This is a genomic window from Geofilum sp. OHC36d9, from assembly GCF_052400685.1.
GTDB lineage: Bacteria > Bacteroidota > Bacteroidia > Bacteroidales > Marinilabiliaceae > CAZHHH01.
The window spans coordinates 401-115,743 of the sequence record NZ_JBQTGJ010000005.1; the positions used below are offsets into that span (position 1 = coordinate 401).

Sequence of the window (115,343 nt, forward strand, 5' to 3'; positions counted from 1 at the left end):
CGGACTAAGTAAGGGACAACAACCGGACTAAGTAAGGGACAACAACCGGACTAAGTAAGGGACAACAACCGGACTAAGTAAGGGACAACAACCGGACTAAGTAGTGTTTGTCTATAAAGTCAACTACTTCGTTACGCTTGTCATAAAAACAGTCATTTACGAAAAGTAAACTCCTTGATTTTTTATGACTTCGCAAGCCTCGTATTTGAACTTTATATTTCAAACACGTAGTTTATGGACAGACTCTAAGTTAGGGACAACAACCGGACTAAGTAGCGTTTGTCTATAAAGTCAACTACTTCGTTACGCTTGTCATAAAAACAGTCATTTACGAAAAGTAAACTCCTTGATTTTTATGACTTCGCAAGCCTCGTATTTGAACTTTATATTTCAAACACGTAGTTTATGGACAGACTCTAAGTTAGGGACAACCACCGGACTAAGAAACACCTGCTTTTGTAAGAGAATAAAACCGGCATTCAGATAAAATGATCGTCACAAAACAGATCAATCATCACAACAAATAAGCCAGCAACATATTTAACTAAACAAGTGGACGCCAACCACCAACAACAACTACCGGTGACTCATCTGCAATTTACTTCAATTTAGCCATTTCCCTCTTCTTCCAAATTGAACAAATAAGCATTAAACAGGTTTACCAAATTTGCGACAAACGTAAAAACCGGTTTTTAAACAAAATCTAAAACAAATTAAAGATGAAAAATATTTTATTGATCGCGCTCGTATTCAGTACGATGTTTGTATCATGTAAAAACAACAAACAATCAAATTCCGACAAAAAAGTCACCACCATGGAAAATAACAAACAAACGCTAAAAAGTCTTTTGGATGAAAAAAAAGCGGCCTTCGAATTGAACGCAGACAAGACTAAAAAAGAGATCTACAAAAAAGGTATTGACTCGGTGGCAACAAGCGGAATACTTGACAAAGCTCTGAACGTTGGTGACATCGCCCCGAATTTCGTATTGAACAATGCATTGGGACAACCGGTTGAACTGTATGACTATTTAAAAAAAGGGAAAGTAATATTAACATGGTACAGAGGTGGTTGGTGCCCCTACTGCAATTTAACGCTTCAGGAATTACAATCGGAATTACCTGAATTTAAAAAACATGGCGCTAATCTAATCGCTTTAACCCCTGAATTACCCGACAAATCATTGAGCACTTCCGAAAAACATAATTTGAGTTTTGAAGTCCTCAGCGATGTTGGAAATACCGTTGCAAAGCAGTACAACATCGTTTTTAGGCTCACTGATGGCGTTGCTAAAATTTACAATAAATCCTTTGGCCTGAACGAATACAATGGCAATAAAACAAACGAACTCCCATTGGCCGCCACTTATATTATCAATGAAAAGCATCAAATAATATATGCGTTCATGGATGCTGACTATCGCAACAGAGCCGAACCTTCGGAGTTAACGGAAATATTAAAAAAAAGCAGATAACAAAACTAACGCTTTCGATCGTCTGCGTCAACGTGGATAAAATGCAATATTGAAAAGGTTTATAATCAGTTACAACAAACCGCAAGATTCTTTTCATTGGTAAAAGCTTTAAATTTCAGACTTCATAATTAACCTTCCTGCGAATGAGGGCTTAACAAAAAGGGTAAACACACTTCTTTTTCAGAAATAGCATCACTCCAAATTTCATTTTCTGAATCCGCGTAACATATGTTACAGAATTAGTAGTACAAATGGTTGACCTTTGCAATGTTTATATGAAATCAGAAACTTAAAAAATAAACCATGAGTATGTTTTGTTACCAATGTCAGGAAGCTGCAAAAGGAACCGGTTGTACAAAAGTTGGCGTATGCGGGAAACAGGATTCCACCGCAAACCTTCAGGATTTATTGGTGTATGTAACAAAGGGCGTTTCTTTAATTGCTGAAATTGCCAAAAAGAATTCAATAGCTATCGATAAAGCCAACAAGTTTGTCTTCGAAGCACTATTTGTAACCATTACCAATGCAAATTTTGACGATGAAAAAATCACAAATAAAATAATCGAAGGAATTCAGGTTCGCGAAGCATTAAAAACAGAATTAGAACACAAAGGGGTTGAATTACCATCCGATTTGCCCGCCAATGCCACCTGGAAAGCCGAGAACAAAGAGGCTATTGTTGCAAAAAGCATACTGGTTGGGGTTCTGACTGAACAGGATGAAGACATCCGTTCGTTAAAAGAGCTTGTCACCTATGGCTTAAAAGGGATGGCAGCGTATGCTGAACACGCTTACAATTTGGACTGCACCGACGAGAAAGTTTTCGCATTTATGCATAAAGCGTTGGTTGCCATCACAAGAAATGACATAACAACTGCCGAGTTGGTGGCATTGACTTTAGAATGTGGAGAGCATGGCGTAAACGTAATGGCGTTACTCGACAAGGCAAATACCAACACGTATGGTAATCCGGAAATAACAAAAGTAAACATTGGCGTTAGAAACAATCCTGCCATTCTTATCAGTGGTCATGACCTGAAAGACATGGAGGAACTGCTAAAGCAAACAGAAGGAACAGGTGTTGATGTTTACACTCACAGTGAAATGTTACCGGCACACTACTATCCCGCATTCAAAAAATACAAACACTTTGTGGGGAACTACGGCAACGCCTGGTGGAAACAAAAAGAAGAGTTTGAAACCTTCAACGGCCCCGTTCTATTTACAACCAACTGTATTGTTCCTCCCAAAGACAGTTATAAGGACCGAGTTTATACCACCGGAGCATCAGGCTTTAAAGGATGCACTCACATACCGGATAGAAAAAACGGGCTGCCAAAAGATTTCTCGGCTATAATTGAACACGCCAAAAAACTGCCGGCGCCAACGCAAATTGAAACCGGAGAAATAATCGGTGGCTTTGCACATAACCAGATCCTGCAACTGGCCGACAAAATTGTGGATGCCATAAAAACCGGAGCAATCAAAAAATTCTTAGTCATGGCCGGTTGCGATGGCAGGATGAAAGGTCGTGAATACTATACCGAATTTGCAGAGCAACTGCCCCACGATACAGTAATACTTACCGCCGGCTGTGCCAAATACAGGTACAACAAACTGCCGCTGGGTGATATTAACGGCATTCCGCGTGTTTTGGATGCCGGCCAGTGTAACGACTCATACTCCCTGGTTGTTACAGCTCTCAAATTAAAAGAAGTATTCGAGCTAAATGACATCAATGAATTGCCCATAGCTTACAACATTGCATGGTATGAGCAAAAAGCGGTGATTGTTCTTCTGGCCCTTTTATATTTGGGCGTTAAAGACATACACCTCGGCCCCACATTACCGGCATTTTTATCTCCGAATGTAGTTAAGGTATTGGTGGACAACTTTGGAATAGCAGGAATCGGGACGGTGGAAGAAGATCTAAAAATTCATTTAGCCTAGAAATCGGAATTATTATAAACCGCTGCAAATTAATTTTTGCAGCGGTTTTTTGTGCTGTCCGAAAAGTCAGAGAGCTTCATTTTTGAAACTTATAAACCTTGAAAGATGTAAATTGACTGTTGTAAATAGCACTTTTAGTTACCCCTGGGATCGGGACACAACGGAAGCACAGCCATTTTATCCACCTCCAGCAGTGGCATGCCAAACTCTTCGGTAACAGTCCCCAGCACTAGATAAACACCATCCCCCCGGAACGGATATTTTTTGGACACCTGGGGAAAATGCACCGTATCAAAAAAAACGCCCTCGTCGTCCAAAAAAGCACCAAAAAACATCGGTTCGTGTGTCACCGTCCTGACATACTTAATGGTAACCAACTCCCCCACCATACGCACCTTTCGCCCCACATAGTTAAGCATCTGAGAGGCTTTTATCTCACCACGAAAAGACGTTTTCAGCAATTCAAATTTCGTCAACGTCACCGGAAATCCCAAAAGCTCCATTTCATCGTAGGCATCTTCAATCGGTTGTTGCAACAGTTGCGGCAAAGAATAATGACGGCCAGGCAAAGGAAACAACTTAGGCGTAGCCACTTTTTCCTTATCACGCGTCAGATACATGTGAGCTTCCCAGAGCAGTTTTGGCTTATTCAGTCCGGTAAAACGCAACGCGCCCACCCTGATGAGCAGCAAAATCTGCTCGCGTCCAATACCTGTCCGCACAATTAAATCCTCCAACCCTTTAAAGTCGCCATGTATACGTCTTTCATCCACAATGTTTAAAGCCAGCTGTTGTTCCAAATCCCGAATAAAAATCAGCCCCAGATAAATATCTTTGCCCTGTATCGACGTCAGATAATCGCTTCGGTTAACGCAGGGCAAATGAACCGTGCCGCCCTGCCGACGAGCCTCGTGCACATATACCCACGACGCATAAAAACCGCCAAAATTATTGATCACAGCAACCATAAATTCCAACGGATAATGGGCCTTTAGGTACAGACTCTGAAAACTCTCAACCGCATACGACGCTGAATGCGCCTTGGAAAAAGAGTAACCGGCAAATGATTTTATCTGTCGCCACACCTCTTTGGTCAATTCATCGGGATATCCTCTTTCGCGACAATTATTAAAAAAACGATCCACAATAACCTGAAACTCTGACGGGGACCGATACTTTCCACTCATAGCGCGTCGCAACACATCGGCATCGGCCAGATCCAAACCGGCAAAATGATGACACACTTTGATAACATCCTCCTGATATACCATAACACCATAAGTCTCCTTCAACTGCTGCTCCATAACAGGATGAGCATAACTAAACTTATCGGGATTATGAAACCGGTAGATATACTCACGCATCATACCCGAACCTGCCACACCCGGCCGTATAATTGAGCTGGCCGCCACCAGCGTGAGGTAATTATCACACCGCAACTTTGTCAACAAGCCACGGGTTGCCGGACTTTCAATATAAAAACAACCTATCGTTTCGCCCGCCCGCAATAATTGTTTAACGCGAGGGTCTTGCTTAAACCGTTCCACATCGTGTACATCAATTGTCTCGTCACAATTTTGCTGTACAATCGTCGCACAATCTTTGATATGCCCGATACCCCGCTGCGAAAGAATATCCAATTTATCAAACCGGATACTTTCAGCGGCATACATATCCATCTGAGCCGTAGGCAGTCCTTTGGGAGGTAACTCCACCACCGTATAATCGGTAATTGGGGCATCGGAGATAAGCACACCACCGGCATGGATAGACCGTGAATTGGGAAAGTTACTGATCACTTCGGCCACAGAAAAGATCTGAGCCGCTATTTCATTGTTTCGATAGTCCCCACCCGGTCTGGAGAGCATCTCAATTTCCTCAACCGGCAACCCATACACTTTACCGAGCTCACGCACCGTCGAACGCTTTTGAAATGTCACAATGGCACCAAGTAATGCCACATGATCCGGACCAAAACGCTCAAAAATATAACGTTGCACCGTTTCCCTGTCGCGCCACGAAAAATCAATATCAAAATCAGGCGGTGATGATCGTTTCGGATTCAAAAAACGCTCAAAATAAAGATCAAGACCGATGGGATCAACATCCGTAATCTGCAAACAATAAGCCACCACACTATTGGCGCCACTCCCGCGACCTACGTGATAGAAACTCTGCGACAGAGCAAACTGCACAATATCCCAGGTTATAAGAAAATAAGCCGCAAAACCCATCTGAAAAATAATATTCAACTCCTTATCAACACGCTGCTTTGCCTCAACCTGATCAACACCATAGCGCCGCTCACAACCCTCTCTGGCCAATCGCCGTAGCAATTGAGCATCGCCATCGCTACTGCCGGTATAACTTTTCCGATTTTTAACGGTCGTAAAATCTATATCCAGAGAACATTGCTTAAGTAAATCATCCGTTTGACTCAATATAAAGGAGAAAGAACTAAAACCTTCCTGCAATTTCAGAGGAGGCACCAGCCAGTCAAACGGTGAAGCAACTTCTGTATCCTTGAGATGGGAAAGAAGCACATTCCGGTCGATGGCCCGTAAATGACGATGCACCTCCCACCCCTGCCGGGAAGTAAAAACCACCGGCTGCCACACAACCAGACGATGCCGTGGCAGGTTTTTAGACGTTGTAACCAAACGGTTTAACTGATGATGACGAATACCAATAAATTCATTTTCGCGCAGGACTGTGGGTATGTTACCATCAAAAGGATAAATCACAAAAGCCGATTCGAACAAGGGCGCAAAAAAAGGTAACCGTAACTTTGCCAATCTGTGACGCGTTAAGAACCGGTTTAATTCGCCAAACCCATCTATATTACGGGCAATACCCGTATACAGCAACCGGCCATCCTCACGAAACTCGATCCCGACCACCGGCGTAATGCCTGCCTGCCGGCAAGCCTGAACAAAATCGTAAACACCCGAACTGCTGTTTATATCGGTCAATACCAACACTTCAATTCCCATCGTTGCTGCCCGCGAAACCAATTCTCCGGGCGACAAAACCCCATACCTCAAACTATGAAATGTATGACAATTAAGATACATGATTAAATTATAATCTATATTAGACATATAATTTAATCATTTAATTTATGCCAGCAAGGAAACCCTATTATTTTTATCAGGCTCACTTTCAAAAAATACTCATTTGCGACGACAAATAAAGCCTTTGAAAGCAAACGTAACACAGAAGTTAAACTTCATAAACAGCCATTGATTAATTACCGGCTACCCAAAAAAAAATCAGGATTTCATGACGCATGAAATCCTGATAAATTAAAATATTCATAAAACAACACTCTTCAACAAACAGCACTGTTACATTCCGGCTGAATCTTACGTCAAACCAGACATTGAAAACAAACAGTACGCAAAAATCAGATTTTATAAACAAACTCTATTTAACCTGCGTGCCGCATTATTCATTACAGAAGCAAAACAGCAGTTTATGCCCCGCCATTATTACCATACTGTTTGCGCTTTCCGCCACCCTGACCGCCGCCGGCTTTACGACGTAAACCCAGACCCTGTCCAATACGGACACCACTCTTTTTTTCGGAATTGTTTTTACAATTTCCTAAACCCCGACCGGTAGCGCTTCCGCGACCTTCCGGTCCTTTACCATCCATTCCCGGCATAATAAATTATTTTAAGTTAAAACAACAAATGACAGCTACAATTAACCGCACTGACAGAACAAATTTACACAATTAAATGAACTATTGTTCACTTTATTGATATTTTTTTTATCCGACAAGAACTTGCGTACCTGTTTTAACCTGTTCAAATTTAAAAACTTGCCAAAAAGCACTTAACGCCGGCAGCGCGGTACAATGCGAAGGTAAAACCATGTCCACCTTTTCCCTTTGTAGGTATTCAATGGTAAGTTGGGTTTGCTTATTATCCGCTTTCAAATGAAACCCCCCCATTACACCTTTAATTCGATGAACTCCCGTTACCTTTTTGGCATATTCAAGCGTATTTACAACACCCGAATGGCCACAACCAGTCAACACAAACAAGCCATCCTCAACAACAATAGCCAAAGCACTGTCGTCGGCCACAAAGTCGGGCGACCCATCAGCCAAAACAAAAGGCGTTGTTTGTGACTCAAAATCAGTGACACGCGGGATCTCCCCCAAAAACCACATCCGATCGGTTAATTGTAAAGGTTCACGTGCCGTTTCAAGACGAAACGATTTCCTTATTTCCGAACCGGTCATCGGTAATCCAATGTACGAATGATCTTTTCCCCTAAAATGGCCGGAAAAACAGTCGGGATGACAAATCAACCGTTGACCCTTAACATGCGATAATCCGCCACCATGATCATAATGGCCATGACTCAGTACCACGCCATCCACCTGGCTAACATCAAACCCCAATTGGGAGGCATTTTTCACAAACAAACCCGAAGCGCCCGTATCAAACAACCATCGGGTATCGCTATAAGCATCCTCTATAAAACAAGAAAAGCCATGTTCGGCCAACATTCCAGAGCCGACCGTGTTATCAATTAAAACGGTTATTTTTATCATATCTGATTTCTATCGTTAAAAAAAAATACAAAACCGGTAAAACCATCAACCAATTTGTTCGAATACCTTCCCCGTTGATTAAATCAATTTCACGTATTGATATTTGCGCTTTACCAAAGGTTTAAAGGTAAAAATATTTTCCAAAATGAACTATTGCTCATTTTAATTAACCAAATTCCTGACTTGATGAACAGACTTTAAATTTTAAAACAAGAGCTACCAAATATCTGTATCAAAAACCAAAATACAAGTAAAAGACGACACAAAAAATATCTAAATCACAGCAATCACTAAGAAAAATAAAAATTACTAAATTTACAGTCATTGAAAGCCTGACAAAACAGAAACGGGTGAACGAAAACACACCAAAATTGTTAAAATACCCGTACGAAGGTTCCATTCAATCGCAACCTTTATAATAATCAAAAAAAAAGATTTGATATCAATATGAAAAAACCAAACAATCATTTATTAGTCATATTTGGAGCTTCGGGTGATCTGACCTACCGCAAGCTTATTCCATCGGTATTTGATTTATACACTCAAAATTTATTGCCGGATCACTTTGGCATTTTAGGCCTGGGACGTACTAAAATATCAGATGCTGATTTCAGAGCCAAAATGTCTGAGGGTATTGATCGATTTGCAAGCACCAAAGCAAAAGACAAAGCCCATCGGGATAAATTTCTTAACTGTCTTTACTATTATGCATTCAACACCAAAGAAGAGAGTGAATACAAAGGCTTAAAAGACAAAATTACCGATCTTAATTCAGCCTTAAAAACTGAAAACAATTACACATTCTATCTGGCTACACCCCCAAGCATGTATCCGATTATTCCGCAGTACATTGCAAAACAGGGACTCAACGACGAGCGCGATGGATTTAAGCGTCTGATTGTTGAGAAGCCATTTGGTTACGATCTGGAAAGTGCACACCAGCTAAATAAGGATCTGCAAAAAGTTTTTAACGAAGAACAGATTTATCGCATCGACCATTATCTGGGTAAAGAGACGGTACAAAATCTGTTGGTGACTCGTTTTTCCAATGGCATTTTCGAGCCGCTTTGGAACCGCAATTACATTCATCATGTAGAAATCACTTCGGCAGAAGAGATAGGCGTAGGCAGTAGAGGCGGTTATTACGAAGGATCCGGCGCCCTTCGCGACATGGTTCAGAATCACCTGCTTCTGTTGGCCTCACTGGTGGCCATGGAACCTCCAACACTTATCAGCGCCGACAGTATTCGTGACGAAATAGTAAAAGTACTGCAATCGCTTCGCCCCATCCCCGAAGATAAAGTGGAAGAATTTGTCCTCAGAGGACAGTACACCGCATCCGAAATAAAAGGAAAAACCATGAAGGCATATCGCGAAGAAGAAGGTGTAAACCCAAAATCGCGCACCGAGACCTTTGTGGCCATGAAATTTTTTATTGATAACTGGCGCTGGGCCGGCGTACCATTCTATATCAGAACCGGGAAAAGCTTACCAACCCGTGTCACTGAAATTGTCATTCATTTTCAAAGCACGCCCCATCACATTTTCTCCGACGACAAAAACATTATGCGTCAACAAAACCAATTAGTTATACGCATTCAACCCGACGAAGGCTTGCTGCTGAAATTCGGGATGAAAGTACCGGGGGCCGGTTTTAATGTACAGGATGTCAATATGGATTTTCACTATTCCGATTTAAACGACACCTATCTGCCCAGTGCCTACGAAAGGCTTTTACTTGATTGTATGCTAGGCGATGCAACGCTATATTCGCGTGGCGACGCCGTTGAAGCGGCCTGGAAATTCGTTACCCCCATACTAAATGCCTGGAAAAAGAGACCATGCATAAAGGTTCATGGTTACCCGGCAGGCACCTGGGGACCCGATGTGTCAGACCAACTCATCGAAGGAGCACAAACCTGGCGCTATCCCTGCAAAAATTTGACCGGCGATGGTGAATACTGTGAACTGTAACGACTAACATCAAAAACATATTTAAAACGGTTAAAAAAAAGTGATCACTGAATAAAAACACTTTAAAAACCGGCGATTTAAATAGTGTTTGTCTATAAAGTCAACTTCTGCGTTATGCTTGTCATAAAAACAGTCATTTACGAAAAATAAACTCCTTGATTTTCATGACTTCACAAGCCTTGAATTTGAACTTTATATTTTAAACACTTAGTTTAAGGACAGACTCAAAATAGTCTGTTGCTAAGTTTTTGAACACAAAAAATTAGAGTAAAAAAACATAACGTACCAGATATGGAGACCAATGTATTCGCAGACAAATTAGAATTAGCAAGATTCTTTGGCAATTATGTTGCTGAACTATCAAAACAACAAAAACAAGTCAACATAGCCCTTTCGGGTGGCAGCACGCCACAAATCATTTTCGATGTTTTGGCAGAAGAATATGCAGAAAAAATAAACTGGCAAACACTGCGTTTTTTTTGGAGTGATGAGCGTTGCGTGGCACCATCGCATCAGGATAGTAACTATCGTATGGCTGAGCGGCATCTGTTCAGCCATATAGATGTACCTGAGCACAACATCTTCAGAATAAAAGGAGAATTAACCCCTGAAGCCGCATGTGACGACTATATCCATACCATCAAAAAAGAAGTCACGATGACAGAGAAATGGCCTGTATTTGACCTTATGCTGTTGGGCATGGGGGACGACGGACATACCGCATCCATTTTCCCCTATCAAATAAAACTATGGAATTCATCGCAAATATGCGAAACAGGCACCCACCCCATTTCTGGCCAAAAACGCATTACCTTAACCGGCGGCGTAATTAATCACTCAAAAAAGATCTTTTTTTTGGTGACCGGCGCTAATAAAGCAGAAAAAGTCAGAGAAATAATCAACAAAACCGGGGCCTACACCGACTACCCTGCTTCGAAAACAGACCCCGCGAAAACCTTATGGTTACTCGACAAACCTGCCGCACAGCTTCTTAATAAATAACGTCAGCAAGAAGATCATTTCCGAGAGGAAACTCACTTTTTAAATGTCGAAACAAATCTATTTGGAAGAGGGCAAATGGAAAGCGGACAGGTAATTTCATCCGACCCAGGAATATAAAATTTTACGCAGACGGAAACCTTTTTTCTAAAGGTTTCTTGCCTGATCCGCATTTTTTTAAGCTAACACTATAAACCTAAAAAAAACGAAATATCAAGCCTGCCTTCACCATGTTGAACTTTGTGGAATCAAAATAATTAAAATACGAAAATCCAACCATCGGTGCCAGACGAAACTTACCGGAGTGTAATATTTCATAATCGGAGGAAAAATCAGATTCCTGTCTGTACCGATTGCCCAGATTTGTGTTCTGACTCCAACGGTAATGTGCTTTTAAGGTAAGACGTCGTTTTAGTAAACACCAATCAAAACCGACATTCTGATCGAGATACGATTTTGAAGGCGAAAACACATGGCTAAAACCAATGCCATATTCAAATTTCAGATTTTTCACCGGCACCCTAAGCACCAGCACCTGCCAGTCAAAAACATCTAAAACACCGGTAACATCACGAGTACTTGCATATCTGACTTCAGAAGCAAACAGGCCATGATTCAATCGCAACGAAGGGACTAATGCTGTTGTTCTGGTATTAAAATCAAAGCCGGCATTCAGAGCACCTTCAAACGAAAATGTCTCAGGATAATCAGATTGCCGGTAACGCATGGCTTGCTGACCGGCATTCAAACCCATATATATACCTTGAAAAGTATAATAAAACAAAGCTTCTGCAATAAAAGCACCACAACCCCCATCCCAATCTGGTTTATCAAATCCACCTCCGCCTGAATACGACCTGGATTCAGACTTTAATGCAGACCCTGCATCATTTCTATCTTGTGCCACCTTTGAACGAACATCTCTAACCTGACCGCTCACATAAAAAACAAAACAAAAGAAAATTATCAGGCTTGTAAAAAATTTCATTTTAGCTGGGGAAAAATATAACAATACATCTTAGCGTTCAATTCCTATGCCATATTTTTCCCAAATCAGTCATCAAAAATCTCGTCCAAATCATTAATTGCCTATAAATCAAGACCGGATTATTGGAATAAAGAAAAAAACAACTTACATTTAGTTCACGACAAAAAACGACCTATGAGGCCATTCATTCTATCAATAATTCTATTTATTATATGTCAAACAAGCCCGCTGTCGGGACAAATAATTAGCGATAGCATCAAAGATGTGGTGCTTATCAATTCATATGATCCTTCCTTTCAGTGGACCAATGAAATAACTCAGAGCGTCAGTAAAACTCTTACCGAAGAGAATGACTTCCGACTCTCAGTTGAATACATGGACAGCAAACGTTTTTTTCACTCCTATCAGGAAGATGCCTTCTTTCGTTACCTTAAAGAAAAATATCGGAATATCTCGATTGATGGCATCATTTGTAGCGACAACAGAGCTTTTGAATTTGTCTTAAATCATGGTTCGGAGATATGGGGACAAAAATCAATTGCCTTTTGTGGGGTTAATGATCTATCAAAATTCCAGGTAGATACCATGCGCGTAAAAGGCGTAAAAGAAGATATTAACTATGGTAAAACAATAGAACTAATACAACAATTACAGCCTGAGCTGGAAAACCTTCTGGTAATATCCGACTCATCGCAAATGGGACAACTATTCATGAATCAGTTCATCGAAGTGGCCCAAAAAAGCTACCGCAATCTGGTATTCACGCCTATTTATGTCAACTCTCCACAACAGCTACAGCAGACGCTGGAAAATTTCGATCCCAAAAACAAAGCCATTTACCTGCTCAGCCTCTATTTGCAGCGCGACGGCATCGCACTACAAATGTCAACCGAAAGCAATATCTTGTCACAATATCTTGATGTTCCGATATACAGCAACTGGAATTTTTTGTTAAACAATATCATTCTGGGTGGCATCATTATATGCGGCAACGATCAGGGACGGGAAGCTGCCCTGATAATGAAAGAGATGCTTGAAAATACATCTGCATCAAGACCATTCCTCTCCAATGGGAAGGAAAAAACCGTCCTTAACTATAGCAAGTTTGTTCGTCATCAACTTGATATCAGTTTAATACCACCCGGCACAACATTCATCAACAAACCACCAACATTCATTGAAAAATACAAAACTAGTTTACTGATTCTGAGTGGTGTGATATCGGCTTTTCTTCTCATAATATTTTTGCTGGCACGAATTATTGCAATACGACGTTTTGCAGAAACGGAACTTAAAAAAAGCGAGCGACGTCTTGAGATGGCTCTTGACGGAGCCAGTATAGGACTTTGGGATTTTAATTTCACGACCGGGCATATATTCTTAACAGGAAAAGTAGCCAGACTGTTAGGATACGAATCGCTTGACGACATTCATATTGACATAGATTCATGGCCCGCAGCCATCCACCCTGAAGATATTGATCAGATAAAAGAAGCCTATGCATTACATCAATCAGGCTTTACCGAAATATTTAGTGGAGAGTTACGTTTAAGAACGTCTAATGGACAATACCGATGGTTTTCGTTACATGGCATGATAACCGAACGTAAGGATCAATACGCAGTGCGGGTCCTGGGTGTAATAATGGACATAAATAACCAAAAACAATTTGAAGAAGAGCTAAAAAAAGCAAAACAAAGAGCCGAAGAAAGCGACCGACTCAAATCGGCCTTTTTGGCCAACATGTCGCACGAAATACGAACCCCCATGAACGCCATTCTGGGATTCTCAGATGTACTGATCCATCAATCTATTCCTGAAGCAGAAACCAAACGCTATCTCCATCTGATACGATCGAGCGGAGAAAGCCTGTTAGCTTTGATTAACGACATTATCGACATTTCGAAAATGGAATCAGGGCAAACCACACTCTCTCCAGAAATATTTGACCTTCAAGCGCTGCTCGATCGAATAACACTGGTTGCCAATACTCTAATAGACAAAAATAAACGGGACCATCTGACATTTAGATTAATCAAGGGTAGCCCACGTGCAACCTATATGGTTTTTGCTGATCCATATCGACTGGAACAAATATTGAACAACCTCATCAGCAACGCCATTAAATACACTCAGGAGGGTATTATTGAGTTAAGTTATCACATTTTGGACAGCAGAAATATAACATTTATAGTGTCAGATACCGGTCGTGGCATTGCCCCTGAAAACCATCAATTAATTTTTGAACGGTTTAAGCAGGTTAAACGAGAAACGGGAGATGTAACAGGTGGAACAGGGTTGGGCCTTTCCATCACAAAAAATTTGATAAACCTGATGAAAGGTGATATTCGTGTTGTGTCACAGCTGAATAAAGGCGCACAATTCATCTTCACAATACCGTGCCCGCCGTCTGATTAATTAGGATCATCGTTGGCTTCTTTCAGTTTTTTGGGTATAAGTAACGATTCCAGCCGACCGGTATTCACATTAATATCGTGCCAGTCAGATAATGAAAAAGAGATGACAGCCGAAGCGGTTGTGGGAAAACGTTCTGGCCTGACATTACTTAAATGCATGGTTAACATTGCCATGTCGGGATTATGCCCAACCACCAGCAAGGTTTTTGCTTCTCCGGCAAGTTCGGCCAAACCATCAAGCATCCCTGCAGTGGTATCACCGTCGTACAAAAAACGAGCTGAGACAATATCGTCTTCCCGGAAATCAAATACACCGGCAAAAACAGTGGCCGTTTGCCAGGCTCTGGCAGCTGGGCTGGCTATTATTTTGTCAGGCCGATAACCACTTTTCTGAAGTGTTTCAGCCACCAAACGGGCATCACTCCATCCTCTTTTTTTCAATTTCCGCTGAAAATCAGACCCGGCATCAGTCAAAGGCTCTGTCTTAGCGTGTCGCACTAAAATTAATTTTAACATACTACTCGTTTCTAGTAAAAAAATCACAGGATCTGTTTACCCGATTCAAACATTTTATAGGTCTCCCACTGAGAACGAACCGGCAAACCATTTCCTGGTATAACACAATTCTCAAGGTGTTCATTTATAATTCGGGCTTTAACATTATCCTTTAGCTGAAAATCCAAAATTTTAAAGACTTCAGCGCGTAATTCCGGTTCTTCAATCGGGAAAGCAATTTCAATACGCCGGTTAATATTACGGTTCATCCAATCGGCCGAGGTCATAAACAACTCCCGTCGCTCGCCTTCGCCAAAAACCCAAACTCGTGAATGCTCCAAATAACTATCAACAATTCGAATGATTCTGATATTACGGCTAAAAGGCTGATTTGGAACCACACTGCAAATACCACGGATGATCAAATCAATCTTAACACCTGCTTCGCTTGCCTCATACAATTTATTAATGAACACCTTATTTTGAATCCCATTCATTTTCAAAAGCATATAACCAAATCCCCCCTTTCGGGCGATATCAATTTCCCGATCAATTTTTGATGCTAATACATTTTTAAAATTAAACTGAGTAACCATCAATTTTTTAAACGAAATATTTAATTGCTGGTTTTCAAAATATTCGAACAACTCTTCAAGATCATATAAAAAAGGTTCTTTACAAGTAAAATAACCGTAATCGGAATACAAGCGGGCCGTTTTCTCATTAAAGTTCCCAGTGCTCAGATAAGCATACGAACGTTTACGAACACCACCGGCACGACGAATCACCAGCGCCATTTTTGCATGAACCTTAAGGCCTGGCAAGCTATAAATAATACGTACACCGGCTTCTTCCATAAGTCGGGCCAGATTAAGATTATTCTCTTCATCGAACCGGGCTTTCACCTCCACAAATACAGTAACACGTTTGCCATTACGAGCAGCACTTATCAGAGCGTTCACAACAGCTGAATTGGTCGCCACCCGATATTGCGTGACCTTTATCTCTTCCACTTTTGGGTCAGAAGAGGCCTCATTTAAAAACCGCAAGACATAATCAAACGACTCATACGGGAAATGCAGCAAACGATCTTTATCCTTAATAGCAGCAAACATGGAGCCGTAATTATCAAGCTCTGACGAATGCAACGGAGCAGGTAAATTAAGCTGCAAACGCGGCGCAAACGGATTGGGAAAAGAAAAAAAGTGTTGAAAACTCAAATAACGTTCGCCGGCCAGCAAATCCTCCTTATATAATCCAAAGGTATCCTTCAGCACATGCAGAAAATCATCGGGCATATCCCTGTCGTAGGTAAAAAGTGTTGGTTCCCCCACTTTGCGCAGACCAATATTACGACGAATTTTCTCAACCAAATCACCGCTAAATTCATCCTCTATGCCTAAATCAGCATCACGCAACAGCTTGATGCAATAACTCGACTCAACATCGTACCCGGGGAATAATTCCTGCAGATTAAAACGCACCAAGTCATCTAAAAACAAAAAATGATATTGATTATTACTGTCCGGCAAACGGATAAACCGAGGTAAATCGTTGGTTGGCAGTTTCACAATAGCATAGCGCGCCCTACGTCGCTTCAGTCTTTCTTCATCCTTGGTATTCTTCTTCCGGTAGAGTCGAATTGCTAGATATAGTCGATTATCTCTCAAAAAAGAGCGGGTTCCTTTTGTTAAAAGAACAGGTTGCAAATAGGGAATAACTTCGTCGTAAAAATAATTTCTTATAAATTTTTGGTGTTCGGGACTCGACGGCACTTCACCCTGATACAGCATCAGGCCTTCTTTATATAGCCCCGCCAGTATTTCGTTATGAAAAATACGACTAAACTCACGCAATTGTTGATCAACAATGGCATTAATCTGCTTTAGTACTTTAACAGGCGAAGACCCCTGAATGCCTTCCAGCTCCTCAGGATCGAAATTATATTTGTATTCGGCAACCCGAACTTTATAAAATTCGTCTAAATTGGAAGAATAAATAGCTAAAAATTTCAACCGCTCGTATAAGGGCAATTTAGGATCGGCGGCTTCTTCAAGCACCCTGTAATTAAAAGATAACCAACTTATATCCCGATTAAAATATTTAGGCAAATGGAGCATAATCAACACTTTATTGAATGGAGGAAACTTCACGTACAACTCTATGAGCTCAATACCCTAAAATATTAAAAAAAGAGGACAATGCGCCCTCAAAAAGGAAAAAATTCAACGATGAGCTAATTCAATCACTTCCATATCGCTTATCTGTGCCTCATTTAACACAAAACGAACAGCTGTTCGGACAGTATGAAAGCCATATTTACCTGCCGCCCCGGGATTAACATGTAAGAGGTTTAGCTTCGGGTCATTTATAACTTTCAAAATATGACTATGTCCGGCAATAAACAACGACGGACGCTGTTGCAACAATTGTTCCCGAATACCCGGGGCATATTTACCGGGATAACCACCAATATGAGTCATAAAAACAGGAAGTCCTTCGCAATCGAAGCTATTAATTTTTGGCACACGTTGACGTATTTCCGTCCCGTCAATATTGCCATAAACAGCCCGTACCGGCTTAAAATTCTCCATTGCATCCAACACCTCTTCCGAACCAATATCTCCGGCATGCCATATCTCATCTACCCCCTTCAACAATTTATAAAAAGAAGGATCGAAGAAACCATGTGTGTCCGACAATAAACCTATTTTAAGCATTTATAATTGTATCAAAAATTATTCATATTCTCCGGGAAGCGATATTTTAGGCCTCCTCCTTATGATCGGGCATCGTGAGAATAGGCATCGACCAGTTGAAATGAATTGAGAGCAAACGAATAGAGATTATTGCCACAACGGTAAATATCTGGTTGAGTGCTGAATCCATTCCAAGCCATCGAAGTAATATATATATTATAGCCCCTCCAATACACGCTGTTGCATATATTTCGCGATGAAAAATCAGCGGCAGATCGTTGGTCAAAGTATCGCGTATAACACCGCCAACCACCGCTGAGGTCATGCCCATCAAAACAGCCACCAAAGGATGCATACCCAACAACAATGCTTTTTCGACACCAATAACAGTAAAAACGCCAATTCCAATAGTGTCAAACAAAAATAACGTTCGTCTTAACTGAGCCAAAAAACGACGAAACAAAACAGCCAAAATTATACCAATCAAAATGACTATGAGATAACCGTCTGATTGCAACCACGTAACAGGCTGAACCCCAAGTAGTAAATCACGGGTAGTGCCTCCCCCTATGGCAGTAACCACACCAATAAACATAGCGCCAAACAAATCAAGACGCTTTTCGGCCGCAGTCAGCACACCGCTCATGGCAAAAACCATTGTCCCTATGTAATCAAGTAACAGGAGTAAACTCATGGCATGAATTTTACCACAAAGAAAACAAAAAAATAATAGCCCACGACTCAAGTCACAATCGCATTAAAAATTTAATTAAACATGATTCAAAGGCTATGACCAGTCAACATAACAGCAACATTGAGTTACGGTTGGCTGGAAAGTCCAACATAGGGATTATGCTTGCTCTCAAAATATTCATTTACGCCAGTAAACTCAAATCTATCGGGCTTCGCAAGTCTTAAAAAACAAGTCAAAAACTAACATCCGACAATTTACCTCCCCTTTTTGGATAATTCAACACGCATCCAACAACTCTCTTATTCATAATTTTACAATAATTTCATTTTACATAGTTAATTAAAAATAAGATTATGAAAAAATTCTACTCTTTAATCATTGCGTTATCCGTGTCAAGCCTGATAAACATCCAGGCTCAGGAATGGAATATTTCAGGTGATTCCTTTAAAGATCTGGGAACGCTAACAGCGACAACTACTGTAGACGGACTAACGATCCACGCCACAGAAGATGCCACAGTGGTCATCGATGCCAACAACAAAACGCTCGACGATATTAGTTACACAAGTCGACTAAAACTAGGAGGTTCAGGTTCTTTTGACGCCGAGACAGGAATGCCTCTAAGCAGAGTCTTAAGCTTCGAGATTGACGGACCAAAAACTATTTCCGTCATATGTATATCATCTTCCAGCTCAGCCGACCGAATTTTAAACATTGCAGCCGGAACATCAGACAATATCCTGGCTGAGGCTCCTGCCCCAAAAGAACAACCAATCCAAAGAACTGATATCAACTACACGTTGGAAGAAGCAACAACCATTTACCTCTATTCTCCCAGCAGTGGCGTTAACATTTACAATATCATCGTTAGCGATTATGTGCCAACGGCCATTAATAATCCAAATGCAACGGCTGACTTACTTAAAGTAGAATACTTCAACATCAGTGGAACAAACATGGGCAATAACTGGAACACACTCCCTAACGGCCTATATATTACAAAAAAAACCTTTAGTGATGGAACAATTAGCACAGAAAAATTAGTAAAATAATTTACAACACAAATCCACTAAAGTTAATTCTCATTTAAAACTTATGACTCCGGGACGAAAGAGTGATTAGACCTTGCACTGTCACTATTTGTTCCGGAGTTCTTATAATTATTTCAATGCCCTGAAAGAAAATTTTTTATATCCTAAATCCGCAAGGCTTTCAACCTCTCATGCCAAACGCAGATAGTCATAAATCTTTAGGAATCAAACAAGTGAGTCAATTCAACATAGATCAGCACATTTTCGATTGGGAAAAGACCTGGTTTAACACCAAAATTTTGTATTAACAGCATGACATAAATATGATCACATCATATAGTTATTCTATATAATAAACAGTTGACAACGACATACGACAACTAAATTGTGTTTGTCTATAAAGTCAACTACTTCGTTATGCTTGTCATAAAAACAGTCATTTACGAAAAGTAAACTGACTTCGTCTTCTTCCTCCTTGTAAAGCATAATCAAAGCATTTATGAGATAAATCCACAACAACAGCTTTGCTTCTGCCTTTACTTCGTTCGTCAGTCCCTTGATTTTTATGACTTCGCGAGCCTCGTATTTGAACTTTATATTTCAAACACTTAGTTTATGGACAGACTTGAAATAACCTTCTTTCGATTTAAAACCATTTATAATTCAATATCAATATATATTTAAGTACTTCCCAAAATACAAACGGACAAAAAACATCATAAAATACTACAATACAACACATTAATAAATATATCAAAAAAAAACTATTAACGTATATTTGAATTCAATTACGCCTAACTTACATTCACACACTATTATAACACACTACTAAACAAACCAATAAGAGAATACTCCATAAAAACATGTCGCAAAACAGATAATAAAGTACTGCTTTGGCTTAACTTTATCCTACCTTTACTCTAGTTTTAGTATCAAACACTAATGTTTAACAATAAAGAAAAGATCTATAATTATGAAAATTAGAAAAAGCATTTTGCTTTTAATGCTCATAACTTCAACTTTCCCATTGTTAGCCCAACAACAACTAAATTGTACAAAAGGGGATATTGTTGTTGCCGGAACATCAACCATTCACGACTGGGAAATGGAAGCCAACACATTTAAGGCAAGCGCCACCATGACTCTAGATAACGAAGGAATAACAACCATTTCCAATGCAGTTGTTACAATAATTACTGAGAATTTAAAAAGCGAGTCCTCATCAATGGACGATAAAGCGTATGAAGCATTGAAAAGCGAAAAATTTAAAACCATCTCTTTTCAACAAACTTCCGACATCAAAACACAAACGTCCAGATTCACCGCTCAGGTAAAAGGGAATATGACCATTGCAGGACAAACAAAACCTGTACTACTCAATGTTTCAGGCCATATCACCGGGAGTAAAGAAATAAATATAGCAGGAACAATTAAACTAAAAATGACGTCGTTTGGCGTTGAACCTCCCAAAGCGATGATGGGAGCTATCAAATCCGGCGATGAAGTCACCATCGAATTCAAGACCACCTTCAAATAAATCAGATAAAAATTTTTACTATGAAAACCATGAAAAGACGAACACTACTGATGGCTTTTATGCTATCAATTGGCATTGGTATTTATGCACAATTTGAGGAAGACAAATTAAATCCTGAAGATTTTAAAGATCTGAAAGTAAAGGTTGGAGCCGATTTTGCGCTGCAATATCAGGGCATAAGTCATGAAGCCGATGTCGAGCTTATCGACCTGAAAAAAAACATCAATCTGCCCACAGCAAATATGGATATCATAGCCGATCTGGCGCCGGGTATTCGACTGACTATGAACACATTTATGTCATCCAGGCACCACAACGAAGCATGGGTTGAAGGTGGTTACCTCCTTATTGATTATCTACCCTTCCTGCCGGCTGCCAATGAAATAATGAAATACGTAACGATAAAGGCCGGCGTTATGATGCCTGACTATGGTGACGCGCATTTTTTCCGCAGCACCAATGCGGCTGTCACCAAAAACCCATTTGTGGGCAACTGGATTATGGATGCATACACCACCAACCCAGGTATGGAATTCGCATTCCGCAAAAACGGCATTCTAGCTGTTGTGGGAGCAAACAATGGACGTATGAACTACGGCCGGGGCGGCGATCTGGGCGAAGATCTTGTGTTTAACTGGAAGCTGGGCTACGACACCCAACTAAACGAAAATATGAGACTACGGGCCACCCTGTCTGGCTTTCACGTAGGCGACGGGCACAGTGGTGCAACGTTGTGGGATGGTGACCGGGCAGGAGCCCGATACTACAATGTGATGCAATTGTACGATGCCACAACACCATCAAATAACACTTCAGATGCCAACTTCCGCTCAGGCCGATGGAGTCCGGGAGCCAACCAAACTGAAATGAATGCCTACATGGCTAACCTGTTTTTTGAGGTCAATGATCTTCAATTATTTGGAATATACGAGACAATGAAAGGTGCTAAAGGCACCACCGATCAGGAATTTTCACAATTGGCAGCTCAGGCCATTTATCACATTGGCGATTTCTATGTAGGCGGTCGTTGGAACAAGGTAGAAGACAAATTATCGGATTCCACAGTTGAACGTTATAATCTTGGTGGCGGCTGGAATATGATCAAATATGTTGTGGTTAAACTCGACTATGTCAATCAAAAATATGAGGGCATCGCTCACGGTGCCATTGATGGTGGAAAATTCAATGGAGTTGTAATTGAGGCTGCAATTTCATTCTAAAAACAATTTTAAACAATGAGAGACTGTCTGACAAGCAATAAATCGAGCTTACTAAAAAACGATTAAACTTAGCAGACAGTTTCTTATAACATAATAGTCGAAGTCATGCACTCGCCAATAAAAAGAGTTATCATGGCAATCGTCAATTGCCGTTTAGAGACCGCAAAATTTATTTTAAGGACTGAACTAATTAATATTAGTAAGAAAACGCAAGTGCTTGAAATAAAATGTTCAAATTCAAATCTGGCTAAGTCCGGGAGATTGAAATCTACGACAACAAATGATCATTTTGGAAAAAAACAGAATGCAAAAGTTGGACTTTTATTACTAGCTCCAACTATACTTGTTACAACGTTAATATCACCAGTAATCGAAGCCCAGGTAGCATCAAAAAACACTTCACAAACTGAGTGTTCCAATTTTGTACGAATTGAAGGCTCTTCGAACGTAAATCAATTCTATTTCGAACAATTTATAAACGATTGGCAGACAAAAGAAATCTCCTTTAATCAGGATAAGGACACCATTATCCTAAAGATCCTGGCCAGCAATTTCGTGCCATCAATACCTATGATGTACGAGGACTTTATACATCTGATCAAAGCAGACCAACATCCGGAAATACAAATTACAATAGAAACGCCACCGGACATCTGGTGGAAGCAGGACAGCCTAAACCAAATAAACACAAAAATCACCATTCAACTGGCCGGCACCAGTAAAAAATATGAGATCCCGGGCACATTTCAAATCTGTCACAACCATTCTCTTCATCTAAAAGGCGCTATAACACTTAATTTAACCGATTTTGATCTACACCCACCTAGCAAATTCATGGGGATGATTAAGGTTAAAGACGAAGTATTTGTTAAATTTGGTCTCGTACTGGAAGACAAACTAATAATAAGTAATTTTGAAAATCACTACCAAAACTCGATACGGAATTAGAGCAATACTTGAAATTGCAAGAGAGACCAACAATAATGGAATCTATCAAAAGGAGATATCCCGACGTCAGGATTTATCCCTAAAATATCTGGATCAAATCATTCTGGCACTAAAAACGGCCAACCTCATCATGAACGTAAAAGGGAAAAAAAGTGGTTACATCCTCACCAAACCAGCCAACCAAATATCTCTCCTGGAATTATTTAATGCTCTGGAAGCCGAAACTTACGTCGTTGATTGCATTGCGCCTTCATACGTCTGCGAAAAAGAGTCCTATTGTACCATGAAACAATTCTGGTTAGGACTTGACAAAATAATCACCAACTATTTCCGCTCTTATACTCTTCATGACCTTCTGGAAAAACAAATTAATATTGAAGCACTTGTCAACATCCAACCTGACGGCAGTAGCTGTTCGGAAACGACTCCGCAAAAAAAATAAAGCAACTACAGAATAAAGAAGCACAACACCATAGAAACCACTTCAGATAAAAAATGCCGGTCCTTTCAAAAGACCGGCGAATAAAAAATACTTGTTCTTTGTCTGCCTCAGAGTAAATCCATCATTTTAAAAACAAAGTCAAGAAAAAAATCTGGTATTCAGAAAGCCCCTTTCATAAACAGACAATATAAAAACAGCCTCAAATCTATCTCAATCTTGATTCCACGTCAGGGTCATCAACTTCTCAAATGGTTCTTCACCACTAAAAGACTTGGCTCTTAATTCAAATACAAAAGAATCTGAATCGGCCTCCCTGAAATCAGATAAATCAAACGAGACCCACCCTTTCATGGCATAATTATATAAATCCTGATTGCGATTATGTCTAAATTCTAAAATGGGATAGCCATCATCATTTAAAGGTTTGCTCTCCTCCTGTATCAAATTTATAAAATGAATAGCGCCACCACCTCCATACACAAAACCAACATTCAGATAATTCCCCGACAACCAAACATCTTTAATCTTTACCGGATCGTTGCCAATGGAATCAGCGGTAGATGACGTTAGAGTGAATACACCTTTGGTTAAAATCTCACTAACGTCATTAATCTTTACATAATAATCGAACTCATCAGCGGCATCACCAAGAATTGTGTAATTAACCCAAATACGTTGCCCGTCATCAGGGTCAAAACCTTTAACGACTGAGGCAGAGGGAAACAACCGATCGCCATTATCAGTGACGATTAAGTAGGGATGCACGCTTCCCGACCGATCGATAGTTGCTGTGGTCACCCAAAAATGATCCATCGAATAGTCATTATCATCTTCACAAGCCTGTAAAAACAGGACTCCTAACAGCAATATGGCTGTTCTTAAAACATTTCTATTCATCTTTGAATCCTCCTTTTTTTTCGTAAGATGAAACACGAGTGATAGGGTTGCGTGATAAAATCCATCAATGAGAAACAATAAACATTGGTATTCCTCAAAGACTGAAATTTAAGTTCCCGGTCACAAATAAAAACTTTAAGATTAAATATAACGCCGATTTTATATTTACAAACAGCCTCTACGCACTACTTACCAATGTAATTTTACCGTTCAATAAGAAAAAAAATCTCATTCATCAAAAAAAACATATAATTCATCAAAAATCATTAACAGTTCAACGCCTAAGGCATAGATATTCATCATTTTTTACCATATTTACACGCTGAAATTGTTGCGCACCGAAAATAATGAGCCTAAGGGAAATCTATATAGTTAAAAAGGAATCATTTGTTACACGAAAAGTTGATAATGAGATGGTTTTGGTACCTTTGGTAAACAGCGTAGCTGATATGACAAAAGTGCTGACACTCAACGATACCGGAATTTCCATTCTGGAAGCTATGAATGGACAAAATACCGTTGAAGAGATCATTTCGCAACTTTTAGAAACTTATAACGTACAAAGGGAAAGATTGCAGGAGGATGTGGAGAGATTTATTGAAAATGCTATTTTAAAGGGAATTATAGAACCTCAATCCTGATATTTTTTTGCGCAAGACGACTACATGACTCAAAACAGAAGCCATAAAATTAAAAAAAATTACCAATCTCCTTTAATTGTAGAGGTTGGTATTGATAATTATAGCACTCTGCTGGCACAGTCTACACCGCCAGTGGAACCTGAAACATCATCTTTACCATCAGATTCAAAAAAAAAATTATTCCCCGACAGCCCAACCACGGATGATCCGTTTGGCGGTTCTTCGCCCGATTACCGATAGTCACAGCAGCTATGAAATATTACATCGCGGCATGCAGTTTGGAAATAAAGGCTGGTAAAGCTATCCAATTGAAACCTTTCGTTGGAAAATATTTCATAACACCAATTATTCTCCCTTCGATTAATCTAAAAGGAATCGCATCCTTACAACCGGCCAACTTATTAGAAGGTTATAACCTTGTTTTTTCCGGACAGTCTTTCGATGATGTGCAAATACCATATGACTGGTTCATCTTAAAAAAGAAGGAAATAATTGCGATTCAAATACTATTTCAGCAACACGAAATAGTTAAAGAGGCAACCGCAATAATAAATCCGAAAACAAGCGAAATAAACCTCTATTTTGAGCCAATAATAAAATCAAAGCCATTGGTCATCGATCCATTGTCTCACCCGTTAGGGTCGTTAATATATGTATATATGGCTCATCTGACAGGTGGCATCTTGATACATGCGTCTGGCGTCGAACTCAACACATTCGGTCGGATCTTTACCGCTGTGTCAGGCACCGGCAAATCCACAATGGCAGGGTTATGGAAAAATTATGGTGCTTCAGTTGTAAACGACGATCGGTTATGGCTCCAAAAAATTGAGGGGAAATGGTATATGTTCAATACGCCCATGGCGTGGTATGCCGATAAACCCAAAATAGCAGCGGTCAATGAGATCTTTCTCATCCGACAATCTCCAAATAATGAATTAGAAAAAATTGAAGGTATCTCTGCTGCCATGAGAGTTATGAGTAACTGCATCCAACATTTCTACGATAAACAAATGACATCTGACCACCTGGACCTGATACTCGATATCACGCGTCAAGTTCCTGTTTATACCCTGGGCTTTAAACCCGACAAAAGCGTAGTCGAAATGCTGTCGGCATTATAAACAGATCAAAATGTGTCCGAATGGTCAATTTGACATAGCTCCTAATTTCTCTTTGTTTACATCTGCCAGGTGAATGTTTTTTGTATACTCACTTCAAAATCTAATTAGGGTTTGTCTAAAGTCAACGAATTAGTTTCTGGACAGGCATAATTAACTCGCATTTTTCAAGCTTTAAATGCCTCACATGACAAGTGCATATAATTTGTTTCCTATAAACATAAAAAACTCACCAAAATAGCCATCTTTCTTTGTTGGCAACAATCTTACTCATAGTTCTGTTTCATATGTTTATAATTTGGTTGTTAAGGTCACATGAAACTCGCCGGAATAATCATCCCCCTTTGTGAAAGGCTCGTTTCATCTGTCTCCGAAGTTTTCAGACAAACAAGATCGAAATTCTATTCAAACGCATCCTACAATAAAAAGGCAGGAAAGAACTGAATTACACTACAAATTCAGACTTCCCCGCCTATAAACTTAACCAATCAACCAGTTATAATGGTCGTTTCATCGAACCAACTTCTTCGATTCGATCAAACCATTTGCCTTAACAACGACCAAATAGACACCCGAATTTTCCGGTAAAACGATAAATGTCTTGTTGGTATTCGCTTTAAATTCACTGACTTTAGATCCACTAACTGTATATACTTCAATTGAGCCGGGACCATTGGTCAAAAGCTTTCTGTCGATGCTAACAATGGCACGACCATTAACACCTACAATATTAATTCCGGCAACGTCAGACTCCCCTAATAAATCTTCAATTCCTGTTGTAACATCGTCATCATTCCCCTCTGTTGGCGGTGCATTAAATCGGACTGTAAAACGATCGCTATTGGTGCCCAAAGTAACCGGCGTATAAGTATACTCATTGGTCTCACGAAGATTCACTGTTTTATCCAATAAATTATCCTTTAACTCAATCACGTCATCCGTATAATATTTCGACAATTCAAATGTGAGTGTTACCTCCCCAGCGACTCGATTACGCACAACCAAAGGTAAATCATAAGGACCTTCAAACTTAGGCAGCCCATTAATAGCAAAATTTAGACCCTCAGAAGTGGTATAAACCTCCGGTATTTTGGTAGAACTGTTAAAATATTTAGGTGAATCACCCGCATCCGAACCCACTGTCGCCTCATCTGAAAAGTAAACCACAGCTCCGTCTCTACTGCTGGTATTAGCTGAAACGATACGCAACACATCCACATCAGAGGAAGAGCTGCTCTTATTAACGCTACTACTTTTTAATAATGAACCAGACAATCCATGAGATCGTTGACTAGGCGAAACCACAAAATTAACGGAAGTCGTTCCCTCGACGTAAATCCACGCACTCTGATAAGGTGGTATCAAAGCCAACTCCTCTTCATTAAACATGCTAACATCATCGGGATATAAAGCAGCCCTGGCATATTCAGGCGCGAAACGGTTATAGGTAACAAAGGCCATTTCCTCATTCACCCGGGTACGATACCACAAAGTACCTTGAATATTCGGTCGGGCCCAGCTTTCATCCTGCCAGTTTAACGAAGCGGGATAGGGATTCCCAAACAGATAATACTTTTTCACATCTAAAGTACGAGCCACCTCTTCCGAATTCAAGGTGCCGGTGTACTCAATAGTACGTTCAGATTCCGAATTTGTATATTTAACCAAGGCCCCTTCGACATTTTCGATGGTAGGATTTGTTGCAGAAGCATCGTATTTTATCCATCCACCTCTTTCCAAATAAACTTTAGCCCCTTCATATTCTGCACCAAAGTCAGCAAAAGTGGCATTTTTCATGGGGCTAGCCAAATAATACCATTGATTGGTTGGCAAAGTCAATCTAACCTTTGCCTTACCCGTAACCGAACCATTGGTTATCAATGAAGCCAATCCATCAGCTCCTGTTGTATTTTCCAGAACTAAACCACCTTCAGCCTTAATGGTTAAATCGCCATTTACATTTACCTTAGAACCTAATGTTAAAGTCAATAAACCACCGGCGTTAATGGTAAGATCATTAAAATCATAAGATGTTGAAATAACAGCCGGATGCTTCATTTCAGAGGCGATAGTAACATCTGAACCACTGGCCGGCACCACATCACTACACCAATTTTCACTATTTGACCAATCGGAGTCTGCATTACCAATCCACAACCCGGGAACGGCATTAACAGTCACTGTTATCTCATTACTTACAACTTTGCAGCCCTTATCGGTTTGACCAACGACCACAATCTTCTGGTTATCTAAAAGATTCTGCATAGCCACAGAGGTGAAAGAACCATCCTGTACAGAGCTGCCATCCATTTGAAAATCGAATGAAGACCAACTTCCTTCGCTAGTTTGAGCCGTAAACGTTGCCTGATTATTGACACAAAAAACATTATCATCATCGTCAGACGTCAACGTTACAGATGAAACAGGATTAACAGTAATCTCCAGTTCGCGTGCCGCACTTGTGTTACAGCTATTCTCGGCTGTTACACTAAGGGTACCACCGGTTGCATCATTCTCAAAAGTTAACAAAGCGCTGTTATCTGTGTCGTTGACAGTAACACCCGATCCGGAGTAACTCCAAATATAGTTAACTGTTGCATCCAAAGGTACCACGTAGGATACATCTTCAGAACCGCCACAAACCTCAGAATCGAAAGTTATAAATTCACCCGGTTGTGCTGCAAGCAATGGGAATACCACTGATACATCATCCCAGGACTTACAAGCTCCGTTACTAATGGTCCAGCGTAACACATAAGCATTGCCATTAACACCTCTAAACTCGCTGTCAGCAGAAGTCGGGTTGATCACAGTACCACCATCACCTGAGATAATAGTCCATAAACCCGTCCCAACCACAGCGCTGTTGGCAGCCAGCGTAGCCTCATTATCACCACATAAGGAGATATCTGCTCCGGCAATAGCTGCTGTAGGCGTAGCATAAACAGTTACAACTGACTTATCTACGGCTCCTGTAGCCGCTCCGGTGTTATACGAGAAACTGATTAATTGATAATCGCCCGCCTGATCAGTTGGCAAAACATATGGAACAGCAGAGACTGTCACCGGAGCTTGCTCTACGCCATCTATCGAATAGGTTAAGACATAATCAAAACCAATGGGATCGGACGAAGTAAATGTAACAGGTATGCCAGAAGTTTCACCACAAAGATCACCTGTAGGCGTAAATTTAGCCTTTGGTTTAACCGTATTAACAGTGGCTGTGGTAACACTAATGCTACCTGAGACCGGAATTTCAATACGTGAAGCACTACTTACGGTACCGTCATAATCGGTTCCCGAGGCGGACGATGCCACTTCATTCCATTGTGACGATGTGGCATTATAACTAGCCACCCGCATATCATCAGTTCCACTAACCGTAATCAGTGGCGTTATATCACTAACGTCATCCCAGTCTATATTAACCACAGCAGCATTACCGGAAGTCGCAGAAATATCCCAGTATTCTTTGGAATTGACATAAGTCAATGGAGAAGCATACTGCGCATACGTGTCATTGGGTGAAAAATAGGTAACGGTCCAGTCAACCGTTCCGGTTTGAGAAGCTGTTAATGTCAATTTATTGCCCAATGCAGATTCGTCACCTACCGGGAAATTAAAGGAACTACCCTGACTAATACGCTTAATCATAGGTCCATCAACATAAGAAGTGGCCGTACCTCCGGCTGGAGAAACACTATTTGAAGAAGTATTTGTAACAGTTAAAGGCGCGTCAGATTCGGTATGAATCAAACCATTGGTCAGCATGAGCTTACCTGAAACATCGGTCGCTCCATTAAGCGTAAGTCCACTGGCATTGGCTATTTCTAGATTATAAAAAGCATTGTCACCGTCAAAATTGCCCGTCGCTCCACCAACCGTTTGTGCAGCATCACCAGCAAAACTCACCGTTGCGTTACTACCGCTGCCTGCGATAAATCGACCGCCGTTATACCGCTCGAATGTACCCTTTATATTCAGCTTTTTATTGTTAACACTATTATCGAGGGTTGCGCCGTCAATCACCAAACTATGACAAACAGTAAGATCAACATTTGGTAAAATACGCGACCCGCTACCCGAAATTTTTAAATTAGGAATAGCTGTAAACAAATCAGCCACAATATTATAATCAGAATTACCTCCCAACTCCAATGTCGCATCACCACTACAATCAAAAAACGCAGTATAACGCCCGGCTGGCATCAGCGCATCCTCCATATACAAGGTTCCGGAGCCTTCAACCAGGCCCAGGTTATGACCATAAGTATCTTTATCAATGATCAGTTTTGAGTTAATAATCGTTTTATAGGCAAATCGATAATTCTCTGTAACCGAAACCTCTGAATTGATAATAACAACCGCTCCATTTGGACCTCCATCGGGACAATCAGGAGCCGTTCCCACGGGCGTCCAAATAGACGCATCGTTCCAATCCCCGGTAACATTCGCCTCATAAGTAGGAACTTCATCCGGAATATCCTCATCAAGACCAGCCGTATATTCGCCATTAACATCACTCAATCCGCTGAAAGAAATAACATTATTAGCTTCATCCACATTATCAGTGCCAGCACCGGCCGATGCCTTTGACCAACTGGTGGAAGGCGTTAGTAATCGGGCTGCTACATAATTCCCCTCATCACTATTGTCCTGCATGACATCATCCTGACTATAGTGGAAATACAGTTCACCGGAAAAACCTGAAATTCCGGTATTCTCAACTTCCCAATAATAATTAAGCACCCGATAAGGACTCATCGCCGACGGATGTTTGGAATTAATCGTGTTTACCCGTATATATCCGGCCGTTCCATTATTATTAATATTTAATACAGCCGGTGTATATTTGCTACCCAGCCCCATTGGAAATGTAAACGAAGTAGCGGAGGTTATTTTAGGAAACAACTTACGAATTCCAACATTACTATAGACACCATCGGAAGAAATCATCTTTGATGAGCTAAAATTGCTTCCTTCAATGATGGCATTTTGACCCAGCGACAATAAATATTTATTAATATTAAAAACGCCGGAAGTAAGAACCAGATTTCTATTCATTGAAATCTGATTGAGCAATCGGGCCCCATACAAATCATTTAATTCCAAACGATCAAATGTTCCCGTACCTGAGATCTGGTGTTCCTCACTGCCTCCCGACAACATCACACCACCAGCTGCATCCTGACTGACAAAAGTGGCTTTATTAATCAAATCGCCATTTAAGGTAACTGTATTGGCATCCAGCAGCAACGAACCCGCGCCCGAAGCCAACTCCATATCATTATAAACAGTCACATCCTTGTTAAAAGTCAATGAAGTGACAGAACTCATCTTCAAATCGTAAAAGGAAGTAGACGAAGAGCCTCTCAATTCCTGTGTGCCACCACCAAAAGTGGTGAGATTTTCATAATGATTGTAAGATCCGTTATTTTCAAAATCACCATTAATGGTCAGATTGATATTAAAATTGCTGTTGGCGTCGAAAATACTGTTGACATTTGACAGAATCAAATCACCATTCAAAGTCAACGGACTTACCAATAATTCAACGGTCGCATCAAGGTCACTTGCCTCATAACCGGTCACCGTAATATTGTTAAGAGGAACGTTAGCATCGAGCAGATAAGTTGCGGCATAGCCACTTTCTTCATTGGCAAAAATAATACCACCCCCGGTAACCGACGAAGCGGCCGGTCGCAAATACAAATCGCCATAAGCATCGCCGCCCCCACCACGAATGAGTGTTAACGTACCTCCCGACATATTAAACTTACTTCCGGTATTAAGCACTTCCAACTTGGCATTGGTAGTATTGGCGTTACGGCCATTAATGATAACTTCACCTCCACTTTGAGTATAACTTAAAATACCACTATTGGTAGAAACGTTACGGCGAATCTGACCATTAATAACCAACTGACCACCACGAACATCAATGGCTGAAGCACCTCCGCCGGAATACTCTATATCGTTATTATAATTCGGTGCAGAAACAGGTCCCACATAAACATCTCCATTAACAACGGTCAGCTTACCATTTAAATACACATCATTGGTGTTTGAATTCCCATTTGCCAAAAGCACACGCTTGTTGTTACTTCCTTTAACATAATCAATCCATAATCCTGCCGTTGGCGGAATGGTAAACGTACTACTTGTGGTAATACTGAAATCTGAATTGGGATTATTACGCTCATATTTAAGTGTTCCATTTTCCAGTGTCAACCAGTCATTAACAGGGGTCTCCAGATCACCTTCAATATCAATGGTTAATGTGGTTGCCTGTGAAGAACCTTTATTAACTGTCACCTCGTCGAAAATGGTAGAAGGTGAACCCGACTCATTGGTAACTAAAGCATTGTCATCACCGAAAAAAGTCAACGGGATATCAGTAAAATTACATCCCCGGTAAGCATTTTCGCCTCCACCAAACGATGCATTATTAATTAAATCCCCCCCGATTTTAATACTTTGACTATAAGCATTACTGTACACCATGATTCCGGAGCTTTCCCCGACAATTAGATCACCATCAATCACAAAATTCTGGGCAAAATTATAATTCCCATAAAAAATCAATGCGCCACCCTGTATATCCAAATTACCATTAATGGCAATTGTCTTAGCTTTACGGGCATAAGGTGCTTCTGGATAATTTGAATTCCACGTTGGCAAAAACCAGGATTCGGAACTACTACCATGGGTTACCAAATTGCCATAGATGGTTAAGTCAGTATTACCAAAAATAATATTTGCGCCCCCTGCAGGCGAAATCGTAAGATTTCCATAATTGTCAACATCACTGGGTAACCAATAGGTCGTTCCGGCAACTTCATTAATGGTATATAACTCAGTCGTTCCCAACTGAGTATTAAACTCCGAAAAATCACCATTTGGAAACTCAAAGATACCACCAGAACTATACTGGGTGCTCACCCTTAATAAACCATTTCCATTGGGATGCGACAGCACCATACCAAAATTACTGGAAGGACTATACTTTACATCTAAAACTCCACCTGCTTCAATTTGCAAGCTGGCACAATTTCGGACATCCTCATCTTTCGTATTCCAATCATCTCCCCACCATGTATTTCTCTCTGTTCTATCCAAAGAAACCGTATCTCCATCTCCAATAATAACGACATCGCCCTCGCCAGGAACACTCGAGGCCCTGGAGCCATCATGCCCTGTGGTTGACCAGGTATCTCTATCACCCCATAGGCCAGTTTGCCTGCTGTAAAAAATAGTCGGGGTACCAAAAGCGCCAGATGCACCGGCGGTATAATCGCCATTTAGAAAATCCGAACTTTGAGTAGGACTTGTCCAATCTGCTATCACATTATTAGTTGCGTCAACATTGGCCGTTGAACCGTAGCTCCATGTGTAATTAGTAGCATCGTAAACGGCAGGTACATAATTACTCTCTGTACCGGCCACATTACTTTGGTTGTATTCAAAGCTATGCGTTACTTTTCCGGAAAAACCTGTAATACCCTCAGATTTAACGCGCCAAAAATAGCTCAATGAGATGCCTTTGGTTGAAGTTACCGTATGTTCATAATTAACCGGAACCACCGTAACAGTCCCATAAGTATCGGGAGCCGAAGAAAAACCCAGGGTCGCCGGCGTATAATCGGCAACACCTACCGGGAAGACTTTCGATTCAACGGCATCATAGGTCATTGTAATACCACCATCGCCAGCCGTACCGGCAGTACGCACATAGCTGGAAGCATCGGCACTGTTAAACGAGGCATCAGCCCCCATCTTTAAATTATAGATTCCAATATTCAGATGTTTATCACTACCAAAGGTCAATACTCCGTTAACAGTGGTATTGGCAGCCAAAGATACGGGGGCATCGTCGCTATTGGTATTGATAAGTGTCAGATTCTGAAAAATACCATCACCATCACCACTGATGGTTTGAGCTGAGGATCCATTTAACAATATAGAGCCGTCTCCAGTGTGAATACCTGAGTTAACCACATTCCCGGCCACGGATAAAACCAGCCCACCGTCGTTAAAAGCACCTTTAGCGAGATCGAAATCCCCTAGTACCGTCAGTGCGTTGCTGCCGGCCATCTTTAAATAACCGCCTGATTTAGTCACCGTCAGATTATTTAGCCCGGCAGCACCATTATTAATGATGCCATTAACCGTAAACAACTGGTTTCCGGAACCATTAAATGTCGTTGTATTGGTTCCTGAGTTATAAGTTGCATCTGCACTAACCGTGAAATTTCCACCTACAGTAACATCTTCGCTATTAGCGGAGAAGATTCCTTTGGTCAGTGTTATATTTTTCAAGATTGTTAAAGGATAACCGGATCCTAACGTAAGTGTGGAAGTACCTGCCGACCGGTTCAAAACCATATTTCCAAAAGGTGCATTGCTGCGTATAATAAAATCAGTACTCCCTGTCAACGGCAAAAATTCAATGGTTCCGCCTGTCACATTAATATTATTGACGCCGGCATATATATCAACCGCATATCCATTATCGCCCGACACATCATAAATCTGAATGGTACCGCCGGACATTATAAAGACATTGGTTGCAGAATTGACATTAAAAGTAGCCTTACTTCCATCCAATACTGTACTATTAATGGCCGTATTAATCGTAGCCACCGTATTGGCTCTCAAATCGGATACCGAGGTATACGCTGACGGCGTACGTTGATAACGCCCACGTAAAGCCACGGTTCCGCCTGCTTGTTGATAACTAAATTTCCCTTCAGAGCCACCTGCGGCACGTATCTGTTTGGTATCCAGATACCCGCCGTTTATTTCCAACTGACCGGAAGCAACATCCCAGGTAATAATACCACCGGATTCGCGCGTTGACAGATAGCCGTCGTTAATAACCAACTTACCATAGATAGAAAAAGATTGTGCGCCTCCACTTGGTGCCAATCCCACATCGTTGTTACTGGTAGCCGAAACTCCGTAGGCTGCATTAATCTCCTGATAACTATCGGCCGTTGATAACACAATAACCTCAGGCCCATTGAGCTCCAAAGCACCATTGGCCGGGATAAAATAATCACTATTGGGATTACCGCCTGAATTCCCCTCTGTGAGTGAAGGAATAACAGTCAAACCTTCCAATGACAAAGTACCCGTCTTAATCCATAATGCCTTTTTGAGTGACGGATCAGTTCCCCCATCTTCTCCACCCTGGTCAGTACGTCCAAACAGTCTGAAATGACTGTAAGTCGTCGAATTAACGGTCAATTTAAACGTCTGATCAGAACCTTTATCAAGCACCAAATTATAGAAATCAGTCGTGCCGTTACAATAGAGAGTGTTATCACTAGCCCCTCTAAAAAATACCGTTGCAAATCCCTCATCAGGGAAACTGTTGTAATCCGGCATCGTTTGATTGGTAAAGCGAACCGTGCCGTTATTGGTAAAATCACCATAAAGCTCAACCCGGTGCGAGTTATTAATATAATAATCAGGATATGATCCAATTACAGAGCCGCTCAAATCATCAGTACTGGTACTACCCGCACCCACCTTCAGTTGAGCACCGGCATAAACCTGTAAATCACCTTTTACAATCAGACTTCGCAAAACCGTTGAACTGCTATTACCGATACTAAAAGTACCGTTCTTCAACACCAGATTACCATTAATGGTAATATTACGCATCTGCGAGGCAGTGACCCCCGAAGCATTTAACACCAAATTGCAATAGGTGCCCTGGGAAGAGGTGCCCCATTCAAAATTGGCATTATTGTAATATTCGGTGGTACCACCACTTTCATCTACAAAAGTATTGGTTGTGGCTGACGGGAAAAAGAGTGAAGCAAGCCGTAAAGTTCCCTGACCTCGTAAATAAAGCAATCCGGATGAAAACTGATGTGTACTCATGTCTAGAACACCACCATCGGCAATGGAAATATTTAAATTGGACACACCTACATCACCTGGTAAAGTGACCGTACGTCCTGCCAGCACATAAACTTCAGCATATTCGTTGGGCACGGTTTCGCACACCTGTGTTGTACCGCTGGGGTCATGCGTCCATGTGGTAGGTTCGTTCCAATCACCTGATTTATAGGAATAATAACGAGTTATTGAAGGAACAACATTTAACTGCTCGGATGTTATCTCCGCGACTATCATTCCATTTCGAACAATTGAAAAGGTAATATTCTCTGTGCTTTGAACAGAAGGCGCCGTAACTGAAAATAGGTATGTTGCAGATGCATCCTGAACAAGGCCACCGGCATCGGCTGAAAATTGAGTCCCGTCGTTCCAGCTGGCAATCACTTGCACATCACCTGTATTCCAGGTCGCCTGACCTGTATTGGTCACCGTCATTGTAACAGACCGGCTTTCACCAACCTCCCAAATGGTTGAACCAACATCCACGCCTGATATCTCAGCCCGGTAACCGGGTGTATATGTTATAACAATTTGACCATCACCTCCGGCTCCACCGGCATAGGAATTCCTATTGGTAGCTTCACCTCCGCTACCTCCACCGCCGGGGACACTACCGTCTTCACCTTCATTGTTGCGAATAGATGCACCGCCCGCGCCACCGTTAGCGCCAGCACCTCCGACGCCACTCCAGTTACCACCTGTGTCGCCAGAATCACCGCTATTATTTATATTGCCACCAGAACCGCTACCGCCAACACCGGCAGTTCCTCTATTTCCGCCACCACCGCCACCACCAGTAGCTGTCAATGATCCAAAAACTGAAAAACCGCCATCACCGCCATCTCTACCATTACGCGCGCCGGCACTACCTCCATCCCCTACTGTATAGTTTATTGTTGCGCCCGGAGTCACGGTCAGAATCCCTTTGGTGTAACCACCGCCACCGCCACCGGAACCGCCATACCTGTTATATGAAGATCCGCCACCACCACCGCCGGCGCCCCATACTTCAACAGTAATAGTCGTAACACCGTCGGGTACGGTAAAATTTCCGGACGAACTTTTAGTGACCACCTCATCTGTCTGAGCAAAAGAGGAACTGCCCAACAACCACATAAAGGTAACGACTGCAATGAGTCTAAAGGGCATTAACAATAAATCAGAAAGTCTGGTTCCATTAGCAGACTTGCGCAGTAGATTCAGATAAAGGTTATTCATATTCATTCGTTTTAATAGCAAACTCTCAATCGTTAAAAATTAAACGATTACAAAAAATATATTCTTTTAGGTTAATAATGACAGCTAATTTCTAAACGAAGCAACTGTTAAAAGGACAAAAATCATCGTTGGCCAACACGTCTTCCCTCGTAGTCCAAAAAATAGCAACGATGATCTTACCCAAAACCGACAAAAGCGGCCAAAGCCGCTTTTATCACCCTTCACTATTTCAATAACTTCTTCACTTCCCGTTGCCCACTGGCAGAAACCACCACCACATAAACCCCGGCTTGATCGGGTAATACCAGAAATGTTTTATTGGTACGTGCTTCCGACTCGCTCAGCTTCTCGCCCAATGAAGAATACACTTCTATACGCCCGAAGCCATCTAACAACAACTCCCGATCAATACTAACGATGGCACGTCCTTTTACCCCTACAATATTAATCCCGGGCACATCGGTTTCCTCTTTAACTTCAGCAACCGAAGTCGCGACTTCCTGAACAGACGATTCTGACACCTTAAAAGACAACACAAAACGATCGTTACTATCTCCTATTACCGAAGGGGTATAGGTATAAGCGGTTTGTTCATGTAAATCTATTTCAGTTTCTGTAATATTATCCAACAAGTACACCTCCATATGTTCATTAAACTTCGATAAATCAAATGTCAGCGTAACATCATCGGCAACCCGGTTACGAACACTTATGGGAAGTTCATAATCCCCGTCAAAATATGGCAACCCATTAATTGACAAGGAACGCCCATCCGTTTGAAAAAATATTTCGGGAATATTTTTAGACCCGTTAAAATATTTACGCGCATCACCCGCATCACTTCCTTCTACCGCATTATCCGAAAAGTAAACAACAGCCCCATCGCGACCAATCCCGTTGCTTGATACAATACGAATAATATCAGTGGAGTCAGGATGTACCGAAGCACTCTTTAACATGGCACCTTCAAGGCCATGCGTCTGAAGCGAAGGATCTATAGTAAGCGATGTTGCGTCATTAGCATAAATCCAAAGACTTTGATAAGGTGGTATCAGTGCCATATTGGCTTCCATGTCAGTATCACCGGGATAAAGAGCCACTTTAGCTCCTTCGGGCGAATATCTGTTATAAGTAATGAATGTCATCTCAGCATCAACGCGTGTCCGATACCATAACGTACCGCTAATATCAGGTCTCTCCCACGATGAATCCTCCCAATTAAGAAAACTGCCATAAGGATTCGCGAACAAATTATAACCGGACGAAGTGTACTCTCTGGTAACTGCGCTATTATTAAGCTCTCCGGTATAACTAAAAACATTATCGTCGCCTAGCGCTGAACTGTATTTAACCAAAGCACCTTCAAGATTTTCAATTGTGGGATTGGTTTCGCTGGCGGAATATTTAACCCACTGATTTCTGTATAAATAAACGGATGCTTCCGGATTTGTAGCATCAAAATAAGTAAAATCAGGATTTGTCATGGGGCTGGCTAAATAGTACCATTGATCCGTCGGTATTGTCAGTTCAACTTTAGCCTGTCCCGTTATAGTGCCATTGGCAATAAAAGAAGCCAAGCCATTCTCTTCGGTATTACTTTGCAAAACTAAACCGCCGTTATCTGTAATTGTAACGTCTCCACTTACGGTAAGCTCAGCGCCGGGTTCCAACGTAAGAACAGCTCCCGAATTGATGGTAACAGAAGCAAGAATCTCCTCACCCAAATCGGCACTTATCACCGGATTATTGCCAGAGGCCTTTATTGTAACATCAGAATTATCTGCAGGTAAAGTATTTTGGCTCCAGTTACCGGCATTGCTCCAATCCGTATCTGAACTACCATTCCAGGTGTATAAAGCATCATTATCTGGTCTGACAGAAATCCCGACACTCTCCACTAGGTCAATCAAATCCGGCTCATTATCAATAAAATCGTCTAAAAGACCATAATCACCTTTTGAAATATCCCCCCATCCCGGATCATCAATTTCGGCATCCGGATTCAGAATATATAAATTATCAGAAGAACTATTCATGCCCCCTCCAGCATGTGCAAAATTGCCCCCTACAATCAGATCACCATCCAGTTTAATATTGGTATTAGACGAAGAGCTATAATCGCCGGTAACTATAATAGTTCCCTTAACCTGAACACTAGAGCCCGTGGAGGTGAGATTACCATGAACAATCAATATACCGCCATCATTTACCGTAATACCAGCCGACCCGGTCAAATCGCCGAATATTTCAAGAGTGCCACCACTCTTAACGGTGAAGCCTCCCCATAAATTATTTTCATAATTTCCCAAAACCTTGAAATAGCCGGAAACCTCTACACTTACCGGTGTAAAAGAACCATTACGCGTAATCACAGCACCTTCGCTAATGACTAAATTTTCATCAACGACACCGTCTGTAGACGGCGCATGAGTAACGTATGTTTTCCCCTGCTTTTTCTCCTGCCAAACCGAAACATCCTCATAATCCCCTACTACACTGGCCTTTGACAAATAATCTGCCAATCCATTAGCAGAAATACTTAAAAGCATCAAAGGGATTAAAACCAACCTCAGGTAAAATTTATTCATAGCTTAATTATTAATATCAACAACACATCACAACACCACATAAACTATCTACAAAACTCAATGATACATTCAAATTAAGCACATCGCTTAAAAATAATATAAACTCAATTTATCGTAGCAGACAAATTTACTGTTTCATTTTGGATTTTCTACGTTATTAAATACTGTAAGTTACAAAAAATCAATAAAAACAAAGATGCACATACGAAAACCCGTGCCCTGTATAGAATAGAAACAAACAGATTAACAGGTAGTTTTAATACAAGACAAAAAATACAAGTTAACAGTATGATTTTTAAATATTAAACACCGAAAGCAAAAACCAAATATCACACAACAAACCACTATAAAACAATCAAATAGACATAAATAAAATTCGACAGAAAACTAACATAAAAACAAAAATTCTTTTTCATTCATCTCCCGAATGTCAACCTTAAAGCGTTAAACTTTGTTAAATATGCATTCTAAATAACAACTCAAATAAAAATAAATTAAACCACTAATTATCAATTCATAACAACCACACAAAATAAAAAAATAATCGCTTTCTATATTAACAGTCAACTTTCTCCATTAAAATTTGAACAACCCTAATGAAATCAAGTCATAAAACGAGGCATTTAAGATAGAAAATTTAAAGTTAAGGTATGCGCAGCCCTGAGAATTTGAGTTTTCTGGTATAAATAACCATTTTGAAAGCAAGCGTAACACAAAAGTTGGGCTTTACCGACAGACTCCAATTACTAAAAAAATGGTAATATTACCCATCAAACAACAATGAATGAAGAGCAACACACCACATCTAAACAAAGAGAGCTACCTGCAATGGCTGGCATCATTGCTGAAGGACGGTCAAAGTGCCAAAGTCAGAATCAGGGGACTGAGTATGTTACCCTGGTTAATTCCGGGCGATGGCATTACGGTACAGCCTTTAAATAAAAACAGACTGCGAGTAGGTCAGGTCATTGTTTTTCAGGGTGAAGACAACTGGGTAGCGCATCGGCTGATTAAAATAAATCCACAAAACAATACTTACATAACCCGTGGCGATGCCAACCTTCGAAACGACAAGCCTCTCTCTCTCCACCAGATTAAAGGAATTGTTATAATGGTATCACCAAAACATTTTTTTTGGTCAAATTGGGCATTGGGAAGAACCGGGAAATATTTGGCCACACTGCAACCCTATACTGCGCCACTTTTTTGGTTGATGGGACGAATTGCACTGGTTATTCGTCGTGCGATGAAACGAGCCATAGGAATTATTTCACACACATAGGGATAATTAAACCAGGCGAGTTCCATATGGCAACTAAGAGACAAATTATAATCATATGAAACGAGCCATGGGAATTGTTTCACACACAGGAGGATGATTAAGCTAGGCGAGTTCCAGATGACCTTAAAAAACAAAATATAATCATATGAAACAGATCGGTTGGCTTCCCCCCCGACCCAAACAACCAGTCCAAACAACCTTCCGATCTTAATAACAAATGATTTAATGGATAAAAAGCCCGTTGTCAAAGGGACAATAGCACAGGCAGCAGCTTCTCAATCCCACCTAGCGCTGCCTTTACAACACAAAAAAACAAGCGGCACGAAGAAAAACTTCACACCGCTTGTCACTGATCACTTGCTTACAAAGCAACATTTCTTATTAGGCTCTAACAATCGTCTGTTCTCTGTCGGGTCCCACAGAAACAATTGTAATAGGTACATTCAATGCCTCCTCCAAATATTTAATATATTGAACCAATGCTTCCGGGAAATCATTTTCTGATTTAACACCGGTAAGATCACACTTCCATCCTGGAAGTTCGGTATAGACCGGCTCCAGCCCATCGGTCAATTCGTATGGAAAATCGGTAACCTCTTTGCCATTAATTTTATATGCGGTAGCCACTTTTATCACATCCTGATCACTCAGCACATCACTCTTCATCATAATAAGACGGGTAACGCCATTAATCATTACACTGTATTTCAGCGCTACAAGGTCAAGCCATCCACAACGACGTGGACGACCGGTTGTAGACCCAAATTCATTGCCATTTTTTCGCAAATTATCACCCACCGCATCAAACAATTCTGTCGGAAACGGACCGGCCCCAACGCGCGTGCAATAGGCCTTGAAAATACCAAAGACTTCGCCAATTTTAGTAGGAGCAATACCCATTCCGGTGCAGGCACCCGCACAAACAGTATTTGAAGATGTGACAAATGGGAACGAACCAAAATCAATATCCAGCATGGTACCCTGTGCACCTTCAGCCAGAATACTCTTACCCTGTAGCAAATAATTATTAAGCAAATTCTCACTGTCCACCAAACGAAACTGCTTAATGGCTTCAATACCTTCCTGCAATCCGGCTTCGTACTCTTCAATATTAAACTCGAAACCATACATCTCTATTAATTTCAGATGCTTGGCCTTTAAAGCCTCATATTTGCTGTCAAAATTATCCAACAAATCGCCGACACGCAATCCATTGCGCCCTGTTTTATCCATATAAGCCGGACCAATCCCCTTGAGGGTAGACCCAATCTTAGTAACGCCCTTTGAAGCTTCTGATGCCGCATCCAAAACACGATGTGTAGGTAAAATCAGATGTGCCTTTTTTGAAATGACAAGATTTTTGGTAGGATCAACCCCACGGGCTCTCAAGCCATCCACTTCTTTTTTAAAACTAATGGGATCGAGCACCACACCATTACCAATAACATTCATCTTATCGGCATGGAAAATACCCGATGGAATATTATGTAATACATGTTTGATATTATCAAATTCAAGTGTATGCCCGGCATTGGGACCACCCTGAAAACGGGTTATCACATCATATTTGGGTGTTAATACATCCACCACTTTTCCTTTACCCTCATCACCCCACTGCAATCCAAGTAAAACGTCTGCTTTCATTATCAAAATTTTAATAAGGATGGAGAAAACTTCTCCTGATATTTTAAAAACTTTTAGACCATTCAATGCAACCTGTCGGGATTCGGATTTAACCCAACAAAAAATCGGAAAACCAGGCCCAATATGCCATGACTTTCCGATGTGTAAAAATAGACATTATAAATGGTTTAACCTCCAAATCACTATTTTATTTTAAAAAAAGAGCTGACAGGAAAGCCAATTATAAACAGTATCAACTAAAAATATCACGCAAAAATTGATTTTTCGTGCGAGCACTAAGTAAAAAGGCTCACAAATACCACCACCAATCAATTACACAAATGCCCTCCACTCCTGTTCATTCTTCTTTTGCCAATCCAATCTTTCTGCTAATTTTGCGTTTCATCATGTCCGAATTAGCAACCTTAAATATTATGTATCTTCCCGGTGTTGGTCCACACCGGGCTGAGCTGCTGAAGCAGGAGCTTCGTATCGTTTCCTACGAAGACCTGATCTATTATTTCCCGTATAAATATATCGACCGAAGTCGCATCTATACCATACGGGAAATTGATGGCTCCATGCAGAATATTCAACTAAAAGGTAAGATAACCGACCTGCGCACCATTGGCGAAGGACGAGCCAAGCGCATGACAGCAACTTTCAGCGATGCCACCGGCTCAGTTGAGTTGGTATGGTTTAAAGGACTAAAATTTGTAAAAGGCAGTCTGAATGCCGATCACACTTATATACTCTTCGGGAAACCGTCGGTTTTCAACGGCTCCATCAATATTGTACACCCCGACATCGAACCGTATGAAGAAGGGAAGCCCCGCATAGAGGCAGGCTTGCAGGCGCATTACAACACCACGGAGAAAATGAAAAATAAATTTCTCAACTCCAAGGCCATTCACAAACTATTACATACGCTGTTCATCAATTATAAAGGTAAAATTCCGGAAACCCTGCCTGCCTATCTCATTGAAAGGCACAAACTGATGATTCTGGATGAAGCACTGCGAACAGTTCATTTCCCAAAAGACAATCAAACACTTGAAAAAGCCCGTTTTCGGTTAAAGCTGGAGGAACTTTTTTACATACAACTGAATATTCTAAAACTCAAAAATCAAAGAACCGCATACACCAAAGGCCATATTTTTGGAAAAATAGGTGATTACTTTCATCATTTTTATAATGAACATCTACCATTTCAACTCACCAACGCACAAAAACGGGTCATCAGGGAGATGCGGCACGACATGGGTTCGGGACACCAGATGAACCGGCTGTTGCAAGGCGATGTGGGCAGCGGCAAAACACTGGCTGCTCTTATGGTGATGCTCATTGCGCTCGACAATAATTTTCAGGCATGTATGATGGCTCCCACCGAAATTCTGGCCACACAACATTACGTCACCATCAGACAAATGGTAGAACCCCTCGGCATCAAGGTGAGCCTGCTTACTGGCTCCACAAAGAAAAAGGAGCGCCAGATCATCGACCAGGAATTACGCAACGGGACATTACAGATACTCATTGGCACCCATGCCCTGATTGAAGATACCGTGGTATTTAATTCTCTGGGACTCGTGATCATTGATGAGCAACATCGTTTTGGTGTAGAACAACGCGCCCGCCTTTGGAAAAAAAACGCACAGCCACCGCACGTTTTGGTGATGACAGCCACCCCCATTCCACGAACTCTGGCCATGACGGTTTATGGCGATTTGGACGTATCAGTCATTGATGAGCTGCCGCCGGGACGCAAACCGATTCAGACGGTCCACTATTTTCACAACCGCCGCAACCAACTCAACCGATTCCTGCGTCAGGAAATTGATAAAGGACGACAAATATACGTGGTCTATCCGCTCATCGACGAATCGGAAAAAATGGATTTTAAAAATCTGTCGGAAGGCTACGAATACATGAAAAAAGCGTTTCCCGACAATGAAGTGACAATGGTTCACGGACGCATGAAACCAGCAGACAAAGACGCAGCGATGGCTGAATTCGCCTCCGGGAAGGCGCAGATATTGGTTGCGACAACAGTTATCGAAGTAGGCGTCAATGTGCCCAATGCTTCGGTAATGGTCATTGAGAGTGCCGAACGCTTTGGTCTGTCACAGCTACACCAGCTACGTGGTCGGGTGGGTCGCGGCGCCGAGCAAAGCTATTGCATACTGATGACCGACTACAAACTGGCTGAAGAAACCCGCAAACGCATGGAAATTATGGTGCGCACCAACGATGGCTTCGAAATTGCCGAAGCCGATATGAAAATGCGCGGCCCGGGCGATTTGGAAGGAACCCAACAATCAGGTCTTCCCTTCGAATTAAAAATAGCCAATCTGTCACGCGACAGCCGGCTGCTACAGGTAGGCCGACAAATGGCCGAAGAGGTATTGAAAAACGATCCGCTTCTCGAGAAACAGGAAAACTTTGTACTGTCGAAACAATTGAAGAAACTGGCCCGTCAAAAAATAAACTGGAGTATGATAAGCTAACACAAATAAAGTCCTGTAAACCAACATCCCAATGCCACACATTTTATCGCAATCGAACACCGAGCCGGGATTTTTTTTACCTTTGTTGCCATGCTTGATGAAATTACAATTGAATCATATTACAGCAACAACAAATGGTTGCCAGTAGTCGATGTCCGGTCGCCCAGGGAATTTGAAAAAGGTCATATTCCCGGTGCGATCAACATACCCCTTTTTTCCAACGAAGAACGTGCCCGTGTAGGGACAATATACGTACAAAAATCACGAGAAAAAGCCATCGAATTGGGCTACAAATTTGTGACACCCAAACTCCAGCATTTTATAGACGCCTCACGGGCAGTGGCTCCCGATGGAAAAATTGTCATCCACTGCTGGCGTGGCGGCATGCGCAGTCAATCGTTTGCGAAACATTTGCACGACAATAACTTCAGTGAAGTTCACGTCATCCACAATGGTTATAAAGCCTATCGCCACATGGTGCTCAATCTTTTTGCGCAACCGTGGAATTTAAAAGTTGTGGGAGGATATACAGGCGCCGGCAAAACGCACCTGCTTCACTATCTCGATGAGCAAAACCATCAGACGATTGATCTCGAAGGATTGGCCCACCACAAAGGATCTGTATTCGGCGGCATCGGACAACCTGAGCAACCCACATCTGAGCAGTTCGAAAACAATCTCTATGAAAAAATGAGACTGCTAAATCCAGCAGCGCCGCTGTTCATTGAGGACGAAAGCCTTAAAATCGGCAAAGTTTCGATGCCACAAACACTGTATCAGCAAATTCGTTCGGCAATGATTTACTTCATCGATGTGCCACGCGAAGAAAGGGCCCTTTTATTGGCCAACGACTACAACTTTGACAACATCGAACCATTGGCTAACGCCATTATAAAAATAACCAAAAGGCTGGGTGGGCTGGAGACGAAACAAGCCTTAGAATTACTATATCAACGAAAGTTTTACGAGGTTGCCCTTACCAGCCTTAACTATTATGACAAAACCTATTTAAAAGGACTTCAGGATCGTGACCCCAATAAAATAAGAATGATACCCTGTTGCGACACCACCCCGTCATTAAATGCACAACGATTACTGGACTCCGTTAAACAAGATGAATGTATAACAACAAACTAACATATATGGAACCAATCAAATTAACCAAATACAGTCACGGAGCAGGCTGTGGCTGCAAAATATCGCCCAGGGTATTAACGACCATTCTTCACAGCACCATTGAACCGGCAATAGACTCACGACTGATTGTTGGCAACGATAGCCGCGACGATGCTGCCGTTTACGATATGGGCGATGGCACAGCCATCATCAGCACAACCGACTTTTTCATGCCCATTGTTGACGATCCGTTCATGTTTGGGAGAATTGCAGCAACCAATGCCATCAGCGATATATATGCCATGGGAGGAACGCCGCTTATGGCCATTGCCATTCTGGGATGGCCCATCGACACCATCGATCCGGCTGTGGCACAGCAAGTAATGGAAGGCGGCAGGTCGGTCTGTAAAGATGCAGGCATTCTGTTGGCAGGCGGGCACAGCATCGACAATCCCGAGCCATTGTTTGGATTAGCCGTAACCGGACAGGTTAGCCTGAATCAGCTTAAACGAAATGACACTGCCACCCGCGGCTGCAAACTGTACCTGACCAAACCATTGGGAGTCGGAATTCTGTCGACGGCCCAAAAACAAGGAAAATTAAAACCAGAACACGCCGACATAGCACCTGCCTCCATGGCCAAATTAAACCAAATAGGCGTTCAATTATCAAAAGTAGCAGGCGTAAAAGCCATGACCGATGTTACCGGCTTCGGCCTATTGGGCCATTTGACCGAAATGTGCGAAGGCAGCAATCTGTCGGCCGTCATCGAAATGAATAAAGTACCTGTATTTCCTGAAGTAGCTGAATATATTGCACTCGGCTGCATACCCGGAGGCACTAAACGCAACTGGGAAAGCTATGGCAGCAAAATAAAACTAACCAATGGTATTGACAAAACTGTTATATGCGATGCCCAAACCAGTGGCGGACTGCTTATAGCGGTTGATGAAACCGGCGATGAAGAGGTGAAAAAAATACTGTCAGAAAATGGGGTAAAACCCACTGTCATTGGTGAACTGACAACCAAAGGGGATACTGTGGTTACCGTGATTTAAAAAAGACAAGACCAGATAGACTGAATAGCCCTGTGTTGCGCGACAAGCCCAACACGGGGTTATTTATTTAAAAAGGCATCCGGCTCAGGCATTTTAAGGATATACTCCTTACCCGTTGAGTTGGTAAGATAATTTTCACGAAGCCAGGGATTCAAATCTTTAAATTCACGATAAGTCGTACCATACCCGGTGGCAAAATCGGCAAAATCCGCGATGGCACCGCTAATCACAACATCATAAGTGGGAATAACAGGGTATAAATCCTCGTCATCCAGATAAAAACCATACTCTTCCGGAGCAGAAAAAATAGACTTAAGCGCTAAAATTCTAAAGACATAACGAGAAGTCTCTTCACTGAGTAAAAGATCATAGTAACTGACAACTTTCTGCTTGTCTATCTGTCGGTTAATACCACGGGCTCCGGCATTATAGGAGGCAGCAGCCATCGTCCATGAACCAAAACGTTCATACGATTTCTTCAAAAACAGACAAGCCGCCACCGTACTCTTTTCAATGTGATATCGCTCATCCACCTCATTATTCACTTCCAGACCATACTCTTTCGCTGTTGCGGATAAAAATTGCCACAAGCCGGCAGCTCCGGCCGGTGACACAATCCGTTCCACAAAGCCACTTTCAATCAAGGGCAGATATTTAAAATCGTCGGGAACGCCCTGTTCTTTCAAAATAGGTTCTATAATGGGAAAATATCTGTTGGCCCGTTTTATGAGAAGCAAGGTCTGTGATTGCCAATACGTATTAACCAGCAATTCACGATCATAACTTTCACTGACATAAGTCCTTTCAATAGGAACATGCTCTCCCGCAAAAGATAACTCTGATGGCATGGGAAGCGCCTGAATGCGATAATTATCGCCCACAAAAGCCTCTGTTGAAGCATTTTCAACAAAAGCATCCGGGTCAGAGGAATTAACGAACATAGTAAAAACGAAAAAAATGATCACCGCAGTAGTAAATGCAGACCATATTTTAACTCTGGCAAAACGGAAATTCAAATTCATACACGCATATATCAAACCTCTCAAAAAACATCACACAAATATAATGCTTACGTATTAATTTAACCTATTGTTTCACCCACAAACACTTCATTTTAGAGGGTAAAAAACACACAACAAAGACTATTATCCTGTTTAATCGAGACCCCACCCTAACAGTCAATAATCTGAACAGGGAAGTTAAAATCAGCACTGGCGAAAATCTACAAATGTGAGTTACCAGAATAAACAACCATCCTGAAAACAAGCGTAACAAAAAACAACGCTATCTGCCAGAGCCCCTTACGACCAGTCAACTTCAGGCCTTTTTTCTACGAAGCTTCCGAAAAAGAAACACTATAAAAAGCATTTTAAAGATAACCCCCAAAGAAATCATCGTCGTAATTAAATAGGGATGATAATCAAACACCCGCAAACGGCCGCCCCCGATCACCAACGACAAACCCACCAGAAGAAAAAGAAGCTCAATGCCCGGTTTGAACCATCCTTTAAATATAATCGTCAAAAGATAACTGACTTTAAGCGTGATTCCGGAATAAATCAAGATATTAGACAATAAACCGGGGCCATTCGTAACGCGAATAATAATCCCTGTAATCAAAAGCACCAATCCAGTGTACAACAATAATTTAAGTTTCTTCATTCCCATTATTTATTTGGAGAAACTCCCCCATACAACATCACAAAACACGAACAATCATTCTTTCGTGCCTCCTAAAAACCCCGAATAACGCTTATTGTTCGACTGAAACAAAAAAAATAAAAAAAAACATCCTCACCTAACTACAAAATGAACAATCCGGGTTTTAGATTCTTTAATAATCCGAAACACCATAAAAACAAACCCATGAACCGATTGATAAACGTAGAACAACCAGGCGATATACTACCAGCCTACCGCAATACTCCCATTGGCGACTTACTTGAATACCACAATCTGGACCGTCCTTTGGATACGGTGTTAAATGCTCAAATGTTAATCGGCATGTGTATGGACAATCGCAAGCACCTTCGCATACCCGATAACTTTGCCTACATCATTCGCACCGGAGGAGCGAATCTCCGGTACAGCGAGTTCAAAGTCTCGTACGCCATAGCGGTTGGTGGCGTCCGACACATTGCTGTACTGGCTCACAGTAATTGTGGCATGGTCAATCTAAAAGCAAAAGAAGAAAGTTTTGTAAACGGATTAATAAACGAAGCCGGCTGGGAGCCCGAATTTGCCCAGAGTCATTTTATGCACTTTGCCCCCATGTTCGAAATAGGCAACGAAATAGATTTTGTGCTTAGCGAAGCGGCACGTCTTCGTAAACGCTATCCTAAAATCACCATCGCGCCGTTGTATTACCGCGTTGAAGACAACCAGCTCTATCAGCTGAAGGAATAAAACCTACATAGTATTTGTCTATAAAGTCAACTTCTGCGTTACGCTTGTCATAAAAACAGTCATTTACGAAAAGTAAACTCCTTAATTTTTTTGACGTCGCAAGCCTTGAATTTGAACTTTATATCTCAAACACTTAATTTTATAGACAGTCTCTACATAGTGTTTGCAAAAAAGGGCAAATTACTCATAGGGTTCATTTTGGCATTGGTGAATCGCTTCGCTTATTTCTGCGTTATTTTCGTTTTTGAAACAGTCATTTACAATTAGTAAACTCCTTGGTTTCAAAAACTTCAAAAGCCTTGTCTTTGACGTTTTCATATCGAAGACCCCAAAATGAGAAATTTCCTTGCAGGCAATGCTTGAAACAAATACTGGACTGTCATATCCTAACTCTGCTATGATGGTTGCGACTACAGGCTGTTTTTCTGCATTATCCAGTCACTCTGTATATCTGTATGGGTTCAACGTCTGCTAATTTTGTTTATGATGTCTTAGGAATTGATTTTTTGAGTCATTCATAAATACAAATTAGTTTTTCGTTGCTACATTTTTGTTTTTCGCACTTGCATTTGCATTTCTCCCCGTTACATTTGCATTTTTCATCGTTACATTTGCATTTTTCCCTGTTACATTTGCATTTTTCCCCGTTGCATTTGCATTTTTCATCGTTACATTTGCATTTCTCCCCGTTACATTTGCATTTTTCATCGTTACATATGCATTTTTCCCCGTTGCATTTGCATTTTTCCCTGTTACATTTACACTTACCCTAAACCCCTCTTCAAACTGCACCCCTCTCTCAAGAAAGAGCTAATTAAATGAATGATTTCATTTTGTGTATTTGTCTTAATCTATTTATTGCGCATTAATGTGTCGAATTTCGGTTTTTACACTTGCATACAACAGATGAAACGAGCCATAATAAAGTATTTCTCACACAGAAAAATGTCTTTGCTGCGGGTTTCATGTGCCCATTAAAAAAAATTATAGACAGATGAATAAAAACATTGAAACGAAAAAATCCGTCAGATACTAAATCTAACGGATTTTATATAAATTTTTATTGCCCTAAAATGCCAAATGCAAGTGTACTATTGTAATTGACGACTTGAAAAACGAGAACAAAAAAAAATGTTTCCCGGCTGATAATTAGCTATAATAACTACACCATTCCGGCAAACCCCATAAAAGCAAGGGCTAAGATTCCGGCTGTAACCAAAGCAATGGGAGCCCCTTTCATACCATTGGGCAGCTCAACCAGATCAAGTTTCTCACGGATACCCGCAAAAACAATCAGCGCCAATCCAAAACCCAACGCCGTTGACATTGAAAAGACTACGGCTTCGAGTATATTAAAGTCTTTTGATACCGTCATGATAGCCACCCCCAAAATAGCACAGTTGGTGGTAATCAGCGGTAAAAAGACTCCCAAAGCCTGATACAACGGCGGACTTACCTTCTTCAATACAATTTCGACCAGCTGCACCAAAGCAGCAATAATCAATATAAATGAAATGGTTTGTAAATAAGTGACACCAAAGGGCACCAGCACCAATTTCTGAACAAAATAGGTTACAATGGTTGCAATTACCATCACAAAAGTCACGGCGCCTGTCATCCCCATGGCTGTTGAAATACGTTTTGACACTCCCAGGAACGGACAAATACCCAGAAACTGGGACAACACCACGTTGTTAACAAATATTGCAGAAACTATAATTAACAAATAACTCATATCAAATCCTCCTTAGGCTTTTTTTAAACGATTAATGGTTGCAATCAGGTAACCCAATGCAATAAAAGCACCCGGTGCCAAAACAAATACAAGCATTCCATACTCTTCGGGGTAAACCTCAAAGCCAAAAAGCTTCCCACTCCCCAGCAACTCACGAATACTGCCCAGCAACGTCAAAGCCAGCGAAAAACCCAGCCCCATACCTGCGCCATCAATAACAGATGAAAAAGCATTATTTTTGGAAGCAAAAGCTTCGGCCCGTCCCAACACAATACAGTTGACAACAATCAACGGAATAAACAATCCCAGTGAGGCATATAATGCCGGCACATAAGCCTGCATCACCATCTCCACCACCGTAACAAAAGTAGCGATGACCACGATAAAGGCAGGAATACGTACTTTATCGGGAATGAGATCCTTAATTAACGACACCACCAGGTTCGACATGATCAGAACAAATGTTGTAGCCAAACCCATACCAAGACCATTCTCGGCCGAAGAGGTAACCCCCAGCGTGGGACACATACCCAGCAAAAGACTAAAAATAGGGTTCTCTTTAATAAATCCTTTTGTTAAATTTTTCCATTGATTCATTGTTGGCCTCCTTCCTCATTTGAAACCTGAGTTGTAGCCGATGAATAAGCATCGGCATGTTTAGTGTAGGTTTTATAAGCTATGCATACAGCATCCAAAAAAGCTCTTGAAGAGATCGTCGCTGCTGTAATAGCATCAATATCGCCACCATCTTTTGAAACCGTAAAATTGGTTGTCTTTGGATTTTTACCCAAAACACTGTTGCCATCGCTATTGCCACCGCCACTTTTAATACCATACATCCAGTCGAAAAAAGCATTACGTTCGCCACCTTCAGCAGCATGAGGCTTAAACCAATCAACCATTTTAGTCCCTAAACCCGGTGTTTCTTTGTGCGACAAGACCTGGTAGTCGATGACCGTTCCATCCGGTTTTAACCCAACCATAATCTTAATGTCACCGCCAAAACCTTTGTTCGACATGGTTTCGATAGCCACACCAACCAATTCGTCTCCTTTTTTTGCCGGAAAAACTTTCAGGTTAAACCCCTCCTCCGACTCAATCTCATACATATCAGCGGCCGGATCGTTATCAAAACCCGGTACCACCAATTTTATAGCCTCCTGCTGTTTTGCCATCGATGCCTTCGCAATAGGTTCCTTCGTCAGTCGATAAACAAAACCAAGAGAGCCACCTGCCACTGCAGTAATCACTAACAGCGTGATGACCATATTGGATAATGATGATGCACTTTTGCCCATTTCGGAATATCTTTAATTAATTTTAAGCTTGTTGAACCGCAGGTTTCTCACCAAACCTTTTGGGTTTAATGTAATTATCGATAAGCGGTGTAAATGCGTTCATAATCAAAATAGCAAACGACATTCCTTCGGGATAAGACCCAAACACCCTGATCAAAACAGTTATTAAACCGATGCCAATACCATATATCCACATGCCTTTAACCGACATGGGCGACGTGGCATAATCGGTTGCCATAAATATAGCACCCAAAAGAGCCCCACCCGTAAGAATATGAAGCAAAGGTGTTGCATATAAAACAGGATCGGCCAGATGCAATGCACCGGTAAATACCGCAATAGAACCTATCACAGCCACAGGAATATGCCATGTTATAATCCGGCGATACAACATAAATGCCAGGCCCAGAAGCAAGGCAATGGCCGAAATCTCACCGGCCGAACCGCCCATCTGACCAAACAACATCTGTGAGTAAGATGGTAATTCGGTAAACAAACCCTCTTTCATGAATGATAGCGGCGTAGCACCAGTCACAGCATCCAGATAAGAAGTACGCGCCTCCAGTGGAATAGGCCAGCTGGTCATTTGAACCGGAAAGGCGATCAACAAGAACACACGTCCCACCAAAGCCGGATTAAAAGGGTTATTACCCAACCCGCCGAAAGTCATTTTTCCAATACCAATAGCCACCGCAGCACCTATAATAATAAGTGCCACCGGCATATTTGAAGGCAGGTTGAAAGCCAGCAACAGACCAGTAATCAAAGCCGAACCATCGGTGATAGATGTGGGCTTTTTAAAAAAATATTTCTGAATGAAAAACTCGAAGAACAAACAGGCTGCCACCGAAGTCAGTGTTACGATGAGCGCTCCCAGTCCAAAGAACCAAAGAGAAGCAGCCAACGCCGGTAGTAGCGCTATGACCACACCATACATGTTTTTCTCAATGGAATCGCCACTGTGAACATGCGGAGATGGTGAAACGATTAATTTACGCATAATATATGATTATCAAACGATTGTATTACTCAATTTATTTGGTTCGCGACCGCATGATCTGCCCAACGCGACCTTTTCCCAACCGGATATAGTCCAATAACGGACGATGAGACGGACACGTAAAACTACATGAACCACACTCAATACAATCCATAATTTTTTCTTCCTCAGCGCGATCGAGAATATCCTTTTCGGTCAGTGTCATTAATAAATATGGCGACAGCCCCATGGGACAGGCAGACACACACTTTCCGCAACGAATACAGCTTTGTGACTTTTCACGACGTGCTTCCGGATCGGGTAACACCAAAACACCTGAAGTCCCCTTTGTTACAGGCACCGCCAACGATGAAAGCGCTTTACCCATCATCGGCCCGCCGCCTATCACCTTACCTGTATCATCAGGTAATCCGCCAACAGCATCAATCAAAGCCGAAACAGGGGTTCCAATCCGGGTCATAAAATTACCCGGATTACCAACCGACAAACCAGTCACCGTAACAACACGCTCAATCAATGGTTTATTTTTCTGAACGGCTTCATAAACAGCAACCGCAGTACCCACATTGTGCACCACAGCCCCCACTTCAATGGGAAGCTTACCCGATGGCACCTGACGGCCAATACAGGCATCAATCAGCTGTTTCTCGCCGCCTTGCGGATATTGCACTTTCAGCGGCTGAACAGTAATGCCCTGTTCTACGGCCACCAATTTCTGCATCGCCTCAATGGCATCCTTCTTATTATTTTCAATACCTATAACGGCTTTCTTAACATCTAAAACCTTCATCAGGATACGAATCCCAACAACAAGTTCAGAACCCCGTTCAAGCATCAAACGGTGATCGGCTGTGAGATAAGGCTCACACTCAACCCCATTAATAATCAGGACTCCGGCAATTTTACCGGGCGGCGGTGACAATTTCACATGAGCCGGAAAAGTAGCCCCGCCCATACCAACAATACCGGCATCGCCAATACGCTTTAATATATCCTCGCGCGAAAGCGAAATATCTTTAACCAGCTCATCTGTGGTGTCAATACTTTCGTCCCACTCATCACCTTCCACTTTTATAAGGATGGCTTTGCGACGATAGCCGGAGGTATCCGGCACATTGTCAATTTTATTCACCACCCCCGATACCGGGGAATGAATATTAGCCGACACAAAACCAGTTGATTTAGCAATCAGCTGCCCCACTTTCACGGGGTCACCTTTTTTCACCAACGGTTCGGCCGGCGCTCCAATGTGCTGTGCCATCAAGATGGTCACCTCTGCCGGTAAGGGCAATTTTTCAACGGGACGTCCAGCCGACAATTTATTTTCGGCTGGATGAACGCCCCCTATTGAGAATGTCTTTAACACTGTGAATCCTCCTTTATAATTTATTCAACAGGCGCTTTTTCTTTTTCTTTTTGTTCCACCTTTGGCTTACGCGGCGGGAAATTCAACTCATGAATGGCATGGGTTGGACAAACTTCAACACATTTACGACACAACTTACATTTTTCATAATCGATGTAAGCCAGATTATTCTCGATGGTGATAGCGTCATGCGGACATACCTTCTGACACTTTCCACAACCGATACAAGCCACTTCACAGGATTTTTTGGCAACAGCCCCTTTCTCCTGATTGACGCAACTGACATAAATACGACGACTTTTAGGCCCTTTATTACGCAGTTCGATAATGTTTTTGGGACAAGCATCAACGCAGGCACCACAAGCCACACAATTATCTTCGATCACCACAGGCAAACCAGTCTCTTCGTCCATATACATGGCATCGAATTTACAGGCTGCCACACAGTCACCCAACCCCAGACAGCCCCAGGAACACCCGGTGTCACCACCATACAGTGCCGACGCCACGGCGCACGATTCTGCACCCTGATATTCGTTGGTTTTAGGCCGGTGTTCACAGCTTCCGTTACAACGAACAACAGCTACCTGAGGTGCCGACTTGCCCACTTCTTTACCGAGGATGCCTGCCACAGTAGCCATCACGGGAGCACCACCCACAGGGCAGTTCATCTTAGAGATATCATCGGCTTTAACCAAAGCTTCGGCAAAAGCCCGACAGCCAGGATAGCCACAACCACCACAATTGGCAGCCGGCAAAGCCTCCTCTACGTTATCAATACGGGGATCCTCAAAAACATAAAATTTTTTGGATGCCAAATAAAGGATAAGAGCTGATACAACGCCCAATCCTACCAATGTTATTATTGTAGTAAGAACAACGCTCATAATGGTTATTCAATTTTAGATTTTACTGAAAAAGAAAACGTTTTTTTCATGGCCTTACCGGCCAGATACATCATTAAAAAATAAGGTACCAAAACCAATAAGGCCAAGGCACCTGCCAGATTTTCATCGCCACTGTACGTAAACGTCACAGCCAAAGTTGTAACAACCAAAACCAAAGGCAATACGTACGCCCACCATGTGGCTTTTAACCCTTGTGACCGGGAACCTATTATAACCACCTGCTGCCCCGGTTCAAAAGCCCCATTCTCGGAAATTACATCAACTTCTTTATCCTGCATATCTGCCGCAGAACAAGCACCATTAGCATGGCACGAAGCACAAGCCGACATACTCATAATTTGGACTTTCACATGACTCCCCTCTACCTGCTTCACAATTCCATCGTGCTCTATTGTCTTCATCTGAAAATTAATTTAAACAGATGTGTGAAAAAAACTTATTAAAAGCGACACATCCTAATTTGAAACTGACATTTTGGGATTCGGTCCAGTATATCAATCAGGCGTTTCACCATCTCACTATCAGCACAAAAGCCTAATAGTAACGCGACAAATGTAGAGAATCTGAACGAAAAGAAAACCTTAAAAACGTCAGGTCCAAACAGTTTCTATTTAGAATAAATAAAAATAACAAGAAGTTAAATAGTGTTGTAAACTGAATACAAGCCAATTAAATTGCAAAGTCGACATTACAATTAGAGCGTTATAATGCAAAATTTAATTGTCGTTTCTTTTAACGGAATTGAATATGGGCATAAGAAACCAGATACAAATGCTTTAAAAAAGCAGTTAACAGTCTTCAGTTAACAATTAAGCTGTACTTATAAAAAAGTATGTCTTATGACTTTACCAACAGACTCTAACACAAATGACCACCTGCCCGGTATCGGATGTTACTGCCTTTTGGTAATTCAACGCCGAAAAACAACGTGGACCAGAATGTTTAAACCATAATTGAACACCAACTGTTTCCCATAGTAATCTTCAATAGCAAACAAAAAATATTACCCTTCACAAACTGTTAACAAAGCAACCTTCAAAAGTCAGAATATCTTTTTCTATCTTTGCGGGTTATAAATAAGGTATATGAATAAAGGATTTAACGAAGATAACAAGCTGACAGAGACCGACGTTTTACAAGAGACGGAAAACATAGAAGTAATGGGTGCCAGAGTGCACAATCTTAACAATATAGACATCACAATTCCCCGAAATGAGCTGGTTGTTATTACCGGTTTAAGTGGCAGTGGAAAATCTTCGTTGGCTTTCGACACCATTTATGCCGAAGGACAGCGCCGTTATATTGAAACATTTTCATCGTATGCCCGTCACTTTTTGGGTAACATGGAACGACCGGATGTCGACAAAATAACAGGACTGAGCCCCGTCATCTCCATCGAACAAAAAACCACCGGGAAAAATCCCCGATCAACGGTGGGCACCGTGACCGAAATATACGATTTCCTGCGTTTGCTTTATGCCAGAGCCGCCGAAGCCCACTCGTATGTTACCGGCGAAAAAATGGTGAAATACACCGACCAGCAAATACTGGACCTCATCCTTTCCCAATTTGATGGTCAAAATATTTATGTCCTGGCACAATTGGTTAAAGGACGAAAAGGCCATTACAAAGAACTGTTTGAAAACATCCGCAAAAAAGGTTTCTTACATGTGCGTGTTGACGGCGAAGTAAAAGAAATACGCCATGGCATGAAACTCGACCGTTATAAAAATCACTTCATAGAAGTCGTTATCGACAGGCTAAAGGTGGAAGAGAAAGACCGAAAACGACTGTACGAATCGGTTAAGCTGGCCATGAAACAAGGTCATAATACCATTATGATAATGGGTAAAGACAGTAATGAGCCACGCTATTTCAGCCGTTTATTGATGTGTCCCACATCGGGCATTGCCTATAATGAACCGGCCCCTCACTCCTTCTCGTTTAACTCGCCACAAGGGGCCTGCCAAACCTGTAAAGGTCTGGCCACAGTTGAAGTAGCAGATATGAATAAAATCATCCCCGATGCTTCTTTAAACATCTACAACGGCGGTATAGAACCATTGGGAAAACATAAAAATTCACTCATATTCTGGCAATTGGAGGCGTTGGGTGAAAAATATGAATTTACACTAAAAACGCCCATCTCAAAAATACCCGAAGATGGTCTGGAAGCTATATTACACGGCACCAGTGAACGTTTGACACTAAAAAACACCCCGCTGGGAACCACCTCCGACTATTTCTTAACCTTCAACGGGGTAATAAAATACATTCTCGATCAGCAGTCGGATGACGCCCCGGCACAGGCCAAACGATGGGCCAATCAATACATCACCGAACAGGTGTGCCCGACCTGTCACGGTCAGCGTTTAAATCAGGAAGCATTACATTTCTATATTGATGGCAAAAATATCGCACAGTTGGCACAAATGGATTTGCGACAACTGCAACAATGGTTTCTCAATCTGGAAGAACGTCTTGGCGACAAACAACGACTTATAGCCGTTGAAATTCTCAAGGAAATACGCTCTCGTCTGGGCTTCATGATGGATGTGGGATTGGAATATCTGACGTTGGATCGTGGTGCAATGACCCTGTCGGGAGGCGAAAGCCAACGCATACGTCTGGCCACTCAAATAGGATCGCAACTGGTTAACGTCCTTTACATCCTCGACGAACCATCCATAGGTCTTCATCAGCGGGACAATCACCGTTTGATTGAATCTTTACGCCAATTGCGGGACACCGGAAACTCGGTGTTGGTGGTTGAACACGACCGTGACATGATGATGGCTGCCGACCACCTCATCGACATGGGCCCTTTTGCCGGGCGTTTGGGCGGTGATGTGGTTGCGCAGGGATCTCCACAGGAAGTCTTAAAGAAAAAATCGCTTACGGCAGATTACCTTACCGGCAAAAAATCTATTCCATTGCCCGAAAAACGGAGAAAGGGAAACGGACAAACCATCGACATCATTGGTGCAGCAGGTAACAATCTGAAAAACATTAACGTGTCGTTTCCGCTGGGCACCATGATTTGCGTAACGGGTGTATCGGGTAGCGGCAAATCAACGCTCATAAACGAGACGCTTTATCCCATCCTGAACCATTATATTTACAGGGCACTGAAAAAACCCCTCCGGTACAAAAAAGTAAAAGGGCTGGAACATATTGATAAAGTGGTGTCGGTAGATCAATCACCTCTGGGGCGTACACCAAGAAGCAACCCGGCCACATACACCAAAATGTTTGACGAAATACGCAAATTGTTTGCCTCATTGCCCGAAGCAAAAATCCGCAATTACAAACCGGGCCGTTTTTCGTTTAACGTGGCAGGTGGTCGTTGCGAAACCTGTAAAGGCGGAGGATCACAAGTCATCGAGATGAACTTCCTTCCCGATGTGATGGTCGAATGTCCTCAGTGCGGTGGGAAACGTTACAATCGCGAGACTCTGGAAATACGTTACAAAGGAAAATCCATCAGCGATGTATTGGATATGACCATTAATCAGGCGGTTGAATTTTTCGAGAAAATACCCCAACTGCAACAAAAAATAAAAATGTTGCAAGAAGTGGGGCTGGGCTATATAAAGTTAGGACAATCGTCCACAACTCTATCAGGCGGAGAATCACAACGGGTTAAACTTTCTACCGAACTGTCTAAAAAAGACACCGGAAAAACCGTTTATATCCTCGATGAACCCACCACCGGCCTCCACTTTGAAGACATACGCGTACTGCTGGTTGTTCTCAACCGATTGGTTGATCGCGGCAATACGGTCATTGTTATCGAACACAATCTGGATGTCATTAAAGCAGCCGACTACATTATTGACATCGGCCCTGAAGGCGGAAACCTGGGTGGTGAGCTCATTGCCGCAGGAACCCCTGAAAAAATAGTCGGGGTAGAAAAAAGCTATACAGGACAATTTTTACGTATGGAACCGGAATTTAAAAAACGGTAAGTACCACTTGCAGGAAAAGTCCTACTTCGGTTTTATTGTTGCGATAAAGAGGTCGTTTCCAGGAGAAACCGCCTTTTTTTTAAGACTTCGCAGACCTTGAATTTGAACATTTATTATCAAACTCATGAATTTTCCGGGTGACACGGATGCAAAAAAAGAATATTACGTAATATTGAACGAATAAAATAAAAACAATTTGGCCGAATTTAGACATTGTGATGTGGGCAACCCGCTGCTGCCTGCAAAAAATATGATAACAAATCCGGCCCCACAGCAACATATTATTAACTAATGCCACAACAGTGAACTTTTATCAAGTAAAAGAATACCTGAGTTATTTATTCAACGGCAAGTATTGGCGGGGATTTGGAATTCATTCACCCTTTGTGTTCGATTTAATAGCCAACCTTGCCAGAGAAACACATCCCTATTACGCCTTTGAAACAATCAGCGCCTGGCGTACAGCTCTGGAAAAAAGCAAAACAAAAATAGAAGTGACAGATCTGGGGGCCGGCTCACATCTCACAAAAAAAACGAGACGCAGCATCGGAAGCATAGCACGAAATACGGCCATCCCGCCCAAATTTGGGGAGTTTATTTTCAGACTGGTAGCCCGCAACCGCCCGGCCAACATCCTGGAAATAGGAACATCGTTAGGCATCAGCACATCCTATCTAAGTCTGGCCAATAAATCAGCCACCATAACCACGCTTGAAGGCTGCCCGCAAACAGCAGCAATGGCACAGCACACATTCGAATCGCTCAATCTTGACAATGTAAAACTGGTTGAAGGCCCCTTTGACACCACGCTTGCTGACGTTGTGCGACAAATGCCATCAGCCGATCTGGTGCTATTTGACGGAAACCATCGGAAAAAACCAACTCTGGACTATTTTCACGTCTGTTTAACAAAGATTACAAACCACTCCATCTTCATTTTCGATGACATCCACTGGTCCGGAGAAATGACTGAAGCATGGACTGAAATTATCAACCATCCGGAAGTAACCGTAAGCGTTGACCTGTTCAGGATAGGATTGGTATTTTTTAAAAAAGAATGCAAAAAGCAACATTTCACCGTTCGTTTTTAAAAAACGTATTAAACCAACGACACTCAAACCGGTCTAAACTGACAATTCAAAAACAATTATCGGCATGTTGAAAAACGTAATTGAAATAGACAATATACAAAAACACTACCAGGTCGGAACCCAGGTCGTAAAAGCTCTGAGAGGCGTCACCACAACAATCGAAAAAGGTGATTACGTCGCAATCATGGGACCATCTGGGTCGGGAAAGTCAACACTTATGAATATTATTGGCGCTCTTGACACGCCCACTCTGGGTAGTTATATTCTCAACGGTACTGATGTAAGTCATCTCACCGACGAAAGTCTGGCTCAAATCCGTAATAAAGAAATTGGATTTGTTTTTCAAACATTTAACCTTTTGCCACAATATAATGCCCTGGAAAACGTCGTTTTACCCCTTGTGTATGGCGGTGTATCCAGAGATGAACGCATGGAGCGGGGACGCGATGCGCTCAGACGCGTCAGCCTCGACGAACGCATGGATCATAAACCAAATGAACTCTCGGGTGGACAACGACAACGCGTCGCAGTGGCCAGAGCCCTTATCAACAATCCATCCATTATTTTAGCCGATGAACCCACCGGAAATCTGGACACCAAAACATCCATTGATATCATGCGACTGTTTAACCACATACATGCCCAGGGTAACACCATTATTCTGGTAACGCACGAAGAAGACATCGCTCGTCATGCCCATCGCATCATACGACTTCGTGATGGCGTTATTGAACTGGATGAAAGAAATGAACAAATTACCCGGCTGGATGATTAGCCACGGACAAAAACAATCATCCCAACGATTTACCCCCTGAACGAAACTCTTTCGTTGATTCTTTGTTATCACATGCAACAACGAGTATGCACCATAATAACAAACACGGGAGACCTGCCTGACTTAACATTATTCATAAAAATGAGTCTAATAATCGTGTCTCATTTTATGAAAACAAAATTAAGCGAAATGAATGATTCATTCCGGCAATTTCCTCGTGTCGATTAAAACACAAATTACAAACAGATGGAAAAAAGTTTAGTATACACCAAAACCGGTGACAAGGGAACCACAGGTCTTATAGGAGGTACCAGAGTTTCCAAAAACCATTTCAGACTGGAAGCTTATGGAACGGTAGACGAATTAAACACGCACATAGGCATGGTTCGGTCCTACCCCATCGACACGCCTTCGGAGGAAGCCATTATCCGCATTCAGCGACAACTTTTTACCATAGGAAGTTATCTGGCCACCGACGCCGACAAAAGTGATCTGAGAAACCATTTGGTGACCGACGAAAAAGAAATTGAATTCATGGAAAATCAAATGGATACCATGGAAAGCCAATTGCCCACACTAAGTAATTTCATTTTACCCGGCGGACATCCCGCCGTCGCTCAATGCCATATTTGCCGAACGGTTTGCCGGCGCGCAGAACGCAGAATAATAAGCATGAACGAGCATGTCAACGTTGATGAATGGGTGATCCGGTATTTGAATCGCTTATCCGATTATTTCTTTGTTTTATCACGACATTTGACAAAATATTTTAATATAAAAGAAATTCCTTGGGTTCCAGACTTGCATCATTGATATTTTTTTCTAATTTCGCGCAAAATGCATTAGAACTTGAACAAAGTAATTAGAGCTTAAACCTTAATATTATGTATTGGACTCTTGAATTAGCTGCAAAACTTGAAGATGCACCCTGGCCGGCATCAAAGGAAGAGTTGATAGACTTCGCCATTCGGTCCGGAGCACCTCTTGAAGTAATTGAAAACCTTCAGGAAATGGAGGATGAAGGTGAAATTTATGAAAGTATTGAAGATATCTGGCCGGATTATCCCAGTAAAGATGATTTCTTCTTTAACGAAGATGAATATTAAAATAGAAAAGGCTGTCAGATGTTGACGGCCTTTTCTATTTTAAAAACCCGTATACCAATACCAAATTTATCATTGACTGTTTGTGTGGGGTGTTGCTTTTTTTGACCCGGTTCGTTAATTGGTATCAGAAGTTCATAAAAACGCTTTTTTCAGTTGGAGGGTTGTCGTGTCTGCAAATAAACTCAACCTGAATTGAGCCATAAATTCTATAAATAAAGGAAACTATTCATATTCCGCGAAAAACACTGATTACAATTCGACAAATATTACAAATTCAAGGGCCGGTGAATTAATACGTTATTGAAAATTCATGTACTGTAATTTCACTTGGCACAATGAAAGATAAACAATAGTAATAAAACCTTTGGCCTCACACTCCTTTTGTTGAATTAAAAACTCATCTCTGCTCTTATGCGAATACCATGTTTGTCGGTAAAACCACTATGAAGATACTGGTTCCCAATCAGCCGGACATATTCTACTCTCATAAACTTAAAAATATTAGTAAGGCCCAGTCCCAATTCGGCATACGGCGCGGCATCGTCGGTGGAATAGTAGGCAGGCAGATCAAATACACCTTTGTAATCAGAGTTTAGCGTTCCATAATGTCCCTTAAACGAGACAATTTCACGTAACTTTAATTTTTTAACAAGTGGCACCCTGTTAAGCAGAATACCACCCCCATTGAGATGGAAATGGGTATTGGCATAAAGGTTATGAGCAAAAGCAGCATGGTGCAAGAGATTAAACTGATATTTTGCAAACCCCAGAGACATGCTACCTGCAGGCTGATCAAGCAAGTCGTAGGGCGCATCTCCGCAAAGCCATCCGCCATTAAGCATATATTCCATAAAAACTTGCCCCATGTTCAGACGCCCTTTGATGGATGCGTGTAAATGAGAATACCATCCACTGTCTTTCATTTTTTCTCCGGGCAACAGGGTTTGACCGATGTCCCAGCTCATATTGATGACCGGAATGGGATCAAGATAATAAATCCGGTCGAAATAAAATTTATCGTAGTGTTGTCCGGAAACGATCCTCAGATTCATCAGCAACCCATAGTTTTCATAAGTTTTAAATACTGCATCGTCGCGTGAGAAAGTGACCGCGGAAGTTTGAGTACTATGAAGGTAGTAAGGAGCAAATTCCAGCTGATAATTGTCGTTTACATTGTATTCCAAACGAAAATCCATACTTTTTTCTTCTTTAAGGTACGGGTCCTTCTCGATGGATGTAAGCGCTGCAATGAGATTCCCGTTTCCTTTGGGGTTCGGATTATTTTTTACAAAGCGATGAAATTTATCGTGAGAAACAAGGGTATAATCGTCGGAATAGTTGACTCGAAAAATAAATTTATCAGACTCCAATGGCTGAACTATGATATTGCCGCCATATTTCAATTCCTTACTTTTAGTCCCCATTCCCAGAAAACCGCCGATGGAAAAATGTTTTGAGAATTTCTCGCTGGTGCGAAGCGGCATCGTAAACCGATGCCCTTCTATGGCGTTGGTGCTGTAGATGGTAAACATGGGACCGATGTCAATTTTCCCGCCATTGAGGTAACCTGTAAGTGCAAGCCCTCCAATGGCATCCACTCCCTTTATCAGCTTCTGGTCTTTCAGTTTTTCCACCGCGTAATAGTCTGCAGCTCTTGTCGAACTTCCTGCAAATTCAGGACTCTCGGCCCAGGATTTGGTTTCCTGTGAGTTCTGATCATCCGTGAGGGCATACTGCGTCAGTTTGTTTACAATCCAATTTCCTCCGGAAATATCATCAACTTTCTGTGAGCTATAAAGTGAATCGGTTTTATCATCCATTTCCAGCGACATGTTAATACGGACATCCTGTTCCTGGTAAAACCATTGACCGTCGGGTGTCTTTTGAAATGTAACGCGGCCCCGGAATCCTTTAACAAAATTTAAGTTTGCCTCCTTCGGGATATGAACCTCCATGCTCGTAAGAGCAAAACTTTTATCTTCCACGCTAAAACTTCCCGAAAATAGTTGATCTAATCTATTTTTAGGCGCAAAGGAAAAATGAAAACTTTTGGAACCTTGTACTACGGTACTGTCATTGAGATAGAGATTATAGCGTGATAAAGCATTCTCTGCCAGAGGAGACAAAAAAGACCTGTTCAGAATATTAATGTGCTCGTCATAAAAATTCAGATTTACTACCACGTTTCGAAGAACATAGGTTTCGATGGCCTGGTTTATTCTAGGAAAAATACCATCTTTCTTATGATATACGATTTGCACGGAATCGCCGTTTATGAGTTCTGCATTTTCAGCAAGATACACTGGTGTAAAACGGATATTTTCATCGTCGCCACTGATCGTAAGTTCTTTAAAGTTATCAATAAGCCCGGGAATATTAGAGGCAGTGTCAACGGCGATATAAACATTAGTAGTTGATAATATTTTGTAATTATCTATGTTCTGAAGTTGTTGCTTATTAAATTCTTTTTTCTTTTGAAATTGTCTGAATAGGACGACTGCACGTTCAATTTCAGGTTTTGCAGTAACCTCATCAATATATTGCATATTTTGGCGCAGAAAAATTGTCAGACGACTCTTTGGAAGTTCACTAAGCATCTTCTGATCGGGATAATAACCTACTGACGAAAACAACAGGGTATCCTGCTGAGGGAGCGGCAATGTAAAAAAACCGTTGATATCGGCCGTTGTACCCTGAAGCGTTCCTTTCACAGAAATATTTGCAAAAGGGATGGGTTCCCGGGTCTCTTTATCCAAAACTACACCAGACAGTTGTTGAGCATTAAGCAGCACCCCAATAAACCAGAGAAGCGCAGTAGTCCTAAATATTTTATAATACATTTCGACCATTAACTATTCCGATCATTTTTTAATAACCAGTACAGACCTTTTACTCCAATTTTAATGTCGTCCAGCTTAAAGAGGACTAATATTTTTTCGATGTAAGCAATGGTTCCCCAGCCAATAGCCAGATAATAGAACCAGGGCCAAAACCCAAAAACAAACAATACGAAAAAAAATATTCCCTGAAGATAACCTGCAGAAACGGCAGAATAGAGGTGAAGCCCCGGAATTTTCCCGAATCGTAAAAAAGAGACGATGTAACTGAGAATAAAGACTTCCAGAAACAGAAACAAGATCCAGCCGTGAGGTTCAATTACGTCCCATTTAAAAATGAATAAGCCCGTCAGAGCCATTGCGTAGGTAACAATATCTGCCAGATTATCGAGTGCTGCGCCAAAGTTGGTTTGCAGCTTAAAGAAACGGGCAATATTACCGTCGAGGATATCGCTTACCAGACTGATGCAAAGAAGAATAACAAAAGTTTCTTCTTTGCCCGTAAGCGCCATATAAAGTATAACCGGGAATACCAGTAATCTGTAAAAACTGAGCAGGTTGGGGACATTTATGACCTTTTCTCCGTTAATAGTTAGTTGCTTCATTGTTTCAATTATTTTTGCGTTTATTACCGAACTAATCTTATAATTTATTAAACTACTCGTTTCCAATCAGGAGTGTTTCTCTATTTCGAGTTTTCTTAAAACTGTTTTCGATAAAATAGGCAAGCATCCGGTAAACGGTTTGCTCATCCATGCAGTCGTCTACAGGGGTAATTACCTCATCACGTTTTGAAGTGTTAAACTGAATATTAATATTGGAATAGTTGCCGGTAAATGACATGCCAACCGCCATTAATCTTTCAAGGGAGTTCATTTGTGAATGCCCGAGTTCCGGAACAGGGATAATATTCAGTGGCATCAATTTTTTCAGACTATTGATGATGTAGCTGTTTTTGACTGGTTCACTCGCCACAAAATTCATTACCATTGGCACCTTCGGTGCAGCGACTGTTTGAAGGAGGTAATTAACAACCACATTGATGGGAATCAGATTTTGTGTTCCCTCAGGCGAAATTTTCGCTCTAACGCTACTTTCGGGGTATCGACTGGCCAGGTTGTGCACCCTTTTTGAAAAATCAAAAATACCGTAATCCGTTTTAGTAACACCTGTCCTGTTGTCTCCTGCGACCTGGGACAAACGGATGACATGTCCATGAAGGCCGTTGTTGTCGATGTTGCGTTTTACTACGTTTTCAGCCAGTCTTTTGGACCACTCGTAGTAATTTCGAAAAGCAGAAACATCCTGGTCTGGGTAAAATTTTTCTTCAAACACTTCTTTGATTTTTCCGCATGAATAGGCGGTACCCACAAAGAAGAACCGGGAATAAACCGAAGCAAAATCAGAAAACAGGTTGACAGAATTTTCCACTCCTTTAACATTAACAGCAAGCAATTCGTCCTTTGATTTCCGGTTGTATTTCAGGCTTGCGGCAAAATGAAAATAATCTACATCTTTACTGAATAACTCCTGAAGCAGGTTTCTGGAAAGACCAAAGTTATCATCAAGAAGAGAATAATCCACAATCGTAAGCTTGTCGAGGAACGGAATATCTCCGTTATTAATAAGGTTTAAAGCCTGAATTACCCTATTTTCGGCTGAAGAATTAACGTTTCCTCGAACAAGAGCCACAACTGAGTAATCTTGTTTCAAAAGTTCATTTATGAAATTGGAGGCGACATAACCGTTAGCTCCATTAATTATTACTCGCTTCATGCTATTGTTTTATCTGTTACAAAAAAGTTACTAATACAAATACTACAGTCATCGGGATAGAGAGGTTATCTGAACCTCGCCAGCTAATCAATTCGCCCAGAGTTCCTGCCGTGGCAACCAACAACCCAAGCCAGTATGTTTTGAAATCAAAAACATCGCGGTGTAACCACAACGCAAGCATTGCTATTATAAAGCTGGTAATAAAAAAGGCTGCGGTGCCCAGCCAGGTCTTATTAAACTTGTGTTTGCCAAGCGTTATCCTTCCGTTGTATTTTTTTATGTTAATGCCAAGAATGGCAGCCATAGGGTCGCATATTGCCAAAATCAGCATGGGCAGGATGAATAAAAGTTTGTTTCCCAGCAAACACGAGGTCAGAAAGGTCAGATAAATGGATAATGGCAAAAGGTAACTGCCCATGGATTTGCGGCTGATGTCGTGAATGGACTTAAGCTGCTTGCGGTATTGTGTGATGGCTAGTGCCAAAAAAAACAGAAACGCCAGAATAAGAACATACCAATGTGACGGAAATATATATGGAAAGGGCACGGTAGCCAAAGTGGCTGAAAAATGCGCAAATTTACGGGTGATTTCTCCTTTGATCTTCAGTCGTCGGTAATTTATTTCATTGAAAGCCAGTAAAACGGCTATTCCTATTAAATAAATAACCGAAATTGCAATTATATTATTCATGTGTTTATAATTTGTATTTTAAGGTCACATGGAACTCCCATGAAAATAATCATCCCCCTATGTGAGAATCAAAGATCAGCGAAACTAATTCCTTTATCATGGCTCGTTTCATGTGTTTATAATTTGTATTTTAAGGTCACACGGAACTCCCATGAAAATAGTCATCCCCCTATGTGAGCATTCCTTTATCATGGTCGTTTCATGTAAATACTATTTTTCAAATGTTTAAGATCCACGCACAAAGTCCGACCCATGCCCCACCGGCCAGAAGACTGTCAAATCGATCCATCAATCCCCCGTGTCCGGGAATAAAATTGCTGAAATCCTTGGCGTGAAATACCCTCTTGTACCATGATGCCGCCAAATCACCGGCAAAGGCGAAGGCAATGATGCCGAAGGCAATGATCAGTAATTCAGTCACAGAACCCAGAAAAAGGTTGCGCAGAAGTATGGCGCTGAAGAGCGCCACCAAACTTCCCCCCATAAGACCACCAAAAGTTTTATTAGGACTAATTTCTGGCAATATTTTCTTGCGCCCCCATAGCTGTCCGGTGATTTGACTAAAACTGTCGAAAATGGAAAGAATAAGAAAAGAAAACAGAATCAGTTCTTTATTGAGCTGACTAAAGGAGAAAAGGCCGTAAGACAAGACAATGAAAATCAGTAAAGAGATTCGAAATATGCCTTTATTTTTATAACCTGCCGACCGGTGAAGGGAAAAAAGTTCAATCATTCCACCACCAACAATTACAATGGTGATGTATTTGAAAAAAACGGGGTTTATAACAATGGAGAAAAAGAGTAGATTGATGATGATGAAATAGACACCAAACTTGGTATAACTCTTTCGGGCAATCTGTGACGATTTATGCCTATTGATGAAATAGAAACCTATACCTCCTGTCAGGAAATAGCTTAAAATGATGATGTATATCAATTTTATCATGCGATTATCATTAAAATGCCAATGAGTGCCATAGCAGCCGCATAGACATACTTTATTGAACTTTCTGAATTATCTGTTTTGATTTGGGATACAATTGCAGGCCCCAGTAAAGCTCCCGGTATTGAACCGGCAGTCAGGAGTGCCACCAGAGTCAGGTCTATTTGTCCCATTAAAAGATGTGCTACAACGGCGAAAGAAGTGTTGGCTACCAGCACAAAAAGGGAGGTTCCTATTACCATTTTTACAGGGAGGTTGGCAGAAAACAAACCCGCCAGCACCGGGGCAGTTCCACTGGTCCCGAAGATGCCCGTTATCATACCAGCCAAGAAACCGAAAGCTGTTTTCTTTAAAGTGTTTACCGAATTTAATTTTTTGTTATTGAATCTGCTCCTTTTATTAGGCTGGAGCTGTTTTGCATTCAAAAGCATCATTCCCCCCATGACAACTGCGTATAACCCAAAAACCGTTTTGAGCAATCCGGGAGTTATTAAATTAGCAAGGGCTGCACCTGCAAATGCACCAATGATTCCAGTTATTGCAAATACCAAACCTATTCGAATATCCATGTTGGCCTTTTTGTAATGCATGGCAGCTCCCACGAGACATATTGGCAACGTAGCCACCAGAGAAGTAATGACGGCCGTCTGAGTCGGGGCCCCAATGATCAGGGTCAGCACCGGCAAAAAGAAAAAACCGCCACCACCACCCAAAATAGTACCAAACAGGCCAACTAGTAATCCGATCAAGGGCAGTATGTAGTATATCGGTTCTATAGATGAGGTGAATATCATTTTTCTGCATTAGATTTGTTTGCCAATTCGAAATCAGAATCTCTGATTTGAATCAGGTGATTTAGTTTTTTTATAGTCAGATTAGACCTTTGTCCACTGACTGGATTATACACATTCATTTTGTATGGGAAATAGGTTCCCTTTTCAAAAGACCCGGGGTGCCTGTAGTCTGTGAATTCAGTATTTGACGTAAGAATGCCGTTGCTATCATAAGATCTGACCTGATACAACAATTCAGCCCGGACATCAAGATAAACCACCATACATCCAGGATTCCCCGGAAGCTGAAGTTTTATTTTCTGCACTTCCCTGCCATTCAGGGTGTCCTTTTCTTCTTCAGAAATGATGTAGCCATCAAAAGCAGAGCTGCTAAAATGATTCATCGGAATTTCACAACCCGGAATTTTTAAACAGTGATTATTGGCTCTGAACTTTTTGATTTTCCCTGTAGAAGGCAAATAAACTTCAATGGTACTTTTCTGGCTATTGTTGGAGAAATGGGTTGTTAAAATTCGGGTTCCCTGCAAATCTTCCGGCCCAGTAATTTCTATCATTACCTTTCTTGTTCCCTCAAAGCGCGCAAAAGAAACATTTAATTTGCGTAAAATATTGTTGCCACCAGCATCCGTAATCTCCAAAGTCATCTGTGCCTGCACGTCATTTAGCGCCAGCTTTTTCACTGCGCTTTCTAAAGCAGTTGCAGTGTTTTTTTTTTCTGCGTTTGAAGGATTAATTATTCCCATCAGACAAACAAAGAGTATTATTATTGACATAATTAATCTATTATCAGTTATTTATTCGATCAGAGCTCAAGAAATTTTGGCCGGGTTAAGGTGACAATAGCAGGTACAAGTAATAATGCACACATCAGACAAGCAAATATTGAAATGACTACCAGAAATCCGAAAAAACGGAGCGGGGCAAATACTGAGAAGGCCAATACAGCAAAGCCGACAATGACTGATAATGCATTAAATATGATGCCTCTTCCGGTTGTTATTAGTGTTGCTGAAATGGCTGCATCAGTGCTGCCACGTGCTGCGTATTCTGCCTTGTATCTCCACAGAAAGTGTATGGTGTAATCAATTCCAACACCAATCATTATGGAAGAGAGCAAGGCGGTAACAATATCCAGTGGTATTCGGGCAAAGCCCATCAGTCCAAACAGTAAAAGGGTTGAGAAAAGAAGCGGTAAGCTTCCTTTTATGCCAGCTACGAATGATTTAAATATTAATGACAAAAGAATGAAGATGATAAAAAACGCCAGTACCAACGAGGTAATCTGGCCCCGGATGACCATGTCGGCTATCTGAATTTTGGATAAACCGGCGCCGGCAATGCCTATTAGCAGGGGATCCTTCCCCGCAATATTATTTAATTCAGTTAAGAGTTCTTTTCCTGTTTCGTTACTGCCATCAGTAAGGCTGACCAGAATTCTGGTATTTACACGATTCTGATCTATTAATTGAGCGATCTGTTTGTCAAAGCCAGCCATCGATGCAACTTCCAGGTATTGCACCGCTTCCGAACGGGTTTGAGGGAGATCGTCATATCCCGATTCACCAACCGAATACAAACCTTTGCTCAACTCTCTGAAAAGGGTGACAGGAGAAATGATGTTACCTGCCTGAGGCAATTGCCTTATTTGTGCTGTATATCTATCCATGCGACGAAGCACTTCGGGCTCGAGAATATTACCTGAAAATAAAAGAGAGACATATTGCGAACCTCCCAGTTTTTTATTGGTAAGTTCTATACTGGAGTGAACTGTTGAGTCGCCGGTAAAATAACCTTCCACATTGGTGTCCACCTTCAGCAGAAAAAGTCCGCATATACTGCTCAACGAAATTACCAAAAAGGTGGTGACGATGATTTTAGGATATTTATTGACCCCTCTGGCGAAAAGATGAAGAGTTTCGTTTAAGAAACTTTTGGAATCTGGATCAAAGGCAGGCGCCTTTGGGGTATTTTTATAAAATGTAAGAAGAACCGGAATAAGGTATAGACTCAATATCAGCGCAATGCCGATACCTGCCGAAGCGAGCACTCCCAACTGAGCTGCGGGGGCCATCTGATGCGACAGGAGTCCCAGCATACCACCAATAGTTGTCAGTCCTGTAATTGTGATAGGGCGTTTGAGTTCTCTAAATATTTTTTGGGCAATCGCAGAGGAGGACTCCTGTCTGTTTTTAAAAGATTCTTCCTGGTATAAATTGATGAGGTGAATGCCATAGTCGTTGGCAATGGCAATCAGCATGATGGGCAGAAGTACCGAAACCAACGAAATCTCCCACGAGAAAACGGCCATAAGTCCAAATGTCAAAATAATGGATAACAGGACTACCAGAAAAGGCAAAAGGACACCCTTCCACTCTCTAAAAAAAAGAAAGAGCATTACAATCATTACCAACAGAGCTACCGGCATTAACGTAATAAGATCCTTTTTAATATAATTTTTAACGGAACTTCTGATGTAAGCCAGACCACCAATATAAATTTCATCATTGCCTGGAATTTGCCCAATGACGCCATTGATTTCAGCAATTAGAGTCTGATCATCGGTATTGTCTGATTTGGTAAGAATAATAGCAGAGGTGGTAAAATCATCACTTATAAGATACCCGGCCAAGGGGTTTCCGGCAATCTTCTGTTTCAGTGAGTCGAGCTCTGAAGGCTTATCCGGAATATTGGAAAGGAGTGTGTGAATCTCGGTGAAACCGTCTTCTTCCCGAAATTCAATAACATCATTCAAAGAGAAAGTATACTCAACGCCATCAATTTTCTGCAGCTTTTTTGCAAGTTGCCGTGTTCTGGAAAAGCTTTCGGGAGTTAAAATACCTTCGTCATTGTATTGAATCACCAGGAGCTTTTCATTGCCTCCAAAAATACTGTCCAGTTGGTGCAGAAAAGCTCTGTTATTGATATTTTCGGGGATGTAACCATCGAATGATGGGTTAATGCTCAGGCGGGGTAACAGGCAGAGGGACAGGATCGTAAAAATACCGATCCCGGTAATCAGTGTTGTTCGGTATGTTGAGTTTTGTAATTTCACAGCGTTGCTTTCCCTTATTTAAAAAAGATTATTGCAGTTTATGCAACAAATCCATAAACCGAAATGCAAAGGTAAAGCGCTGTGAAGTTTTCTGCCTGTAAAATAAAATGAACCAGCAAAATGAGAAATTGAAACTTCAATTTCGGAGGTTTAGCTGAAATAGAATCCTATCGATCCAGCCAACACTTAACTATGTTAGCTCTTTCGCGGCTCACGACAATCCGCTCCGGAGTCTCGAGCCCGGGAATGAACTTTATAATCAATTTACTGTTGAAATAATTTTCCACCCGGTCGATGGCATTAAGATTGACGATAAATTGTCGGTTCATACGCAAAAATTCATCCGGATTCAGGTCCTCCTCCAGTTCGGCAAGCGTCCAATCGAGAATGTGTCGCCGGTTATGGAAGGTGATAGCCATTGTCATCTTATTTTCTACCATAAAATAGGCTATGTCATCCACCGAAATTTGCTTGTATGAATCGGCTTTGGCCACCAGCAAGCGCTTACGGAATCTGTTTTGCTGTCTGGTGATTTCTTCGGCCAGTCGGAAATAATCGATCCTTGAAGGCGAGGATAAATGGGATTCCACTAACTGCGTCACTTTTTCCAGCTTTGTAAAGACTCCCCTCAATTCTTCCGTTTTAATGGGTTTCAACAAATAAGCAATACTGTTGGTATCGAATGCTTCGATGGCATATTCGTTGTAGGCAGTGGTGAAAACAATGGCCTTATTGGAGACATCGGCCTGGTCGAAAATTGAGAAACAGACGCCATCGGCCAGCTGAATATCCATAAAGATGAGTGCCGGCTCCGGATTGACTTTTAACCATTTAACGGTATCCTCCACAGTTCTTAATTCGTCATCTATTATGATGCCTGGACGCAGGTTTTCGATCTGCTTTCTAAGGGCCCTGGACAACAGAGGCTCGTCTTCTACAATAAGCGCTTTATAGTTCTTCATGATCGCTGTTTTGAATTAATGGGATAGAAACACTAAATTTTTCGTTGGTATTAATAACTTCCACACTGCCTTGAAGTCCTAAATACTTGTATCGTTTCTTGAGGTTGGTCAAGCCGGTATTGGTGGAATAGGTCGAATTCCTGGGTTGAAAATTATTAGAAACGACCAATCGGTTATTTTGAGCATAAATATCCAGTTTTAAAGGACGGGCCTCGGTGGCCAGATTGTGTTTAATGGCATTTTCTACCAGGTACTGTAAACTCAGGGGAGGCAAAAGCTTATTCAGTTGGTCTTTTGCAATATTAATGTTGCAGATAAAACCTTCGGCCAGACGTCCCTTATGAAGCGTAATATAGGCGCGAATGAACTCCAGCTCCTCCTCCAGTGGGATAAGCCGGGAATTTGTACTCTTTAGTACATAACGATAAACGTCCGTAAATTTCTCGGTAAACGTGAGTGCTTTGTCCGGATTCTCAGGTATAATAGCCATCAAGGTACTCAGGTTATTGAATAAAAAATGTGGATTCAACTGATCCTGCAGGGCAAAATAATCCAATCTTAGTTTCTCCTGTCGCAGCTTCTCATTTTCCAGAATAAAATATTTAAGCGAATTGTGGTAATTGCTGGCTACCAATCCGGACACATAAATAATGACAAATAAAACGAGAATGGTAATACCCAACGCAAAGGAATCCGGGTCTTTGAGTCGTTCATCGGGAATAAAAAAAGGACGTACAAAACTTGTTGTAATCCCTACTATTATTAGCCATAATAAAGCAATTAAAAGAAGTGATACCAATCTTTTAACCAGTGCTTCATGCCAGGAGTATCTTTTGCCCAACAGAAAATCAAAACCAAAAATACCCTCGCTTAGAAAAACAAAAACAATTACCGAAAAAAAAACGCCTTTAAAATCTAAGGTATGCAACGACTCATCTTTAACGACAGATGTTATTGTAAAAATGAATAGCAGAGACATAAATATCTCTGCTACAATTCGACTAAAGAATCCGATTTTATGTGGCAATCGCCTGTTATCGGAATAATACTGATGTAATTGTTTAAAATTTCTCATCGTCATCCTGAATTTGTTGACCGGCGTTTAGTTGTCCAATCGCCTTGAGCCATTTTGTTTTAAGAACCTCGTAGTCGGTGCAGGCCTTTACCAGAGACGCTTCCGAACGCTGGTGGGCTACTCTCGCATTTAACAAGTCGGTAATAGTGTTCAATCCGGCATTATAACTGATTTCCACCTCAGACAAAGTCTCAGAAGCTTCTTCCTTTGATTTATTTGCCAACTGAATTTTTTTCTGGCCTTCCTCCAGTTTTAGTCTGGACTGACTGATTTCCAGACTGATTAATTCCCGGGTGTTTCCCAGTTCTAATATAGCCATTTGTTCGTTAATCTCAGCTTGCTGCATTTTGTGTTTCTTCTCCTGCCAGTGAAAAATCGGAACCGAAAGTTGGGCAACTGCATTAAGATTCCAGGATCCGGATGCGATGCCGGGTGCTTCAAGGTAACCATAACTCACTTGTGCACCCAGTTGCGGAAGGTAATCAGCTCTGGTTACTTTTTTCTCAAGATTTTTTATTTGTACCTGATTTTCCAGAATACTTATTTCCGGCCGACTAATTATCCCTCCAGATATTTCGCTGGCATCAGGTAAAAGATTATTTTTCTGGTTTGCATCAGGATTAGTGGTGACTAACAGTTCTTCGTCAACAGGTCGTCCAATAATGTGTGCCAGATTCATTTGCAATAAGCGAACCGCATTATTAACCTCGAGGGCTGTCATTTCTGCTTCATTCTTGCGAACTGTAACTTTCAGAAGCTCACTTTTAGGGACAATTCCAAGGTCATAGCTGGCCCGAAGTTGCTCTTCGAGGGAGTCGAGAGCTTCGGTAAATCGCGTTACAACTTTCTGCTGTTCCTGCATCGAAAAAAGTTGCCAGTAAGCTTCATCCGTTTCCAAAATAATGTCCGCTTGTTGCTTTTCACTGGCTTTTTCTGCCATTTGCACGCCTTTACCAGCCATTTGATTGGCTAACCGAATTTTTCCTCCTGCATAAATTGGCTGTTGAGCTGATAGTTGCGCCTGATATAGTTGTAAATTATCTTTGTCGATACCAAATTGTCTCAATTCCTCCAGATCGGGAATAAAAATGGCATTGGCATTCCCATCAATGGCCGGGAAATAAGCTGTGGTGGCTTCTTTTTTTGCCGCTGCGGCCCTCTGAACCTGCAAAAGAGAGGTTCGAACCTTTGTATTGTTGGTGAGTGCCTCTTTCCTGCACTCATGCAGTGTAACTGGAGTTTGTGAGATTGCGGCAAAAGGAAACAGACAAATCAGAACAATATATAATACTTTTTTCAGCATAGTTTTAATTTATTTTTTTTGGTAAATCATCGTGATGTACAATGCCCCGGGTGTCCACCTTGTAAAAAACTGCGTACAGCACAGGCACAATAACCAACGTTATGACAGTTCCAAAGAGCAATCCGAACATAATGGAAACAGCCATTCCCTGGAACATTTCATCAAATAAAAGAGGAAACATTCCCAAAATGGTGGTAAGTGAAGCCATCGTGACAGGACGCACTCGCGAAACGGTGGCTCCGAGTATAGCATCCAGTTTGTCTTTGCCACTATTGATGTCAATATTTATCTGATCAAGCAATACCACCGAATTCTTAATCATCATTCCAATTAATCCTAATCCGCCAATAATGGCTACGAATCCAAAGTTGAGCCTGGTAATGAGAAATCCTGCTATAATGCCGATAAAAGCCAGTGGTACGATAAGAAATATGATAGAAGGTTGCCTGAAATTGTTAAACAAAGCAATGGTGATAAGAATCATCAGCAATAGAGCAAGTGGTAGATTTTCCATAAGGGCTTTATTGGCTGTTTTATTGTCTTTTATTTCGCCATGCCATTCAAGGGTATATCCTTCAGGCAAATCTAAAGCTTCAACTTTAGGTCTTATTTTTTCCATTACCTCAGGAGTTGTCATTCCTCTTATGGGGTCACATTGTGCCTTAATAGCCCTGATCCCGTCATATCTTCCTATCAAAAAATGGGATCCTTTCATGCTTAATGAATCGGTAATCTGCGCCATTGGAACACTACTTTGTGAATAATTACCCCATACCGGAACCGATGCCAAATTTGCGGGATTATCTGCCAGCGAAGGATCTAATTTCAGTATGATGGGAAGCTGCGTATCTTCGTCATAGCAGGCCCCCACGGGCATGCCTTCTGAAGCAATAGCCAATGCCGAGGCCATTGATTTTCGGCTAATATTTAAGGGTCTGGCTTTTTCGGGCGCATAAACCGGAATCAGATTTTTTGTCTGATTGCCCCAGTTGTCGTTTACGAAAACAGCCGTAGGCTCATTGTTCATTATTTCCTTGGCGTTCTCAGCCAGATTCTTCAAAACTTTCGGGTCTGGGCCGGAAAACACAGCCTGAATTTTATATGCTCCACCAATGGCCGAATACTGTCGGCAACGAATGGTTGAATTGGGAAATTCTTTGGAGAATTCGGCTTCTATTCTGGGCATAATATCCATCGTTTCTTCAAAAGTATTTGTTTCGACGATTAACTCTCCGTAGCCCGGACTAAAGCTGTTCATGGGGCGTGCCAGCGTATAGCGCACAGGGGAACTACCCAAAGCAGTCGTCACTTTCGTGACCTCCTTAAACTGAAGTAAACTTTTCTGAATAGATTCAAGGTCTTGTTCTACCTGGTAAATATCACTGCCATCCGGCAGATTATATTCTACCATAAACTGGTTATAATTCGAAACAGGAAAAAAGTCTTTATTGATAAAACGGAAAGCCCAAAAAGAGAGTATAAGAAGGATTACCGTTAAAATGGATACCAATGATTTGTGCCAAAGGGCTAAGCTGATTATTTTTTTGAAAATGCCATAAAACCCACTGGAATAAATTTCTTCTCCATCTTCCTCACTTCGTCCTACCTTTTTCTTTCTTTTCCCGTTTTTATAAAACAATGAAGCCATAAAAGGAGCCTGAACCATGGCCAGTATCCAACTCATGGTAAGAGATATTGCCAGAACATAGAAGAGGGGTTTCATAAACTCTCCGGCCGCGGTGGTGTTAAATGCCATTGGCATAAATGCCAAAATAGCAATGAGGGTAGCACCCAGCAAAGGAAAGGCATTTTGTTTGGCTGCCTGGACAAAAGCTTTGTGACGTTCGATGCCTTTTTGCATATCAGCAAGTATTCCATCTACTACCACAATGGCATTATCGACCAACATACCCATGGCAATAATGATAGCTGCCAATGATACTTTATCGAGGTTCATGTTCAGAAACCCCATGACAATAAAAGTACTTAAAATAGTAAAAATCAAACTACTGGCAATAAGAAGTCCAGCCCGAAATCCCATTGCTATCAATAGCACTATAATGACAATAGCTACCGATTCAATTAAATTGATGGTGAAATCGCCAATTGAATCCTGTACCTTCGAGGGTTGGTCATAAATTTTATGAACCTCAATGCCCACTGGTATTTCTGGTGTGAGCTCTGCCAAGCGCGAATCCACACGTTCCCCCAGCTTGATGATATTATCGCCCGATTCCATGGATATAGCCAGTCCCAGTGCAGGTCTTAAGTTGAATGACAACCCGCTTTGTTTGGGCCGGTAAAAATCTTTTGAGACGGTGGCAATATCTCCCAGCCGGAAACTTCGGCCATCACTCGTGTAGATATTCAGTTCTTCCACCTCAGACAAAGAACACAATTTGGGACCCACGTTAATACGCAGCCGCTCAGTCCCCGAGACCACACTTCCGGCATCAACAACTTCAGCTTCGTCGTTCAGGGTTTGGATAATCGACATAGGGTTGATGCCGAGATGAGCAAATTCCTCTGCTGAAAAGGATACATTAACTACTTCATTTTGTTGACCGACAACTTCTATTCGTTTAACTCCTTTTACTTTTAACAATTCCTGTTTCAAAAAATCGGTATAATCATCCAACTCCTCATAAGTATATCCGTCGCTGCTAACGGCCATAAAAATACCATACACATCGCCAAAATCGTCATTTACGATAGGAGCGCTTGCGCCAGCAGGTAACCCTGAGCTGGCATCGTTTACTTTTCTTCGAAGATGATCCCAGATTTGGGGTAATTCTTCTGTAGTAACCTTTCCTTCCATGGTGACAGTTATTTGCGACATACCTGGAATAGAACGGGATTCAATTTTGTCAATATTTTCGAGTTTTTGGATGGCCTCTTCCATTAAATGGGTTACCTCCATATCTACCTCTTCAGCAGAAGCCCCCGGGTAGGGAGTAATAACCACCGCTGCTTTTACAGGAATTTCGGGATCTTCAAGTTTGCTGAGCCCGGAGAAGGAACTTATTCCTCCAATTACCAGTATGGTGAAAAAGGTGATGAGTAGTGATTTCTTTTCAAGTATTTTCTCTAACATCGGTAACTGTTTTTTAAAGTGAAACCTTCTGTGAAAGCGGTTTCACCTGTTGTCCTTCCATAAGTGAGTGAACTCCCGCAATAACAATCATTTCGTTTTCATGTACCCCTCCGAGAATACGAACCCAGCCATCATCAATAATTTCACCTGCGATAACGGATCGACTGGATACCTTGTTGGTCTGCTGATTAAAAATCCAGACCTTTGATTCTTTTTCCTGAAAAAAAAGCGCTTCGGTAGGAATTGAAATGTTTGTTGTCTGTTCAGAAGAGGAATTATCAATAATGGCCTTTGCAGTCATTCCGGGCTTTATTTTTTGGGGATCGGGATTCGGCATTTTTAATCGTACGTTAAATAACCCGTCATCTCCTGCTTTATGAGCAACCGATTTTACGATTGCAGGATATTTTACGTTGGTATTATGATTTATGACAACCTTGGCCTGCTGACCTTCATGGAGTTGATTGATAATTGTTTCTGGAACCGAAAAATTCACCTCCAGCGTATTGGTATCAATGATGATTAGTGCGGGTTCACCAGGTGCCACAGGTTCGTGGTTGTCAATGAATTTTTGGTATATATAGCCCGAGAAGGGGGCTTTCAGTTCCGTGTCAAGGAGTGCATTGCTGGCACTTTCCCAGTTGCTTTTTGCAGCAAGAAAGCCGGCTTCCAGCTTGTCCAAAGAATTCTGCGGAAATTTGCCCTGTTTATGAAGTTGAGAATATCTTTCAAATTCGCTTTTGGCCTGCTTGTATTGGCCCTCAGCTGCAAGCAATCGCGTTTTGAAATCCCGTTTGTCAAGCGCTGCCAGTACCTGACCTTTCTCTATATAGTCGCCCTCCGAGAAATAGATACTCGCCATCTGTCCACCCACCCTGAAAGCCACAGAGGACTGGTGGTTCTCTTCAATCGTGGCATTAAATGATCGTTCGTCAAGAAAGGAGGGGGTAGTTACCTTCGCCACTTTCACATATCGCATTTCCTTTTTTTGCTCCCCAACATGATCGACACATCCGGCAGTCAGCAAGACAAGACCAACGATGGTCAAAAACAATAGTACTGTTCTCATTTTCTTTTGGATTTAGATGTTTTCTTCATCTGTTTTTTGCAAAAATAGAAACTGAGAAAGAAGGGATAGTTTATTTTAAGTGGAAGGGGAAAATATCCTTGTTGAAGTGGAGAAATGACGTGTTTAATTGAAAAACGCAATATTGTTGTGCCGTCATGGCCGGAAATCTGAGTTGAACTGAAGTGTTAATCACACAACATGATTTCAGTATAGAAATTTGCCGCATGGGCTGAGCGTTGGGGTTATTTGTTTATTATAAGAGTCTGCTATCAATTTGTTGGCAGGCTTTTTTCAGGAAAGAAAATGGTTGACAAAAAAGAAAGAGCCTGTATACTGATGGTGCCCTGACCCCGTAAATTAAAGGCCTTATATATTCTCGTATACATTAATGTAATCGTATTTGTAAAAAAGAATTTACATGTTTATCAGCATTCGTAAACTCACAATTATTAGAAATTAAAACCGTCTTCATACCAGCTTTCCTGGCTGCTGTAATTCCAGATTCAGAGTCTTCAATAACGACGCAGTTATTGGGATCAACTGCTAACTTTTTTGCAATGCGTTCATAAATAGAAGGGTGTGGTTTTCCCATTTTTTCAAATTCGGCTGACGTTGTAGCGTCAAAATAGTGTTCAAGTTCAACCCTCTGCAAAACAACAGGGATCAAACAAGCTGGCGAATTTGTTGCTAACCCTATTTTGTATCCCATTGATTTTAAACCCTTAACAAAGTCATTAATCCCCGATATAGGTTTCCCTTTCTTGCTGATAAGTTCTCCAACACGATTAATAACTGCTTTTTCAATCTCTTTTAGACTCTTTCCCTGCCAAGGAAAATGATTGTACCAAAATTTAGTAACTTCGGTAGTCGTCATCGATTTTGTTATGGCGCAAAATTCATCAGTCAGCTTGACACCAACTGAAGAAAACACCTCATTCTCTGCTTGTTTCCACAAATTCTCAGAGTCAATTATCACGCCATCCATGTCAAAAACAATGGCTTTAATACTATTATTTATCATCATTTATTCTAATCCAGGTTAATTTGTGCCAAATGCTTTCTAATGGTCCGTGTTTGTGATTTTTACCCCAATAAACACAAGCTATAATGAATAATGGTTATGAAAAATTGTATGATACAACAATGTAAAAGATGAAACTAAAATCATCATAAATGCCAAATTTACCACGGTTGACATATTTTAAAAATAGCCCCTTCCCGACCCCTGATAACATAATCTCATCTAAAATTTTCAATACATTCTATTTGAGCACATCGTACTGATAAACACGAACATAATCAACATAATATCTCAACGGAAAAATACTATTATCGGGTGTTCCACCATTACTGCCGATGGCCAGATTGAGCAAAATATAGTCACCAAAACCTTCGTACTGAGTATTGAAAGGATTCTCGTAATTGTTATCGAAACCTTGATTTGTTGTCTGGGATAAATCTATTTCATTCAATAGCTCTTCATCCAGATAAATACGTATGCAGTCTTTATTCCAGTCCATTCTCCAAATGTGAAACTGATTGCTCCAATCCGGATCTTTGCCGGAAAAATAGGTAAAGGGTGTTACCGATTCATCCCATATGGCAGTCCATCTTTTATTGGAACTCCAGCAGGCGTTAGCCAAAATTGACGGTTGTCCATTCTTAATATAATATTCTAATATGTCGATTTCCCCGTTCATAGGCCATTCCCAGGTATTGCCCAGTAACCAAATAGCCGGCCAGGCGCCCTGTCCAACCGGAATTTTAGCACGTATTTCAAAACGTCCGTACATAAATGTGTGGCTGCTCTGTGTCGTTACGCAACTTGATGTATACTCAGCTTGCACCCGGTTTGTCTTCCAATCTGCGCTTCCTGCAACATAATTGGGATTAGATACATTTTCCTTCCGCCCTTCGATAATAAGACACCCACCTTTGACGGTTGCATTGTCGCTCTGATACCACTGCAATTCTTCATTCCTGACAAATCCCGTTTCGTAACTCCAATCGTTACCCGGCTTTCCATCTAGATTAAATTCATCAGCCCAAACTAGGGTATAACCCTCATAAACAGGGGGCTGCTCATTTTTGCCCACGGGATAATAATCGGCAGAACTCCCTAAGGTCCTGAACGATTGACTACGTCCATAATACGTAGTATCATGAACCTTTAGGTAAGGACGTATATTATATGTTGTCAATTCAGTCAACCCGGATAAAGAAATAGTGAAAGAACCGATATTGTTATTTTCGGATATTAGGGCTATTTCATCATTAATTGTGGGATTACTATTCGTTACAGAATAACACACACCCTTTTCGGCAGAAATTTCATCTATATCATTCCCTGATATCTGAACTATCCCTGACACCGAAGAATGACTGTCTATAACACCAAGGGTTAAGGTGAGATTTACATTCGATGGAGTTATTTTTTCGTTATCGCTGTTTCCACAAGAAAGGAATAATAATAACAATATAGTTAGTGACATATTGTACATTGTTGGTTTCATATTAATAATCTGAATTAAAGCAGCGGGGAGTTTTTTGCTAAAAAGAAGAAAACTCCCCACATATATTAATGCTATTTCCACAAACTATTTTGTTCCAATTGTGAATTGGAATCTATTTCTGTTTGAGGTATCGGCCAAAAATATTCCTGTTCGCCACGGTAATTACGGTATTCGTACCAAAAATTGAAAGTTGTCGCCTCATTATTAATCCGATCTACCGCATCTTTCAACAACCCCCAACGGTATAGGTCGAACAAACGCAAACCTTCAAAAGCCAGTTCTACTTGACGCTCGTGGCGAACAATGTCACGCAGCGCAGCTTGCGAAAGGTCTGCGCCTTCTACCTCTTCTACCGAAGGCATTCCGACACGTTCTCTGACTGAATTTATCATGAATACAGCCCTATCCAAACCCTCATTCTTCTCAATGTATGCTTCGGCTAAAGACAGCAAAACTTCTGCATAACGTATCACATAAAAGTCCTGTCCGGAATCCCAGGAAGTTGACCAATTCAGCGCCGGGTTGAAATATTTCATCACATAAAGAGTAGAATAGGAGGCTGCGGCCCCGCCATAATACCAGCCCTTCTCTCCCCATGCCATACCAGGGATGAAAAGTGTAGCCCTTAAAAGAGGATCACGGTTTGCATAACGTACTTCATTCAGTGTCCATAAATCAGCTGAACCATCATCGAAGTATCCACAGACTGTGTTATCAGTTGTAGGTATTCCATTTAGACTATAAAAAGCATCTGCCAGGTCAATTGTCTTAAATGAATAATCCTCCCAAATAAGTTGCGACCCAAAGCCTGTTATATTCATCCTGATAGATGTCATACGCCCAGTTTGCATTCTTTTTTCCTGTTTTATCCTGTATGGTGTAATAAATGAACTTGTCGCGTTGCCTGTCGTAACGGGCTATGCTCCCGTCGGTGGCTATCCATATATCATGTTCCCGGTCTTCATAAATATACCGGATGCGGCTATGGTTCAATGGATAAGTTATATCATTAGCCTGAAACCAATTCACCTGATATTTAGCCCCATGTATTTTGATGTGGATAAGTCCGTTTTCGCCCCCCAGCCAGTATTCATCCTTCGAATCGACATGCAGGTGCGTAAACAAATTGCCGCTACCTGTTTGCACTATTTCCGACAAATGAATAAGACGATAACCAATATTGACTTGGGCCAACGATAGACCCCGGTCGGTTGCCAGCCATATATTCTGTTTTCGGTCGCAGGTAATATTCCAAATTACATTGTTACACAATGATTGAGTATTCCTTGAATCATGCACTATATGGTTGTATTTGCCTGTCGTTTGACTATATACATATAGCCCAATATCCGTACCTATCAACAAATTCTCTTTATTATCGATGGCTAAAGTCTTAAATGAATTCCCTTCAAGAGATGGCATAGATTCCAATGCCCCATTCTCTATGTTGTACTTAAAAAGAAAACCTTCTGTACCAACCCAGATACATTGATTGGCATTGTCCCATAACAAGGAATTAACCATTAGCCGCTTATTGCCGCCAAAATCAATCTGGTATCGTTGCTGTGTCCGGGTATCATAATAACTCAACGATTCATAAGAACCAACAAACAGCTTATCTCCGGCAGGCTCTAAGGCGTATATTAATGTCTCATTACTGTCAGGCAAAACGGTCTTTTGTAATTTTCCTGAATCCATATTATAACAATACAGTCCGTCGTCTCGGGTACCTATCCAAAGCTTGTTGTCAAAAATGGCCAGTGACCTGATGGCTTTCAGTATTTCCAGTTCAGGATAAAGGGATCCGTATTGCTCTGTTTTGAGGTTGAACCATAGCAATCCATAGTCTGTGCCTATACACAGGTAACATGAATTTATTTGAGTAATAGCCAGAATTGAATTGCCATCGGATGCTTTATCATTTATGTACCCTTGTATGTTATAACCGTTATAATTAAACAGTCCTCGCTTTGTTCCAAACCACATAAGGCCTTGCTCATCCTGACATATCGTGTTTACGATATTGGCATCGAATGGCAATGTCAAATTTTCAAATGTTTGATAAGTATAATTTTGTCTTAACGGATTTTGGATCAGCTCAATTGCACCGGAAGGAAACCAGATAAATATCAGAAATATAATAACAAATAAAATTCGCATAATCTATTAAATGTCTTTTGAGTACCTCACCTCATTTTTAAGAAAAAAATACAGAATAAATTATATTTAAATGCATTGAACATACTTACTTATTTGGTCTTCGCAAAATATTGATTCAATTTCACCTTCCTTTTGTTTATGATACAAGAGTAAGACCACTCATCTAAATTGTAATCTGCATCAGGCTCTCGATATTCCCTGCTATTTCCTTATAGAAATTAAAAACTGATATATGAATTTATATTTTCTAAAAGTAGCATTTGAGAGTTTTCCCTGCATAAGATTCAAGTTTTTTTAAGCAAATAAAACACGCAGCAAAATATAAAAATAAAAGTTAAAATCAGCCATAGCTGCTGTTTGCAAATCATTGGTGTCCGGTAAAAAATTAGAGAAATGATTAGAACCCATCTCCAATGTGCGAGCCAGAGATTTTAGGAGATATTGGGGTTGCTTTCCGCCTCAAGGAATTTCCGTTAAGAAAATCAATTTTATTGGCGTAAAGAAATCCGGGCTGTCTGAGCGAAGCGAGTTCCCGGATTTTAGACAATAAAATTGATTTTTAGGAAATTACTTGCAGCGGCGGCATTTTTTGTTTACTTTTTTTTGCTGTAGTGGAGCGAAGCGGATCACGAATACCTTTGAAATAAAAACTTCAATGAGTAAAAAAAGTAAAAGCCCGTGCGGCTTGAGCACTTAAATGGAAAATATATTTTTTACCGGACAATAGTGTTTGCAAATGTATTATTTCTAATTTGTATTAAACATTATGAGGTTATGATGTTTGCTTTAAAAAGCGTAAACAGTATGAACAGAATAGTTATACTTTGGAGAGCTTGCCGAATAATAGCCATTTGCTGTAACATATCGTCATAAAAAGAAACCAGACAAGTTTGTTTAATGTGAAAACGCGCCCAGGCAAAGTACATATATCACAATCATTTACAAGTCTGCTGAGACTCTAGTGTCAGCAAGAAAGCAACAGAGCCTGAGTCGTTTGAAGCAACTCAGGCTATAAAAACAAATATTGATGTAAATTGGTGACAACACCTGTCACCTCAAGCTACCACACAAAACGAAACATCAGTATATACCAGCTATTTCAACTGTTTCATTATGGATTGCCGCTGTTTCTTATTCGTCTGCCCCTTTTGATACCAGATAAAAAAGCCGGTAACTGGCAAACTGGCGATGACTAGACTAACCAGGAAAACCAGAATTTTCCCTGGAAGTCCCAAAATCCGCCCTGTGTGCAAATCGTAATTCATCTCAGACATGCGTTGTGCAAAACTGGCTTCGTCATAGCGGTCGCCTTCTATTCTAAGTGGCTCTAAGGTATAGCGGTCAAAGAAATAGGTGTTATGATTATAGAATTTCCCTTTGTACTTGTAAAACACGATTTCGATAGACGCATCATCTTCCGCGAGAAAGGGCGTCATATAAATGCGCTGAGGATTTGGCTCTACTTCTAATGCTTTATAAAAGGCGCGATCAATGGCTGGCAGGGTGTCATTATCAAGCGCATCCTTGTTTTTAACATCTGAATGAGGATGAATATGTTCACTTTTACGTTCACCTCCTGATGTCACATAATAAACGGCATCTCCAAACCACTCAAAACTCCATACCAGCCCCGTAACTACAATAACCAAGGCAAAGATCAAAACATAAAAGCCCAGGACATTATGCAGATCGTGGTTTAAGCGTTTAAAATTACTCTTCCACTTTACCTTAAAAGCCCCCTTAAGGTGAGGCTTACGCCAGGTTTTGGGCCACCACATTATTAATCCGGAAAGTAGCAGGAACAGAAAAATAAGTGAGCCAATGCCGACAATGCGGCGCCCTATGGCATACGGCAACCATAGGGCGCGGTGACCATTCATTATAAAATGGAAAAAATCAAATTGTCCTTCGGAAAAATGGTTATTTTTCTTTATAAATTCACCGGTATAAGGATTCAGATAAACGACGCTGAACAATCTTTTTGGTCCTTCATTAAACCAAAAGCCAACTGCTGCGGCACCTTCCTTATCTTCGTAAGTAAGGCCGGTTGCTTCTTGTCCCGGTACATAAAGCGCTGCGGTATCAAGAAGCTGACTGGGCGGAACAAAGCGTTGGTCGCGCGCTTCTACAAATCGCCATGGCTGTGTCAGATCTTTTATCTCCTGTTCAAACACGGAAATAGCACCTGTAATGCTTACGATGAAAACAATCAGTCCTGAGAACAGCCCCAGCCATAAATGCAACCAGTTAATAAATGGTTTAATTCTGCTTCTCCAAATACCCATACCTATCCATGTTTACCTTTTTGTCTCCACTAAAAAATTAAAGTGTTTGATAAGAAATATTCAAATTCAAAGCGCACGAGGTCAGCAAAATGGGAGGTTACTGATGTATATGATCATTTTGAGGACAAACAGAACGCAGAAGTTGAAATTTTCTTGCAAGCACTATTTTGTGCCTGTCCATAAACTCGTGAGTTTGGCTATAAAGTTCAAATTCAAGGCTTGCGAAGTCATAAAAATCAAGGAGTTTACTTTTTGTAAATGACTGTTTTTATGACAAGCGCAACGCAGAAGTTGAACTTTATAGACGGGACTCTATTTAAAGTTTAAAAAAACCGGCCACAAAATTGGCTTCAACTTCCGCTCCTTTGACAGAAGTATAATCCTGTAGATCAATCCTATAAACATAAATACTAACATCCTCCGGAATGCACATATAAACATAATTCCCATCATGCAGCGCAGCAGAAGCCAGCTTTCGGCCTATGCCTGAATGCTCGGGCACATCGCTTATGTAATTAATTGTTTTGGCATTTAGATCTAAAACGGCAGGTTTAAGCGGGCTGTCCGACCAGACAGACTGTTCATCTCTGTCGGCCATATTCATTTCTGCTAATACTTTTCCATCACCAAGATAAAGCAAATGGGCTGTCGTTTTACCTTCTGCAACTTCATCAAAAGAGAAGAAATATTCCTGATCAAATTCGGTTTCTCCGCTGTTGATACGCAATATCGCAGCTTCTTTGGTAAACTGACTGAAACCGTTGGCAGGGTTTGAATGAGACAGGGCATATACATTTCCCAATTCATCTTTAATCAAACCTGAATTGGTGCCAAAACCTCCAATGGGTCCGGTACGTACATCCTCAATGATTTTGACAAATTCCAGATCTGGATAAGAAAACACAGCAACCTGAGCAACATCTGTGTAATTGGTGGCATACGTAACAGGATCGCTGATATAATAACTAATGTAAACGTATTGCCCACTCTGAACCATACCTGAAAACGAGGGACCGCTAACACTGCTCAGATTAGAAACAGCACTGCTGACGGTAGAGCTAACAGAAAGGCTGTTGGGGTCTATTATATGCAATACCACAACATCAGATGCCGCGGAAATCTCAACCCCCAACAAGTTTCCGTCTTCGGTTTCCACAACATCCCTAAGGCTGTTATCAAAGGAAGAAATACCTCCTGTTTCGTACAAATTACCATCGGCATCATTTTCTAAGCCGATGATGTTATTGGTACCCATTCCTCCAATACAGTAAATTTTGTCGCCAATCTGATTATAGGTATAATACCCAAGCTGGTCAATGCCCTTCCCAAAAGCTGAAAGGCTTCCACTCATAACATCTTCAAACTTTACAGTATAGTAAGTAAAATTACCATCTGTCCCCTGATAGGCCAGTGAAAGCGCAAATGCATCGTCTCCTTTATATTCATCCGTGTCATCATCATCATCGCTGCACGAAGTAAAAAACAAACTACTGCCAAACAGAAGACTACTTATAAGCAATAAAGGAATATTCTTAAATATTTTCATTTTATTTCAGTTTAATTGTTACACTTATTTTTTAGAGCGAATATCTCAATTTTATACTAAATGAACGACCTGGCTTTTGAAGATAATACTTATCATACAACCTGGCATCCAACAAATTATCGCACGCTACCGACAGGTTATATCTGGCATTTTGCCAGCTATAACCCATTTCCAAACCATGAGAAATTTGCCGGGGAATGACATATTTATCATTGGAGGATCCAAATTCTGCCCATGTGAGAAAATACCTCTCTACATAAGTAAGAAAATAGTTGACGTTTAAAGTTCCACCAGACATGCCTGGTGCTTTTACGCTCATCCCGGCATTGGCATTCCAAAAGAAGTAAGGCTTATTGGGTAAACGAAAGCCATAGTGATAATTTTTCTGCCAACCGGTGCCGGTATAGGAGTTATTATAAACTCGCTCTGCCTGATCGGTTATATCCTGATATGTGACATTGGCACTCACATGAAACTTGTTATTCCATTGGTACTTTATATTGCCTTCCACCCCATAAACTCTGGTGCTACTCAGGTTGTCGTAATGCGTCATGGGACTCGAAACGGTAACTACTGTGTAAATCAAATCAGAGGCCTTGCGGTAAACAAAACTACTACCCACCTCTAATTGATGTTTGGGATATTGATTATACCGATACTCGATACCGAGGTTTACATTGTGACTTCGTTCAGGTCCCAAATCGGGATTGGCATCCACAAAAAGTCCATCGCCAAAAATCTCAAGCGGCATTGGCATCCGGTTGGTTCTTTCATACGAAGCCTTGACTTGAAAATCTGGCAATAAATTATATGTTGAGGCCAACCCAAAACCAAATTCCTGCTTATAACTTTCAACCGCCTCTACCCGCTGCGTCTCCAAAGCGAAATCAAACTCTTTAGAGGTGGTGGCACGCAAGGAAAAAAACTTACCAAAAAGCGTAGTGCTCAAGCGGCTTCCAACATCAAGCTTATAAGCCAATCCCAACACCTGCTTCAAAAGCGATTTTGGATATTTATTATCAATATTATCGGGATTCTCTAAATCAAAAGCCTTGCGCTTAAAATAATTTACCGCATAATTAACTGCCATTGAGCTTTGATCACTAATGGCATAACCGGCGTTCAACTGACTGGTGAACTCATCTTCATTTAAGGTACTTAAGGTCTTTAAAAATTCTCCATCATCAGAAACTTGTCCATCGCTTGTCCGCGAAACCGACTTTTGACCCAACCAGTTATACCTTACTCCGCTAAGGGTATCAACCACCTGCGATTCACTAAAATTGAGCGCACTGTAAAGACTAACATCCAATCCGCCAACCAGCAGATTTTTTTTGTTGTAACGCAAAGTCGGTATCAGGGAATGACTGTTCTGAACAATCCCGCCATAAACGGTACTCATAGTGGCGCCATGCTGAACCTCCTTATCACTGGCTGTGGTAACCAAACCCAAAAGGAAATTATCAGCCCAGGGTTTATTAACGTACCCCGATTCAAATTTGACAGTCCCCGAACGATATCGGTCATGAAAACGTTCCACTTCAGCGGTATCTACAACCGTGTTGTTTTCTACAATTTCAGCCAGCACATCATAATTATTGTCTGAATAATTATAAAAAGCATTCCCTCTCACAGTAAAGCCAGTCCTGGAGTTCGTATAAGCCCCGTTAACTGAAGCCCTGTGTGTATTGAACGACCCGTAAGAGTAGGAAACATCCAGATAATTACTTTTTCGGTTGGTCACTATATTGACAGCCCCTCCCAGCGCATCTGTACCCAACCAAACAGGAACAACTCCCTTGTAGACATCAACCCGCTCGATCATATTCACTGGCAAATCGCTTAATCCCAGAGAAGCGCCGAAATTGTCCATGGGAATTCCGTCCATAAAAAACTTCACCTGATCACCGGAAAAACCATTAAGAGTAAAATCCATATTAGAACCCAATCCGCCCTCTTCTCTTATTCTTACACCGGAAATCCGATTCATAACAACTTTGGCATCAGCTGTGCTGTTAAATAAATCCCTGGCAGAAACGGATGACACTTGATAGGCTTGTTCGGAAACGAGACGTGTTGCCGACTTTCCCGTCACAACTACATCATCCATAGTGTAGCTAGTTTCCCCTAGCACTATATTAATCTTTGATGGATCATTGGTAATACTCACAGTTTTCCGGACGGTTTCAAACCCCATGTAACTTGCCTGCAACACATAAGTGCCTTTAGCCACATCTTTAAATTCAAATCCACCATCAATATCCGTTACGGTTCCATAATTCAACTCCGTAAGTAATAAAGTAACGCCTGGGAGACTTTCGCCTGTAGAAGAAACAACAGTTCCGCTTAAATCCCCTCCTCTCCTTTCTTGTGCTATAACCGATTGACTTAAAAATATCATCACCCAAAAAAAGACAATATGCCCAAATAACAACTGCTTACTCAAAGTCCTTTAATTTTATATCATCCACATTTTCGAAGAGCACAAAGGTATTGAGCAGGCATCAGCCTCACAATCCCTATTAATAGGGAATCTGACTTTAATCATGCCGCTAATTAAAATAACACAAAACGCTGTAGCTCAGCTTCAAGGTTTTGTGTTTAACTTTCGATGAGTGTTTATGATAATATATGGAGCGATTGGCTCAAAACAACATCCCTAAAAAAAGGGATGCTGATTATGTTGCCCCTTAAAAATGCAAGAACTGCCCTTCTATGTGCTATAATTAGCATGATCAAATGCTATCGAAAACGAATTAAATTCTACAAAAATTTTATTCTTTCAACTAACTAAAAGAAATAAGCACTAGACCAAATATCCACCTCTTTCGAATTTTAACCGAATGGTATAACACCCCGTTTTACCATACTCTTATCCGCTAAAGCCAGACTTAAGCAATTCAACGAAGATAACGTCACCTGTACAAATACCGTTATATCCTTTAAATCTGCATAATACACCTCTTATTTAGGACAGCAAGTAAGGTCGGAGAAACACATCTATAAAACCGATATCCAAAACTAAGTATTCAGCCGTTTTACAACCATAGAAGCGGTAGTGATGCACCAGGACGCACCAACGCCACTCTATAAAAACTTCTTCTTCACAAACTCATCAAAGCCAGCCTTATACTGTTTACTTATCGGAATGCGCTTTTCACCAAATATAATCCGGTCGCGCTCAATCGTTTTTATTTTATTTAATGAAACAATAAAGGAACGGTGTACACGCATAAATCGATCTAACGGCAATTTTTCTTCTAAAAGTTTCATGGTTGAATGAAAGACGATCGATTTTGAGGCCCCCTCAATATAAAGCTTCACATAATCCTTTAATCCTTCAAAAAACAAGATATCATTAAATTCAATCCGGTGTATCTGGTAATCGGCTTTAACAAACAGGTAATTATCCTCCGTATTTATTGGTAATTCAGACTGTTTTGATTCAACTAAATCGAAGTATTCTTTGGCATGCGTCACCGAATTGGTAAATACTGCAAAACTAATGGGCTTTAACAAATAATCGAGGGCATGAAGCTGAAACCCTTCCACAGCATATTTGTCATAAGCGGTTGTAAATATCACCTTACTGTTTTTATCTAAAGTTCGGGCAAACTCAACGCCTGATAAGTCGGGCATATTAATGTCCAGAAAAATAAGATGAACCTTGTGTTCCTGTATATACTCTGAAGCATCAATAGGATTATCAAACTCTGCCAGCAATTCGAGGTAGGGTATCTTTTTTATATATGAAACAACGATTCCCAATGCGATCGGTTCATCATCAATTGCTATGCAGGTAATTTTATTCATCTGTTTATAATTTGTTTGTTTTTGCCACATGAAACTCGCCGCGATAATCATTTACCTTAGTGAGAGTTCCCTTTCATGGCTTGTTTCATCGACTTAGTGACTGCAAGAAACTCAGGTGATTGATAAGAAATGTTCAAATTCAAGGCCTGCCAAGTCCAAAAAATGTGTGTTTGAAATATAAAGCTCAAATACGAGGCTTGCGAAGTCATAAAAATCAAGGTGTTTACTTTTCGTAAATGACTGTTTTTATGACAAGCATAACGAAGTAGTTGACTTTATATTTCAAACACTACTTAGTTTTAAAGGGGACAATTAATAAAACACGATATTCTTTCTCCCCCTGATCAATATCCAATTTAAACGTATTACCATATATCAAATCCAATCGTTTTTGGATGTTAACAATACCAACGCCGCCCTTATTATTTTGTTTCCTGTCGGTTGGAATACTATTATTACATTCAAAAATAACCTTATGATCTTCAGTTGTCAGCCTTACTGAAACAAATGAATGCTCGCGATAACTGATGCCATGCTTAAACGCATTTTCAATAAATGGAATAAATAATAACGGAGGTATTTGTCCTGCCGGAATTTTGAGTGATATGTCTACATTAAGCTTAACCTTCGAACTTAAACGTTGTTGCATCAGCTCAATATATTTCAATGTAAAATCGAATTCTTTTTGCAACTCAATGGTATCAATATTTGAATCGTAAATAAGATAACGCATCAGGCCTGAAAGCTTTTCCACCGCCTGTTGTGCCTTATCGCTATCAATGGCAATCAGCCCATAAATATTATTTAATGCATTAAAAAAGAAATGAGGACTAATTTGATTTTTCAGAAATGCCAGCTCCGAATCAACACGCGCTTTTTCAATCTCTTTTTGTTTGGATTCATTTTTTCCGAGATATTGAATAATGGCCATTCCACTACTAAAACCCAATACTATTAATAACAAAAAGAAGTTATCCACAAGTTTAGGGTGTAATCCTAAACTATTGGTAATCTTTGGAGGTTTATTTCCGCCCGAGATACCATTGGGACCTAAGTTTTCCAGTTGAAAATAGTTATATAGGCATTGCGATACGGTGAGCAATAAAAAGGTAAACAGAAATAAGACAATGAAAAAGTACACCTTCCGCTTTGAGAAAAAAAAGCGTGGAACAATCACCAGATAGTTCACATAAAAAGCGATAATCATGAATGCCAGTTGATAGTAATAGTTATAAATCCAGTAGATCGCCCGCTCGTTATTCCTGTCAAAAACAAAAATTGGCAGAATAAGAAATAAAAGCAAACCACTAAAATGAGGTAACCATTTCTCTATCTTATGTTTTGAAAAATTCATCTGTTTATTATTGATTATTTTTTCAGGTAGAAATCACATAATTCACATTCTCCGGTGTTTGATATTTTGCGCAGACAAGTTCGCGTTATCATGCAAATGTATTGTTTTTTATTCATGTCTGAGTGCCTCGATGGGATTTAGTGCCGAAGCCTTACGTGCCGGATACCAGCCAAAGAACACGCCGATAAATGTGCAAAACAAAAAGGATAAAACAATTGAACTACTGGTAATTAACACGGGCCAGCCAAGTATGCTTTCAACAATATTTGAAGCCAGAATACCGGCTCCAACGCCTATAATACCGCCGAGAACACTTAGCAACGATGCTTCCAACAAAAACTGACGTAAAATATCCTTCCCCTTACCGCCGATGGCCATTCGTAATCCTATTTCACGGGTGCGTTCAGTTACCGAAACATACATAATATTCATAATCCCAATACCGCCGACAATCAATGAAATTGCGGCTATAGAACCTAGAAGTACCAGCATCATTTCAGAGATCGATCCGAAATTGCTAATTAATTCATCCTGGGTTCTGATCTCAAAGTCATCCTCTTCATTTTCATTCAACTTATGCGACGCCCTCAATAATTCAGTGACTTCAACACTCGTTTCAGCAATTAAATCCTCCGATTTGGCAGAGACCACGATGGCGCGTAAATAAGTCTGCCTGAACAACCGTTTCATCACTGTGGTGTATGGCGCAAGTATCATATCGTCCTGATCCTGACCAAAGGTATTGTCTCCCTTTTCTTTTAATGTGCCGATTATTTTAAACGGGATATTATTAAACCGAATGGTTTGACCAATCGGGTCTACATCATCACCAAAAATATTTTCGATGATGGTTTGACCAACGATACAAACTTTTGCTGCGCTTTTGATCTCTCTCGTGGTATAAATTCGCCCTGTTGCAATTTCATATTTTTTTATGTACGCATAATCTTCATTTCCGCTGTAAATGGTGGTTGGCCAATTATTGGAACCATACACAATCTGACCGCTGCCATCCATTTCTGGTGAAACAGCCCCTATTAATGTGCTGTTGTTTTCAAGGTAAGTAACGTCAGCCACAACCAAAGTTGGCGATGCATCCCGCCCCTGGTGCACACCGCCTTTATTTTGACTGGCTGGCTTCACATTAATAAGGTTTGTACCCATTGAACTGATCGTTTCCCGAATGCTGGCATTTGAACCTTGACCTATGGCCAGCATGGCAATTACGGCGGCAACTCCTATCACAATACCCAGCATGGTTAAAAACGAACGCATCTTATTTCGTCTTATGGCAGCTATGGCAATTCTTATCAGGTTTATTAATTTCATTGGTCTCTATTTATTGGTTTAAAAGGTGACGCATACTACTAGCTCCTTGTTGACCGTTATCGGTTGTAATCCACAGAATCATTCCCGTTTCATACCTTAGGTCTCAATATTCAAACTCATATTTGTTTTTATCAAGCAGCTCTAATGCACTTGTTGCACTTTGACGCTTTTCAATAATTTTATCTTTTATTATTCTGCCATCACGAAAAACTACATTACGTGAGGTAAAAACGGCAATATCCGGTTCGTGCGTCACAAAACAAATGGTCATCCCATTTTCGTTTAGCTCCTGAAACAGTGCCATAATTTCATAGGATGTGCGTGTATCCAGATTACCTGTTGCTTCGTCGGCAAAAATAACGACCGGCTGATTGACTAACGACCGGGCTATGGCCACACGCTGCTGTTGTCCCCCCGACATTTGATTGGACAAATGCTTCATACGGTCTTTCAGCCCTACGGCAAGCAATGCCTGCTCTGCCCGCTCCCTTCGTTCCTTACTATTTACCAATGGGTTATACAGCAAAGGCAATTCAACATTTTCAAGCGCTGAAGTACGAGGTAAAAGGTTGTACGACTGAAATACAAACCCAAGCTTCTGATTACGAATTGTGGCCAGTTGATTTTTGTTTAGTGATTTCACATTCACCCCATCTAACAGGTAATCTCCACTGGTTGGTAAATCCAAACACCCCAAAATATTCAGCAACGTTGACTTGCCCGAACCACTGGTACCCATAATAGCCAAAAACTCCCCTTTTTGAACCGATAAATCTATTCCATTCAGGGCATTAATCGTTTCGTCTCCAACATGGTAAGTTTTATGCAGCTTCTTTATTGATATTATTTCATTATTTTCCATCTGTCCTATTATTTCATTATTTTCAATCTGTCCTATTATTCAGTGCCTGCCCATAAACTAAGTGTTTGAAATATAAAGCTCAAATACGAGGCTTGCGAAGTCATAAAAATCAAGGAGTTTACTTTTCGTAAATGACTGTTTTTATGACAAGCGTAACGAAGTAGTTGACTTTATAGACAAACGCTATTTAGTTGCGCGTACGTGCAGGCGCCAGTTCCTTCAGTTGATCAGGATTAAAGCCGGCTTCTTTTATAACAGTCTCAACAGCACGGCTCATTCGAAGTCCGGCATCCCGAAATGCAGCGTGTATGGCTTCGGCATCATGAACCGTTAAAGCGCCGGCATCATAATTTGAAAGAATGAATCTGACCTTTTCCTTTTGTTCTTCTGTCAATGGTCTTTCTGCTGAATCTCTGAATTGTTGGGCTGATTTGTTTACAAGACCCGTTTCATACGTATATTTCAGGGTACTTTCGCCTAACACTTTTCCGTCAATAGCCTTTAACAAATCGGTACGATAAACCTTGTCGGTGTTAAACTTCAATTTCTCTGAAAGGGCATAAATCGTCAGGTTATATTCCTTTACTCCCGGCCCTTTCGACTTCATGGGGTCGTATCCGGCCTGATCTTTATCGTTATAGCCAACAATTCCAAACCCTTTCGCATTTTTAGGAATACTGTTAATGTCAGAAGGAATATTGTAAACCACCCAATACGATTTCACAACAGATGAATCAGTCGGGTGTGGAATATGCCAAAGATTTAGCGCAAAATATCTGGTTCCTTCAGGTATATTCGTCCACTCCAACGGCATCGAAACCCCCTCCCCCTCACCGGTAGATTCAATGGATAACGAACCATCGGACTTAACCCCGGAACTCTTGATTGTAAATTCACCCTTTTGCTGTGCAATTATCTGGAGGCTCACAAAAACAAGAAATACGCATAAAATAATACTCTTCAAACATTTCATTTCTTTCTGTTTTAATTCATTATTAACAATCCTTTGCATTAAATCCGACTAACGGGGTGGACCACTGGGGCCGCCTCCCCGTTGTGGACTTTCCTGAACAAATGGACTTTTCTGATCGCCTTCCGAATTATCCTTTTTGGTAAGTTCAGAGTTATCGGCTAATTCAAAAGATGTAACGATTGTTGCTCCTTCCTCCAGACCTGAAATAACCGCCATGTTTGAACCATCATCAATCCCTACTTCTATAACCACCGGACGTATCAATGCACCTTCTTTTACCCAAACCAACTTATGAGTATCATCCATTTCAGGTTTTGCCCCGGGCCCGAATGCCGGTTTTCGGTCGCCATCCTTTCCAGCTCTGGCTGTTTGTGGCTTACCCTCTTTTTCAGAATAACGACTCATATAATCGTTTAATAATTGCGGATCAGGTGTAAAACTGGTCGCCTTTTCTTTTACAACCAATACATCATTCGCTTCTTCTATATAAATAATGATGCTTGCTGTCATACCCGGCTTTAACTTCAAATCAGGATTGCTTACTGTAATTATTGCGGTATAGGTTATTACATTCGAAGACTCGTTGGGTTGCAAACGTATTTCTGTCACATTTCCTTTAAACGTACGTTCCGAAAACGCATCTACCGTAAATTCAACCCGTTGCCCCACTTCTAACTGACCGATATCAGCTTCGTCAATGTTGGCTTCAACTTCCATCGTTGACAAGTCGTTCGTTATGGTGAACAATTCCGGCGTACTCATACTGGCGGCAACGGTCTGCCCTTCTTCTACAGCCCGGTTTAATACAACGCCGTCAATGGGTGAATAAATGGATGCATAACTTAGATTGCGTTCAGCCCGGCTAAAATTAGCTTTCGCCGATTTTACTTCCGCTTTACTCGTTTTATAATTGAATAAAATTAAGTCGTATTCGCTTTTTGCCAATAGCTCTTTCTCATACAACACTTTGTTTCTGGCCAACAATGATTTCTGATATTCAAAATTGGCTTCTGCTTTTTCTACATCGGCCTCGGCATTTTCCAGACTCGATTGTAGGGTTGATTTATCCAACTCGGCTATTAATTGCCCTTTTTTAACTGCCGAATTAAAATCGACATATAATTTCTGGATAACGCCCGATACCTGGGTTCCCACCACTACTGTGTTGGTTGCCTCAAGGGTTCCCGTGGCAGTAATGGTGTTACTAATTGACGCCCGTTCTACTTTTGTGGTCGAAAACACATATTCCGGCTCCCCTCCTTTAAAGTACACGAACAGAAATACGATACCTGATAATGCGATTAAAGCAGTACCATAGATTAAATATTTTTTATTTATTCGCTTCATCTGTTTATAATTTAATTTCTATTTGTCACATAAAATTCGCCCGATAATCAGCCACCCTTTCTGAGAAGTCACTCCCTTGGCTCGTTTCATTTTATTATTATTTATTCAATTACAACTCAATTGGGTTTCCCAGATAGTATTCTACAATCTTGTTTTGAAGAACTAAGTTGTATTTTGCTTGTGTAAATTTGTTTTCGGCTATAATCAGGTTGTTCTTTGATAAAAGAAAATCAACAGAATTGATCAGACCCTGAGAATACATTTCACTGGCAACATCATACGATTCCTGCTCTGCGTCCAACTGTTCCTGTAAAGCGCTATAGCTGCTTTGTGCTGTTTGTGCATCGGTGCATGCTTGCTCAATATATTTTCTAAGATCATTTTTCAAATCCATCAATTCAAGCTTTACATTACTCGATTCAATCCGGGCCGCTTTAACTTGGGTTTTAACCTGCTTCCGCTGATAAATAGGAATCGAGAGGCTTAAACCCACATAAGGATTTACGTTGTTAGAAAATTGTTCTCCAAAATTAATATTGTCTATGTTTGAGCCGTAACCCGTGCCAACGCCTGTATTTAACTTCAAGCTCGGTAAAGTGCCCGACTTTACAATGGCAACTTCAGTTTCGGCACTTTTAACATTAAGTTCTGCTGTCTGAATACCCGGCTGTATACCCAGAGCTATATTATATACTGCTTCCGGATTGATTTCAGGATTTTGATTAATCAGGGCCTCAATATCAGGTTGCTGAATATCAAAACTGTCGTTTATTGGCATATTCATTATTTGCATCAACGAAACAAGAGCAATCCGCATATTACTCTCAGCTTCAATCATACTTGTTTTATCAGATGCCAATTGAGACTTTATATAAAGCAAATCGGAACGGGATATGACGCCCGCTTCACTTCTTGCCTCTGCATACACCAATTGTTTTTGTGTTGCTTCAAATTGCAGACGGCTGTTGCTCAAATTATCTCTGGCCAAAAGAACATCTATGTAATAGGATAAAATATTTAAACTAATTAATTCCTTTTCGGCTTGTATGCTTAACTCTGCCGATTCAAGATTAATTCGGTTTTGTGAAATGGTGTTTTTAATTTTCGCCCCATTATAAAGTGCAATTTCTGAAGTTAAAGAAGCATTTAAAGTCGAATTACTACTTCGGTCCCACCCACTGTCGGTGCTATTGTAACTACTGGTTGAACTCAACTGTTGATTCACTCCCAATTGCAAATTTGGTAAACGGGAGGCTTTGGATTGTTCCAGATAAGCACTTTGAATACTTACATTATTTTGAGAACGTTCTATATCGGTGCTGTTCTCTAAAGCATATTCTATACAGTCTTTTAAAGAATAAGACTGTGCTTGTGCGGAGACAAAAAACGAACCGCTTAGAGCTAAAAAAATTAGAGCTTTCAAAATCTTCATATTGTATGGCTTTTAAAACAATACAAAACTGAAGCAATCTTTGATGTATTACAATTTCATTAGACTAAAGCAAATGAATTTTAGAAATATGAATGTATTTCTTCGACGGGAGCTTATTCATTTTCATTGCTGTCCGCTAAAAAAAATAAAGAATCAATTAAAAACCAGTAAATCCAGAAGATGTCGGGGTTGCTTTCCGCCTCAAGGAATTTCCGTTAAGAAAATCAATTTTATTGGCGCAAATAAATCCGGGCTGTCTGAGCGAAGCGGGTTCCCGGATTTTAAACAATAAAATTGATTTTTAGGAAATTACTTGCAGCAGCGGCATTTTTAATGTTATTGAATTTTGCTGTAGTGGAGCGAAGCGGATCACGAATACCTTTGAAATAAAAACCTCGATGAGTAAAAAAAAGTAAAAGCCCGTGCGGCTTGAGCACATAAATAAAAAACATCTTTTTTACGTGATACGACGTAGCGATAAGCTACCCCGAACGGGGAATATTTTTTTCCGGACAATAGTGATTCTTTTTATTCCCCATCATTTTACTAATTTTAGGATACTTAGTGCCTGTCAATAAATTCTGTGTTTAAAATCATTGGTGTCCGGTAAAAATTTAGAGAAATGATTAGAACCCAGATCCAATGTGATAGTCAGAGATTTTAGGAGATATTGGGGTTGCTTTCCGCCTCAAGAAATTTCCGTTAAGAAAATCAATTTTATTGGCGTAAAGAAATCCGGGCTGTTTGAGCGAAGCGAGTTCCCGGATTTTAGACAATGAAATTGATTTTTAGGAAATTACTTGCAGCGGCGGCATTTTAATAAATTGAATTTTGCTGTAGTGGAGCGAAGCGGATCACGAATACCTTTGAAATAAAAACTTCAATGAGTAAAAAAAGTAAAAGCCCGTGCGGCTTGAGCACTTAAATGGAGAATATATTTTTTACCGGACAATAGTGGTTTAAAATATAAAGTTCAGACACAAGGCTTGTGCAGCTCGAAAAATGTGAGTTTACTTCCGTAAATGATCACTTTGAAAGCAAAGGTAACGCAGAAGCTGGACTTTACAGACAAACTATAAGTACATAAAACATTTAACCAAACGCTTAATTCCATGCCTAAAAATCGTAATTATAGTTGCAAAGATGTCGATATGCTTATGGCAGCTAAAACCATCGCCAAAAATTTCAAAGCTAACATTTCAGAACTTTCAAACACTCGTACTGACTGGACCGTTCAGTATGCTTCTGATTTAATGGCCCGAATCGACAGCGCCATCGAAACCCATCTGGGTATCGATGCAAAAAAAGAACTTCGTGTTGCGACAGCAACCCTTGCGGCAATACAAACCCCCGCCAAACGCGATATCTCTTTTTTCAAAACACAAATCGACGAAGACTTTAAAAATGAAATATCCAAAAAAAATGAAATGCTAAAAACGCTAGGTTTTGAAAAAAATCTCCGTGGAGTACAAAAAAACAACCAGGAATCATTAATAAAGCTTCTCTATCAGTTCAAAACAAATATGACTGATGCATTACGACTTGAAATTACCGCTAAAGGCATGAAGCCGGCCCTGATTGACTCCATTATCGGATATGCCGATACCTTCATCCGGGCTAATGTCACTCAGGAAACTTTAAAAGTCGCAACTAAAGAGATTACTCAGGAAGTAGCCAGTGTTTTCAACGCTATCTACAACGAAATAATCAGTATCTGCAAAAAAGCAGCAAATTACTATCAATATCAACCCGTAAAAAAAGAGCAATTCACTTTTGCCAAAACGCTTTCCAATCTTGGAGAAGCCTCTAAAGTAAAAGGGACAGATTCGACCATGGAATAAATGAGGTCTGTTTAAAAAGGGACAACGTTCTCAAAGAAGGGAGCCTGTCTGATAAGCAAGGGAGCTCATCTGACAGATAAGGGAGCTCATCTGACAGACAAGGGAATCGACCAGACAAATAAGGGAGCTTACTTAACAGACACGGGAGCATATTTGACAAATAAGGAAACTCACCTGACAGACAAGGGAATATACCTGACAAATAAGGGAGCTCACCTAACAGATAAGGGAGCATACCTGACAAAGAAGGGAGCGTAATATCCTAAATCAGCCTGACAGATTGCACAACTTTTTACTTAAATGGGATACAAACATAAAACATCATACTGGTTCTAAAAACAATCTGATAGTCACATTTAAAATCTGATCGGTTAAAAAACTTATCCCTGCTTCGATATACGCCTTTTGTATAACGCACTGACACCATATACTGTCTTTTTTTTGACACTATTTTGGTGCCAAATACCGGCACATTTTACATCTGTTAAATTGGACGAATTTGTTGTCTCCACCATCAATTTGGGCGTCTCTACCCAAAAATGGGAACCCCAATCATTGGGCGTAATTATCAACCAATATAAACGAATGGGAACCATTCATTCGCGCAAAATACACCCCGGTTTCGCATGGCAATCCCGTTTTCACGATCACATCATCCGAAACAACACTGAATACCAACGAATTAAAAATTACTTCATCAACAATCCTAAAAAATGGGACTACGACAAATTTAATCCAGCCAAATAAACGGCATAATGAAATTTGTTGAATTATGTACAACCAACAAAACACATAGCACCAGCATCGCGTGACCAATAACAGCATCGCGCACAGCATGCCAACATGCCCTATTTCTTTTATGGTTCAATATTTGCCAATGTTAACCAATAGTTTCACTAAATTTGGTGAAACAAACCAATTTACAAAACAACAGACATAAAATTGGATGACGTTGCACCAAACAAATATCTACCCATGAAAAGTTTGCTCCTCACACTCATTTCTCTGATTGTATGGCTACAATTTACCGGCGCACAATCGCGAACCGTTAAAACGCCTCAAAACAACGATGCAAATTGGCAAAAAACCGACTCATTGATTGAAAAAGGCCTGCCAAAATCAGCCTTTCAGCAAGTTGATAAGATATACCGACAAAGCAAAGCAAGCCGAAACACGCCCGATTTTGTTAAATCACTGGTATATCGCTTTCAGCTGCGCAACGACATTGAAGCAATCACTCTGGACTCAATGGTGATTGAAATGGAGAACGACATAGAAACATTATGGGAACCATCGCAACAATTGATGCACGCATTTTTGGCCAGACTCTATCAGTCATACCTCAACAATCAACGCTGGCAACTGATGCAGACCGAACAAGCCACCACCGGAAGTCGCCACATTTCAGACATGACCTTCCGGGAGTTGACAAAAAAAATTATCGACCATAGGGTGAAATCATTACGTAATCCTCAACGCCTGCAAAATGAAAACACGAGTGCCTACAAACGATTGCTAAGCCCCGACCAAAAAAAGATGAATCTGCGGCCTACGCTTTATGACCTGTTAGCGGTCGAAGCCGCCGAGACGCTTATATCGGGTAATTTATTCACCCTACCCACCGATGAGGAACCCGTCTTCGACGACAAAAAACTTTTGGGCAGTACCAACCAGTTCTTGTCTGTTGAATTACCGGGAACAAGCACCGGGCAACCCGCTGCTATTGGCTTCAGCATCCTGAAAGAATGGCTGACCTACAGACTACAGCAACCTGAAAAAGCGGCTTTTATTGATGCCGACCTGTACCGGATTAAGTGGATGAAAGATATTTACACTGGCGAATCGGGCTTTTCGTTGGTAGAAAAAACGCTGCAACAACTTGCAGAGCAAGCCAAAACAACAGATTTGCAAAGCTCTGTACTATATGAGTTGGCCAAACTGTATGATGAGATGCCCACCGACGAAAAAAACGCCGAAACGCAGCGTAAGATATGGGATCTTGCCATGCAGGCCAAACAACAAAACCCCGGTTCGGAGGGCGCCCGTCTGGCTGATAACCTGTTAAACAACCTCACAAAACCCGAAATAACGATTGCTGGCGAATCGGTTATTCCGGTCAGAAGCGCCATTCCCTTGTTCATTAATTATCGTAACACGAATAAAATCTACATTTACATTTACGACCTCGGTGCGCTAAACCTTAAAATCACCAAATCATTAAACTCGCTGGACACGCAGCACCAAATAGAAAAAAACATGCCGGTTTGGCGTGAAACAGTGACAATCCCCGATGAAAAGGACTTCCTCACGCATACAGCCGAACTAACTGTTAACGGGCCTCAAAAACCCGGTTATTATGCACTGGTTGTGACACATCAACCGTTTTCAGGTCAATTCAAACAAACAAAAGTATTTCAGATTTTCAACTTCCAAAAATCTGATTTGTGTTTCCTCCAACGCAACAAAATCAACAACAGGAAACAAATTACCGTTCTGGACCGAACCTCAGGCATGCCGGTAAATGAGGTCGCCATCACAAGCTACGAAATAGCCTGGCGCAAGGATTCCAACCAGATGATGCAACACCCTTCAACCAATGAAAAAGGCCAAAGCATTTTAGAGACAAACAAAAACTACAGCCGCTATTTCCTTAGCCTATCAAAAAATGACGACCGCTTTTTTTCCTATTTTTACTGGCGACCACGTTATCCCGAAAATCAAAAAACCTCGTTCAACCGACGGCTATTCCTATTCACCGACCGGGCCATTTACCGGCCGGGCCAAACCATCTTCTTCAAAGGCATTTTGATGGAAAGTAACGGCAAAGAAGCCCGGACTCTGGAAAAAGAAACCATAAACATCCACCTGAAGGATGTGAACGGCAACAAACTAACCGAACAAAACCTCAGAACCAACAAATACGGTTCGGTTACCGGGCAATTTGTGTTACCCTCAGATGTTCTCACCGGCAGTTTCTCCATTCAATCGGAAGACGGAAACACCGGCGTTATGGTGGAAGAATACAAACGGCCTAAAATAGAAGTAACCTTCACCCCTTTCCGGGGCTTAAACACCATAGGCGACACCATCACAACAACGGCGATGGCTTTGACCTACACCGGGGCACCCGTGCAAAACGCCAAAGTCACATGGAAAGTCGAACGACATACCTTTCAATGGCCATACTATCGCAGTCATCCCCAACCTGTAGCTACAGGTAACACGCAAACCAACGACAAAGGGATGGCAGAAATTACATTTAAAGCCATTTCAAATCAACAAAAGGTGTATTCGTCGGCTCAAAATTTTATTGTTACAGTTGATATTACTGCACCCAACGGAGAAACACAATCGGCAACGCAATCAATTAGCTTAAACAAAACGGCCATTGTTCCTGCGGTAAACATTCCGCAATTAACACTCAACCCGGGCAAAGCAGGAATACCGGCAACAATCACTCTCAAAAACTTTAGCAACGAAGAAACCGATGCAACAATTAGCTATGAAGTTGAACAATTGCAACCACGCAACACGCCAAAACCCCAACGTTATTGGTCGTTGCCGGATACCATCCTGACCAAAACAACGCCTTTCACCACCAAAACTGATGACGCGTCCGGCTATGAAACCATAAAAAAAATACTTGCCGGATCAGCGAACATAAATGGCAGCAAAAAAATAATTCTGCCCATAACCGAAAGCGGTATTTATAGACTAAACATCGCTGTTAAAGATGTTTCAGGCGACACAATACAACAATCAACTCTGTTTAAAACAGTCAATAGCCATGAAAGCACCTATCCGTTGGACGAGGCAATCACGCTTCTGATACAACAAAAAAAACTGAACCCGGGCGACAGCATTCACGCTATGATGGGAAGCGTGTATCCCAATGCTTATGCCGGAATCAACATAACACAGGACGGAGAAACAATTTATGACGACTGGTTTACTTTAAACAACAACTGGCAATCCATCAATTGGCCGGTGACGTCAAAAATGGTTGGCGCCATAAACGTACAGGCCACTGTTGTGTACCAAAACCGATTCTATGAAGCCTCACAATGGATTGACGTTGAAGACCCCGCACACCAGCAAAAAATTGAATTGAGCAGTTTTAGAGACAAAACATTACCGGGCAGCGAGGAAACATGGGAACTAACTGTTACCGATGGGCAGAAAAAACCCGTCAGCACCGAAGTTATGGCATTGATGTACGACGCTTCTCTGGATGCGTATTCCCCTCATCAGATCTACTTCAATCCTTTCACGGTGACCAGAAACAGCAACCAATGGCAGGCAAACGGATTCAGCAACGCGGGCGTATGGGGCGACTTCTCGCCTTCCTTCCCTTTCTTTCAGCCGGCAAACTATCCGACCTTATTCTGGGAAATCATATCCTATTCATACACAAGAAATAACAATCGGCAAATCAAATTAAGAGGCCTTCCATCACTAAAAAGAAGCAGGGGTGACGAAACGTTATTCATGATGGTTGAGGATGACGTTGAAATAGAAGAAGAGCTGGACATTGTTCCGGCCACCAGACAGGAGCAGGTATCGCCGCCACCTCCACCTTCTGCTCCTGCCACAATACAACCTCGCACTCAGCTTCAGGAGACGGCCTTCTTTCTCCCGTTTCTTGAAAGCGACAGCAATGGCATCGCCCGATTCTCATTCACCATGCCTGAGAGCCTCACCCGATGGCATTTTATGGCATTGGCCCACCGCACCGATGGCGTATCGGCAACCACCGAAAACAATATTATAACAGCCCGCGATTTAATGGTAATGCCCAACCTGCCACGGGTAATGCGCGAAGGTGATCAGCTTTGGCTAACCACCAGCATCATCAACAACAGCGAAGATTCATTATCGGGAACCGCCTGCTTATCCATAAAAGATGCGATTACAGAAAAAGAACTGAAATCAACGCCCGGCACCATACAATGGCAGGCCAGGGCCAAGAAATCAACCACCGTCAGGTGGCTGGTAAAGGTACCTGAAAACAGTAAAGGGATAGAACTAACCATAAGCGCCACAACCGGCCATCTCACAGATGGTGAAACCCATTTCATCCCGGTGCTTCCGGCTAAAGTGAGAGTAACAGAAACTTTGCCCATCACGATCAATACCAAAGGCAAACATGTTTTCACAATGGAAACACTCACTCAATCAAAAAACAGACAATTTGAAGACCTGACCTTTACCTATACGGCCAATGCGGTCTGGGAAATGCTCGATGCCCTTCCCTGGCTGAACGAACAGCCATACGAATGCAACGACCAAATCTTCAACCGTTACTTTGCTGCTGCCATGGCCAACAACATACTAAACCAAAACCCAGACATCAAAAAAGTGCTAAAACTATGGCGTTCACTGCCAGCTGATAAAGATGCCCTCACATCGGCAATGGAGCGAAATCAGGAATTAAAATCGGCCCTTCTCATGGCCACACCATGGGTAACTGAGGCACAGAACGATACCGAACGCCGCCGCCGGCTGGCTGCTATGGCTGACGACAATTATCTGAAAACCATACAGACATCAGCCATTGCCCGCCTTAAGAATAACCAACAACCCGATGGGGCATGGGCATGGTTCAATGGCATGTCGCCGTCCCAATCGACCACTATCAACATCATTACAGGCTTTGGCTATCTGTTAAAAGCCGGCGTTTCATTGAATGCCAACGAAACGGCTTTGGTTCAAAAATCGGTAGACTGGCTTCAGGCCGACCTCAATGACAAAGAAAAAAAGATGAAAGAAACCCACCGCGACACAATTGCCGGCATCTCAAACAATATAATCAGAAGCCTTTACGCACTTAGTTTTTATGATAAAACAGAAGATCATCCCTTTTGGATGAATAGGCTGACAAAAAATTTATCATACGATAATCTACGTTTGCAAGCCATGATCGCCACGATACTGCACCGTAATGGTGCGACAGAACAAAGCCATAGAATGCTGCAATCACTGGAAGAACATCTCATTGAGAATACCAATCACGAGGCCTTCTTTAAAAATATGACAGGGCCCTATTGGTATCAGTCGCCCATCGAAACACACATCGCCGCATTGGAGGCATTCCGCGAAATAACACCCGGAAATCGGGTTATTAAACTGATGGAAAACTGGCTCATCAATCAAAAAAGAAGTCAAGCGTGGGGTACAACACAAGCTACAGTTTCAGCCATATACGGATTAACACAATCACAAACGGACTATTTTGCTGTATCAGACAACGATAAAATAAAATTGGGGAACACCACCCTTAAAACAGAGGCAGCTGTCACAGGCACGGGATTCATCAGCCAGGCATGGCATGGCAATGAAATACAGTCAAAAATGGGACGAATTACCATCCAAAAAGAGACCAATACTCCATCGTGGGCCTCTCTTCATTTAGCCTGGTTTCAACCGGCAGCGGAAGTAACTGATGGCGGCTTTATGCAGGTAAAAAACCAACTGTACCGACGCACCCTTCAGAACAATCACGAAGCATGGCTCCCGGTTACGGATGAAACCGTACTGACAACAGGCGACCGGATTATGATGCGCATAGAAATAGAAGCACCGCAGGAACTGGATTTCGTTCATGTACAAAGCCCGCGGGCAGCCAATTTGGAACCCATCGATAAGACGTCGGGCTATCACTGGGAACAAGGGTTAGGCTATTATCAATCCATTACAGATGCCGGCATGGCTATTTTTATCGATCATCTGCCAAAGGGCAAATCAATTATCACCTGGCAGGCCGTTATCTCGATGAAAGGAAAAGCCACAAACGTACCAACCACCGTTAGTTGTTTCTATGCACCCGAATTTGCAGGTCATGGAAATGGCACGGTATTAGACGTGAAATAAAAAATCATATAGAATAACACAAATATCGCGGTAGTTCAACAAACCAGTCAATAATAACAACCAATACTTCAGTTCTAATGAGAAAAACAACCATTTGTAAATCCATTATTTTCAGTTTATTCATTCTAAGTACACTAACCATAGAGGCACAAACAGAGGCCCTGACGCACAAAAAAATGGGATTAAACTACCTCGATAACGGCGAGATAGATTCTTCACTAACAGAATTAAATGCCGCACAGCGAATGGGGCTAAACGACGGCGAAGTGTTGGGCGGCATGGCTTTGGTCTATGTGCAAAAAAACGATATTAAACAGGCCATTCACTATGCTAAAAAAGCCCGTAAAGACAAGCTACATCCCTCTGCCAATGCTTGGCTGGCAGGTGTTTTAGCCTACGAAGCAAAAGGCAAAAGCCGACCTATGAACCAGTGGATTGAAAAAGGGCTGGCAGCATATCCTACCGACTTTTTACTGCTCTATCATGCCGGTCGTCTAACCATTCATACCAACGAAACAAAGGGGGAAGATTACCTGCTAAGGGCTGTCAGTTCTGCTCCGGCCTACAGCCCTGCACACCTACTGTTGGGTGAGCAGATGTATCGCAAAGGAGAAAACATTAAAGCACTGCTACCACTGCTGTATTATCTCATGCTCAATCACAACACGCCGGAGAGTCCCGACATTCTGGCTGTCATTGAAAATATGCTAAACGACTGGGCCGGTAACAGCCAAAATATTTCAAAAATCAATAAAGCCGACAGTGACCTCACCACCAATTTCATCCCCATCCAAAAAGAAAAAGGTTCGGATAACTACCAATGGCTCACACAACAATTAACAGCCTTCATGGAAAGCCTGCAAACCGCTAAAATAAACCCATCGGCTGCCTTATGGAGCAGTTATACCGATTTCTTTGCCAAAGCGGCTCAAATGGACTTTGACGAAGCATTGACGCAACATATTATCTTCAGCCGTAACCAGGCCGATGTGTTAAACTGGATCACCCAATATCCTGATCAGTATCAAATGATGGCCGACTGGATTACGGTATGGGAATTTGGATTGTAAAAACCGCATTCCAAATTTCTGTATTAAACAAAAAAATCCGATGACTTAAACCTGGCGTGGTAGTCATCGGATAATACGTTCCTGCTTATTAAATCTCAATCAGATTCAACAATTACGTTAAATTCCGCAGATATCATTAGAATTGACTGACAATCAAAATTTGATAAAAACAGAATACATTAATCATTAAACAGTCAATCGCAGTCATACAAACTTAAAGTAGTTCGGATATTTTTCGGCTATAAAAAAGAATTTGTCACTTAGGCCTTCTCTTCATCACTGAAATAAGGAAATACATCCATCAACGGACTTTCATTAATTCCCACCACATCAAAATCAATGGTCATACCCGACAAAGAAGTCATCAAATTATCGTAAGCCTCCTTTAAGTCACTGCCCATCACCAACATTTGTGAAGAAATCTTCTTCTCCTTACCGGCCTCTTCGTCAACAGAGACATAGTTAACTTTACATTTATACCAACGATCCGCATTTTCGAAAGGAAAAATATCGGTATAATTGGCTTTTCGGATATTGGTCACCTGAAAATCCCCCCTTATCATCTGTTCCAACTCCTTATGTATACGACTTTCAGCTTCAGTAAACGAAACGGCATCCAACAAATAGGGCTCAGTAACTTTCTTTTCAAGGCCGCTTTTCTCATCTATTTTAACGTATTTCACTTTTATCTCAAACCAGTTGCTCATAATGCAATTTTTATATTAGTTACCCGGCAAAGATAACTTTCCGTCAAATAAAAACCCCGTTTAAACGCTTCGTGTTATCAACAAATCAAAAAAATTGAAAAATCTCATTTATACACAAAAAAAAATCAAAAAGAGTTACGTGTAATAGATGGAAAAATTGTCATACAAACAACGAAACAAAATCAAAGATTATTTTCAATCAATACCAGGAACAATGAATAACAAAACCATTCGCAGAAATCTCTATAAAGTACTGAGAAAAACAGGTATGCCCAGAGAACGGATTGCCGAAGATGCATCTTTTTCATGCGACATGATGATGGACGAAATAGATATGACCTGTTTCCTTTTTTATCTTGAAACCAAGTTCGATCTGAATATCGACAACGAATCATTACCAAAAATAAATTCAGTACAATCAACCATTGAGTATCTTCAACAACGCTGTGCCTAATCTGACATAGCAAATTTATCCCAGCACGGTTTGTGAAGAAACAGAGCTGACAGGCCAAAATCCGTCAGCTTTTTTTATGGCGTACGAAATACATTGCGTAAGTCGTCGTTGGGCAGTATGATATTATAATTTTCCCAAAAAGAAGCGTCGAAAGCGCCCAGCTGTTCGGCAAGTACATCAGACGCACCAACTGTTTCAGCGTTTTTAAAAGGCCGTCGGCCATTCCAAACCATCATATCGCTCACCACCATTTCAGAAACAGTACTAAAAACAGTGCGTTCACGTCGCGATCGGTCAACCACTTTCATGCTCACCTCTCCTTTCACGCCCGACAAAACCCATTGACCGTTAAGGGGGCGATAAGAAACCCGGTAACGGGCATAAAAAGGGCGCGTTTTAAAGCGGCGGGCATCTCTCTTTATCAGGTAGTCGCGACTTTTGCGCACCGAAGCAGGCGTCAGCTCAAAATGAGCACTCACCACTGCAAACGACTCCGAATCAATCAAAAATTCTCCGGTATACATCAGATCTCCGGACGAATCGATGGGTTTAAAACCAATACGATACACATAACGGTCAAAAATATGGTCGACACCATTAAACGTATATTTGTACACAGAATTATTGTTGGGTAAAAAATTACGATTACGCACCACGTCAAGTTGCGAAAAAAGATATGGACCACCCACCAGCTTAAAATGAACCAAATCGCGACTGCCTGTCACCACCCCCTTACGTCCATGAATAAACCGAACCTGCTCCGACGCATCATGTTGGTACGATGGCTTAAAAATTTCGAGCACCGCCTCCGAGACATCAACATATCGGCTATCCTGCTTTATTGTTTCCCGAAAAAAAGCGGTCATCAAATAATTATTACCCGGATAATTGGTCGTAATATGCGCGACAACCTTCTCCATTATAACCTTCGGATTTTTGTACAACACCCTAACTTCCGGTAATTGAATAGAAGACTCGGTCAGCTTAACCACCAATGTCGTATCGGAATGAGGAACCTTGATCCGCCACGACTGAAACCCCAACGAAGAAAAAATCATATCGCGACCGGCTAATGGTACCGGCAACAGCAATTGGAATAACCCTTGCGTATTAGACACTGTTCCAATAGGCGCCCCTTCCACACCTATATTAACCATCTCTAGCGGCCGATTCTCACCCAAACCAATAACTCTGCCACTGATCCGAATGACCTGATCCGTATTAAAGACGGCCGACCTTTTACCGATCACCACCTGTTTGTGACTCACAGACACATCGGTACCCATATCCGAAAAAAAAGATTCTATCCAGGATGAAACATTATCTGCCGGAATTGAAACAAAAACCAATGAATCGAGATTGATGGCATTAACATCATACGCAAAATGATACTGATAACGACTGGTAAGAGAGTCCATCACCTGTGCCACCGTAATATTATCGAATCGAAACCCAGTGCCGGCTGTCTGACCATTAACGCACACGCCCATACCGCCAAAGATCCCTATGAAAATAAAAATCCGCAGTATAAAACGATTCCACAATTCTAATAATTTTTCAGACCATTGATGCATCGCCATAAGACACTAAAGATAATGAGTGTTTGTCTATAAAGTCAACTTCTGCGTTACGCTTGTCATAAAAACAGTCATTTACGAAAAGTAAACTCCTTGATTTTTATGACTTCGCAAGCCTTGAATTTGAACTTTATATTTCAAACACTTTGTTTATGGAAAGACTCTAAATAGTCTTTGCAAGAAAAGGCCAAATGCTGCGTTATTCTGATCCTTGAATTTGAGCTATTCAGTCCAAACACCTGACTTTATAGGCAAACACTAATCACGATGGACAATGATCCGGCACAATTCTCACATCAATACCACCTCAATTGCGACGGACCAATGTCACAATGTTGTTTTCGCGATGAGCTTCCAGATTAAATGTTTTACAAATAACCTGCAATACATAATCAGGATCCGACTCTGAGAATTCGGCCCCCATCTGTTCCTCAAGTATTGAAGCGTCTTCGACCCGAAATAACCAGCCGTAGTTACGTTGCAAAACCATAAAGACCTGCTCCAGCGTTTCATTTCGAAAGCTCAGCTGCCCCGATTTCCAGGCCCAGTTATTTTTACTGGCAATCAGCTTTTTGGGTTCATCTGCCTCGGCCGTCATCATCAAGGCTTCGCCGGGTTGAAGACGGATAACTTCCGCCTTGTTTCTTTTAAAAGCGACTTCAACAATTCCACCATCAACATCCACGTTCGAAAATCCATCAAGATTGGTGCGAACATTAAACGAGGTTCCTACTACTTTGATAGAAAAAGCCCCGGTTTCAATAATAAAGGGATGAATAACATCGGGCGACACATCAAAAAAAGCCTCTCCAGTGAGCGACACCTGACGATTAGATTTCCCGAAATCTGATTGATACTGTAGGGTACTGCCCTGCTTCAGCGTAACGGATGAACCATCGGGAAGCACCACATCCCGCTTTGCGTCGGCAACAATCACCTCTACGGGATGAACCTGAACACCCGAAAACCACCATACCCCCATAACCAAAGAGAACACCAGCAAAGCAGCTACAGCGGCCACCCGGAAATACCGCTGCCACAAAGAGCCTTTGAACTCTGTCTGATGGAGTGTCGTTTTCACATGTCGCCACCCTTCGTCCACATCAACAGATTGTTGCACCATGGCTTCGTGTCCCAACTGCCAGGCCATGCGACACTGTGTCCACATTTGCCGGTAACCGGCATCTTTAAGCCGGCGCTCATGCACCGTTCTTTCATCCTGTGATGCCTCACCCGCCAAAATGCGGCTCATCAATTCATATGTCTTATCTTCCAACAGTTCCATGGTTTATATACGTTGAGTTACACATCAGTTATCCGCCATTACATACAACGGCAAATTTTCACGTAAAAATTTCAATGCCTGACTCATATATGCTTCTATGGTCTTTACCGAAACCCCTTTTTGTTTAGCAATATCTTTATACCGAAGATTCTCAAACCTGTTTAATCTAAATATTTCCTGCGGACGCGAAGGCATCATACCAATAACTTTCTGAACCTTCTCTATCATATTATGATCCGTATCAGGCTCATCGGTGCTTACAATATCAATCATCCCCGCATCTCTCACAAAACGCTTTTTTTGCTGTAACTCATTCAAACAGCTGTTACGTACAGCCATCATCAGGTACGAAGCCGGTGTATTTATATTTAATTGCGACCGTTTTTCCCACCAGTTCACAAAAACAGCTTGAGCAATATTCTCAGCAGCATCCTTATCGTGCAAAAAGCGCAGTGCCAGTCCTACCATTGCGGCATAAAACTTCCGGAACAGGCTTTCAAAAGCCCGTTCATCACCAGCGGCAACTTTCTGTGCTAAAATAGAATCGGAATCATATTTCACGCTTGCTTAATTTTCGAGTCAGCCAATTTTGTAATAGCTAAACCTTCTATAAAAGTAAGACATCGCAACAAAGAAAAACCCTATAATTTAAGAGGATTTATTTCCATTTAAACGAAGTAACCAAAGCAGCATGGTCGGAAGGGAAACCCAAAGGATGCTCTTCCACAATCCAGGCCGACGATGGCACAATAGAACTTCCCTGGTAAAAAACATAATCAAGCCGGTCTTTAAAAACCGTTTTGAATAGCGGCGACCAGGTATACCCCGGATGCGAAACCTCATTTGGAAACAACGACCGGTAAACATCAATAAAACCGGCATCTTCAAGAATTGTTGTGACCGGATATTTCAGTACCAGACCAAAATGATTTTTTTTATTACGCTCGGTCCAGTCAAGATGAGAACCCGAATTTAATTCGCCGGCCAAAATAACCGGCACCTTTTCACTATTAGCCAGTAACGCCTGAAGCTCCCAGGTGATATATCGGACTTCAGCGCCACGGGTTTGCAGCTCACGCGATATAACGGTATCGGGGTTGGCCTGCCCCGAAAGAAGATACGCTTCCTGATTGGGTTCATAGCTTAACGACACAGGGCAAAAAATCAACTTATTGTCCTCAGGTAATTCAATCGTTACAGCACCTGCCGTATTCGAGCGGTAAATATTATAACTTTTGCCCATTGGATAACGGCTTAAAACGTCAATCCCATCGCCGCGC

At 41.3% G+C, this 115,343-nt stretch carries 83 protein-coding genes (1 of these 83 cut by a window edge); 28 read left to right on the forward strand and 55 right to left on the reverse strand.

What is annotated here, in order from left to right:
* Positions 1-719 precede the first annotated feature (719 nt).
* Complete coding sequence (locus ACT3CD_RS07380; RefSeq protein WP_444644379.1) at positions 720-1,475, forward strand: peroxiredoxin-like family protein; 756 nt, start codon at positions 720-722, stop codon at positions 1,473-1,475.
* A gap of 303 nt (positions 1,476-1,778) precedes the next feature.
* A complete protein-coding gene (gene hcp / locus ACT3CD_RS07385; protein WP_444644381.1) occupies positions 1,779-3,425 on the forward strand; it encodes a hydroxylamine reductase in 1,647 nt (548 codons plus the stop codon).
* 134 nt (positions 3,426-3,559) lie between these two features.
* On the opposite strand, the gene ACT3CD_RS07390 is transcribed toward hcp, so the two are convergent.
* From ACT3CD_RS07390 to ACT3CD_RS07400, 3 genes are all read right to left on the reverse strand, one after another.
* A complete protein-coding gene (locus tag ACT3CD_RS07390) occupies positions 3,560-6,526 on the reverse strand; it encodes a DNA polymerase III subunit alpha (RefSeq protein ID WP_444644383.1) in 2,967 nt (988 codons plus the stop codon).
* A 374-nt stretch (positions 6,527-6,900) separates the two neighbouring features.
* Positions 6,901-7,092: a DUF5320 domain-containing protein gene (locus ACT3CD_RS07395; RefSeq protein ID WP_444644384.1), complete on the reverse strand. Its 192-nt coding sequence runs from the start codon at positions 7,090-7,092 to the stop codon at positions 6,901-6,903.
* Between the two features lie 108 nt (positions 7,093-7,200).
* Complete coding sequence (locus ACT3CD_RS07400; protein ID WP_444644386.1) at positions 7,201-7,992, reverse strand: MBL fold metallo-hydrolase; 792 nt, start codon at positions 7,990-7,992, stop codon at positions 7,201-7,203.
* A 447-nt stretch (positions 7,993-8,439) separates the two neighbouring features.
* On the opposite strand from ACT3CD_RS07400, the gene zwf reads away from it, so the two are divergent.
* Together zwf and pgl are read left to right on the forward strand one after the other, a co-directional pair.
* Positions 8,440-9,966 carry a glucose-6-phosphate dehydrogenase gene (gene zwf, locus ACT3CD_RS07405; protein WP_444644388.1) on the forward strand — a complete coding sequence of 509 codons (1,527 nt, stop codon included), beginning with the start codon at positions 8,440-8,442 and terminating at the stop codon, positions 9,964-9,966.
* A gap of 291 nt (positions 9,967-10,257) precedes the next feature.
* Entirely contained in the window at positions 10,258-10,968 is a 711-nt protein-coding gene (pgl, locus tag ACT3CD_RS07410; protein ID WP_444644390.1) for a 6-phosphogluconolactonase, read from the forward strand.
* 193 nt (positions 10,969-11,161) lie between these two features.
* Here pgl and ACT3CD_RS07415 read toward each other — a convergent pair whose 3' ends face one another.
* Positions 11,162-11,953, reverse strand: coding sequence for a hypothetical protein (locus ACT3CD_RS07415; protein ID WP_444644392.1), 792 nt, complete (start codon positions 11,951-11,953; stop codon positions 11,162-11,164).
* A 174-nt stretch (positions 11,954-12,127) separates the two neighbouring features.
* Here ACT3CD_RS07415 and ACT3CD_RS07420 point away from each other — a divergent pair, with 174 nt between their 5' ends.
* Positions 12,128-14,371, forward strand: coding sequence for a sensor histidine kinase (locus ACT3CD_RS07420; protein ID WP_444644394.1), 2,244 nt, complete (start codon positions 12,128-12,130; stop codon positions 14,369-14,371).
* On the opposite strand, the gene ACT3CD_RS07425 is transcribed toward ACT3CD_RS07420, so the two are convergent.
* From ACT3CD_RS07425 to ACT3CD_RS07440, 4 genes are all read right to left on the reverse strand, one after another.
* On the reverse strand, positions 14,368-14,886 hold the full coding sequence (locus ACT3CD_RS07425) for a SixA phosphatase family protein (RefSeq protein ID WP_444644396.1): 519 nt from the start codon (positions 14,884-14,886) through the stop codon (positions 14,368-14,370). The genes ACT3CD_RS07420 and ACT3CD_RS07425 overlap by 4 nt on opposite strands.
* A 23-nt stretch (positions 14,887-14,909) precedes the next feature.
* Positions 14,910-16,985: a polyphosphate kinase 1 gene (gene ppk1, locus ACT3CD_RS07430; RefSeq protein WP_444644398.1), complete on the reverse strand. Its 2,076-nt coding sequence runs from the start codon at positions 16,983-16,985 to the stop codon at positions 14,910-14,912.
* A gap of 105 nt (positions 16,986-17,090) precedes the next feature.
* Entirely contained in the window at positions 17,091-17,585 is a 495-nt protein-coding gene (locus ACT3CD_RS07435; RefSeq protein ID WP_444644400.1) for a metallophosphoesterase family protein, read from the reverse strand.
* Positions 17,586-17,631: 46 nt separating this feature from the next.
* Positions 17,632-18,258: a trimeric intracellular cation channel family protein gene (locus tag ACT3CD_RS07440; RefSeq protein ID WP_444644402.1), complete on the reverse strand. Its 627-nt coding sequence runs from the start codon at positions 18,256-18,258 to the stop codon at positions 17,632-17,634.
* A gap of 353 nt (positions 18,259-18,611) precedes the next feature.
* On the opposite strand from ACT3CD_RS07440, the gene ACT3CD_RS07445 reads away from it, so the two are divergent.
* The 5 genes from ACT3CD_RS07445 (at position 18,612) to ACT3CD_RS07465 (ending at position 23,436) form a co-directional block, all read left to right on the forward strand.
* Positions 18,612-19,310 (forward strand): hypothetical protein, encoded by a 699-nt coding sequence (locus tag ACT3CD_RS07445; RefSeq protein WP_444644404.1) that lies wholly within the window; start codon positions 18,612-18,614, stop codon positions 19,308-19,310.
* A gap of 952 nt (positions 19,311-20,262) precedes the next feature.
* A complete protein-coding gene (locus tag ACT3CD_RS07450) occupies positions 20,263-20,826 on the forward strand; it encodes a YceI family protein (RefSeq protein WP_444644406.1) in 564 nt (187 codons plus the stop codon).
* Positions 20,827-20,846: 20 nt separating this feature from the next.
* The gene (locus ACT3CD_RS07455) at positions 20,847-22,046 is read left to right on the forward strand and encodes a hypothetical protein (protein ID WP_444644408.1); all 1,200 of its coding nucleotides are present in this window, start codon (positions 20,847-20,849) and stop codon (positions 22,044-22,046) included.
* 132 nt (positions 22,047-22,178) lie between these two features.
* Positions 22,179-22,994, forward strand: coding sequence for a YceI family protein (locus tag ACT3CD_RS07460; RefSeq protein ID WP_444644410.1), 816 nt, complete (start codon positions 22,179-22,181; stop codon positions 22,992-22,994).
* Entirely contained in the window at positions 22,960-23,436 is a 477-nt protein-coding gene (locus ACT3CD_RS07465; RefSeq protein WP_444644412.1) for an RrF2 family transcriptional regulator, read from the forward strand. Before ACT3CD_RS07460 ends, ACT3CD_RS07465 begins: the two co-directional genes overlap by 35 nt.
* A 210-nt stretch (positions 23,437-23,646) precedes the next feature.
* On the opposite strand, the gene ACT3CD_RS07470 is transcribed toward ACT3CD_RS07465, so the two are convergent.
* The gene (locus ACT3CD_RS07470) at positions 23,647-24,333 is read right to left on the reverse strand and encodes a NigD-like protein (protein ID WP_444644414.1); all 687 of its coding nucleotides are present in this window, start codon (positions 24,331-24,333) and stop codon (positions 23,647-23,649) included.
* Between the two features lie 347 nt (positions 24,334-24,680).
* Between ACT3CD_RS07470 and ACT3CD_RS07475 the strand changes: the two genes are divergently transcribed.
* From ACT3CD_RS07475 to ACT3CD_RS07485, 3 genes are read left to right on the forward strand one after another with little or no spacing between them, the layout of a single operon-like run.
* The gene (locus tag ACT3CD_RS07475) at positions 24,681-24,974 is read left to right on the forward strand and encodes a PqqD family protein (protein WP_444644416.1); all 294 of its coding nucleotides are present in this window, start codon (positions 24,681-24,683) and stop codon (positions 24,972-24,974) included.
* 24 nt (positions 24,975-24,998) lie between these two features.
* Positions 24,999-25,214, forward strand: coding sequence for a hypothetical protein (locus ACT3CD_RS07480; protein ID WP_444644418.1), 216 nt, complete (start codon positions 24,999-25,001; stop codon positions 25,212-25,214).
* 11 nt (positions 25,215-25,225) lie between these two features.
* Positions 25,226-26,098, forward strand: coding sequence for a hypothetical protein (locus tag ACT3CD_RS07485; RefSeq protein ID WP_444644420.1), 873 nt, complete (start codon positions 25,226-25,228; stop codon positions 26,096-26,098).
* A gap of 507 nt (positions 26,099-26,605) precedes the next feature.
* On the opposite strand, the gene ACT3CD_RS07490 is transcribed toward ACT3CD_RS07485, so the two are convergent.
* Both ACT3CD_RS07490 and ACT3CD_RS07495 read right to left on the reverse strand, forming a co-directional pair.
* Complete coding sequence (locus ACT3CD_RS07490) at positions 26,606-37,222, reverse strand: glycine-rich domain-containing protein (protein WP_444644422.1); 10,617 nt, start codon at positions 37,220-37,222, stop codon at positions 26,606-26,608.
* A 224-nt stretch (positions 37,223-37,446) separates the two neighbouring features.
* The gene (locus ACT3CD_RS07495) at positions 37,447-39,810 is read right to left on the reverse strand and encodes a hypothetical protein (protein ID WP_444644424.1); all 2,364 of its coding nucleotides are present in this window, start codon (positions 39,808-39,810) and stop codon (positions 37,447-37,449) included.
* Positions 39,811-40,594: 784 nt separating this feature from the next.
* On the opposite strand from ACT3CD_RS07495, the gene ACT3CD_RS07500 reads away from it, so the two are divergent.
* Positions 40,595-41,092, forward strand: coding sequence for a signal peptidase I (locus tag ACT3CD_RS07500; RefSeq protein WP_444644426.1), 498 nt, complete (start codon positions 40,595-40,597; stop codon positions 41,090-41,092).
* A 381-nt stretch (positions 41,093-41,473) separates the two neighbouring features.
* Here the strand turns inward: ACT3CD_RS07500 and ACT3CD_RS07505 are convergent, their stop codons facing one another.
* On the reverse strand, positions 41,474-42,736 hold the full coding sequence (locus ACT3CD_RS07505) for an adenylosuccinate synthase (RefSeq protein WP_444644428.1): 1,263 nt from the start codon (positions 42,734-42,736) through the stop codon (positions 41,474-41,476).
* A 266-nt stretch (positions 42,737-43,002) separates the two neighbouring features.
* Here ACT3CD_RS07505 and recG point away from each other — a divergent pair, with 266 nt between their 5' ends.
* The 3 genes from recG to selD all read left to right on the forward strand — a co-directional run bounded on the left by recG (position 43,003) and on the right by selD (position 47,396).
* A complete protein-coding gene (gene recG / locus ACT3CD_RS07510) occupies positions 43,003-45,222 on the forward strand; it encodes an ATP-dependent DNA helicase RecG (RefSeq protein ID WP_444644429.1) in 2,220 nt (739 codons plus the stop codon).
* 90 nt (positions 45,223-45,312) lie between these two features.
* On the forward strand, positions 45,313-46,359 hold the full coding sequence (gene mnmH / locus ACT3CD_RS07515) for a tRNA 2-selenouridine(34) synthase MnmH (protein ID WP_444644431.1): 1,047 nt from the start codon (positions 45,313-45,315) through the stop codon (positions 46,357-46,359).
* 5 nt (positions 46,360-46,364) lie between these two features.
* Positions 46,365-47,396, forward strand: a complete 1,032-nt coding sequence (selD, locus tag ACT3CD_RS07520) for a selenide, water dikinase SelD (protein WP_444644432.1) — start codon at positions 46,365-46,367, stop codon at positions 47,394-47,396.
* 59 nt (positions 47,397-47,455) lie between these two features.
* Here selD and ACT3CD_RS07525 read toward each other — a convergent pair whose 3' ends face one another.
* Positions 47,456-48,418: a lytic transglycosylase domain-containing protein gene (locus ACT3CD_RS07525; RefSeq protein WP_444644434.1), complete on the reverse strand. Its 963-nt coding sequence runs from the start codon at positions 48,416-48,418 to the stop codon at positions 47,456-47,458.
* A 295-nt stretch (positions 48,419-48,713) separates the two neighbouring features.
* Positions 48,714-49,058 carry a hypothetical protein gene (locus ACT3CD_RS07530; protein WP_444644436.1) on the reverse strand — a complete coding sequence of 115 codons (345 nt, stop codon included), beginning with the start codon at positions 49,056-49,058 and terminating at the stop codon, positions 48,714-48,716.
* A 204-nt stretch (positions 49,059-49,262) separates the two neighbouring features.
* Between ACT3CD_RS07530 and ACT3CD_RS07535 the strand changes: the two genes are divergently transcribed.
* Entirely contained in the window at positions 49,263-49,802 is a 540-nt protein-coding gene (locus tag ACT3CD_RS07535; RefSeq protein WP_444644437.1) for a carbonic anhydrase, read from the forward strand.
* 528 nt (positions 49,803-50,330) lie between these two features.
* Here the strand turns inward: ACT3CD_RS07535 and ACT3CD_RS07540 are convergent.
* From ACT3CD_RS07540 to ACT3CD_RS07575, 8 genes are all read right to left on the reverse strand, one after another.
* Positions 50,331-50,510 (reverse strand): hypothetical protein, encoded by a 180-nt coding sequence (locus ACT3CD_RS07540; protein ID WP_444644439.1) that lies wholly within the window; start codon positions 50,508-50,510, stop codon positions 50,331-50,333.
* 454 nt (positions 50,511-50,964) lie between these two features.
* Entirely contained in the window at positions 50,965-51,537 is a 573-nt protein-coding gene (gene rsxA, locus ACT3CD_RS07545; RefSeq protein WP_444644441.1) for an electron transport complex subunit RsxA, read from the reverse strand.
* A 12-nt stretch (positions 51,538-51,549) separates the two neighbouring features.
* On the reverse strand, positions 51,550-52,134 hold the full coding sequence (gene rsxE, locus ACT3CD_RS07550; protein ID WP_444644443.1) for an electron transport complex subunit RsxE: 585 nt from the start codon (positions 52,132-52,134) through the stop codon (positions 51,550-51,552).
* Complete coding sequence (locus tag ACT3CD_RS07555; RefSeq protein ID WP_444644445.1) at positions 52,131-52,835, reverse strand: RnfABCDGE type electron transport complex subunit G; 705 nt, start codon at positions 52,833-52,835, stop codon at positions 52,131-52,133. Before ACT3CD_RS07555 ends, rsxE begins: the two co-directional genes overlap by 4 nt.
* 22 nt (positions 52,836-52,857) lie before the next feature.
* Positions 52,858-53,835 (reverse strand): RnfABCDGE type electron transport complex subunit D, encoded by a 978-nt coding sequence (locus ACT3CD_RS07560; RefSeq protein WP_444644446.1) that lies wholly within the window; start codon positions 53,833-53,835, stop codon positions 52,858-52,860.
* A 34-nt stretch (positions 53,836-53,869) separates the two neighbouring features.
* Positions 53,870-55,153, reverse strand: coding sequence for an electron transport complex subunit RsxC (gene rsxC / locus ACT3CD_RS07565; protein WP_444644677.1), 1,284 nt, complete (start codon positions 55,151-55,153; stop codon positions 53,870-53,872).
* A gap of 68 nt (positions 55,154-55,221) precedes the next feature.
* Positions 55,222-56,088 carry a Fe-S cluster domain-containing protein gene (locus ACT3CD_RS07570; RefSeq protein ID WP_444644448.1) on the reverse strand — a complete coding sequence of 289 codons (867 nt, stop codon included), beginning with the start codon at positions 56,086-56,088 and terminating at the stop codon, positions 55,222-55,224.
* Between the two features lie 5 nt (positions 56,089-56,093).
* Positions 56,094-56,510: a SoxR reducing system RseC family protein gene (locus ACT3CD_RS07575; protein ID WP_444644450.1), complete on the reverse strand. Its 417-nt coding sequence runs from the start codon at positions 56,508-56,510 to the stop codon at positions 56,094-56,096.
* 684 nt (positions 56,511-57,194) lie between these two features.
* Here ACT3CD_RS07575 and uvrA point away from each other — a divergent pair.
* The 5 genes from uvrA to ACT3CD_RS07600 all read left to right on the forward strand — a co-directional run bounded on the left by uvrA (position 57,195) and on the right by ACT3CD_RS07600 (position 63,049).
* Positions 57,195-60,077, forward strand: a complete 2,883-nt coding sequence (gene uvrA, locus ACT3CD_RS07580; RefSeq protein ID WP_444644452.1) for an excinuclease ABC subunit UvrA — start codon at positions 57,195-57,197, stop codon at positions 60,075-60,077.
* A 302-nt stretch (positions 60,078-60,379) separates the two neighbouring features.
* A complete protein-coding gene (locus ACT3CD_RS07585) occupies positions 60,380-61,168 on the forward strand; it encodes an O-methyltransferase (RefSeq protein WP_444644454.1) in 789 nt (262 codons plus the stop codon).
* 64 nt (positions 61,169-61,232) lie between these two features.
* Positions 61,233-61,943: an ABC transporter ATP-binding protein gene (locus ACT3CD_RS07590; RefSeq protein ID WP_444644456.1), complete on the forward strand. Its 711-nt coding sequence runs from the start codon at positions 61,233-61,235 to the stop codon at positions 61,941-61,943.
* Positions 61,944-62,189: 246 nt separating this feature from the next.
* A complete protein-coding gene (locus tag ACT3CD_RS07595) occupies positions 62,190-62,756 on the forward strand; it encodes a cob(I)yrinic acid a,c-diamide adenosyltransferase (RefSeq protein ID WP_444644458.1) in 567 nt (188 codons plus the stop codon).
* A gap of 71 nt (positions 62,757-62,827) precedes the next feature.
* Positions 62,828-63,049, forward strand: a complete 222-nt coding sequence (locus tag ACT3CD_RS07600) for a DUF2795 domain-containing protein (RefSeq protein WP_444644460.1) — start codon at positions 62,828-62,830, stop codon at positions 63,047-63,049.
* A gap of 389 nt (positions 63,050-63,438) precedes the next feature.
* Here the strand turns inward: ACT3CD_RS07600 and ACT3CD_RS07605 are convergent, their stop codons facing one another.
* The 28 genes from ACT3CD_RS07605 to ACT3CD_RS07740 all read right to left on the reverse strand — a co-directional run bounded on the left by ACT3CD_RS07605 (position 63,439) and on the right by ACT3CD_RS07740 (position 100,259).
* Complete coding sequence (locus ACT3CD_RS07605; RefSeq protein ID WP_444644462.1) at positions 63,439-65,889, reverse strand: DUF5686 family protein; 2,451 nt, start codon at positions 65,887-65,889, stop codon at positions 63,439-63,441.
* Between the two features lie 8 nt (positions 65,890-65,897).
* Positions 65,898-66,491 (reverse strand): CDP-alcohol phosphatidyltransferase family protein, encoded by a 594-nt coding sequence (locus ACT3CD_RS07610; protein ID WP_444644464.1) that lies wholly within the window; start codon positions 66,489-66,491, stop codon positions 65,898-65,900.
* Between the two features lie 52 nt (positions 66,492-66,543).
* Positions 66,544-67,662, reverse strand: a complete 1,119-nt coding sequence (locus ACT3CD_RS07615; protein WP_444644465.1) for an SDR family oxidoreductase — start codon at positions 67,660-67,662, stop codon at positions 66,544-66,546.
* A 16-nt stretch (positions 67,663-67,678) separates the two neighbouring features.
* Positions 67,679-68,353 carry a phosphatidate cytidylyltransferase gene (locus ACT3CD_RS07620; protein WP_444644467.1) on the reverse strand — a complete coding sequence of 225 codons (675 nt, stop codon included), beginning with the start codon at positions 68,351-68,353 and terminating at the stop codon, positions 67,679-67,681.
* Between the two features lie 217 nt (positions 68,354-68,570).
* Entirely contained in the window at positions 68,571-69,299 is a 729-nt protein-coding gene (locus tag ACT3CD_RS07625; RefSeq protein WP_444644469.1) for a phosphatidate cytidylyltransferase, read from the reverse strand.
* Positions 69,296-70,090: a sulfite exporter TauE/SafE family protein gene (locus ACT3CD_RS07630; protein WP_444644471.1), complete on the reverse strand. Its 795-nt coding sequence runs from the start codon at positions 70,088-70,090 to the stop codon at positions 69,296-69,298. Before ACT3CD_RS07630 ends, ACT3CD_RS07625 begins: the two co-directional genes overlap by 4 nt.
* Positions 70,087-70,863: an outer membrane lipoprotein-sorting protein gene (locus ACT3CD_RS07635; RefSeq protein WP_444644472.1), complete on the reverse strand. Its 777-nt coding sequence runs from the start codon at positions 70,861-70,863 to the stop codon at positions 70,087-70,089. The genes ACT3CD_RS07630 and ACT3CD_RS07635 overlap by 4 nt, the downstream gene beginning before the upstream one ends.
* 29 nt (positions 70,864-70,892) lie before the next feature.
* Positions 70,893-73,142 carry an efflux RND transporter permease subunit gene (locus ACT3CD_RS07640; protein ID WP_444644474.1) on the reverse strand — a complete coding sequence of 750 codons (2,250 nt, stop codon included), beginning with the start codon at positions 73,140-73,142 and terminating at the stop codon, positions 70,893-70,895.
* A 167-nt stretch (positions 73,143-73,309) separates the two neighbouring features.
* Positions 73,310-74,104 (reverse strand): LytR/AlgR family response regulator transcription factor, encoded by a 795-nt coding sequence (locus tag ACT3CD_RS07645; RefSeq protein ID WP_444644476.1) that lies wholly within the window; start codon positions 74,102-74,104, stop codon positions 73,310-73,312.
* A complete protein-coding gene (locus ACT3CD_RS07650; RefSeq protein ID WP_444644478.1) occupies positions 74,091-75,179 on the reverse strand; it encodes a sensor histidine kinase in 1,089 nt (362 codons plus the stop codon). Before ACT3CD_RS07650 ends, ACT3CD_RS07645 begins: the two co-directional genes overlap by 14 nt.
* The gene (locus ACT3CD_RS07655; RefSeq protein ID WP_444644479.1) at positions 75,166-76,482 is read right to left on the reverse strand and encodes a TolC family protein; all 1,317 of its coding nucleotides are present in this window, start codon (positions 76,480-76,482) and stop codon (positions 75,166-75,168) included. The genes ACT3CD_RS07650 and ACT3CD_RS07655 overlap by 14 nt, the downstream gene beginning before the upstream one ends.
* Positions 76,483-76,486: 4 nt before the next feature.
* Positions 76,487-79,576 carry an efflux RND transporter permease subunit gene (locus tag ACT3CD_RS07660; RefSeq protein WP_444644480.1) on the reverse strand — a complete coding sequence of 1,030 codons (3,090 nt, stop codon included), beginning with the start codon at positions 79,574-79,576 and terminating at the stop codon, positions 76,487-76,489.
* A 13-nt stretch (positions 79,577-79,589) separates the two neighbouring features.
* Positions 79,590-80,645 carry an efflux RND transporter periplasmic adaptor subunit gene (locus ACT3CD_RS07665; protein WP_444644482.1) on the reverse strand — a complete coding sequence of 352 codons (1,056 nt, stop codon included), beginning with the start codon at positions 80,643-80,645 and terminating at the stop codon, positions 79,590-79,592.
* Between the two features lie 385 nt (positions 80,646-81,030).
* Entirely contained in the window at positions 81,031-81,669 is a 639-nt protein-coding gene (hxpB, locus tag ACT3CD_RS07670; protein WP_444644484.1) for a hexitol phosphatase HxpB, read from the reverse strand.
* A complete protein-coding gene (locus ACT3CD_RS07675) occupies positions 81,656-81,754 on the reverse strand; it encodes a DUF418 domain-containing protein (RefSeq protein ID WP_444644679.1) in 99 nt (32 codons plus the stop codon). Before ACT3CD_RS07675 ends, hxpB begins: the two co-directional genes overlap by 14 nt.
* A gap of 153 nt (positions 81,755-81,907) precedes the next feature.
* On the reverse strand, positions 81,908-83,137 hold the full coding sequence (locus ACT3CD_RS07680) for a glycoside hydrolase family 16 protein (RefSeq protein WP_444644486.1): 1,230 nt from the start codon (positions 83,135-83,137) through the stop codon (positions 81,908-81,910).
* A 92-nt stretch (positions 83,138-83,229) separates the two neighbouring features.
* A complete protein-coding gene (locus tag ACT3CD_RS07685) occupies positions 83,230-83,979 on the reverse strand; it encodes a RagB/SusD family nutrient uptake outer membrane protein (protein WP_444644487.1) in 750 nt (249 codons plus the stop codon).
* Positions 83,927-85,318: a ligand-binding sensor domain-containing protein gene (locus tag ACT3CD_RS07690; protein WP_444644489.1), complete on the reverse strand. Its 1,392-nt coding sequence runs from the start codon at positions 85,316-85,318 to the stop codon at positions 83,927-83,929. Before ACT3CD_RS07690 ends, ACT3CD_RS07685 begins: the two co-directional genes overlap by 53 nt.
* 1,094 nt (positions 85,319-86,412) lie before the next feature.
* The gene (locus ACT3CD_RS07695; protein ID WP_444644491.1) at positions 86,413-87,603 is read right to left on the reverse strand and encodes a PepSY-associated TM helix domain-containing protein; all 1,191 of its coding nucleotides are present in this window, start codon (positions 87,601-87,603) and stop codon (positions 86,413-86,415) included.
* Positions 87,604-87,919: 316 nt separating this feature from the next.
* A complete protein-coding gene (locus ACT3CD_RS07700) occupies positions 87,920-89,149 on the reverse strand; it encodes a DUF4374 domain-containing protein (RefSeq protein ID WP_444644493.1) in 1,230 nt (409 codons plus the stop codon).
* 31 nt (positions 89,150-89,180) lie between these two features.
* Positions 89,181-91,595, reverse strand: a complete 2,415-nt coding sequence (locus ACT3CD_RS07705; protein WP_444644495.1) for a TonB-dependent receptor domain-containing protein — start codon at positions 91,593-91,595, stop codon at positions 89,181-89,183.
* A 641-nt stretch (positions 91,596-92,236) separates the two neighbouring features.
* Positions 92,237-92,962 carry a LytR/AlgR family response regulator transcription factor gene (locus ACT3CD_RS07710; protein WP_444644497.1) on the reverse strand — a complete coding sequence of 242 codons (726 nt, stop codon included), beginning with the start codon at positions 92,960-92,962 and terminating at the stop codon, positions 92,237-92,239.
* A 289-nt stretch (positions 92,963-93,251) separates the two neighbouring features.
* Complete coding sequence (locus ACT3CD_RS07715; RefSeq protein WP_444644499.1) at positions 93,252-94,316, reverse strand: sensor histidine kinase; 1,065 nt, start codon at positions 94,314-94,316, stop codon at positions 93,252-93,254.
* 108 nt (positions 94,317-94,424) lie between these two features.
* Complete coding sequence (locus tag ACT3CD_RS07720; RefSeq protein WP_444644501.1) at positions 94,425-95,645, reverse strand: ABC transporter permease; 1,221 nt, start codon at positions 95,643-95,645, stop codon at positions 94,425-94,427.
* A gap of 103 nt (positions 95,646-95,748) precedes the next feature.
* Complete coding sequence (locus ACT3CD_RS07725; RefSeq protein ID WP_444644503.1) at positions 95,749-96,507, reverse strand: ABC transporter ATP-binding protein; 759 nt, start codon at positions 96,505-96,507, stop codon at positions 95,749-95,751.
* A gap of 187 nt (positions 96,508-96,694) precedes the next feature.
* Positions 96,695-97,480: a YbhB/YbcL family Raf kinase inhibitor-like protein gene (locus tag ACT3CD_RS07730; RefSeq protein WP_444644505.1), complete on the reverse strand. Its 786-nt coding sequence runs from the start codon at positions 97,478-97,480 to the stop codon at positions 96,695-96,697.
* Between the two features lie 48 nt (positions 97,481-97,528).
* The gene (locus tag ACT3CD_RS07735; RefSeq protein WP_444644507.1) at positions 97,529-98,827 is read right to left on the reverse strand and encodes an efflux RND transporter periplasmic adaptor subunit; all 1,299 of its coding nucleotides are present in this window, start codon (positions 98,825-98,827) and stop codon (positions 97,529-97,531) included.
* A gap of 109 nt (positions 98,828-98,936) precedes the next feature.
* On the reverse strand, positions 98,937-100,259 hold the full coding sequence (locus ACT3CD_RS07740; protein WP_444644509.1) for a TolC family protein: 1,323 nt from the start codon (positions 100,257-100,259) through the stop codon (positions 98,937-98,939).
* A gap of 1,112 nt (positions 100,260-101,371) precedes the next feature.
* On the opposite strand from ACT3CD_RS07740, the gene ACT3CD_RS07745 reads away from it, so the two are divergent.
* From ACT3CD_RS07745 to ACT3CD_RS07760, 4 genes are all read left to right on the forward strand, one after another.
* On the forward strand, positions 101,372-102,100 hold the full coding sequence (locus ACT3CD_RS07745; protein ID WP_444644511.1) for a hypothetical protein: 729 nt from the start codon (positions 101,372-101,374) through the stop codon (positions 102,098-102,100).
* A 489-nt stretch (positions 102,101-102,589) separates the two neighbouring features.
* On the forward strand, positions 102,590-102,847 hold the full coding sequence (locus ACT3CD_RS07750; RefSeq protein ID WP_444644512.1) for a hypothetical protein: 258 nt from the start codon (positions 102,590-102,592) through the stop codon (positions 102,845-102,847).
* Positions 102,848-103,075: 228 nt separating this feature from the next.
* Entirely contained in the window at positions 103,076-108,970 is a 5,895-nt protein-coding gene (locus ACT3CD_RS07755; RefSeq protein ID WP_444644514.1) for an alpha-2-macroglobulin family protein, read from the forward strand.
* 77 nt (positions 108,971-109,047) lie between these two features.
* Positions 109,048-110,040, forward strand: a complete 993-nt coding sequence (locus ACT3CD_RS07760) for a tetratricopeptide repeat protein (protein ID WP_444644516.1) — start codon at positions 109,048-109,050, stop codon at positions 110,038-110,040.
* Between the two features lie 260 nt (positions 110,041-110,300).
* Here ACT3CD_RS07760 and ACT3CD_RS07765 read toward each other — a convergent pair whose 3' ends face one another.
* Complete coding sequence (locus ACT3CD_RS07765; protein WP_444644518.1) at positions 110,301-110,747, reverse strand: DUF4494 domain-containing protein; 447 nt, start codon at positions 110,745-110,747, stop codon at positions 110,301-110,303.
* Positions 110,748-110,961: 214 nt separating this feature from the next.
* Between ACT3CD_RS07765 and ACT3CD_RS07770 the strand changes: the two genes are divergently transcribed.
* The gene (locus ACT3CD_RS07770) at positions 110,962-111,201 is read left to right on the forward strand and encodes an acyl carrier protein (RefSeq protein ID WP_444644520.1); all 240 of its coding nucleotides are present in this window, start codon (positions 110,962-110,964) and stop codon (positions 111,199-111,201) included.
* Between the two features lie 74 nt (positions 111,202-111,275).
* On the opposite strand, the gene ACT3CD_RS07775 is transcribed toward ACT3CD_RS07770, so the two are convergent.
* From ACT3CD_RS07775 to ACT3CD_RS07790, 4 genes are all read right to left on the reverse strand, one after another.
* On the reverse strand, positions 111,276-112,781 hold the full coding sequence (locus ACT3CD_RS07775; RefSeq protein WP_444644522.1) for a carboxypeptidase-like regulatory domain-containing protein: 1,506 nt from the start codon (positions 112,779-112,781) through the stop codon (positions 111,276-111,278).
* Positions 112,782-113,085: 304 nt separating this feature from the next.
* Entirely contained in the window at positions 113,086-114,063 is a 978-nt protein-coding gene (locus ACT3CD_RS07780; protein ID WP_444644524.1) for a FecR family protein, read from the reverse strand.
* A gap of 24 nt (positions 114,064-114,087) precedes the next feature.
* Complete coding sequence (locus tag ACT3CD_RS07785; protein ID WP_444644526.1) at positions 114,088-114,624, reverse strand: RNA polymerase sigma-70 factor; 537 nt, start codon at positions 114,622-114,624, stop codon at positions 114,088-114,090.
* Positions 114,625-114,721: 97 nt separating this feature from the next.
* A protein-coding gene (locus ACT3CD_RS07790) for a LamG-like jellyroll fold domain-containing protein (RefSeq protein ID WP_444644528.1) crosses the window boundary here: on the reverse strand, positions 114,722-115,343 show its 3' portion. The gene runs 971 nt beyond the window's last position; the window shows 622 of its 1,593 coding nt (coding positions 972-1,593); its start codon lies off the right edge, out of view; the stop codon is at positions 114,722-114,724.

What these genes read in the sequence shown, in the direction of transcription:
- ACT3CD_RS07380 (WP_444644379.1), top strand. Translation starts at nt 720, where the DNA reads ATGAAAAATATTTTATTGATCGCGCTCGTATTCAGTACGATGTTTGTA.
- hcp (WP_444644381.1), top strand. Translation starts at nt 1,779, where the DNA reads ATGAGTATGTTTTGTTACCAATGTCAGGAAGCTGCAAAAGGAACCGGT.
- ACT3CD_RS07390 (WP_444644383.1), bottom strand. Translation starts at nt 6,526, where the DNA reads ATGTCTAATATAGATTATAATTTAATCATGTATCTTAATTGTCATACA.
- ACT3CD_RS07395 (WP_444644384.1), bottom strand. Translation starts at nt 7,092, where the DNA reads ATGCCGGGAATGGATGGTAAAGGACCGGAAGGTCGCGGAAGCGCTACC.
- ACT3CD_RS07400 (WP_444644386.1), bottom strand. Translation starts at nt 7,992, where the DNA reads ATGATAAAAATAACCGTTTTAATTGATAACACGGTCGGCTCTGGAATG.
- zwf (WP_444644388.1), top strand. Translation starts at nt 8,440, where the DNA reads ATGAAAAAACCAAACAATCATTTATTAGTCATATTTGGAGCTTCGGGT.
- pgl (WP_444644390.1), top strand. Translation starts at nt 10,258, where the DNA reads ATGGAGACCAATGTATTCGCAGACAAATTAGAATTAGCAAGATTCTTT.
- ACT3CD_RS07415 (WP_444644392.1), bottom strand. Translation starts at nt 11,953, where the DNA reads ATGAAATTTTTTACAAGCCTGATAATTTTCTTTTGTTTTGTTTTTTAT.
- ACT3CD_RS07420 (WP_444644394.1), top strand. Translation starts at nt 12,128, where the DNA reads ATGAGGCCATTCATTCTATCAATAATTCTATTTATTATATGTCAAACA.
- ACT3CD_RS07425 (WP_444644396.1), bottom strand. Translation starts at nt 14,886, where the DNA reads ATGTTAAAATTAATTTTAGTGCGACACGCTAAGACAGAGCCTTTGACT.
- ppk1 (WP_444644398.1), bottom strand. Translation starts at nt 16,985, where the DNA reads ATGCTCCATTTGCCTAAATATTTTAATCGGGATATAAGTTGGTTATCT.
- ACT3CD_RS07435 (WP_444644400.1), bottom strand. Translation starts at nt 17,585, where the DNA reads ATGCTTAAAATAGGTTTATTGTCGGACACACATGGTTTCTTCGATCCT.
- ACT3CD_RS07440 (WP_444644402.1), bottom strand. Translation starts at nt 18,258, where the DNA reads ATGAGTTTACTCCTGTTACTTGATTACATAGGGACAATGGTTTTTGCC.
- ACT3CD_RS07445 (WP_444644404.1), top strand. Translation starts at nt 18,612, where the DNA reads ATGAAAAAATTCTACTCTTTAATCATTGCGTTATCCGTGTCAAGCCTG.
- ACT3CD_RS07450 (WP_444644406.1), top strand. Translation starts at nt 20,263, where the DNA reads ATGAAAATTAGAAAAAGCATTTTGCTTTTAATGCTCATAACTTCAACT.
- ACT3CD_RS07455 (WP_444644408.1), top strand. Translation starts at nt 20,847, where the DNA reads ATGAAAACCATGAAAAGACGAACACTACTGATGGCTTTTATGCTATCA.
- ACT3CD_RS07460 (WP_444644410.1), top strand. Translation starts at nt 22,179, where the DNA reads ATGGCAATCGTCAATTGCCGTTTAGAGACCGCAAAATTTATTTTAAGG.
- ACT3CD_RS07470 (WP_444644414.1), bottom strand. Translation starts at nt 24,333, where the DNA reads ATGAATAGAAATGTTTTAAGAACAGCCATATTGCTGTTAGGAGTCCTG.
- ACT3CD_RS07475 (WP_444644416.1), top strand. Translation starts at nt 24,681, where the DNA reads ATGAGCCTAAGGGAAATCTATATAGTTAAAAAGGAATCATTTGTTACA.
- ACT3CD_RS07480 (WP_444644418.1), top strand. Translation starts at nt 24,999, where the DNA reads ATGACTCAAAACAGAAGCCATAAAATTAAAAAAAATTACCAATCTCCT.
- ACT3CD_RS07485 (WP_444644420.1), top strand. Translation starts at nt 25,226, where the DNA reads ATGAAATATTACATCGCGGCATGCAGTTTGGAAATAAAGGCTGGTAAA.
- ACT3CD_RS07490 (WP_444644422.1), bottom strand. Translation starts at nt 37,222, where the DNA reads ATGAATAACCTTTATCTGAATCTACTGCGCAAGTCTGCTAATGGAACC.
- ACT3CD_RS07495 (WP_444644424.1), bottom strand. Translation starts at nt 39,810, where the DNA reads ATGAATAAATTTTACCTGAGGTTGGTTTTAATCCCTTTGATGCTTTTA.
- ACT3CD_RS07500 (WP_444644426.1), top strand. Translation starts at nt 40,595, where the DNA reads ATGAAGAGCAACACACCACATCTAAACAAAGAGAGCTACCTGCAATGG.
- ACT3CD_RS07505 (WP_444644428.1), bottom strand. Translation starts at nt 42,736, where the DNA reads ATGAAAGCAGACGTTTTACTTGGATTGCAGTGGGGTGATGAGGGTAAA.
- mnmH (WP_444644431.1), top strand. Translation starts at nt 45,313, where the DNA reads ATGCTTGATGAAATTACAATTGAATCATATTACAGCAACAACAAATGG.
- selD (WP_444644432.1), top strand. Translation starts at nt 46,365, where the DNA reads ATGGAACCAATCAAATTAACCAAATACAGTCACGGAGCAGGCTGTGGC.
- ACT3CD_RS07525 (WP_444644434.1), bottom strand. Translation starts at nt 48,418, where the DNA reads ATGAATTTGAATTTCCGTTTTGCCAGAGTTAAAATATGGTCTGCATTT.
- ACT3CD_RS07530 (WP_444644436.1), bottom strand. Translation starts at nt 49,058, where the DNA reads ATGAAGAAACTTAAATTATTGTTGTACACTGGATTGGTGCTTTTGATT.
- ACT3CD_RS07535 (WP_444644437.1), top strand. Translation starts at nt 49,263, where the DNA reads ATGAACCGATTGATAAACGTAGAACAACCAGGCGATATACTACCAGCC.
- ACT3CD_RS07540 (WP_444644439.1), bottom strand. Translation starts at nt 50,510, where the DNA reads ATGAAAAATGCAAATGTAACGGGGAGAAATGCAAATGTAACGATGAAA.
- rsxA (WP_444644441.1), bottom strand. Translation starts at nt 51,537, where the DNA reads ATGAGTTATTTGTTAATTATAGTTTCTGCAATATTTGTTAACAACGTG.
- rsxE (WP_444644443.1), bottom strand. Translation starts at nt 52,134, where the DNA reads ATGAATCAATGGAAAAATTTAACAAAAGGATTTATTAAAGAGAACCCT.
- ACT3CD_RS07555 (WP_444644445.1), bottom strand. Translation starts at nt 52,835, where the DNA reads ATGGGCAAAAGTGCATCATCATTATCCAATATGGTCATCACGCTGTTA.
- ACT3CD_RS07560 (WP_444644446.1), bottom strand. Translation starts at nt 53,835, where the DNA reads ATGCGTAAATTAATCGTTTCACCATCTCCGCATGTTCACAGTGGCGAT.
- ACT3CD_RS07570 (WP_444644448.1), bottom strand. Translation starts at nt 56,088, where the DNA reads ATGAGCGTTGTTCTTACTACAATAATAACATTGGTAGGATTGGGCGTT.
- ACT3CD_RS07575 (WP_444644450.1), bottom strand. Translation starts at nt 56,510, where the DNA reads ATGAAGACAATAGAGCACGATGGAATTGTGAAGCAGGTAGAGGGGAGT.
- uvrA (WP_444644452.1), top strand. Translation starts at nt 57,195, where the DNA reads ATGAATAAAGGATTTAACGAAGATAACAAGCTGACAGAGACCGACGTT.
- ACT3CD_RS07590 (WP_444644456.1), top strand. Translation starts at nt 61,233, where the DNA reads ATGTTGAAAAACGTAATTGAAATAGACAATATACAAAAACACTACCAG.
- ACT3CD_RS07595 (WP_444644458.1), top strand. Translation starts at nt 62,190, where the DNA reads ATGGAAAAAAGTTTAGTATACACCAAAACCGGTGACAAGGGAACCACA.
- ACT3CD_RS07600 (WP_444644460.1), top strand. Translation starts at nt 62,828, where the DNA reads ATGTATTGGACTCTTGAATTAGCTGCAAAACTTGAAGATGCACCCTGG.
- ACT3CD_RS07605 (WP_444644462.1), bottom strand. Translation starts at nt 65,889, where the DNA reads ATGTATTATAAAATATTTAGGACTACTGCGCTTCTCTGGTTTATTGGG.
- ACT3CD_RS07610 (WP_444644464.1), bottom strand. Translation starts at nt 66,491, where the DNA reads ATGAAGCAACTAACTATTAACGGAGAAAAGGTCATAAATGTCCCCAAC.
- ACT3CD_RS07615 (WP_444644465.1), bottom strand. Translation starts at nt 67,662, where the DNA reads ATGAAGCGAGTAATAATTAATGGAGCTAACGGTTATGTCGCCTCCAAT.
- ACT3CD_RS07620 (WP_444644467.1), bottom strand. Translation starts at nt 68,353, where the DNA reads ATGAATAATATAATTGCAATTTCGGTTATTTATTTAATAGGAATAGCC.
- ACT3CD_RS07625 (WP_444644469.1), bottom strand. Translation starts at nt 69,299, where the DNA reads ATGATAAAATTGATATACATCATCATTTTAAGCTATTTCCTGACAGGA.
- ACT3CD_RS07630 (WP_444644471.1), bottom strand. Translation starts at nt 70,090, where the DNA reads ATGATATTCACCTCATCTATAGAACCGATATACTACATACTGCCCTTG.
- ACT3CD_RS07635 (WP_444644472.1), bottom strand. Translation starts at nt 70,863, where the DNA reads ATGTCAATAATAATACTCTTTGTTTGTCTGATGGGAATAATTAATCCT.
- ACT3CD_RS07645 (WP_444644476.1), bottom strand. Translation starts at nt 74,104, where the DNA reads ATGAAGAACTATAAAGCGCTTATTGTAGAAGACGAGCCTCTGTTGTCC.
- ACT3CD_RS07650 (WP_444644478.1), bottom strand. Translation starts at nt 75,179, where the DNA reads ATGAGAAATTTTAAACAATTACATCAGTATTATTCCGATAACAGGCGA.
- ACT3CD_RS07655 (WP_444644479.1), bottom strand. Translation starts at nt 76,482, where the DNA reads ATGCTGAAAAAAGTATTATATATTGTTCTGATTTGTCTGTTTCCTTTT.
- ACT3CD_RS07660 (WP_444644480.1), bottom strand. Translation starts at nt 79,576, where the DNA reads ATGTTAGAGAAAATACTTGAAAAGAAATCACTACTCATCACCTTTTTC.
- ACT3CD_RS07665 (WP_444644482.1), bottom strand. Translation starts at nt 80,645, where the DNA reads ATGAGAACAGTACTATTGTTTTTGACCATCGTTGGTCTTGTCTTGCTG.
- hxpB (WP_444644484.1), bottom strand. Translation starts at nt 81,669, where the DNA reads ATGATGATAAATAATAGTATTAAAGCCATTGTTTTTGACATGGATGGC.
- ACT3CD_RS07680 (WP_444644486.1), bottom strand. Translation starts at nt 83,137, where the DNA reads ATGTCACTAACTATATTGTTATTATTATTCCTTTCTTGTGGAAACAGC.
- ACT3CD_RS07685 (WP_444644487.1), bottom strand. Translation starts at nt 83,979, where the DNA reads ATGAATATAACAGGCTTTGGGTCGCAACTTATTTGGGAGGATTATTCA.
- ACT3CD_RS07690 (WP_444644489.1), bottom strand. Translation starts at nt 85,318, where the DNA reads ATGCGAATTTTATTTGTTATTATATTTCTGATATTTATCTGGTTTCCT.
- ACT3CD_RS07695 (WP_444644491.1), bottom strand. Translation starts at nt 87,603, where the DNA reads ATGGGTATTTGGAGAAGCAGAATTAAACCATTTATTAACTGGTTGCAT.
- ACT3CD_RS07700 (WP_444644493.1), bottom strand. Translation starts at nt 89,149, where the DNA reads ATGAAAATATTTAAGAATATTCCTTTATTGCTTATAAGTAGTCTTCTG.
- ACT3CD_RS07710 (WP_444644497.1), bottom strand. Translation starts at nt 92,962, where the DNA reads ATGAATAAAATTACCTGCATAGCAATTGATGATGAACCGATCGCATTG.
- ACT3CD_RS07715 (WP_444644499.1), bottom strand. Translation starts at nt 94,316, where the DNA reads ATGAATTTTTCAAAACATAAGATAGAGAAATGGTTACCTCATTTTAGT.
- ACT3CD_RS07720 (WP_444644501.1), bottom strand. Translation starts at nt 95,645, where the DNA reads ATGAAATTAATAAACCTGATAAGAATTGCCATAGCTGCCATAAGACGA.
- ACT3CD_RS07725 (WP_444644503.1), bottom strand. Translation starts at nt 96,507, where the DNA reads ATGGAAAATAATGAAATAATATCAATAAAGAAGCTGCATAAAACTTAC.
- ACT3CD_RS07730 (WP_444644505.1), bottom strand. Translation starts at nt 97,480, where the DNA reads ATGAAATGTTTGAAGAGTATTATTTTATGCGTATTTCTTGTTTTTGTG.
- ACT3CD_RS07735 (WP_444644507.1), bottom strand. Translation starts at nt 98,827, where the DNA reads ATGAAGCGAATAAATAAAAAATATTTAATCTATGGTACTGCTTTAATC.
- ACT3CD_RS07740 (WP_444644509.1), bottom strand. Translation starts at nt 100,259, where the DNA reads ATGAAGATTTTGAAAGCTCTAATTTTTTTAGCTCTAAGCGGTTCGTTT.
- ACT3CD_RS07745 (WP_444644511.1), top strand. Translation starts at nt 101,372, where the DNA reads ATGCCTAAAAATCGTAATTATAGTTGCAAAGATGTCGATATGCTTATG.
- ACT3CD_RS07755 (WP_444644514.1), top strand. Translation starts at nt 103,076, where the DNA reads ATGAAAAGTTTGCTCCTCACACTCATTTCTCTGATTGTATGGCTACAA.
- ACT3CD_RS07760 (WP_444644516.1), top strand. Translation starts at nt 109,048, where the DNA reads ATGAGAAAAACAACCATTTGTAAATCCATTATTTTCAGTTTATTCATT.
- ACT3CD_RS07765 (WP_444644518.1), bottom strand. Translation starts at nt 110,747, where the DNA reads ATGAGCAACTGGTTTGAGATAAAAGTGAAATACGTTAAAATAGATGAG.
- ACT3CD_RS07770 (WP_444644520.1), top strand. Translation starts at nt 110,962, where the DNA reads ATGAATAACAAAACCATTCGCAGAAATCTCTATAAAGTACTGAGAAAA.
- ACT3CD_RS07775 (WP_444644522.1), bottom strand. Translation starts at nt 112,781, where the DNA reads ATGGCGATGCATCAATGGTCTGAAAAATTATTAGAATTGTGGAATCGT.
- ACT3CD_RS07780 (WP_444644524.1), bottom strand. Translation starts at nt 114,063, where the DNA reads ATGGAACTGTTGGAAGATAAGACATATGAATTGATGAGCCGCATTTTG.